Below are 112,936 nucleotides of genomic sequence, written 5' to 3' on the forward strand. Positions count from 1 at the left end.
ACACTGCCCGAACACGTGCAACTGCACGCGTGGGATCTGCTTGAGGGCGACGAGTGCGCCGTCGAGCGGGTTGACCCGGTCCTCGCGTCCCCAGATCAACAGCACCGGCTGGCGCAGCTTGTACACCTCGCGCCACATCATGCCGAGCTCGAAGTCCGCGCCCGCGAACGACTTGCCCATCGCCCTGGTCGCCGCCAGAGACTCGGGCTGGCTGGCGATCGCGAACCTCTCGTCGATCAGCTCGTCGGTGATCAGGCTCTGATCGAAGACCATGATGCGCAGGAACTTCTCGATGTTCTCGCGCGTCGGTTCGGCGGCGAACTTGCCGAGCAGCTTGACGCCCTCGGTGGGATCCGGGGCGAACAGGTTGACCGAGAGGCCGCCGGGGCCCATCAGCACCAGCCGGCCGGCCCGCTTGGGGTTGTCGAGTGCGAACCGCACCGCCGTCCCGCCGCCGAGCGAATTGCCCACCAGCGCAGCGCGTTCGATGCCGAGGTGGTCGAAGAGGTTCAACAGCGCGGTGGCGCTGTAGCGGTTGTACTGCTCGTGCTCGGTGTGCTTGTCGGAGTGGCCGTAACCGGGCTGGTCGACGGCGAGCACGTGGAAGTGCCGCGCGAGCACCGCGATGTTCTTCGAAAAGTTCGACCAACTCGACGCGCCCGGTCCGCCGCCGTGCAGCAGCACGATCGTCTGCTCATGGCCGACGCCGGCCTCGTGGTAGTGCAGCCGCATGTCCTCGCGAACCTGGGCGAAGCGCGACGTCGACTCGAAGGTGATCTCGACCTGTTGTTCGGTTTCCTGGATGAAGGAGGTCATCAGGCCGTCCCGTTAAACCATCGTGTCCTGCGGCGGCAGCCCGAACTCGTTGTTGCCGAAGATCAGGTACGCGCGCTCGGGGTCGTTGGCCGCGTGCACCCGGCCGGCGTGGGCGTCGCGCCAGAAGCGTTGCACCGGAGCGTCGTTGTTCAACGCGGTGGCGCCCGATGCCTCGAAGAGCCGGTCGATGGACGCGATGGCACGCCCGGTGGCGCGCACCTGGTCGCGGCGGGCACGGGCACGCAGTTCGAACGGGATCTCCTGGCCCGCCTTGAGCAGCGCGTACTCGTCGCCGACGTTGCCGATCAGCTGGCGCCATGCGGCGTCGATGTCGCTGGCCGCCTCGGCCACGCGCACCTTGGCGAACGGATCGTCCTTGGCCTTCTCCCCGGCGAACGCGGCCCGCACCCGCTTGCCCTGGTGCTCGACGTGGGCGTCGTAGGCGCCGTAGGCCATGCCGACGATCGGCGCCGAGATCGTCGTGGGATGCACGGTGCCCCAGGGCATCTTGTAGACCGGCGCGGTGTTGGTCTGCAGGCCGCCCGCGGTGTGGTCGTTCATCGCCTTGTAGGACAGGAACCGGTGCCGCGGTACGAACACGTCCTTGACCACCAGGTTGTTGCTGCCGGTGCCCTTGAGGCCGACGACATTCCAGACGTCGTCGATCGTGTAATCGCCGAGCGGCATGAGGAAGCTTCCGAAGTCGACGGGACGGCCGTCCTTGATGACGGGTCCGCCGACGAACGTCCACGTCGCATGGTCACAACCCGACGACCACTGCCAGGTGCCGTTGACGAGGTAGCCGCCGTCGACGACGGTCCCCGCGCCCATCGGCGCGTAGGACGAGGAGATCCGCACACTCGGATCGTCGCCCCAGACCTCTTCCTGCGCCCGCTGGTCGAACAGCGCCAGGTGCCAGTTGTGCACTCCGATGATCGAGCTGACCCATCCGGTCGAACCGCAGGCGCCGGCCAGTCGGCGGACGGCCTCGTAGAAGAGGGTCGGGTCGCACTGCAGGCCACCCCACTGCTCGGGCTGCAGCAGCTTGAAGAAGCCGACCTCGTTGAGTTCGCTGACCGTCTCGTCGGGGAGGCGGCGCAGTTCCTCGGTCGCCTGTGCCCGCTTCGCGATCAGCGGCAACAGGTCGTCGATGCCGGCTAAGACCGACTGCACGTCACGCTGTTCAATGGACGTCACTGGTGTGCCTCCCGGTAGGACGGACTGCGATGAGCGCTTGCGCGAAGAGCCAACTGTTTAAACAGAGATTAGAACACGTTACGATTTGTGTCGAGCAGCACGATCCTGCAGCAGCTGGACCTGCACACATGCATTTCTGTAACCTGTTCTAGTTATCGGGGCCAAGGCCGGTTGGAAAGGGTGGACTGGACGTGACCGACGAGCCGCTCGGAAGCCATGTGCTCGAGCTTGAGCTGGCCGATGTCGTCGAGGAGACATCCGATGCCCGATCGCTGGTTTTCACGGTGCCCGTGGGCGCCGAGGTGCCCGCCGAACGGCTGCGCTACGCGCCCGGGCAGTTCCTGACGCTGCGGGTCCCCAGCGAGCGGACCGGGTCGGTGGCCCGCTGCTATTCGCTGTGCAGTTCGCCGTTCACCGACGACCGGCTGACCGTGACGGTCAAGCGCACCGCCGACGGGTACGCGTCGAACTGGCTGTGCGACCACGCGCATGCCGGCATGAAGATCCACGTGCTCGCCCCGTCGGGCACCTTCGTGCCCAAGACCCTCGACGCCGACTTCCTGTTGCTCGCGGCGGGCAGCGGCATCACGCCGATGATGTCGATCTGCAAGTCGGCGCTCGCCGAGGGCAGCGGCAAGGTGGTGCTGATCTACGCCAACCGCGACGAGAACTCGGTGATCTTCGGCCCGGCGCTGGCCGATCTGGCCGCCAAGTACCCCGACCGCCTCGTCGTCGTGCACTGGCTGGAGACCGTGCAGGGGCTGCCGAACGCCGCCGCGCTGACCGGACTGGCCGCGCCCTACGCCGGCCACGACGCCTACATCTGTGGACCCGGTCCGTTCATGGCCGCCGCGGAGGAGGCGCTCAAGAACCTCGGGGCACCGCCCGAGAACGTGCACATCGAGGTGTTCAAGTCGCTGGAGTCCGATCCGTTCGCCGCGGTGGTGATCGAGGCAGACGACAGCGAGGAGGGCCCGGCCACCGCGGTGGTCACGCTCGACGGCGAGACCCACGAGGTCCGCTGGCCGCGCAACGCCAAACTGCTCGACGTGCTGCTCGACAAGGGCCTCGACGCCCCGTTCTCGTGTCGGGAGGGCCATTGCGGCGCGTGCGCGGTGCTCAAGAAGAGCGGCGAGGTCGAGATGGAGGTCAACGACGTGCTCGAGCAGTCCGACCTCGACGAGGGACTGATCCTGGGCTGCCAGGCCAAGCCGCGGTCGGATTCGGTGGAAGTCACCTACGACGAATAACGCGCGGGCTAGCATTCGCCGCACGACCGACTTGGATGTCGCCGCCGAGCGGCTCCGGAAAGGCAGCAGACAGTGAAGCGGTGCGCCGGCGTTCTTGCCGCGGTCTCGGCGATGTGGGGGGCGCTGATCGGCCAGATGCCGCAGGCGGTGGCGGCGATCGACACGGCCGTTGCCACGATTCCCGTCAACGCCGCGCAGACGCTCGAGATGGCCGTGACGGCCAACTGCATCACCGCCGAGGCGAACTGCTTCTTCAACACCCAAGCCAATCTGCGTGCCCCCGAAGGCGTTACCGGCTTCCCCGGCGACCTGTGGGCCCGGCAGACCACCACGCTGCGCACCATGGACCGCAGCGTCTATGTGCATTTCAACTTCGATGCGCCCAACACGCGCTCGTTCAAGTCGTTGACCGACGTCGAGTTCACCACCATCTACTTCGGTGGCGGACCCCCGGAGAAGTTCGTGTTCCGCGGCACCGCCTGGCCGGTCGACGCGCGCACCGGCGGACCGAGGACCGACGTCCCGCTGATCGTCTGCTCGCACATCCAGGTGGTCTACGCCGGGGTGAACCTCACCTCGCCCGACGCCTGCGCCCAGGCCGCGTTCAGCTGACGCGGCCCGCCGCCGTCGGTCGTCGGCGCCGGTTTGAGCGAACGAGAACTGGGAACCCACCTTTGCAACAGCAGTGGAAACGGGTACCTTGGGATCGGTAGAGCAAATTTTGGAGGCCGACGTGGGCTATGCCGGGTTCATCGACAGCTTGCTGGCGATCCTTGACACATCCGGGGCATCTCCGTTCGACAGCGATTTGCCAGAGCATGAGCCGGTCCTGCACATGACCGACGCACCAGTTTGCTCGGTGGGATCCTGATTCCCCAGGCCAGCGGTACCTCGAGCCGTCTCTCAGCAAAGGCTCAAATATTCGCGGTCGTCGATAACCACGCGAATTCAGCAAAGTCGACGACGCTTGCTTCCCCCACGCTCAGCGCGGCAGGCTCAGCAGTCGCTCGCCGGCGAGGGTGAGCAAAATCTGCTCGGTGCCGCCCGCGATGGTCAGGCAGCGGGTGTTGAGGAAGTCGAAGACCTGCTGGTTGTCGACGACTCCCGCCCCCTCGGAAAGCTCCATCCGGATCTCGGCCAGTGCTTGCCGGTAGCGCACACCGATCAGCTTGCGCGCGCTGGCCTGCGGACCCGGATCCTGTCCTCCCACAGCGAGTTCCGCGATCTTCTGGTCCAAGAGCGAGCCGACCTGCGCCGCGACGATCAACTGGCCGAGCCGGTCCTGGCCCGCGGCGTCGAAGTCCAGGGTGGCCACCTGCTCGAGTAGTTCCTCCATCGGGTTGCCCAGTGCGGTGCCGTGTGACATCGCGACGCGCTCGTTGGCCAATGTCGTTCTGGCCAGCCGCCATCCGTCGTTGACCTGGCCGACCACCATCTCGTCGGGCACGAAGACGTCGTCGAAGAACACCTCGTTGAACAGGTTGTCGCCGGTGATCTCGCGCAGCGGCCGGATGTCGATGCCCGGCGAGCGCATGTCGACCAGGAAGTAGGTGATGCCCTTGTGCTTCGGGGCGTCCGGGTCGGTGCGCGCCAGACAGATACCCCACTGCGCCTTGTGCGCCGCCGAGGTCCACACCTTCTGGCCGGTCAGTTTCCAACCCCCGTCGGCGCGAACCGCTTTCGTCCGCAACGCAGCCAGGTCCGATCCCGCGCCCGGTTCGGAGAACAGCTGGCACCACAGCAGCTCGCCGCGCAGCGTCGCGGGCACGAAGCGCTCGATCTGCTCCTGGCTGCCGTGCTCGAGGATGGTCGGCGCAGCCCACCAACCGATGACGAGGTCCGGACGCGTCACCCCCGCCTTGGCCATCTCCTGGTCGATCAACAACTGCTCGGCGGGGCCGGCGGCGCGGCCGTACGGCTTCGGCCAGTGCGGCGCCTGAAGTCCGGCGTCGGCCAGTGCCGCCTGCTGCTTTTCGGCCGGCAGCGCCGCGACTTCGGCCACGGCGGCGGCGATTTCGGGTCGCAAGCCGGCGACCGACTCGAGGTCGATGCCCAGCTCGCGGCGCACGCCCTGCTGCGTGAGCGCCGCCACCCGGCGCAGCCACCGCTGCGCACCCCCGAGGAAGTGAGCGATGCCGTAGGCCCGTCGCAGATACAGATGCGCGTCGTGCTCCCAGGTGATTCCGATGCCGCCCAGGACCTGGATGCAGTCCTTGGCGTTGGCCTTCGCCGCCTCGACGCCGACCGCAGCGGCCACCGCGGCGGCGATGGACAGCTGCTGGTCACCCTCGGTCACCGCGCGCGCCGCATCCGCCGCGGCCACCGACGCCTGTTCGGACCGCAGCAGCATCTCGGCGCACATGTGCTTGATGGCCTGGAAGCTGCCGATCGGCTTGCCGAACTGCTCGCGCACCTTCGCGTATTCGGTCGCGGTCCGCAGCGTCCAGCGCGCCAAACCCGCAGCCTCGGCCGCCATCACGGTGGCCGCGATGTCGGCGACGCGTTGCGCCGACGCCGTCGCCGCCTCGGCCGGCGCGTTGTCGAGGACGACCCGTGCGAGCGGCCGGGAGAAGTCGGTGGGGCTCAGCGGTTCGACCGTGACGCCCTCGGCGCTTGCGTCGACCACAACGAAGCCGTCCCCGGCGGGCAGCAGCAGCACCCCCGCCGCGTCGGCCCCCAGCACGTGGTCGGCGGTGCCCGTCGCGCGTCCGTCCGAGAATCGAATGTCGCCGGTCAGCGCCACGCCCGCGACGCGTTCGCCGGAGGCCAGCGCGGCCAGCACGTCCGGCCGCCCGATCACCAGGGTGGCCAGCGCCGTCGTGGTGACCGGTCCCGGCACCAGCGCCGCGCCGGCCTCGTCGACCATGGCGCACAGATCCTCGACGGTGCCGTCGGCGCCGCCGTGCTCCTCGGGCAGCGCGACACCGAAGATCCCTAGTTCGGCGATCCCCGCGTACGGCGTCCGCCACGCATCGGGCCGGCCCCCTTCGACCTCACGCGCGGCCTCGATGGCACTCGATGCGGCGGCCCAGTCTCGGACCAGCTCGCGTACGGCAAACTGCTCGTCTGCGATGGTCCCCGGGGAAGCGAGCGACACCGTGCTCTCCTAGCGTTTGGGTGAGAAGGCCATACTCCCCACTAGAACGTGTTCTAATAGTGCCAGCGTTCGACCGTCAAGTCGACCGCCATCCCAGCAGGACACGTCGGTGCCTCAACAGGCGGCGAGGTGAGAAATCGAGGATCGGCATGCGTATCGTTTTCGGCGAGAACGCACGATGAAGGAGCTACCAGCCGCATGTCCGGCCTGTCCCAGCCAGCAGCCAACGACTCGAGTTCGGGGTCGGATTCGCGGCCGCGTCAGGTGATGAACGTGGCGGTGCTGTCCGAATCCGAACTGGGATCCGAAGCCCAGCGGGAACGGCGCAAGCGCATCCTGGACGCCACCCTGGCCATCGCCTCGAAGGGCGGGTACGAGGCCGTTCAGATGCGCGCGGTGGCCGAACGCGCCGACGTCGCGGTCGGCACGCTGTATCGGTACTTCCCCTCCAAGGTGCACCTGCTCGTGTCGGCGCTGGGCCGCGAGTTCGAGCGCATCGACGCCAAGACCGACCGCGCCGCGTTGTCCGGCGGTACCCCCTACCAGCGGCTCAACATCATGGTCGGCAAGCTCAACCGGGCGATGCAGCGCAACCCGCTGCTGACCGAGGCCATGACCCGCGCGTTCGTGTTCGCCGACGCGTCGGCGGCCGGTGAGGTTGATCACGTCGGCAAGCTGATGGACTCGATGTTCGCCCGCGCGATGAGCGACGGCGAACCGACCGAGGACCAGTACCACATCGCACGCGTCATCTCCGACGTCTGGCTGTCGAACCTGCTCGCCTGGCTCACCCGCCGGGCCTCGGCGACCGACGTCAGCAAACGACTCGACCTTGCCGTGCGCCTGCTGATCGGCGACGGGGAGCACCCTAAGATCTAGCCGGTGGGCTTACCCGACGATCTGCTGCGAGCGCTGGACGCGGCCGCTGCGGCACCCCGACTGCTGGTCACCGCCGACTTCGACGGCACGCTGGCCCCGATCGTGAACAACCCGGCCGACGCGCGCCCGCTCCCCGAGGCCGCTCACGCGTTGGTCGCGCTCGCGGAGCTGCCGGATACCGCGGGGGCGTTGATCTCCGGACGTGCGCTCGAGGTCCTGCGGTCGCTGTCGTCGATGCCCGCGACGGTGCACCTGGTGGGTAGCCACGGCGCCGAGTTCGACTCGGGCTTCTCGCACGACGTCGACCGCGCACTGCTCGACCGCATCACCGACGAACTGCGCCAGATCGCCGACGGCAGGCCCGGCGTCACCGTGGAGACGAAACCGGCCAGCGTCGCGCTGCACGTGCGTAACGCCTCCCCCGAGGACGGCGAGGCGGCGCTGGCCTCGGCGCGGGAGGCGCCGGCGGCTCGGGAAGCGCAATTGACCGCGGGCAAGGCGGTGCTGGAGTTCGCGGTCATCCAGACCGACAAGGGCGAGGCCGTCGACATTCTGCGCGAGCAGGAGAACGCCTCGGCGGTGGTGTTTCTCGGCGACGACGTCACCGACGAGAAGGCGTTCCGCCGGCTTCGGGCCGACGATGTCGGCGTCAAGGTCGGGCCGGGCGACACGCTCGCCGGATACCGCGTCGAATCGCCGGAAGAAGTTGCGGCGGCTCTGGCGTATCTGCTGGACCGACGTCGCGCATCGGTGACCGGGCTCTAGGCGGGCGGTCCGGCCGTGCGGCCGCGGACCATCTCGGTGTCCAGCACTTCCACCACGGGTAGTCCCGAGCGCGGCGGGTTGTGCAGCAGATCGCCTGCCCGACGGCCCTTTTCGACGCTGGGCTGGATGACCGTGGTAAGCCCCCGCCGCAACGCCTCCGGCACACCGTCGAATCCGGTGACCGTCATCTGGCCCGGCACGTAGATGCCGCGGGCTCTCAGGAAGTCCATCGCTGAGAGCGCGAGCACGTCGGCGGTGCACATGAGCGCGGTCAGCCGCGGGTTGGCCGCGAGTGCCACCTCCGCGGCCGCCCCGCCCGACGTCGGCAGGTGTTCGTAACTCTCGACCACCGTCACCGACCCGGTGTCGAGGCCGGCCGCGGTGATCGCGTCCCAGACGCCGGCGATGCGCTCGCGCTGGACGTGAAAGTGCGGGGTCCGCAGCCGGTCCGGATCGGCGACCGTCGGCCCGGCGCCGCCGTGCGGCCAGTCCCGACCCAGCCGCATCGTCAGCAGGCCGATCTCTCGATGCCCGAGCTCGACAACGTGTTCGGCGAGCCGCCGCATCGCGTCGCGGTCGTCGATGCAGACCCGCGAGGTGCCCGGCACGTCCTTGGGCTGATCGACGACGACCACCGGCAGGTGGCGCTGCTGCACCACGGACAGGTACGGGTCGTCGTCGGACGCGGAGTACACCACGAAGCCGTCGACACCCGCAGCGAGTACCGCCGAGCTGCCCTCGGCGACACTGCGATTCGGGCCGACCGCCACCAGCAGCAGGCCCTGGCCGGCCGCCTCGCACGACTCCGCCAGCCCGGCGACGAAATCCAGGGCCGCCGGGTCGCTGAACGAGTAGTTGAGCGGTTCGGTGATCATCAGCCCCACTGCGCCGGCCTTGCGGGTGCGCAGCGAGCGCGCCACCGGATCGGGGCCGGGGTAGCCCAGCCGCTTCGCCGTGGCGAGAACACGTTCGCGCAGATCCGCCGAGAGCTGGTCCGGTCGGTTATAGGCGTTGGAGATCGTGGTCCGCGACACCTTGAGCTCTGCGGCGAGCGAAGCCAGGGTCGCACGCCGCCTGGGCGTGGGACTCCTCGACATGCTCTGTGAGGGTAGCCGAGATATCCCCCGGTCAGGTCACGAGCACGCGATCGGCGGAGGGCCGCAGACCCCGCAACGCCGCCCACACGATCGCCCAGACACTGCAGGCGACGGTGACGATCACGAAGCTGGGCGGCACGTTGAACATCGCCGACAGGCCCAGACCGGCCCACACCGCGGTCAGGCTGATGCCCGTCGACAACGCGATCGCCCCGCCGGGCCTCGGCGTCAGCATGATCGCCGCGGCGGCGGGGGTGACGACGAGCGCGAACAGCAGCAGCGTGCCGACGGCCTGCACCGCCATGGTCACGGCGAGGCCCAGCAACGCCATGAAGCCCATCGACAGGGCGCGGACCGGTACCCCCTTCGCGTCGGCCACCTGGGCGTTGACCGAGCTGAACAGCAACGGGCGGTAGATGAACCCCACGCACAGCGCCAGCACGGCGAGCAGGGTGGCGAACATGGCGATCTGCTGTGCGGAGATGGCGAGCAGGTTTCCGAACAGGACGTTGGTCATGGTGCTCGAACTTCGGGTGGCCATCGAGTTGAAGAACAGGCCGAGCCCGGTCGCCATCGCCAGCACGGTGCCCGTCGCCACCTCGCGGTCGGCAGCGCGGCGGCCCAGCGCGCCGATCACCAGGGCCCCGCCGATGCAGAAGACGCCGAGCCCGAGCGCGACGGGCACGCCGACGAGCACGGCCCCCGTCGCACCGGGCAACCCGATGTGGGCCAGCGCGTGCGCGGCGAACGCGGTGTTCCGCACGACGACGAAGTAGCCGATGAGCCCGGCCGCGAGCGCGACGATGGTGCCGCCGACCAACGCGTTGCGCATGAACGACGACGTCAGGATCTGAAACCAGTTCTGCTGGTAACCAAGCGCAACGATGGTCGTGTTCATGTCTTCCTCACGTACAGCTCGCCCTGCGGTGTCCGCACGACGTCGACCCGGGTCCCGTAGAGGTGGCTGAGCAGCGTCTCGTCGACGACACCGTCGAGCGTGTCGAAGTGCGCGTGGCCGTCCAGCAGGTAGATGGCGCTGGTGAGCACGCCCAGCAGCGGGTTGAGGTCGTGGGCGACGACGAGGATCGTGACCCCGAACTCCGTGTTGATCCGCTCGAGCACCGCGACGATCTCGCGTTGGCTGCGCAGGTCGAGCGAGGCCAGCGGTTCGTCGAGGATGAGCATCCTGGGCTTGGCCACCAGCGCCTCGGCCAGCGCGACGCGCTGGCGCTGGCCACCCGACAGCTCAGACAACCGCTTGCCGGCCACCGCGGTCGCGTCGACGGCCGCGAGCACCTCGTCGACACGCCGCTTGTCCTCGCGGCGCGCGCGGCCGAAGCCCCACCGGTGTCCCGTGAGACCGAGCATCACCGCGTCGCGCGCGCGGATCGCCTCACCGGAGATCGCTCCGTAATTCTGTGGGACGTAACCGATCGCCTTGTTCATGCCGCCCGGCGGCTGCCCGAACACCTCGAGGTGTCCGGACGCGGGCGCGATGAGGCCGAGCACGATCTGCAGCAGCGTCGTCTTGCCCGCCCCGTTCGACCCGATGACCGCGACGATGCCACCGGCAGGGACCTCGAACGTCGCCTCCGACCAGATCAGACGGCCGCCGCGGGCCGCGCTGACGTCGTCGAATGTCAGCGCGGGGCAACGGGAGTCGACGTCAGGTTCTGACACCGAGCGCCTCGGCGAGCGCACTCAGCTGGCTCACCTGCCAGCTCTCGAACGACTCCGTTCCGGGCGGGACGGTCTCGGTCACGTCGACGACAGGCACCCCGGCCTGCTCGGCAGCTGTCCGGATCTGTTGCAGCACAGAGCCTTCCGTCTGGACGTTGTAGATCAGCACGTCGACGCCGCGATCGCCGAGCAGCCTCAGGAAGGCGTCGAGGTCGGCCGGCGAGGGATCTGCTTCGTTGGCCGCCGCGGTCTGGTAACCCTCCGGTGTGCGGTTGCTCAGGCCGAGGGCCGCGGCCATGTCGTCGAATACGCTCTCGGTCGCGGCGTAGGTCTTGCCGGAGGCCTCGGCCTTGATGGAATCGATGAGCTCATCGTACGGCTTGAGCGTCTCGGAGAAGGCGGTGCGACGCTCGTCGAAGTAGCCGGCGGCCTCCGGCGCCAGCTTGCCCAGTTCGGCGGTGACCGCGTCCGCGACGGCCGTCACCTTGGCCGGGTTGTACCAGGCGTGCAGGTTGGGTTGACCCTCGCTGCCGTGCGCCTCGTCCTCGTGGGCGGTGCCCTCGTGTTCCTCAGGCGCTGCGTCACCGGTGTCGAGTGCGTCGACGACGGGCGCGTCGGGCACGGTGGTTGCAGCGAGCTTGGCGGCCCACTCGTCGTAGTGACCGCCGTTGACGACGACCAGTTGGGCGCCGTCGAACTTGGCCGCGTCGGCCGGCGTCGGTTCGTAGTCGTGGGGATCGACCGCGGAACTGGCGAGCACGGTGGTGACGCGCGCGCAGTCCCCGCCGAGTTCGGAGACGATGTCGCCCCACTGGTCGACGCTGACGACGACGTTCACCGGGGCGGCGGGGCAGTTGCCGGCATCGGGGCTGGACTGCGGCCGGTCATCGTCTTGCGAACACGCCGCGAGGCCGATCGGGGGAACGAGCAACAGGGCGGCGAGGGCGGCGGGATACTTGGCGACGGTCACCCGATAACGATAACCGTTTCCAAAAGGCTCGCACAATCGCCCTCCGGCGGCGGCATTGAGCCTAGGCTGATCGGCGTGAGCGAGCATGCGTTCAGCGAGCCGGAGCGTCGCGCGGTGTACCGGGCCATCGCCGAGCGCCGCGACATGCGCCGGTTCGTCCCCGGCACGGCGGTCCCGCAGGAGGTGCTGGCCCGCCTGCTGCAGGCCGCGCACGCCGCACCGAGCGTCGGCCTGATGCAACCGTGGCGGTTCATCCGGATCACCGATGGGCGCTTGCGACAGCGCATCGGCGAGCTGGTCGACGAGGAACGGCTGCGCACCGCCGAAGCCCTGGGCTCGCGGGGCGAGGAGTTCCTTGCGCTCAAGGTCGAAGGCATCCGCGACTGCGCCGAACTGCTCGTGGTGGCGCTCGGCGACGGCAGGGACGAGCATGTGTTCGGCCGCCGCACCCTGCCGCAGATGGACCTGGCTTCGGTGTCGTGTGCGATCCAGAACCTGTGGTTGGCCGCCCGCGCCGAGGGGCTCGGCATGGGGTGGGTGTCGATCTTCGAGCCGCACAGGCTCGCGGAGTTGCTCGAGATGCCCGACGGCGCGGAGCCGGTGGCGGTGCTGTGCCTGGGCCCGGTGCCCGAGTTCCCCGACCGTCCCCAACTGGAGGTCGACGAGTGGACGCTGGGCCGCCCGCTGTCGGAGTTCGTCTCGGAAAATCGGTGGCCGCAGCAGCGCGTGGGGACCGGATCGTGAGCGCCGTCGACCTCAACGCCGACCTCGGCGAGAGCTTCGGGGTGTGGCGCCTCGGTGACGACGACGCCATGCTCGACATCGTCACCAGTGCCAACATCGCGTGCGGCTTCCACGCGGGCGACCCCGCGCTGCTGCTGCAGACCTGCCGGGCCGCGGCCGAACGCGGCGTGCGGATCGGCGCGCAGGTCGCCTACCGCGACCTCGCCGGTTTCGGTCGCCGGTACATCGACGTTCACCCCGAGGAGCTGACCGCCGAGATCATCTACCAGGTCGGCGCGCTCCAGGCGCTGGCGTCCGCCGCCGGATCGACCGTCAGCTACGTCAAACCCCATGGCGCGCTGTATAACACGATCGTCGCCGCCAGCGAGCACGCCCGTGCGGTCGCCGAGGCGGTGCGCGCCGTCGATCCCGCCCTGCCCGTGCTCGGGCTCGAGGGTTCGGCGTTCTTCCGGGAAGCGCGGGAACTCGGGCTGCGCACCGTCCCCGAGGCATTCGCCGACCGGGCCTACCGCTCGGACGGCCAGCTGGTGTCGCGCCGCCAGCACAACGCGGTGCTGCACGACACCGGCGAGATCGCCGATCGGGTCGCGTCCATGATGAACAGTGGCAGGATCGACGCGGTCGACGGTTCGGCCATCCCGATAACCGTGGAATCGATTTGCGTACATGGGGATTCGCCGGGCGCGGTCCAGATCGCCAAGGCGGTGCGCGAACGTCTCGTCGCCGAGGGCGTCGAGCTCAGATCCTTCGTCTAGGGACAAGACGGTGACCGAGCTGACTGTCGAACCGGCGCGAGGCCGGATCGGGTCCATGCAGATCCTCGTCGTCGGCATGGTCGCGCTAGCCGTATTCGGTGGCGCCCTGCGGGGTTTCGTCGTCGGCACACCTGACGTTGCGACGGCCGCGACGGTGTTCTGCGGCATCTTCGTCCAAGCCATCCCGTTCCTCGCGCTGGGCGTGGTGATCAGTGGGCTGGTCGCGGCGTTCGTCTCGGCGGACCGATTGACCCGGTGGCTGCCGCGCAAGCCCGCGGCGGCGATTCTCACCGCCGGCGTGGGCGGTGCCGCCCTGCCGGGCTGCGAGTGCGGCTCGGTTCCGGTCGCTCGCAGGTTGTTCGGCGACGGCGCGATCGGTGCGGCCGCGTTGACGTTCATGCTCGCGGCGCCGGCCATCAACCCGGTGGTGCTGGTGTCGACCGCTGTCGCGTTTCCGGGCCAACCCCAGATGGTGGCCGCGCGGTGCATCGCCTCGTTGCTGACTGCGGTGGTCATGGGGGCGTTGTGGTCTCGGTTCGGCCGAGCCGAGTGGATCACCCGCCGGCTGCCGAAAAGCCCCGACGGCGAGGGATCGCGCTGGACTGTCTTCACCGAGGCGGCGCGGCACGACTTCTTGCAGGCCGCTTCGTATCTGGTGCTCGGCGCGGCCGCCGCAGCAGTGCTGCACGTGGTGGTTCCACCGTGGATGTTCGAACATTTGGCGGGGCAGATGGTCCTCGGCATCCTGACCATGGCGTTGCTCGCCGTCGTGCTGTCACTGTGCTCGGAGGCCGACGCGTTCGTAGCGGCGAGCCTGACCATGCTCCCACTGCTCCCCCGCCTGGTGTTCCTGGTGGTCGGCCCGGCGGTCGACCTAAAGCTGTTCGCGATGCAGGCGGGCCTGTTCGGCCGCTCGTTCGCCGTGCGCTTCGCTCCGGCCACCTTCCTGGTGGCGACGCTAATCGCAACCGGCGTCGGGCTGTTGGTGCTGGGGGCGCGATGAGTCGCGAGACCGAGAACGCCGTCCTGCTGCTGGTCGGTGTCAGCACCGCGCTCATCACCATCACCGGTGCCTATACGCGATACGTCAAGCCCTCGCTGCTGCCGTGGCTGGCCGGCTCCGCGGCACTGCTGATCACCCTCGCGGTGGTGGCGATCGTCCGCGACATCCGGCACCGTTCGGTGAACGAGGACCACCCGCGCGACCACGAGGACGGCCACCGCCACCGCCCCGGCATCGCCTGGCTCCTGCTGGTACCGATTGCCTTGCTGGCGTTCGTCGTTCCACCGGCGATCACGCCGCAAGCGGCGGGCCCGTCTGTCGCCCCGGTGTCACCCGACGTGCTGCGCCGGCCGTTCCCTCCGCTTCCCGGCGAACGCGCTCCGACACTGTCGCTGCCGGAGGTCCTGGTCCGGGTGGCGCAGGACTCGGCGAACACGCTCGACAACCGGTTGATCACCGTCACCGGATTCACCATGCAACAGGACGGGCGTATCCACCTGGCCCGCGTCGTCATCATGTGCTGCGCCGCCGATGCGAGGCTGGCCCAGATCGAGTTGAGCGGGCCCGCCACGCCGCAGCTCGCCGCGTACCCGGAGAACACCTGGGTGAGTGTGGAAGGCACAGTAACTGCAGGACAGTCGGATTCGAGTGGCCGGTCCATTCCGGTGATTCAGGTGCTGAGCCAGTCCCGCACCGAACCGCCTGCCAACCCCTACGCGTACTGACAGGGAGTCAGCGTGAGGGACCGAAGGGCAGCAACGCCATCTCCCGCGCATTCTTGATCGCGATCGCCACCTGCCGTTGTCGTTGAGGTGACAGGCCGGTCACCCGCCGGGACCGGATCTTGCCGCGCTCGGAGATGAACGTCCTCAGCAGGTGGACGTCCTTGTAGTCGATGTGAGTGACGCCTGCGGCCTTGAGGGGATTGCGCTTCTGCCGGTTGGGCTCCTGAACAGGCGGCCGTCGGACGGTTCGCTTCTTCGCCATCACTGTCACCAGCTCGACTTCGACACGCCGGGCAGTTCCCCGCGGTGCGCGAGCTCGCGCACCCGCAGGCGCGACAGCCCGAACTTGCGCAGGTGACCCCTCGGCCTGCCGTCGACGGCGTCACGGTTGCGCAGGCGGACGGGGCTGGCATCGCGCGGAAGCCGTTGCAGCGCAGCCACGGCCGCGGCTCGTTCGTCGGGTGTACCGCGCCGGACCGCGTCCTTGAGCTCGGCTCGCCGCGCGGCGTAGCGCTCGACGATGAGCCGGCGCTGCTTATTCTTGGCGATCTTCGATTTCTTGGCCATCAGCGCTCCTCGCGGAAGTCGACGTGGCGGCGGGCAACCGGGTCGTACTTGCGCAGCACCAGCCGGTCGGGATCGTTGCGCCGGTTCTTTCGCGTGACGTACGTGTAGCCCGTGCCCGCCGTCGACCGCAGCTTGACGACCGGTCGGATGTCGGTGCGTGCCATCAGATCTTCTGCCCCTGCTTCCGCAACCGCGCCACCACAGCTTCGATGCCGTCGCGGTCGATGACCTTGATGCCCTTGGCGCTCACGCGGAGCTTGACGCGGCGGCCCTCGGAGGGCAGGTAGTACGTCTTCGTCTGGATGTTGGGGTTCCAGCGGCGACGGCTGCGCCGGTGCGAGTGCGACACGGTGTTGCCGAAGCCGGGTGACCGGCCGGTGACTTGGCAATGCGCGGACATGTTCCTCCTTCGCCGCATACGCTAACGTTAATGAAAACCATTATCAACTAAGGAGGGTTTCATGCGTACTCCGGTGGTGCTGATCTGCGGCCAGGGCGACACCGACGGCGTCGCCCGGGTGATGGCCCGCGCGACCGGTACGGCGGTGGTCAGGCACCGCTTCGACGGGCAGGTGGTGGTGCGCAGCGTGACCACCTCGTCGGGAACATCGGAGTGGCCGCTGGAACTGGCCAGGGGCTGCGTCGCCTGCACGGTGCGCGATGACCTGCTGGTGCTGTTGCGCCGGCTGCATCGTCGCAGCGACGTGGATCGCATTGCCGTACAACTGATGCCGTGGCTCGAACCTAAACCGGTGTGCTGGGCCATCGACAACGTCCGCGTTCGCGTCGGCCCCGGCTACGTCGACGGACCCGCGGCGCGGGACGTGCGCATCGAGGCGGTGGTGACGTGCGTCGATCCGGCCGGCTGGCTGAGCCAGGCGATCGGCGCCGGTGCTCACCGAGCCGCACGGTCAGACGCTGGCGGTGCTGCGCCGGTTGGCGCCCAGGGCACGGCTGACGGTCGGCGCCGAGCGCGTCGAGACGGCGTTGGCCCATTTGGAACCCGACAGCCGGCGCGGTCGCAGCGACAATCCGCACGATCCGCTGCTTGCCGGTCAGCCCTCGCTGCAGGCCGACGGTGACGTCGGGTTGTTGCTGTTCTCGGCCCGTCGCCCCTTTCACCCGCAGCGGCTGCACGACGCGTTGGACGTGCTGCTCGACGGGGTGGTGCGCACCCGCGGCCGGCTGTGGTTGGCCAATCGGTTCGACGACGTCATGTGGCTCGAATCAGCCGGTGGCGGAATGCGATTCGAGTATGCGGGCCGGTGGCTGGTCGCGATGAGTTCCAGCGAGCACGCGTACGCCGACCCGCAGCGGGCCGCGCTGGCCGCCGCGGATTGGGATGACCGGTTGGGCGACCGCCACGTGTCGGTGGCCGTGCTGGTGTGCGGGGCGGAACCCGAGGACATCGTCGACGCGCTGCGGGGTTCCCTGCTCACCGACGACGAGTGGAAACGGCCCGACGAATGGTCAAGCTACCCAGACCCGTTCGGCGACTGGCACGAGGACCCCTGCGACGACATGGCCGAGCACGTGGGCGACGTCGGTACCCGATCCGATGGAGAAGACAGATGAAACCCGGCATTCACCCCGACTACCATCCGGTGGTCTTCAAGGACGCCACCACCGGTGCGGCGTTCCTGACCCGGTCGACGATCACCAGCGACCGCACCATCGAATGGGAGGACGGCCGGACCTACCCACTCGTCGTGGTCGACATCAGCGCCGCGTCGCATCCGCTCTGGACCGGATCGCGTCGGCACATCGACACCGCCGGACAGGTCGAGAAGTTCAGGCGGCGGTACGGGGGCCGCGCCTAAGGTTGGCGCCATGCGCCTCAAGCTCGGCCGACCGGACCTGGCGGACTACGCCAGCTACTTCGACGTCCCGGTCGCCGACCCTGACGCGCCCCTGACCGTGACGTGGGCGGGTGTCACCACCCTGCTCGTCGACGACGGCGCGTCGGCGCTGATGACCGACGGGTTCTTCTCGCGACCGAGCCTCGCAGCCGTGGGGCTGCGGCGGCTGGCGCCGTCCCATCCGCGCATCGACGGCTGCCTGGCCCGCCTGCGCGTCGACCGGCTCGAAGCCGTTCTGCCCGTGCACACCCACTTCGACCACGCGATGGACAGCGCGGTGGTGGCGGAGCGGACCGGCGCCACGATCGTCGGTGGGACGTCGGCCGCGCACGTCGGCCGCGGCCACGGTCTGGCAGACGACCGGCTGGTCACGGCGGTGTCTGGCGAGCCGATCCGCCTCGGCGCCTACGACGTCACACTCATCGAGGGCGCACACTGCCCGCCCGACCGCTTCCCCGGCGCCATCACCGCCCCGGTGATCCCGCCCGTCAAGGCGTCGGCCTACAGATGCGGCGAAGCGTGGTCGACGCTGGTGCGTCACCGTCCGTCGGATCGTGCGCTGCTGATCGTCGGCAGCGCGGGTTTCATCCCCGGGGCACTGAGCGGCAGGCGGGCCGACGTCGTCTACCTCGGCGTCGGGCAACTCGGCCTGCAACCCGAGGGCTACCTCGTGGATTACTGGACCGAGACGGTCCGCACGGTGAGCGCGCGGCGCGTCGTGCTCATCCACTGGGACGACTTCTTCCGCCCGTTGCACGAACCGCTGCGGGCACTTCCGTACGCCGCCGACGATCTCGACCTCTCGATGCGGGTGCTGTCGCGGTTGGCCGCCGACGACGGCGTGGCGCTGCATCTGCCCACCCTGTGGCGGCGCGCCGACCCGTGGGGCTGACGCTGCCACTGGTCGCGCTGGCGGTCGTGCTGTGCTTTGCCCTGATGCGGCCCCGAGGCTGGCCCGAGGCCATCGCCGCAGTGCCCGCGGCCGCGGTCCTGATCGCCGCAAGCACCATCTCCCTGCAGGATGCGGCGGCCGAGGTGAGCCGCCTGGTGCCCGTCGTGGGCTTCCTCGCCGCGGTGTTGGTGCTGGCGAGGCTGTGCGACGACGAAGGCCTGTTCCGCGCGGCCGGCGAGTTGATGGCCCGGGCCGGCAACGGTGATCCGAGACGACTGCTGGCGATGGTCTTCGCTGTCGCGTCGGTGATCACCGCGGTTTTGAGCCTCGATGCGACCGTCGTGCTGCTGACCCCGGTGGTGGTGGCGACGGCTCGCCGGATGGGGGTGTCGGCGAAGCCCCACGCGTACGCGACCGCGCACCTGGCCAACACGGCGTCACTGCTGCTGCCGGTCTCGAACCTGACCAACCTGCTCGCGTTCAGCGCGGCGGGCCTGTCGTTCCTGCACTTCGCGGGACTGATGACGCTGCCGTGGCTGCTGGCGATCGCGGTCGAATTAGCCTTGTTCCGTTGGCTTTTCCGTGGTGAACTAGTCAACCACCCGTCACCTGGCGGACAGGTGGAGCGAGTCCACGTACCGGTGTTCGTCATCGCCGTCCTCGGATCGACCTTGCTCGGATTCGCCGTGACGTCACCGCTCGGCGTCTCGCCGGCCTGGGCGGCGCTGGCTGGTGCGCTGATCCTCGGAGTGCGGGCTCTCGCCAAGGGAGACACCACGATCAGCCGCATCGTCGGTGCCGCCGACCTCCCGTTTCTTGCTTTCGTGCTGTGCCTCGGTGTGGTCGTCGAGGCGGTGATGCGCAACGGACTCGACGTCGTGATGCGCGACCTGGTCCCGGCCGGCGAGGGTCTGCTCACGCTGCTCGGCATCGCCGCCGTCGCGGCGGTGCTGTCGAACCTCGTCAACAACCTTCCGGCGGTGCTGGTCATGCTTCCGCTCGTCGCGACGGCCGGTCCCGCCGCGGTGCTGGCGGTGCTCATCGGGGTGAACATCGGGCCGAACCTGTCCTACCCCGGTTCGCTGGCCAACCTACTGTGGCGCAACACCGTTCGACGCCACGACGTGCCAGCGGGTTTCGTCGAGTTCACCCGCATCGGGCTGTGCACGGTGCCGGTGACGCTGACCGTCTCCGTGGTGGGGCTGTGGCTCGGGGTGCGCCTGTTCGGCACTTAGGGCAAGCGACGGGTTACGCACATGCGAACATCCGCCGGACGGCGGACGTCGATTCGTCGGCATACGGCACTGCGGTCAGCGGAAAGCCGGCAGGTCTGCGAGATTGCTGTTATGCCGGCGGTATTCAGCAGGTACGTGGCGCTCGGCGACTCGTTCACCGAGGGCTGCGGCGACCCCGACCGCAGCCGGCCGAACGGCCTGCGCGGGTGGGCCGACCGTGTCGCCGACGTTCTCGCCGACGCCAATCCCGAGATGCGCTATGCCAACCTCGCGGTGCGTGGACGCACCATGGACGAGATCCTCGCCGAGCAGGTTCAGACCGCGGTGATGCTCGAGCCGGACCTGGTCACCGTTTATGCGGGCATGAACGATCTCCTGCTGGTGCGCAACGACTTCGACGCGATGATGGCCCGTTATTCCGATGCGCTCAAGACGCTGCAGCAGACCGGCGCCGTCGTGCTCACCTTCACCGCCGCCGACCTCGGCACGGTGCCGCTGTTCCGCCGACTGCGCGGCCGGGCCGCGATCTACAACGAACTGCTCCGCACGATCGTCGACGACATCGGTGTGCAGTTGGTCGACTTCTGGCGGTACTCCGAGTTCCGCGACTCGCGGTTGTGGGACGGCGACCGGGTCCACCTCTCACCGCTCGGTCACGAACGGATGGCCGCCAAAGTGCTCGACACCGTGGCGGTTCCGCACACGCTGACCAGCCGGTCGGCCGCGCTGCTGGCCTCCGCGCCGCCGGTGCGCAGTTTCTGGGCCGACCTGCGGTGGGCCGCGGCGTTCGCGCTGCCGTGGGTTTCACGCCGGCTTCGACGGGTGACGCCGGGGGCGGGTGTCGAGCCGAAGTCGACCGCGCTGATGCGAGTGCGCTAGCCGCGGCGCTGGCGGGCGATCTCCGCGAGCACCACACCGGCTGCCACCGAGGCGTTGAGCGATTCGGTCGGTCCGGCCATCGGGATGGAGACCACGGCGTCACATGTCTCGCGGACCAGGCGCGAAAGCCCCTTGCCCTCCGAGCCGACAACCACGACGGTGGGGCCCGAGCCGTCGAACTCGTCGACGGTGGTGTCGCCCCCGGCGTCCAACCCGACGATCTGCAGCCCCGCGCCGGCCCAACTCTTCAGCGTGCGGGTCAGATTCGTGGCCCGGGCCACCGGCACTCGCGCCGCGGCACCCGCGCTGGTGCGCCACGCGACCGCGGTGACCGAAGCCGAGCGCCGCTGCGGGATCAGCACACCCTGCCCACCGAACGCCGCCACCGAACGCACGATCGCGCCGAGGTTGCGGGGGTCGGAGATGTTGTCCAGTGCCACCAGGAGCGCAGGGGCGCCGTCGGCGGTCACCGCGGCGAGCAGGTCGTCGGGGTGAGCGTAGGCGTACGGGGGAACCTGAAGCGCCACCCCCTGATGCAGGCCGTTGGTCGCAATGCGGTCCAGGTCGTGGCGCGGCACCTCGAGGATCGAGATTCCCGAATCCGCAGCGATCCGCACGGCCTCGGACAACCGTTCGTCGTTGTCGGCGCCCAGTGCTACGTACAGCGCCGTGGCGGGCACCCCGGCGCGCAGGCACTCGAGCACCGGGTTGCGGCCGAGCACGACCTCGGTGTCGTCGGTCTTGCGCGACTGGCGGCGGCCCTGGGTCTTGGCCGCGCGCTTGGCCGCCGGATGGTTCGGCCGCATGTGTGCGGGCGGCGTCGCGCCGCGGCCCTCGAGACCGCGCCGGCGCACACCTCCCGACCCGACCGTGGGCCCCTTCTTGGTGCCCGGCTTGCGCACCGCACCCCTGCGCCGTGAATTGCCTGCCATCACTGGGTCCCGTCGCCGGCCCGCACCGGCTTGGCGCCGTCGTCCAGCAGTGTCCACTGCGGACCGTCCGCGGTGTCGGTGACCTCGATACCCGCCTCCTTGAGGCGGTCGCGGATGGCGTCGGCCTCCGCCCAATCGCGCCGGGCGCGCGCCTCTTCGCGGCGCTTCACCTCCGCGTGCACCAGCACGTCGACCGCCGCGAGGGCTCTCGACGTCTCGTCCTTGGACTCCCAGCGCTCGTCGAGCGGGTCGGCGCCGAGGATCCCCATCATCGCGCGGATCGACATCGCCTGGGTCAGGGCGGTCTCGTGGTCGCCGGCGTCGAGAGCACGGTTGCCTTCGGCGCGCGCCGCATGCACCTCGGCCAGCGCGATCGGCACCGACAGGTCGTCGTCGAGAGCGGCGGCGAACTTCGGCGTCCACTGCCCCAGCACCACCGCACCGACGCGGGTGCGCACGCGCTGCAGGAAGTCCTCGATTCCGCAGTAGGCCTTGGCGGCGTCCTGCAGTGCCGTCTCGGAGAACTCGAGCATCGACCGGTAGTGCGCGCTGCCCAGGTAGTAACGCAACTCGGCGGCTCGAACTCGTTGCAGCACAGCGGGAATCGCGAGAACGTTGCCCAGCGACTTGCTCATCTTCTCGCCGCCCATGGTCACCCAGCCGTTGTGCAGCCAGAACCGGGCGAACGCGTCGCCCGCGGCCTCGGCCTGGGCGATCTCGTTCTCGTGGTGCGGAAACACCAGATCCATCCCGCCGGCGTGGATGTCGAACTCGGCACCCAGATAGGCCTCGCACATCGCGACACATTCGGTGTGCCACCCGGGGCGGCCGCGCCCCCACGGCGTCGGCCAGGACGGCTCACCGGGTTTCGCACCCTTCCACAGCGTGAAGTCGCGTTCGTCGCGCTTGCCCGTCGCCGCACCCTCGCCCTGGTGCACGTCGTCGATCCGGTGGCCGGAGAGCTTGCCGTAGCCCGACAGGCTGAGCACGTCGAAATAGACGTCGCCGCCGCTCGCATACGCGTGCCCGCGCTCGATCAGCCGCTCGATCAACTCGACCATCTGGGTGATGTGTGCGGTGGCGCGCGGCTCCGCCGACGGTGGCAGCACACCGAGCGCGTCGTAGGCCGCCGCGAAGGCGCGCTCGTAGGTCGCCGCCCACTCCCACCACGGCCGGCCGGCGTCGGCGGCCTTGGTGAGGATCTTGTCGTCGATGTCGGTGACGTTTCGGATGAACGCGACGTCGTACTCCTTGGCGATCAGCCAGCGCCGCAACACGTCGAAGGCGACGCCGCTGCGGACGTGTCCGATGTGCGGCAGCCCCTGAACGGTGGCGCCGCAGAGATAGATCGAGACGTGACCCGGGCGTACCGGAACGAAGTCGCGCACGGCACCGGTCATGGTGTCATGCAGGCGCAAGGTTTCGGTCACCCCGGCCGACCATTCGCTCCGCTCACGACGGGCCAGCTTACCGGCCTATTCGGAGCTTATTCGACGGCCTCCACCACCAGCGCGGTCGCGATCGCGGCCAGACCCTCGCCGCGGCCCGTCAACCCGAGGCCGTCGGTGGTGGTCGCGGAGACCGAAACCGGGGCGTCCAGCAACCCCGACAGCAGTTCCTGCGCCTCGGCGCGCCGCGGGCCGACCCTCGGGCGGTTGCCGATCACCTGCACCGCGGCGTTTCCCACGCGCAGACCCTGCGCGGACAGCATCGATCGGACGTGGCGCAGCATGTCCGCGCCGCGCGCATCCCGCCACTCGTCACGGCCGGTACCGAAGACCTCGCCGAGGTCACCGAGGCCGGCGGCGGACAACAGCGCGTCGCACAACGCGTGCGCGGCGACGTCACCATCGGAGTGGCCGGCGCAGCCGTCGGCGCCCTCGAACAACAGGCACAACAGCCAGCACGGCCGACCGGCCTCGATGGGATGAACGTCGGTGCCGAGCCCGATTCTCGGCAGAATCAATGCTCTTCGCGCAAGCGGCTCATCGACCTCGTCACGGGCCTTCAGGACGCGGCGGCCAGAACCTCGTCGAGGATGGTCGCGGCCTTGGCGTCGTCGGTGTTCTCGGCGAGTGCCAACTCACCGACCAGGATCTGCCGGGCCTTCGCCAGCATGCGCTTCTCGCCCGCGGACAGGCCCCGCTCCTGATCCCGGCGCCACAGATCACGGACGACCTCGGCAACCTTGTTCACGTCACCGGAAGCCAACTTCTCGAGATTGGCCTTGTACCGACGCGACCAGTTGGTCGGCTCCTCCGTGTGCGGGGCCCGGAGCACCTGGAAGACCTTGTCGAGGCCCTCCTGACCGACCACGTCGCGCACCCCGACATACTCTGCGTTATCAGCGGGCACTCGAACCGTGAGGTCACCTTGGGCGACCTTCAGAACGAGGTACTCCTTCTGTTCGCCCTTGATGGTCCGGGTTTCGATCGCCTCGATCAACGCAGCACCGTGGTGGGGATAAACAACGGTGTCTCCGACCTTGAAAATCATCAGATTCGAGCCCCTTTCACCACTCAATGCTAACACGGGCCTCAGACAGGCGGGGATCAACGGTGCAGGTCAGGGGCACCACAGGTGAAGATCAGGGGTTGACACGGTGACGAATCCGTGCAAGGCCGAACGGCTTTCGAGGTAGCTGTCCTGGGCACTTGTCCATGTGCTCACGGCCACATCGCGGTAGCTGTCAGCCCTGCGCTACCGCCCCCGACCCGCACCTACTACTCTGCATAGTCGAATCCCTGCGGCCGGTATCGCCGGTCGCCTCGACGGTCGAGCAGGAGGCACGTGTGGACCGCTTGAGACTGGCCGCCTGCGGGCTGGCCGCCGCCACGCTGGTGGGCGGGGCGCTGACGGGCTGCAGCTCCGGGCAGGTCTCCCAGACGGCGATGCAGGAGCCCGCGGTCAACGGCACCAGCGCCAACCTCGGCGAGATCGCCCTGCGCAACGTGCATCTGCGGGCCGAGCAGGTGACCGACTACGTCCAGCCGGGCAGTGACGTCGAGTTGCTGTTCCAGGCGTCGAACACTTCGCCCGACACCGGCGACAAGCTGGTCGCGATCACCTCCGACGTCGGCACCGTGTCGTTGACCGGTGACACCACGTTGCCGGCGAGCGGCGTGTTGATCGTCGGCGCGCCGGACGGGCAGATCACCCCTCTGGATAGCGTCGAGACCGCCGAGGCGGCCGAGGCCAAGGTGGAGCTGACCAAGCCGATCACCAACGGGCTGACCTACGACTTCACGTTCAAGTTCGAGAAAACGGGCGAGGCCACGGTCGCCGTCCCGATCTCGGCGGGCGAGACGCCGCGACGCGATTCGGCGGAGAAGGCCGGCGGCCAGTCGGGTGGCCACTGACCGCATCGGTCCACGACACGACCCCTGATCGCTGAGGTTCTGTCGGTTGCGCCAGCTACCGTCACAGCGTGGCTAAAGGTGGCGCCAAAGCGCGGTCGCAGTACCGCTGCTCCGAGTGCCACCACATCACCGCGAAATGGGTCGGCCGCTGCCCCGAATGCAATACCTGGGGCACGGTCGACGAGGTCGCGGTGCTCGCCGCGGTGGCGGGCTCGACGGTTCGCCGCGCCGTCGCCCCCAGCTCACCGGCCGTGCCCATCACGTCGATCGATCCCGGCCGCACCCGCCACCTGCACACCGGCGTTCCCGAGCTGGACCGGGTCCTCGGCGGCGGGTTGGTCCCCGGGTCGGTGACGCTGCTGGCCGGTGACCCCGGCGTCGGCAAGTCGACACTGCTGCTCGAGGTCGCGCACCGCTGGGCGCAGGCGGGTAAGCGTTCGCTCTATCTGTCGGGCGAGGAGTCCGCCGGACAGATCCGGATGCGCGCGGAACGCATGGGCTGCACCCACAGCGAGGTCTATCTGGCCGCCGAATCCGACCTGTCGACCGCGCTGGGCCACATCGAGCAGGTGCAGCCCGGGCTGGTGGTGGTCGACTCCGTCCAGACCATGTCCACCACCGAGGCCGACGGTGTCACCGGCGGCGTCACCCAGGTGCGCGCCATCACCACGGCACTGACCATGGCGGCGAAGACCTCCGGTGTCGCGATGATCCTCGTCGGCCACGTCACGAAGGACGGCGCCATCGCCGGGCCGCGCTCACTGGAACATCTGGTCGACGTCGTGCTGCATTTCGAGGGTGATCGGACGTCGTCGCTGCGCATGGTCCGCGGCATCAAGAACCGGTTCGGCGCCGCCGACGAGGTCGGCTGTTTCTTGTTGCACGACAACGGAATCGAAGGAGTCGCCGACCCGTCGGGACTGTTCCGGGACCAGCGCCCCAAGCCGGTGCCGGGCACTGCGATCACCGTCACGCTCGACGGTAAGCGCCCGATGATCGGCGAGGTGCAGGCACTCATCGGGCCGCTCGCCAACGGGACACCGCGGCGCGCGGTCAGCGGCATCGATTCCTCCCGGGCGGCGATGATCACCGCGGTGCTCGACAAGCACGCCAAGTTGCTCGTGGGTGCGCACGACATCTACCTGTCCACCGTCGGCGGTATGCGGCTGACCGACCCGTCGGCCGATCTGGCGGTGGCGGTGGCGATCGCGTCGTCGAAGATGAACCTGCCGGTGCCCGCCGCCGCTGTCGCGATCGGCGAGGTGGGGCTCGCCGGCGACCTGCGCAGGGTCACCGGCACGGACCGCCGCCTCGCCGAGGCCGCGCGGCTGGGCTTCACCTCCGCGGTCGTACCGCCGGGCGTGACGTCCGTGCCTGCGGGTCTGCGCGCGATCCCGGCCGAGAACATCGGATCTGCGTTGCGGGTGTTGCGGGACATCAGCAAAGATGACCCACATGGCGGCCGATCCTAGGAGGGGGCGATGGCCGTGAAGGCGGGCGGCAGGTCAAGCCGAAAAGTGGTGCCGTTGGCCCGGCCCACGCTGCGGGAAACCATCGCGCGGCTGGCCCCCGGAACTCCGCTGCGCGACGGCCTGGAGCGCATTCTGCGCGGCCGCACCGGCGCCTTGATCGTGATCGGCTACGACGACAGCGTCGAGGCCATCTGCGACGGCGGGTTCTCGCTCGACGTCCGCTACGCGCCGACGAGGCTGCGCGAGCTGTCGAAGATGGACGGTGCCGTGGTGCTCTCCAGCGACGGCGGCCACATCCTGCGGGCCAACGTGCAGCTGGTGCCCGACCCGTCGATCCCCACCGAGGAGTCCGGCACCCGGCACCGCTCCGCCGAACGCGCGGCCATCCAGACCGGCTACCCGGTGATCTCGGTGAGCCACTCGATGAGCATCGTGACGGTCTATGTGGCCGGTGAGCGGCACGTCATCCCCGACTCGGCGACCATCCTGTCGCGGGCCAACCAGACCATCGACACGCTGGAGCGCTACAAGACCCGCCTCGACGAGGTCAGCAGGCAGTTGTCCACGGCCGAGATCGAGGACTTCGTCACGCTGCGCGACGTGATGACCGTCGTACAGCGGCTGGAGATGGTGCGCCGAATCAGCCTCGAGATCGATTCCGATGTCGTCGAACTCGGCACCGACGGCCGACAGCTCAAGCTTCAGCTCGAGGAGCTCGTCGGCGACAACGACACCGCCCGCGAGCTGATCGTGCGCGACTACCACGCCAACCCCGATCCGCCGTCGGCCGCCCAGGTCAGCGCCACGCTCGAGGAGCTCGATTCCCTGTCCGACAACGAGCTGCTCGACTTCACCACGCTGGCAAGGGTTTTCGGCTACCCCTCGACCATCGAGGCGCAGGACTCGGCGATGAGCTCGCGCGGGTACCGCGCGATGGCGGGGATCCCGCGCCTGCAGTTCGCGCACGTCGACCTGCTGGTGCGCTCGTTCGGATCCCTGCAAGGGCTGCTGGCCGCGAGCGCCGGCGATCTGCAGAACGTCGAGGGCATCGGCTCGATGTGGGCGCGCCACATCCGGGAAGGTCTGTCACACCTCGCCGAGTCGACGATCGCCGACCGGCTGGCCTGATTCCGGGGCCGTCAGCCGACCGGTGCCGGCGGCGGTGCGCCCGGGCCCGGGGGCGGCGCCTGAGTCGGGGCGGCGAGGATGAACGGCACGGTGGCCGAGCGCAGGTTGCCCAACTGGACCACGAGGTTGTAGGTGCCCGGTCCGATGGGCTGGCGCGGCAGCGGACATCCGGGCGCCGAGCCCATGCCCGTCCACGTCACCTCGGTCGTCACCTGCTCGCCGGGCTGGAACGTCTTGACCAACGTCTCGTTGGACGGCGCGCAGTCCAGGTTCGACCACAACCGACCGTTGTCCAGCGAGTAGACGTAGGCGGCCAGCACCGCGGCGCCGACGTCGCGCTTGCAGGCGACCAAGCCGATGTTGGTGACGACCATCGTGAACTTCGGCTGGTCACCGACCACGTACTGCGGCTGGTTGGTGATGCCCTTGACGGCGAGCGTCGAGTCGGGGCAGTCGTCGCCCTCGTTGAGCACCGGCGGCGGCGTGACGGCCGCGGTCGGGGTGGGCGTCGGCGGCGGCGCCTGCTGCGCAGGTGGCATCACCGGCGATTTGACCTCGGGATTCTCCCCCGGCAGCGGCGTCGGCGCGGCGGCGTCGGGCGCCGACTGCTCGGCGCTCGTCGTGTCGGTGTCCCCCGAGCTCCCCGTGTTCTTCACGACCACGAGGACGATGGCAGCGACCACGCCGATCACGAGGACCGCTATGCCCAGCGCTAGTGCCCGGCGACGCCAGTAAATCTGTGTCGGTAGTGGGCCATGCGGTTCCAGATCCAGCACAAACTCACGGTAAGGCCAGGTCACGCCTTATCGTCCGAGGTGACTCGGCGTGTCGCGCTCAGCCTTCGCCGATGTCACCCAGGTGATCCCGCAACACCGCCCGGCCGTCGGCCAGTTGGTAGGTCAGCCCGACGATCGCCAGGTCGCCCGACGCGACCCGTTCCGCGATCGCCGTCGAGCGGGCCATCAGCTGGGCGCCGGTTTCGGTGACGTGCCGGGCCTCGAACTCGTCGACCCTGCTCAGTCCCTCGCGCCGGCCCATCAGGATCGACGGCGTCACGCGCTCGACGATGTCACGCACGTAGCCGCCGGGCAGCACGCCTTCGTCGACCGCCGCCAGCGTCGCTTTCACCGCGCCGCAGCTGTCGTGGCCGAGCACGACGATCAGCGGCACGTTGAGTACCGTGACCGCAAACTCGATCGAGCCGAGCACCGCCGAATCGATGACGTGGCCGGCGGTGCGAACCACGAACATGTCGCCGAGCCCCTGATCGAAGATGATCTCGGCGGCGACGCGGCTGTCCCCGCATCCGAACACCACGGCGGTCGGCTTCTGCGCGGCGGCCAGACTGGCCCGGTGGGCGACGCTCTGGGACGGATGCACGGGCTTGCCCTCGACGAAGCGCTGGTTACCCTCCTTGAGTGCTTTCCACGCGGTCACTGGGCTGGTGTGCGGCATGACCGACATTGTGCCGCACCTGCTCGCTTGGTATGACACCGAGCAGCGCGACCTGCCGTGGCGCCGCCCGGAAGTGACGCCCTGGCAGATCCTGGTCAGCGAGTTCATGCTGCAGCAGACCCCCGTCGCGCGCGTGGAACCGATCTGGCGGGCATGGGTCGAGCGCTGGCCCACCCCGTCCGCGACCGCCGCGGCCAGCACCGCCGACGTGCTGCGGGCATGGGGCAAGCTGGGCTATCCGCGCCGGGCCAAGCGACTGCACGAGTGCGCGGGCGTGATCGCCGCCGAGTACGACGACGTCGTGCCGTCCGATGTCGAGGTGCTCCTGACGCTGCCCGGCGTGGGTGCCTATACCGCGCGGGCCATCGCGTGCTTCGCCTACCGCAAACGGGTGCCGGTGGTCGACACCAACGTGCGGCGCGTCGTCGCCAGGGTGGTACACGGACGTGCCGACGCGGCGGCTTCGTCGTCGCCGCGCGACCTCGCCGACGTCGATGCGCTGCTGCCGAATGATGTTGACGCGCCGAAGTTCTCGATTGCGCTGATGGAACTGGGGGCGACGGTGTGCACCGCCCGCTCGCCGCGGTGCGGGCTGTGTCCGTTGAGCGTGTGCGCCTGGCGGTCGCGAGGGTTTCCCACGTCGACCGAGCCGGCTCGCCGCGTGCAGCGCTATGCCGGCACCGACCGACAGGTCCGCGGTCGTCTGCTGGATGTGCTGCGCGACAACGCAACTCCTGTCACCAGGGCCGAACTCGACGTCGTGTGGCTCAGCGACGCCGCGCAGCGTGACCGCGCGCTGGACTCGCTACTTGTCGACGGCCTGGTGGAGCAGACCGCCGACGGCAGGTTCGCGCTGGCGGGCGAGGGCGGTTAACTCCGGCTGAACCTAGGCGGTGGCTTCCTCGGTCTGCCCCGTGCAGCAGAACCGGCGGCGGTAATCCGACGGCGTCACCCCGATGACGCGGCGGAAGTGGTGGCGCAGCAGCGTCGCGGTGCCGAACCCGCTGCGCTCGGCGATCCGATCGACGTCGAGGTCCGTCTCCTCGAGCAGCGTGCGGGCGTACAGCACACGCTGGTCGGTCACCCACTGCATCGGCGTACGTCCGGTCTCCTCGACGAAGCGCCGCGCGAACGTGCGCGCAGACATGTGAGCGCGAGCCGCCAGCGATGCCACCGTATGCGGCTTGTCCAGGTTGCCGAGGATCCAATCCAGTTGCGGCGCAAAGCGTTCCGAGCATCGAACCGGAATCGGCTGGTCGATGTACTGGCGCTGGCCGCCGTCGCGCTGCGGTGGCACCACCATTCGGCGCGCGATCTTGTTGGTCACCTCGCTGCCGAGTTCGCGCCGGACCAGATGCAGGCACGCGTCGATGCCCGCGGCGGTGCCCGCGCTGGTGATGAGGTCGCCGTCGTCGACGAACAACACGTTGCGGTCGACTTTCGCCGTCGGATACCTCCGGGCCAGGTCGTCGGCGTGCATCCAGTGCGTCGTGCACGGCCTGCCGTCGAGCAGCCCCGCGGCGCCCGCGACGAACGCCCCCGAGCACACCGTGAGGATGATCGACCCGGACTCGGCCGCGGCCTTCACCGCGGCCAGCGCCGCGGGCAGATAGTCCGAGCCACCGATCGCGGGGATGGCGACCAGGTCCGCGCCCACCAGATCGTCGAGGCCGTGATCGGGGACGATCGTCGCGCCGACCGAGGTACGCAGCGGCCTGCCCGGTTCCGGGCCGCACACCTTGAAGTCGAAGTTCGGCACCCCGTCGGCGGAGCGGTCGATGCCGAAGACCTCGCAGATGACCCCGAACTCAAAAACCGCTAGACCGTCCAACACCAGTGTCGATACGCTCTTTATTGCCATGGCAGCATTTTATCCCAATGTGTCATTCCTGCCACTGTTGGCGGGATATGACCGAGCGAAAGATTACTGCCATGACCGCTGCACTGACAATCCTGATATTGATCTCCCCGTTCGCGGTGGCTACGGCGCTCGGTTGGGCCGCCCGTCGCTCGGGCTTCCTACGGATTCACCTCGGCCAGTTCCGGATGGCAGCGCCGATGGCCGGCCGGCTCTCCACCGATGACCGCGACATGCTGCGCATCGAGCACGACCTCGACGCGATCCGCACGCGGTTCGAACGTCAGCCGGCCTGGCCGTCCTCAGGCGCCGTCGGTGAGCGTCGCTAGGAACGACTCGACCGCCTCGCGATAGACCTGCGGCGCATCGTCGTGGACGAGGTGACCGGCGCCGGGCACATGCAGATACGCCGCATGCTGACCGGTTGCCTGCATTTCGCGCATCTGCCCGGGTGGCGTGACCGAGTTCCCGGCCTCGATGAGCAGCGTCGGTGCCCGCACCGCCTGCCACTCGGCCCAGAAGTCGCGGGTGCCCCATTCGGCGGCGATCTCGATCCACATCCTGGGGTGGCCGTGCAGTCGCCAGCCGGTCGCGGTCCTGTCGAATGCCTCTAGGAAGTACTGGCCTGCGACCGGCCCGAACTCGTCGTAGACGCGTTGCGCGGTCTCGAATTCGACGGGCAGCGCATGCACCCACGGTTCCCACGGCCCGGTGGTGCGGCCGCGGAAGTCCGGTGCCATGTCCTCGACGACCAACGCCCGCACCAGTTCCGGGCGCCTGGCGGCCAGGCACCACGAGTGCAGACCGCCCATCGAATGCCCGATCAGCACCGCGGGCTCGCCGAGGCCCTCCACCGCGTCACCGAGGTCCTCGACGAAGCGCTCGGTGCTGACCGGGCGCGCGTCGTCGACGTCGCGGCCGCGGTGCCACGGCGCGTCGTAGGTGAAGACCCCGCCCAGTGCGGTCAGCCACGGAAGCTGTCGCGACCAGGTGCTGCCCCGCCCCATCAGGCCGTGCACCAGCACCAGCGGTGGGCCCGTACCGCCGCGGTGAGCGAGAGATCGCATGCCGACATCATCACGCCTCGGGATGCCCGCCACCCAGTTCGGTAGCCTGATCCGCATGTCCAGCCAGAACCCCGTGGTGAAGATCAACGCAATCGAGGTCCCGCCCGACGCAGGCCCGGAACTGGAGAAACGGTTCGCGCACCGCGCCCACGCCGTCGACAACCAGCCAGGCTTCCTCGGTTTCCAGCTGCTTCGCCCCGTCAAGGGCGAAGACCGGTACTTCGTGGTGACCCAGTGGGAGTCCGAAGAGGCGTTTCAGGCCTGGGCGACGGGCCCGGCCATCGAGGCGCACAAGGGCCAGGCGGCCAACCCGGTGGCCACGGGTGCGTCCCTGTTGGAGTTCGAGGTTGTCCTGGACGTTGCGGGCAGCAAGGCCTGACGCGAGACGCGCGATCGCGCTGACGGTCGCCACGGCGGTCGCCGTTGCCCTGGGCGGTTGCGCGAAGAGCGAGCCGGCGCCGGTCGACGCCGCCTACGGCGTGCCGATCGCCATCAACACTCCACAGGGTCTGCGGGCCAAGCAGACCATGGACATGCTCAACTCCGACTGGCCGATCGGGCCGGTCGGCGTGCGCACAATGGCGGTGCCGGAGAAGGTCGACGCCATCACCGCCGAGCTCGACTCGATCTGGTGGGACCGGCCGTTCACCGTCACCGACGTCGAGATCGGCGCCGGCGAAGCCAAACTCGGGGTGGTGACCTCGTACGGCGTCGCGCAGGAGATCGGCGTGCGCACCGACGATGCGGGCATGGTCGACCGCTTCGACGTGTCGCTGCGACCGCCGGTCATCGACAAGTGGGCCGACATCGACACCGAGCTGACGAAGTCCGGAGCGCGCTACTCCTATCAGGTGTCCAAGGTCGCCACCCGCAACGGCGGCTGCGACGTCGTCGCCGGTGCCAACACCGACATGTCACTGCCGCTGGCGTCGATCTTCAAACTGTATGTGCTGCTTGCGGTTGCCGACGCGGTGAAGACGGGAGCGGTGAAGTGGACAGACTCGCTGGTCGTCACAAGACAGGCCAAGGCGGTCGGGTCCGCAGGGCTCGAGCAGTTGCCGGCCGGCGCGCAGGTATCGGTGAGAAAGGCTGCGCAGCAGATGATCTCGGCCAGCGACAACATGGCCACCGACCTGCTGATCGCCCGCCTCGGCCCGGGTGCCGTCGAGCGGGCGCTGGTCGCCGCCGGCCATCACGACCCGGCGAGCATGACGCCGTTTCCCACCATGCACGAACTGTTCTCGGTCGGCTGGGGCCGACCGGACCTGCGCGAGCAATGGCGTCACGCGGTCGAAGAGGGCGGCCCACAACTCCGAGCACAGCTGCTCAAGCAGACGAATTCGCGCCCCTACGAACCGGATCCGGAACGCACGCGCTCCCCGGCCTCCAACTTCGGTGCGGAGTGGTACGGCAGCGCCGCCGACATCTGCCGGGTGCACGTCGCCCTGCAGAGGGCTGCCGTCGGGGAGGCGGCGCCGGTGAAGGAGATCCTCTCGGCGATACCCGGTATCGACCTCGACGGGTCGAAGTGGTCCTATATCGGCGCCAAGGGCGGAAACCTGCCCGGGGACCTGACGTTCAGCTGGTACGCCGTGGACCACACCGGGCAACCCTGGGTGGTCAGCTTCCAGCTGAACTGGCCGCGTTACCGCAGCCCGACCGCGGCGGGATGGTTGCTGTCGATCGTGCGCCAGACCTTCGACCTGATCCCCATCGGCTAGTTGTTCGACCGCTCAGGCTCGATCAGCGGTTCGACCGCTCAGGCTCGATCAGCGGTTCGACCGCTCAGGCTCGATCAGCGGTTCGACCGCAGTGTCCAGGCGTGGCCGCGGAAGTGCATCACCGTCCGGCTCACCGGCGCAATGTCGATGCGCCAGAACGACTTCGGCGGTGCATCGAGCGCTACGAGAATCGCCGCCCGCACCACTGCCGGATGGGTGACGGCGATGAACCTCCCGCGGCGCGCGGTCAGCGAGTCCATCCACGCGCGCACCCTGTCGACGAGTTCGACGACGGTCTCGCCGCCGTGTGGTGCGCGCGTCGGGTCGGTGAGCCAGATCGCCAGGTCCGCGGGCCGCACACCGCCGAGCACGCCGCCGCGCCAGCGCCCGCAGTCCAGGTCGGCCAGCCGGTTGTCGACGTCGGCCTGCACACCGAGCAGTTCGGCGGTCTGCCTGGTCCGCTTCTCGGGTCCGCAGTAGACGGCGTCCGCGGAACCCAACTCGATGGAGGCGTCGGCCTGCCGGTGGCCCAGCGAGTTCAGCGGCTCGTCGGTGGGAAACCGTCCGGCCGACACCGCGTCGGTCATGGCGTGCGACACGAGAGTCAGCCGGACGACCTCGCTCACGCCTCGGCTCCCGCCCGCTCCGGTCCTCGCTCGTCCCTCACTGCGATCCTCACTCGCGCTCGCCTTCGGGACTCACGCCTCGGCTCCCGCCCGCTCCGGTCCTCGCTCGTCCCTCACTGCGATCCTCACTCGCGCTCGCCTTCGGGACTCACGCCTTGATGCTCTCCCGCCGGTTCTCGCCGAGGAGTCGAGCCGCCATCGCGCCGAACACCAGCGCGATCGTCGCCCACATCACGACCTGGGTGCCCAGAGAGAACAGCCGGAACTCGTAGAGCACGTCGGCAGGGAAGTTCGACGGTGTCTCGTGAATGCCCGGAAGCACCAGCATGACGACCGCGACGGCCACCACGTAGGCGCCCGCGGCCGTCAACGCGGCGTTCCACGCGCCCCACTGCGACGCCAACCGCCGACCGAGATACACGGCCGCCGCCAGCAGCGCGGCAGAGAGCACCACCAGAAGCAGGTACAGCAGCGTGCGCTGGCGGATGGTCTCGTCCAAGCTCAGCGCAGGGGGGCTCGGGGGGTACTTCAAGAACGGGATCACGTACAGCGACAGGAACATCGCGCCCGCCACGTACAGGGCAAGCAGCCGCGCCGAGACGTTGCCGACGCGGCCGTACGTCACCGCGAAGACCACGGCGAACAACGCCCCCATCGCGACGCCGAACGCCAGAACCCCAAAGCCCATACCGACGTTGGCCTGCACGCCGCGGGTGAACAACTCGATGCCGTGCTCATGGCTGTGACCGCCGTGGGCGTGCGCTGCCTCGTCCTCGTAGGCGATCGCCCGCTCGATGACCGGTTCGACGAAGATCCGGGCGAACACGAACGCCAACACACCGGCGAGGGCACCGGCCAGAAGCCCGCGCCCGATGATCTGCTTTTCCATTGTCCCGGTTGCTTCCTGCGCGATCAGTGGCAGGGGAAGCCGAGCAGGTGGCGGGCGTCGTGGACGAACTCGTGCACGACGGTGTTGTTGCCCAACACCGATGTCGCGCCCTGGTCCATGCCGACGAAGTAGAGCATCAGAAGGGCGAAGAAGGCGGTGAGCGTCAGCCAGGCGACGGCCTTGGCGGCCGAGAAGTCGAGTGCGGGCGCAACGCTCTTACGGGCCTCGGGAGAGGTCATGGCCGGGATCCTTTCCGGGATTACGCGTCCCAGTTCGAAGGGTTCGCGGCGGATGTCGGGTCTGACTTGACACAGTGGCGCGACCGTTCTGGATTCTCACCAGATTCCTTCGCCCGCCGATTACACCAGTGCATCCTAAACGGATCGGCCCGGCGGTGCGCCGCGGACCCGCAAAGCCCCGACGACGCGAAGCGGGCGGCTACCCCGCCTGGGGTAACCGCCCGCCGTCGTCGTATCTGCTACTCGGTCGCGCCGGCAGCGCCTGCTGCGCCCGCCTGAGCGAGATCCGGCTCGGCCGCCGGGGTGGGCTTCTTGGTGCCCTTGAACGTGAACACCGCGTCCTCGCCTGCGCTCTCGCCGTCCCAGTTGTCGACGTCGACCGTGACGAGCTGGCCGGGGCCGACCTCCTCGAAGAGGATCTTCTCCGACAGCTGGTCCTCGATCTCGCGCTGGATGGTGCGCCGCAGCGGCCGCGCACCCAGCACCGGATCGAACCCGCGCTTGGCCAGCAGGGCCTTCGCCTTGTCCGTGAGCTCCATCGCCATGTCCTTGGCCTTGAGCTGCTTGGAGACCCGGCCGATCATCAGGTCGACCATCTTGATGATCTCTTCCCTGGTCAGCTGGTGGAAGACGATGATGTCGTCGATGCGGTTGAGGAACTCCGGGCGGAAGTGCTTCTTCAGCTCGTCGTTGACCTTCTGCTTCATCCGCTCGTAGTCGTTCGCACCGCCACCCTGGGTGAAGCCGAGGCCGACAGCCTTGCTGATATCGCTCGTGCCCAGGTTGGACGTGAAGATCAGCACGGTGTTCTTGAAGTCGACCGTGCGGCCCTGACCGTCGGTCAAACGGCCGTCTTCGAGCACCTGCAGCAGGCTGTTGTAGATCTCCTGGTGGGCCTTCTCGATCTCGTCGAAGAGCACCACGGAGAACGGCTTGCGGCGCACCTTCTCGGTGAGCTGACCGCCCTCCTCGTAGCCGACGTAGCCCGGAGGGGCGCCGAACAGCCGCGAGGCGGTGAAGCGGTCGTGGAACTCGCCCATGTCGATCTGGATGAGCGCGTCGTCGTCGCCGAACAGGAAGTTGGCCAGCGCCTTGGACAGCTCGGTCTTACCGACACCGGACGGGCCGGCGAAGATGAACGAGCCCGACGGCCGCTTCGGGTCCTTCAACCCGGCGCGGGTACGGCGGATCGCCTTGGAGACCGCCTTGACGGCGTCCTCCTGACCGATGATCCGCTTGTGGATCTCGTCCTCCATGCGCAGCAGCCGAGTGGTCTCCTCCTCGGTCAGCTTGAACACCGGGATACCGGTCCAGTTGCCGAGCACCTCAGCGATCTGCTCGTCGTCGACCTCGGCGACCACATCGAGATCGCCTGAACGCCACTGCTTCTCACGCTCGGCGCGCTGAGCGACCAACTGCTTCTCGCGGTCGCGCAGGCTCGCCGCCTTCTCGAAGTCCTGCGCATCGATCGCGGACTCCTTCTCGCGGCGGGCGTCGGCGATCTTCTCGTCGAACTCGCGCAGGTCCGGCGGAGCGGTCATGCGGCGGATCCGCATCCGGGCACCGGCCTCGTCGATCAGGTCGATCGCCTTGTCCGGCAGGAACCGGTCGTTGATGTAGCGGTCGGCCAGCGTGGCCGCCGCGACCATCGCCGAGTCGGTGATCGACACGCGGTGGTGCGCCTCGTAGCGGTCGCGCAGACCCTTGAGGATCTCGATGGTGTGCTCGACCGTCGGCTCGCCGACCTGAACCGGCTGGAACCGGCGCTCCAGAGCGGCGTCCTTCTCGATGTACTTGCGGTACTCGTCGAGCGTGGTCGCGCCGATGGTCTGCAGCTCGCCGCGGGCCAGCTTCGGCTTGAGGATGCTGGCCGCGTCGATCGCGCCCTCGGCGGCACCGGCACCGACGAGCGTGTGCAGCTCATCGATGAACAGGATGATGTCGCCGCGGGTGTTGATCTCCTTGAGCACCTTCTTCAGGCGTTCCTCGAAGTCACCGCGGTAGCGGCTGCCGGCCACCAGCGAGCCGAGGTCCAGCGTGTAGAGCTGCTTGTCCTTCAGCGTCTCCGGTACCTCGCCGTGCACGATGGCCTGGGCCAGGCCCTCGACGACGGCGGTCTTGCCGACACCGGGCTCGCCGATCAGCACCGGGTTGTTCTTGGTGCGGCGGGACAGCACCTGCATGACCCGCTCGATTTCCTTCTCTCGGCCGATGACCGGGTCGAGCTTGCCCTCCATCGCGGCGGCGGTCAGGTTGCGGCCGAACTGGTCGAGCACCAGCGAGGTGGACGGGTTGCCCGCCTCGCCGCCCCGGCCGCCGGTGCCTGCCTCCGCGGTCTCCTTTCCCTGGTAGCCGCTCAGCAGCTGGATCACCTGCTGGCGCACCCGGGTCAGTTCGGCGCCCAACTTGACCAGCACCTGGGCGGCGACACCCTCGCCCTCACGGATGAGGCCGAGCAGGATGTGCTCGGTGCCGATGTAGTTGTGGCCGAGCTGCAGCGCCTCGCGCAGGCTCAGTTCCAGCACCTTCTTGGCGCGCGGGGTGAAGGGGATGTGGCCCGACGGCGCCTGCTGGCCCTGGCCGATGATCTCCTCGACCTGGCTGCGCACGCCCTCCAGCGAGATGCCCAGCGACTCCAGCGACTTGGCCGCTACGCCCTCGCCCTCATGAATAAGTCCCAGCAGGATGTGCTCGGTGCCGATGTAGTTGTGGTTGAGCATCCGGGCCTCTTCCTGAGCCAGGACGACGACCCTGCGGGCACGGTCGGTGAATCTCTCGAACATCGGTGCTTACCTGCTCTCCATCAATAGGTCGGCGCCGCGCGCCCCGAAGGGTCTCTCGGAATACGCACCACACCTGCCGTCCACTGTAATGGGCGGCGCTCCCCGGTGCCCCGCCTGCCGGTCTGCTCTCAGCGGACAGCGGACACTCGATTTGCGCATCGGGGTGGATACCCGACGCTATCGATTAGCAACGCGCTGAAGGGGGCTTTCGTTTCCCTGTTCGGGCCGCGGCCGTTCGCGCCTAGCGAACGAGTGCGGTGCTGGACGGCCGGCCACGGACGACGCTCGAAGGGTCGTGTGCCGGCAACGGCCGATTATGTTGCCGCGTGGAAGGCGTCGATGACGTCGGCCGGAATTCGTCCGCGAGTCGACACATTGTGTCCGTTGCGACGGGCCCACTCCCGGATCGCGGCGCTCTGCTCTCGGTCGATCGCCGCGCGCCCCCGTCCGGACCCGGCCGAACGCCCGCGCCGACGGCCCCCCACCCGACGACCCGCCTCAACCCATTGTTTGAGGTCGTTGCGCAACTTCGTCGCGTTTTTCGAAGAAAGGTCGATCTCGTAGCTCACCCCATCGAGGCCGAATTCAACCGTCTCATCAGCCGCACCATCGCCGTCGAAATCATCGACAAGCGTGACGGTCACTTTCTTGGCCATTGGCCCACACTGCCCTTCTGCACGAGCTTAGATCAGTAGTTAATACTCGAACCCCCGCACCAATGTGCCATATAAGTGTGCGCCATTCAACAAGATCGCACCAGCAGCAGTTCAGTTACCATGGCGGCGAACAATCGGGAACAAAACCGTCTCCCTAATCGACAGGCCCGTCAAAGCCATCAACAACCTATCGATGCCCATTCCGGTACCCGTTGACGGTGGCATCGCATACTCCAATGCAGCCAGGAAATCCTCGTCGAGAACCATTGCCTCGTCATCACCCGCGGCCGCCGCACTGGCTTGTGCCGCAAATCTTTCCCGTTGAATTACCGGGTCGATGAGTTCGGAGTAGCCGGTCGCCAACTCGATGTGACGGATGTAGAGGTCCCACTTTTCTGTGACTCCGGGAACACTGCGATGTGCGCGGGTCAGCGGGGTCGTTTCGACGGGAAAGTCCCGGACGAACGTCGGCGCCCACAGGGTGCTGCCGACGGCGTGCTCCCAAAGTTCCTCGACCAGTTTGCCGTGTCCGTAACCGCGGTCACGCGGAATCTCGACGCCGAGGCGGTCGGCGATCGCCCATAACCGCTCGGCAGTGGTTTCCGGCGAGATCTCTTCTCCGAGCGCTTCTGATAGCGAGGGATACATTTCCAGGGACTGCCATTCCCCGTCCAGATCGTAGACCGTGCCATCCGGCAATGGCACCTCTCTAGTCCCGATAGCCTCATCCGCAACTTCTTGAATAAGCTCACGGGTCATGACGGCGGAATCGTCGTAGGTACCGTAGGCCTGATAAGTCTCGAGCATCGCAAATTCGGGGGAATGCGTAGAATCCGCGCCTTCATTTCGGAACACACGATTCAGCTCGAAGACTCGCTCGAATCCGCCCACCAACGCTCGCTTGAGGAACAGTTCCGGCGCGATACGAAGATAGAGGTCGGAGTCGAGTGCATTGGAGTGCGTCACGAACGGGCGCGCCGCCGCTCCGCCGGCGAGCGTTTGCAGCATCGGCGTCTCGACTTCGAGGAACCCGCGCCGTTCGAGCGCGGACCGCACCGCGCGCACCACGGCCACGCGCCGGCGCGCGATGGTGCGGGCCTCCGGGCGCACGATCAGGTCGACGTACCGCTGACGCACCCGTGCTTCTTCACTCATCTCCTTGTGGGCGACCGGCAGCGGTCGCAGCGCCTTGGAAATGATTTGCCAGGATTCCGCAAGCACAGACAATTCCCCGCGCCGCGAGCTGATGATCTCGCCGCGGATGAAGACGATGTCACCGAGATCGACGTCGGCCTTCCACGCGTCCAGCGAGTCCTGCCCGACCCGGTCGAGGCTGAGCATGGCCTGAAGGTGGGTGCCGTCGCCCTCCTGCAGGGTTGCGAAGCACAGCTTGCCCGAGTTCCTGGCGAACATCACCCGACCGGCGACGCCGACGATGTCGCCGGTCGTCGTATCGGCGGCCAGTTCGGGATAAGCCCGGCGGATCTCGGCCAGCGAGTGGGTGCGCGCCACCTCCACCGGGTACGGCTCGCGGCCCTCGGCGAGCAGCCGCTCACGCTTGGCCTGCCGGATCCGGTACTGCTCCGGGATGTCATCCGGAAGTGCGGAGTCGGCTCCGGTATCGGGCGAGTCAGGTGCGGTCACGTCGTGCCAGCTTAAATGAACCCATGACGGCCCCCATCAGCGCGACGGCGGTGGCCGCGCTGGCCGACGAGGCGCTGGACTGGAGATTCAAGGGCCTGCCGGCCGCCTGGTGGGGACACACCGTCGCGCAGGTGCGGGCGCGCACGCCCGAATTGTTCGCCGACGGGGCCGTCGGCCCGGTCGGTGTGCTGCACGCCGAGGCGTTGACGCACAACCTCGAGACGATGGCGCGCTGGTGCGCCGACCACGGCGTGCTGCTGGCTCCACACGGCAAGACGCATATGGCGCCGGCACTGCTGGCCCGTCAGCTCGAGGCCGGCGCGTGCGCCGTCACCGCCGCCACCGTCAGCCAGATCCGGGTGTTCCGGGCGTTCGGCGTGCGTGAGGTGATCCTCGCCAACGAGCTCGTTGATACGGCCGGACTACGTTGGCTTGCAGCCGAACTCGACGCCGATGCCGACTTCAGGCTGACGTGCTGGGTGGACTCGGTGCGCGGGGTCTCGTTGATGACGGCGGCGTTGACGGCGGCCGGGGCGGGCAGGCCGGTGGACGTGTGTGTCGAGATCGGCATGCCGGACGGGCGCACGGGCTGCCGCGACGCCGAGACGGTCGACGAGGTCGCGCGGGCGGCCGCCGCGTCGCCGCGACTGCGGCTGGTCGGGGTGGCCGGCTACGAGGCGGCCCTCGGCCACGACCTGACCGTCGAGGCGGTCGCGCGGGTGCAGTCGCATCTCGCGCAGCTGCGCGGCGCCGTGGTGCGGATCGCACCTCTGGTGCAGAGCGACGCCGTCGTGGCGACGGCAGGCGGCAGCACGTACTTCGACCTCGTCGCAGACGCGCTGACCGACTGGCCCGCCGGGCTGTCGGTGGTCCCGATCGTGCGCAGCGGGTGCTATCTCGCCCACGACGACGGCCTCTACGGACGCACCTCACCGCTCCGAGGCGAGCTGCGGCCGGCGCTCAGCGTCTGGGCCCAGGTGATGTCACGCCCTCAGGCCGGCCTCGCGCTGCTGACGATGGGCCGCCGCGACGTGTCCTTCGACCAGGATCTGCCGATGCCGTACGGATTACCCGCCAGCCGCGTCACCAAGCTCAACGACCAGCACGCCTATCTGCGGCTCGGCGACGGCGACAGCGTCGAGATCGGTGACTGGGTGCAGTTCGGCATCTCACATCCCTGCACGGTCTTCGACAAGTGGCCGATGATCCCGGTGCTCGACGATCGCGGCCGCGTCGTCGACCTGATCCGCACGTTCTTCTAGTGGTTCCGCTACCGAGCCGGCTTGAGGCGGCCGCGCTGGCTGTCGCGGTTGCGCTCGAACACCAACCGCAACCCGTTGAGGGTGAGGTGCTGGTCGTAGTGCCCGACGGTGCGCATGTCGGGCAGCAGTAGCGGCGCGATGTGCCCGGTCGCCACGACCGCGACGTCGCTGCCCGCGAAACCGTCGACGTCGTCGCGGATCCGCTGCACCAGGCCGTCGACAAGCCCTGCGAAGCCGAAGACCGCGCCGGCCTGCATGCATTCCACGGTGTTCTTGCCGATCACCGACCGCGGCCTGGTCAGCTCGACGCGGCGCAGCGCGGCCCCCCTGGCGGCCGATGCGTCGGTGGACACCTCCACCCCCGGTGCGATCGCGCCGCCGAGGAACTCACCCTTGGCCGACACCACATCGACGCAGATCGACGAGCCGAAGTCGACGACGATCGCCGCGGTGCCGAACCGGTGATAGGCCGCCAGGCAGTTGACGATGCGGTCGGCGCCCACCTCCTTGGGATTGTCCACCAACAGCGGGATGCCGGTCCGCACTCCCGGCTCGATCAGCACATGCGGGACGGACGGCCAGTACTGGTCGAGCATCTCGCGCAGCTCGTGCAACACCGACGGGACCGTCGACAGGCCGGCGGCACCGGTCAGCTGTTCGGAGTCGTCACCGATCAGTCCGTCGATGGTCAGCGCCAACTCGTCGGCGGTCACCTCGGACTCGGTGCGAATCCGCCACTGCTGCACCACTTTCGCGTGCTCGGCATTGCCAGACACCAGCCCCACGACGGTGTGGGTGTTGCGGACGTCGATCGCGAGCAGCACGGGTACTACCGCGGGGACATCAGCTCGGCCGCGTCGGCCGGCACGAAGGCGGGGTCGTGACCGAGGTCGATCTGCCTGTTGTCGGCGTCGACGAACACGATGCGGGGTTGGTAGCTGCGCGCCTCGGCGTCCTCCATCGTGCCGTAGGCGATCAAAATCACCAGATCGCCGGGATGCACCAGATGCGCTGCCGCGCCGTTGATCCCGATCACACCGCTGCCGCGCTCACCGGTGATCGCATACGTCACCAGCCGCGCTCCGTTGTCGATGTCGACGATCGTGACCTGTTCACCCTCGAGCAGATCGGCGGCATCCATCAGGTCTGCGTCGATGGTGACCGAGCCGACGTAGTGCAGATCGGCCTGCGTCACCGTGGCACGGTGGATCTTCGACTTCAGCATCGTCCGTAACATCAATTCCTCCACGGTAATTCGTGTTCGTCGTATTCGACCTGTGGGCCGACACCGGACGGCGTGCCGATGTCGATGGCAATGTTGTCCAGAAGGCGGGTATGACCCAGCCGGCCCGCGATGAGCATGCGCGCGGCGCCCTCGGCCGGTGGCGGCCCGAGACTGGGGTCGCGCACCTCGAGGTAGTCGACGTCGATGGCGGGTACCTCGTCCAGCACGGCGCGCGCGGCATCCAGCGCCGCCGCCGTGCCCTCCCCTGCGGCGTACATGCCGGCCAGCAGCGCCGCCGACAGCGCGCCGGCGTTCTCGCGCTGCACCTCGTCGAGATAGCGGTTGCGCGAGGACATCGCCAGGCCGTCGGCCTCCCGCGCGATCGGCACCCCGACGATCTGGACGTCCACGTTGAGGTCGGCGACCATCTGGCGGATCAACGCCAGCTGCTGATAGTCCTTCTCGCCGAAGAATGCACGGTCGGGGCGGACGATGTTGAGCAGTTTGAGCACCACGGTCAGCACGCCCGCGAAATGCATTGGACGAGAAGCGCCTTCGAGCTCTGCACCGAGCGGTCCGGGATGCACCGAGGTGCGGGTGCCGTCGGGGTACATGTCGGCGGCGGTCGGGGTGAAGGCGATCTCCACCCCCTCGGCACGCAGCGCGGCGAGGTCGTCGTCCAGCGTGCGCGGATACGCGTCGAGGTCCTCGTGCGCCCCGAACTGCAGCGGGTTGACGAAGATCGACACCACCACGACGGCGCCCTGGACCCGCTTGGCGGAGCGGATCAACGACAGGTGGCCCTCGTGGAGCGCACCCATGGTCGGCACCAGCATCACTCGGCGGCCGGTGGCGCGCAGCGCCTTGGTGACATCCGAGACGTCGCCAGGTTTGGAGTACACGTTCAACTCGGCGGCCGTGAACTTCGGTTGGCGTCCGATCATGAGCGGCCCGATGAATCCGAGTACACCGCAAAGACCTCCTTGGGCGCGTGCGCGCGCTGGGCGGTGCGCAGCGAGTTCGTCCGGTACGCCTGGGCGATCTCCGGGTCGACCTCCTCGAGCGCCTGCAGGTGGCCCGCCACCGCGGCCGCGTCGCCGCGCGCGACCGGCCCGGTCAACGCGGCCTGCCCGCGCTGCAGCGCGTTCTCCAGCGACGCGCGCGCCAGCGGGCCGACGACCCGTTCGGCGATGCCGCCGGGTGCCTCGCCGACCAGTTCCTGGCCCAGCAGCTCCTGCCCCCACAGCGCGGAGCGCAGCGCCTCGACCGCATCGAGCAGCACGGTCACCACGTGGTTGCTCGCGTGCGCCAGCGCCGCGTGATAGAGCGTGCGGGCGTCCTCGCGGACCCGGAACGGCTCGCCGCCGATCTCGAGCACCAGCGACTGGGCGATCGCATATCCGACCTCGTCGGCCGCCGTGACGCCGAAGCAGGCGTCGGGCAGCCGCTCGATGTCCTCGTCGGCGCCCGTGAACGTCATCGCCGGATGGATCGCCAGCGGAATGCAGCCCTGCTCGGCCAGGGGGGCCAGCACCGCGATCCCGTTGGCTCCGGAGGTGTGCGCGACGATCGTGCCCTGGCGCACCGCCCCGGTGGCGGCCAGTCCCGAGACCAGCTCGGCGAGCACCATGTCGGGCACGGCCAGCAGGAGCAGTTCGGCGCGGGCGGCCACCTCGTCGACGGGCAGCACCGCGGTGTCGGGCAGCCTGCGCCGCGCGCGCTCGCGGGACGCCTGCGACACCGCGCTGCACGCGACCACGACGTGCTCGGCGCGCTCGAGCGCGACGCCGAGCGCGGACCCGACGCGACCAGCGGAAACAATGCCGATCGTGAGCCGCGCCGGACGGAATCCGTCGGCGGTCCCCATGGAAACCACGAAGCCGACCTCGCTGAAAGTGTCAAAGTGTGTCGTTCCGGTCCTGCCATGCGGGTACCGGACGGTCGCTTAAAGGTTAGCTCACTCCTCGCGGCGGCGGCGACGGCCACCCGGGCTGGGGGTGGCCTGCAGCCGCGCCAGCAGGTCGGCGACCGACTGTCCGCCGGTGTCGGCGTCGTCGGCGCTGCGGTGCCGCCGCCTTTCGGTCTCGCCCGCCGATGGCTCGGGACGCGGCGGCGGTTGGGCCGGTTCGGCGGCCAGTGTCGGCGGCGCCCCTGGCCGGCCGGGGTCGGCGACGTCGGAGGGTGCGGAGTGGCGGCCGCGGGGCGGCTCCGGCGGCGGCGTCGCCATCGTGGGGTGGATCTCGGTCGGCCGGGCGTCGGGCTCCGGTGCACGCCGTCTCCCGACATACTCCGCCGCCGAGCCGTTCTCGACCGGCGCCACCCAGTTGCTGCCCGGCGCGCCCGCCGGGATCCACTGCCCGTCGGCGGGCGCGGGCTGCCATTCGGCGGCGGGCCCCGGCCGCCATTCGGCGACGGGCTCCGGCTGGGGTGGTGGTGGCGGCGGCGGGGCCGGTGGTGGTTGCGGTTCCGGTTGCGGCGGCGGCGACCACTGCGGCGGCTGCTCGGCCCCGTGCCGGCCGACCTCCCGCTCCATGTCCGACGGCCTGCGGTGGGCGCCGCCCGGCGCGGCGGTCGGCGGCGGGGACGCCCACTCGTACTCCGGCGGATGAGGTTCGGCGGGCACGTCGATGATCGGGCTTTCCTCGGTGCGCACGTCGGTGTCGCCGCCGTACTCGGCGTCGATGCGACTGCTGGTGACGCGCCCGGTGGTCTCGGCGTCGCGCGCCCAGTCGCTGTACGCCCTCACGGTGGTGCGCTCGTTCTCGATCGCAGGCCGATGCGACAGGTCGGCGTCGAACAGGATCTCGAGGTTGGCGCGCAGCGCGGCCAGTTCGGCCCGCAGGCCGGCCACCTCGTCGGCGGCCTGCGCCCGCACCTCCGAGGCCAGCTCGCGGCGCAGCTGCGACTCCAGCGACAGCTCGTATTCCCGGCGGGCAGAGATCTCGCGGTCCAACTGCAGGTCGTAGACGAGCTTGAGATCGCGCACCTTGGCCTGGTCGACATCGCTTTGTCTGCGGTAGATGACCGACACGAACGCTGCGACGACGGCGGCCCACAACGCGAGGATGACGGCGAGCCTGAGCAGCTCGACCCGGTTGGTGAACACCAGCGCCGAGCTGGCCGCAATGGCCAGCACCAGCAACGCGGTCAGCAGCATCCAACCCGGCCTGCGGCCGCCGCGGCGGGGCCGCGCGCTGCGGGTCGGTTCGGTCATGGGGGCGACTGTACCCGCCACAGGTCACTCCGCGTGTCGACCACTTCGGCGATTCGAGCAGCTAGCGTGCCGAACCCGTTAATCCGTTGCGCCGTCGGCGTTGTCCGGCGGCTCGCCCGGCGACTTGCAGCAATGCTGCAACCACAGCGCAGCAACGACCAGAGCCAGTGCGCACCCTGCCGCCACGGCGGCACCCGCGGTGTCGTCGGCGGCCACGCGCAAAGTCGAGCGCCGCGGCAGCAGGTAGGCCAGGACCCCCGACCACCACCCCAGCACCAGCGCGCCCACCCATGCGGAGGCCTTCGCGATCAGCACCGACCTCGCGACCGCGAGCGGGTGCAGCCACCCCGGGCCGTCACCGATCTCGCCGTCGTTGATCTTGGCGCGGACATAGAACGCCCACCCTGCCTCGGCGATCGCCACCGCCAGCAGCGACACCCCCGTCCACCCGGTGATCGGCGGGAACCAGCGGTACAGCAGCACCACGAGCAGGTAGCTCGCCACCGCGGTGAGCACCGCCGCCGCGGCCAGGTCGCGCTTGCGCGTCGGCCCCATCAGCTCAGCACCAGATCGGTGCGACGAACGCCGTCGCGCTCGGTCCGGTCGAGCGCGGCGAGGACGTCCGCGACGCGACGCGGCTCGCCGTCGACGGTCAACGTGGCGTCAGGCTCGACGGCGAGCCACGGCACCAGCACGAACGCGCGCTGATGCGCCCGCGGATGCGGCAACATCAGCTCCGGGTCGGTGGAGATGACCTCCCGTTCCCCGTCGCGACAGCTGACGATGTCGACGTCCAGCGTGCGCGGCCCCCAGCGCTCGTCGCGCACCCGTTCGGCGGATCTCTCGAACTCCCGCGCGCGGTGCAGCCAGCCGTAGCCGTCCAGGGCCGGTGCGTCGGCGATAACCACCGCGTTGAGGAACGGCCCTTGCTCGACGCCGCCCCAGGGCGCGGTCTCGTAGACCGGCGACGCCGCGAGCAGATCCCCGGCGAGCCCGTCGACCACCGAGCGCAGCAGCGCCAGCCGGTCACCGAGGTTCGAGCCGATGGACAGAACCGCCCTCATCCGTCGGCACCGCCGCGGCCACCTGGGCGCGACCGCCGCGCCACCACCGCGACATCGGCGAACGTCAGTGGGATGGGCGCCGAAGGCTTGTGCAGGACGACCTCCACGGCGTGCACCCGCTCGTCGGTCATCACCTTCTCGGCGATCTCACCGGCGACCGTCTCGATGAGGTCCCGCGGTGGCCCCGCGACGATGTCGGCGGCCTGCTGCGCCAACTCCCCGTAGTCGAGGGTGTCGGCCAGGTCGTCGCTGCCCGCTGCCTGGTGTAGGTCCATCCACACGGTGATGTCGACGACGAAGTCCTGGCCGTCGCGCCGCTCGTGCTCGAAGACCCCGTGGTGTCCTCGAACGGTCAAGCCGCGCAACTCGATTCGATCAGCCATCCGCCCACGCCTCCTGCACCTTCAGTGCGTCGACCGACGCCTGCACGTCGTGCACCCGCACCCCCCACACCCCGTGCAGTGCCGCGAGCGCCGAGATCACCGCCGTCGCGGTCTCCCGGCCGTCCGGCGGCCGCGGCCGGCCGTCGGCGTCGGCCAGCAGCGTGCCCAGGAAGCGTTTGCGCGATGCGCCGACGAGTACCGGTATTCCGGTCGCGACGAACTCCGGCAGCGCCCGCAGCAGCGCCCAGTTGTGCGCGCCTGTCTTGGCGAAGCCGAGTCCCGGGTCGATGATCAGGTTGGCCGGATCCACCCCCGCCGCCACGGCGGCGTCCACGCCGGCGAGCAGTTCGGTGCGCACTTCGGCGACCACGTCGCCGTAGTCGGGCACCGCGTGAGGCCGCTCGGCGCCGACCGACCGCCAATGCATGAGCACCCAGGGCACTTCGGCCTCGGCGAGCAACGGCGCCATGCCGGGATCGGCACGGCCGCCGGACACGTCGTTGACGATCCTGGCGCCGCTCTCCAGGGCCGCCCGCGCCACATCGGCGTGCATGGTGTCGATGCTGACCGTAACACCTTGGCGGACAAGCTCTTTGATGACCGGCAGCACCCGCGAGGTCTCCACCTTGGGGTCGATGCGGGTGGCGCCGGGGCGGGTGGACTCCCCGCCGACGTCGACGATCGCGGCACCGTCGGCGACCAACTGCAAGCCGTGCACGACGGCGCGGTCGCGGTCGAGGAACAGGCCCCCGTCGGAGAAGGAGTCGTCGGTGACGTTGACGACCCCCATGACCCGCACCCGTGTGGAGTTCACTTGCGCAGGATGAGATCCAGCGCCTCGGCCCTCGATGCCTTGTCGGTCTTGAACTGACCGCGGACCGCGGACGTCGTGGTCACTGCGCCCTGCTTGCGGATGCCGCGCATCGCCATGCACAGGTGCTCGGCCTCCATCACCACGATCACCCCGCGCGGGTCGAGCTTGCGCATCAGCGCGTTGGCGACCTGCGCGGTCAAGCGCTCCTGCACCTGCGGGCGCTTGGCGTACAGGTCGACCAGGCGGGCGATCTTCGACAGTCCGGTGACCCGGCCGTCCTCACCCGGGATGTAGCCGACGTGCGCGACGCCGTGGAACGACACCAGGTGGTGTTCGCAGGTCGAGTACATCGGGATCTGCTTGACCAGCACCAGCTCGTCGTGCTGCTCGTCGAACGTGGTGTCCAGCACCGAATCGGGATCGGTGTAGAGCCCGGCGAACACCTCTTTGTACGCCCGCGCGACCCGGGCAGGGGTGGCCTCGAGCCCGTGGCGGTCGGGGTCCTCACCGATCGCGATCAGCAGTTCACGCACCGCGGCCTCGGCGCGCGGCTGGTCGAACTTCGCGGGGTTGAAAACGACAGAGTTGTGCTGCGACTGCGCCATTGAAGCCTCCGTTGATGTTCAGCCGTTCTGTCGGCCGTTGTCCTGACCCTGGTCCTCGTTCGGATTCTGCGCGCCACCCTGCGGATGGCCCGGGTAGGGCTGATACGGATAAGGCGGCGGCGGAGCCGCACCGGCGGCGTTGGGGTTGTGCCACGCCGGATGAGGCGGCGGATACCAGTAGCCCTGGGGCTGTTGGACGGGCGGCTGCTGCTGGTGCTGCGGCGGCCAACCGGGCGCGTGCCAGCCGGCGGGTGCGCCGTAGTCCGGCTGGGTGGGCCCCTGGATTCCGTTGGCGCCGTTGCCGTTGGTCCCGTTCTTGGGGGCCTCGGCCATCTGCTCGGCCTCGGCCTCCTTTGTCGCCGCGGCGATCGCGGCCTTGAACGCCGGCTCGGGCACCGGCTTGGGCCACGGCTCGCCGCGCTCCATGGCGAGCTCGCCGGGCGTCTTGATCGGCGGCTTGTCCGACGGCACGCGGCCACCGAAGTCGTCGAACATGGTCAACCGCGGCCGCTTCTTGACGTCTCCGAAGATCGCCTGGAGTTCGACGCGGTGCAACGTCTCCTTCTCCAGCAGCTCGCCGGCCAGGATGTCGAGCACGTCGCGGTACTCGGTCAGGATCTCCCACGCCTCGGTGTGCGCGGCCTCGATCAGCTTGCGCACCTCGTCGTCGATGATCTGGGCGACCTCGTGGCTGTAGTCGGCCTGGGTGCCCATGGTGCGGCCGAGGAACGGGTCGCCGTGCTCGGTGCCGTAGCGCACGGCCCCGAGCTTGGAACTCATGCCGTACTCGGTGACCATCGCGCGGGCGATCTTGGTGGCCTGCTCGATGTCGGAGACCGCACCGGTGGTCGGCTCGCGGAACACCAGCTCTTCGGCAGCGCGCCCGCCCATCGCGAACACCAGGCGGGCGATCATCTCCGAGCGCGTCATCAGGCCCTTGTCGTCCTCGGGCACCGCCATGGCGTGTCCGCCGGTGCGGCCGCGGGCCAGGATCGTCACCTTGTAGATGGGCTCGATGTCGGGCATCGCCCACGCCGCCAGGGTGTGCCCGCCCTCGTGGTAGGCGGTGATCTTCTTCTCGTGCTCACTGATGATGCGGCTCTTGCGGCGCGGACCGCCGACGACGCGGTCGACGGCCTCCTCCAGCGCGGGGCCGGTGATGACCGTGCCGTTCTCGCGGGCGGTGAGCAGGGCGGCCTCGTTGATGACGTTGGCCAGGTCGGCGCCGGACATGCCGACCGTCCGCTTCGCCAGCCCGTCGAGGTCGGTGTCGTCGGCGATCGGCTTGCCTTGCGAGTGCACCCGCAGCACGGCACGGCGGCCGGCCAGGTCGGGGTTGGACACCGGGATCTGGCGGTCGAAGCGGCCGGGCCGCAGCAGCGCCGGATCGAGGATGTCGGGCCGGTTGGTCGCGGCGATCAGGATGACGCCCTGGCGGTCGCCGAAGCCGTCCATCTCGACGAGCAACTGGTTCAGCGTCTGCTCGCGCTCGTCGTGACCGCCGCCGAGGCCCGCCCCGCGCTGGCGGCCGACGGCGTCGATCTCGTCGACGAAGATGATGCAGGGGCTGTTCTGCTTGGCCTGCTCGAACAGGTCGCGGACCCGCGAGGCGCCGACGCCGACGAACATCTCGACGAAGTCCGAGCCGGAGATCGTGAAGAACGGCACCCCTGCCTCACCGGCGACGGCACGCGCGAGCAGCGTCTTACCGGTGCCGGGCGGCCCGTACAGCAGCACGCCCTTGGGGATCTTCGCGCCCAGCGCCTGATAGCGAGACGGGTTCTGCAGGAAGTCCTTGATCTCGTAGAGCTCCTCGACCGCCTCGTCGACGCCTGCGACGTCGGCGAACGTGGTCTTGGGCATGTCCTTGGTGAGCTGCTTGGCCCGCGACTTGCCGAAGCCGAAGCCCATCCGGCCGCCGGTCTGCATGCGCGAGAACATGATGAACAGGCCGACCAGCAGCAGCAGGGGCAGCATGTAGATCAGCAGGGAGCCGAGCATGCTGCCCTGGTTGACCACGGTGTTGGTCTTGACGTTCTTGGCCTGCAGCGCGTCGAACAGCGTCGCCCCGTACCCAGTGGGGTACTTCGTGATGATCTTGTCGCTATCAGAGGTGTCGCCGTTGCCGCTCTTCAGGTCGAGCCGCAGCTGCTGCTCGCGGTCGTCGATCTGCGCGCTCTCGACGTTGTCGCGATTGATCTGGGCGACCGCCACCGAGGTGTCGATCGGCTTGTAGCCGCGGGTGTCGTCGCTGAAGTAATAGAACGACCAGCCCAGCAGCAGCACGACCGCGATCACGGTGAGCGTGCGGATAACGTTTTTCCGGTTCATCAACTATCCGTCGTCTTTCGGCCGCCCGCGGGCCTGTGCCTTCTCGGCCGCCCGCGGCTTCTATCCTCTCAGCCGCAAGCGGCCGGCGTCCCTTTCACTCTGCGCAGCTGAGAAACCTCAAGGCTACCGCTAGACCAACGAACCACGGTTCCCGACGGTGCGCACGCCCAGCGCACTGCGGTTCGCGGGCCACTTGCGATTCGCGTTCCCAACCGTAGGTTCGCGGGGAAGATGGTCGACGTGCTTACACCGACCGAGCGGTTCGTCGAAACGAACGGGGTCCGACTGCGGGTTCTGGAGGCCGGTGAGACTGGGGCGCCACTGGTGGTGCTGGCGCACGGCTTCCCCGAACTGGCGTACTCGTGGCGGCACCAGATGCCCGCGCTGGCCGAGGCCGGCTTCCACGTGCTGGCGCCCGACCAGCGTGGGTACGGCGCCTCGGCCAAGCCGGACGCCGTCGAGGCCTACACCATGGTCGAGTTGAGCGCCGACATCGTCGGGCTGCTCGACGACGTCGGTGCCGAGCGCGCGGCGATCGTCGGCCACGACTTCGGCGCCGTCGTGGCGTGGACGGCGCCGCTGCTGCATCCGGACCGGTTCGCCGCGGTGGCGGGGCTCAGCGTGCCGCCGGTGCCCCGCCCGCAGGTGCCCACCACGCAGGCCTTCCGCCGGATCTTCGGCGACAGCTTCTTCTACATCCTCTACTTCCAGGAGCCCGGCCCTGCCGACGCCGAGCTCAACCGGGACCCGGCCGCCACGCTGCGCAAGCTGCTCGGCTCGCTCGGGCCGCCGGCCGACGAAGCCGCGGCGCTGCGGATGGTGCAGCCGGGTCCGGAGGGCTTCCTCGAGCGCATGCCGGATCCCGGCGGCCTGCCCGACTGGATCACCGACGAGGAGTTCGACCATTACGTCGAGGAGTTCACCCGCAACGGGTTCACCGCGCCGCTGATGTGGTACCGCTGCTTCGACCGCAACTGGGAGCTGACCGCGACGACCCCGGCCGCCACCATCGCCGTCCCCGCGCTGTTCATCGGTGGCGCCGACGACCCCACGCTGGCCTACACGCCGCGGCACCGGGTCCGCGAGGTGGTCTCCGGCGAGTACCGCGAGGTCATGATCGCCGGTGCCGGGCACTGGCTTCAACAGGAGCGGCCCGCCGAGGTCAACGCCGAGCTGCTGAAGTTCCTTGCGGCGGTGGATTTCTGATGCGCGCCGCCGTTCTGCGCGATGGGCGGATGGTGGTGCGCGACGACGTTCCCGACCCCGTGCCGGGTCCCGGGCAGGTTCTCGTCGGTGTGCAGGCATGCGGGATCTGCGGGTCCGATCTGCACTTCGCCGAGCACGGAGCCGAACTGGTGTCGCTCGGTGCGCAGATGAAGGGGTTGCCGGGCGACCGCCCGCGACTCGACCTGTCCAAGGACGTGTTCCTCGGTCACGAGTTCAGCGCCGAGGTGCTCGAGGCGGGACCGGGAACCGACGCGCCCGCACCGGGCACCGTCGTCACTTCCGTTCCCGCACTGCTGCATCCGACCGGGGTGGAGCCGATCTTCTCGTCGAACACGACGATCGGAGGGTACGCCGAGCGGATGCTGCTGTCGGCGCCGTTGTTGCTGACCGTGCCGAACGGTCTCGACGCCCGCCGCGCCGCGCTGACCGAACCGATGGCCGTCGGCCTGCACGCGGTGAACAAGTCGGCGATCGACCGGGCCGAGACTGCGCTGGTGCTCGGCTGCGGCCCGGTCGGCATCGCGATCATCGCCGCCCTGCGCCACCGCGGCGTGGAACACATTGTGGCCGCCGACTTCTCGACGACCAGGCGACAGCTCGCCGAGACCATGGGCGCGCACGAGACGCACGACCCCGCGCAGGGTTCGCCGTTCGACAGTGTCACGCCCGCGGTGGTGTTCGAAGCCGTCGGTGCGCGCGGCCTTCTGAGCGACGTCCTGCGCGAGGCGCCCGTCGGCGCGCGGGTGGTGGTGGCGGGCGTATGCATGGAGCCCGACAGCGTCGTGCCGTTCTTCGGCAACGCCAAGGAGATCACCCTGGTGTTCGTGTACGCCTACGACCTGGACGAGTTCGCGCAGTCGCTGCGCTCGATCGCCGAGGGCGAGATCGACGTCTCGCCGCTGATCACCGGTGAGGTCGGCCTGGACGGAATCGGCGCCGCGTTCGACGAACTCGCTCACCCCGACGCGCACTGCAAGATCCTGGTGACACCCTGAAGTAGGGTGCCAGGCATGCCGATCGCAGCCCGGTTGAAGACGCCGACCAATCTCCTCGTTATCGCCGCGGCCGGGATGACGTTCGTGGTGTCGGGCTGTGACGCGGCGTCGGGTCCAGCGGCGACGGCCGAGTCCGAGCTGCGCCAGGTGACCGTGCTGGGCTCCGGGGACGTGCAGGGCGAGCCGGACACCCTCAACGTCAACGCCTCGATCGAGTTCATCGCCCCCGACGTCACCGGCGCGATGAACCAGACCAGCGAGCGCCAGCAGGCGGTGATCAACGCACTGGTGGACGCCGGAGTCGAGCGCAAGGACATCAGCACCTCCGAGGTGAGCCTGCAACCGCAGTTCTCCGGGGCGTCCGACAACCCGCAGGCCATCGTCGGCTACCGCGCGAGCAATTCGATCGACATCAAGATCCGTCAACTCGACGCGGCGTCGCAGGCGCTGGCGCTGATCGTCAGCAGCGGCGGCAACGCCACCCGGATCAACTCGGTGAACTACTCGCTCGAGGACGATTCGCAGCTGGTGCGCGACGCGCGCAGCCGCGCCTACAACGACGCCAAGGAGCGCGCCGACCAGTACGCGCAGCTGTCCGGGATGGACCTCGGCAAGGTCGTCTCGATCTCCGAGGCGCAGGGGCCGACACCGCCCATCCCGCTGCCCAGCACCCGCGGCGCCGAAATGGCCGCCGTGCCATTGGAACCCGGCCAGCAGACCGTCGGGTTCACCGTGACCGTCGTCTGGGAGCTGACCTAACCCGCGGGAGCGATGTCGACCGGTATGCCGTTGAGCACCGCGGTGCCCGACAGCGGATCCAGGCTGTTGCCGTCGTTGAGCTGGTTGACATTCACACCCGGTTGGCCGGCCGCGAGCTGTTGGCCGGTGCCGTCGCGGTCGTGGCCCCAGCCGTGCGGCAGTGACACCACGCCGCGGCGCATGCCCGGTGCGAGTTCTATCGGCGCGAGCAGTTCGCCGCCGGGCCCCTTCACGACGGCGGTGTCGGTCAGGCCGAGATCGGCGGCGTCGTCGGGATGGATCCGCAACGTGCACCGGTTCGACCCGCCGGCCAGCGCGGGCAGATTGTGCATCCAGCTGTTGTTGGACCGCAGATGTCGCCGCCCGATGAGCAGGAAGCCGTCGCCGCGGCCGCCGAGCGCATCGCGCAGCCGCTTGGCGTCGGTGACCAGCGGCTCGGGCGCGAGTTCGACTCGGCCCGTTGGTGTCCGCAGCACCTGGGCGAGACGCGATTGCAGCGGTCCGAGGTCGATGCCGTGCGGCGCGACCTTGAGCTTGGCCAGGGTCAAGCCGTCGGGGCGGGTGCCGAACGCGTCGCCGTAGGCACCGAGTCGCAGCATCATGTCCAGGCGCCGTTCGTAACCCGGACCGGTCGGCAGCATCGCGGTCAGTTCGTCGACCGACCGCCCGGCGACAGGTGAGTCGGGGTCGGCGACCTCCTTGGCCAGCGTGGTCGCGATGACCTGCTCGTCGACCAGGGCGGGGTCACCGTCCACGCCGATGCCGTACAGCAGCAGCGCGATTCGCGACAAGATCTCGGTCTCGTCGGGGCGGTCGCGCAGCGGCAGCGCCGGCGGTGAGTAGCGCGCGTTGTTGCGCACCGCCAGGCCGTTGAGCGCGACATCGAAGTGCGCGCTGCGCGACGGGGGCGGTGGCGGCAGGATGACGTCGGCGTGGCGGGTGGTCTCGTTGAGGTACGGGTCGATAGAAATCATGAAGTCCATGAATCCTCCGGCCAGCGCCCGGTCGAGGCGATCGCCGTCCGGCGCCGACAACACCGGGTTGCCCGCGATCGTGACCATCGCCTTGATCTGCCCGTCGCCGGGCGTTTCGATCTCCTCGGCGAGTGCGGCCGCCGGGAACTCCGACAGCGCCTCGGGATACCCCGAGACGCGGCTGTGCCAGCGGCCGGTCAGAAAGCCGCGGCCCGGCTTCGGCGGACGAGGTGCCGCAGCGATCGGGGAGAGCGGAAACATCGCACCGCCGGGGCGGTCGAGGTTTCCGGTCAGGACGTTGACGACGTCGACGAGCCAGCTGCCCAGCGTGCCGAATTCGACTGTGGACGTGCCGATCCGGCCGTAGACGGCGGCCGACGGCGCAGCGGCGATCTCGCGCGCCAGCGTGCGGATGTCATCGGCGGGCACGTCGCAGTGAGCCGCGACGGTCTCCGGTGCGAAGTCGACCGCGAGCGCGCGCACCTCCTCGACACCGTTGACGAGGTCCTCCAGTGCGCCGAGGTCGACGAGGTCCTCGTCGAACAGCACGTGCACGAGACCCAGCAGCAGCGCCGCGTCGGTGCCCGGGCGCGGAGCGAGGTGTCGGTCGGCGACCTCGGCGGTGCGGGTGCGGGCGGGGTCGATGACGACGAGGCGCCCGCCGCGCTTGCGCAACGCGCGCAGCTTGCCGGGGAAGTCCGCGGCAGTCGTCACACTGCCGTTGGAGACCAGCGGATTGGCGCCGATGATGACGAGGTAGTCGGTGCGGTCGAGGTCCGGAACGGTGAAGGCCACCGGGTTGCCGAACATGTAGCCGAGCGCGACGTGTTTGGGCATCTGGTCGAGCGTGCTCGCCGAGTAGACCTGACGGGTGCCCAGCGCCTTCACGACCACCGGCGTATACAGCCCACCGGCGACGGTGTGGGCGTTCGGATTGCCCAGGTAGACGCCGACCGACGCCCCGCCGTGCCTGGCGATCGCGCCGCCGAGGCCCTCGGCCACGGCGGCGAAGGCCTCCTCCCATGTCGCTTCGGTGAGCCGGCCGTCGCGGCGGACCAGCGGACGGGTCAGCCGGTCGGGGTCGTTGTCGAGTTCGGCGAAGCTGGCGCCCTTCGGGCAGATGAAGCCGTGGCTGAACACGTCGTCCTTGTCACCGCGGGCGCCGGTCACGCGCCCGTCGTCGATGGTCAGCGTCAGGCCGCAGGTGGCCTCGCACAGGGGACAGATCCGCAGGGCGGTGGTGGTCATCCCGGCATTGTGCGCCGCCGAAGAACCTTTCGCCACTACCTGCGACGTCAAGCTACTGCTGGTCGTAGACCTTCGGGTCGAGCGTGCCGATGTAGTTCAGGTCGCGGTAGCGCTCGGCGTAGTCCAGGCCGTAGCCGACGACGAACTCGTTGGGGATGTCGAAGCCCACGTGGGCGATGTCGACGTCCGCGCGCACCGCGTCCGGCTTGCGCAACAGCGCGCACACCCGCAACGAGCGCGGGTGGCGGGTTGCGAGGTTGCGCAGCAGCCAGGACAGCGTCAGACCGGAGTCGACGATGTCCTCGACGATCAGCACGTCGCGGCCGTTGATGTCGCGGTCGAGGTCCTTGAGAATGCGCACCACACCGGACGACGACGTCGACGATCCGTAGGAGCTGACGGCCATGAACTCCAGCTGCGTCGGCAGGGGGATCGCGCGCGCCAGGTCGGTGACGAAGAACACCGCACCCTTGAGCACGGTCACCAGCAGCAGGTCCTGACCGTCGGGCCCGATCATCTCGCGGTATTCCTCGCCGATGCGCGCACCGAGTTCGGCGACCTTGGACTGGATCTCGTCGGATGAGAGCAGCACCGACTTGATGTCGCCGGGATAGGGCTCGGCGTGTTGGTCAGGCACCTGCACAGCTTTTCATGGTTCACACCGGCTCGGTGTGCAGGGTCAGCATGGCGTCGCGGCGGCCCGCGATCAGCCGCCGGCTGCGCAGCGCCGACCCGACCGCCACCCCGCCCTGTCCGCGCCAGGCCGTCACCAGCGCGTCCACCCCCCGGATGTGTTTGTCGGTCAGGTCGCACGCGCCGCCGGCGAGCAGCCAGCCACGAATCACCCTGCGCCGCAGGGCATCCGGCAGCGAAGCGAGTAACTTGGTGTCTAGCTCGCCGTGATGCGACATCTCGGTCAGTGCCTGACCCGCCAGCTCGTCGAGCGTGTCCGTGTCGGCCCGCAACGCGCCGGCCGTCCGGGCCAGCGCCTCGGCGACCCCGCCGCCGAGCACGTCCTCGAGCAGCGGCAGCACCTCGGTGCGCAGCCGCACCCGGGTGAACCGGCGGTCGGCGTTGTGCGGGTCGTGCCACGGCGTGAGCCCCAACTCGGCGCATGCCGAGTGCGTCACGGCGCGACGGACACCCAGGAGCGGCCGGTACCACGGCGGATCCCACGGTCGCATGCCCGCGATTGAGCGCGCACCGGAGCCGCGGCCCAGCCCCAGCAGCACCGTCTCGGCCTGGTCGTCCAGCGTGTGCCCCAGCAGTACCGGCGCGCCGTTTCGGGCGGCCTCGAGGGCTTGGTAGCGGGCGGTGCGGGCCGCCGCTTCGGGTCCGCCGGTCGCGCCGACGTCGACCCGAATCACCTCGGCGTCAACACATCCCAGCGACATTGCCTGCGCGCGCGCGGTGTGCGCAACCGTCGCGGAGTCAGGTTGCAGCTGGTGGTCGACGATCAGCGCAGTAGTGGGCCTGGACCCAGCGGCGACCGCCGTCAACGCCAGCGAGTCCGGCCCGCCGGACAGGGCCACACACCAGCGGTCGTCGTCGGACGCGAACTCCCGCGCGAACGCCGCGACGGCTGCCCGCAGCGTGGCTACAGCACCCGGTCGATCCATCGCCGCGGCTCGTCGATCTCTTTTGGCAGGGGCAGGGTTTCGGGCCCCGACCAGACGGCGTTGAACCGGTTCATGCCGACGGTGGACACCACTTCGTCGACGAAGGCCTTGCCCCGGGTGTACTGGCTGAGCTTGGCGTCGAAGCCCAGCAGCGCCCGCACCACCCGTTGCAGCGGCGGTTGTCTGCGTTGGCGGCGTTCGTCGAACCGCCGCCGGATCGTGGTCACCGACGGCACCACCGCAGGGCCGACGGCGTCCATCACATGGTCGGCGTGGCCTTCCAGCAGGGTGCCCAGCACGAGCAGTCGGTCCAGCGCCTCGCGCTGCGGCTCGGACTGTACCGCCCGCAGCAGCCCGATCATGCCGGCCGAATTCGCTTCCTGCGCAGCTCCGTTCGAGCGATTGCGGACGAACTCGGCCAACCTGCTGACGACCTGGGCGACGTCCTCGCCGCTCTCCTCGGTGAGCACGGCGAGCGCGCTGGACATGTGGTGGGCCAGCCACGGGTGGGCGCGGAACTGAACCCGGTGGGTGACCTCGTGCAGGCACACCCACAGCCGGAAGTCGTGGGGTTCGACCCGGAGTTGGCGCTCCACCGCGATCACGTTCGGGTAGACCAGCAGCAGTTCCCCACCCCCGGGACCGAACGGGTCGTATTGGCCGAGAATGCCCGAGGAGACGAAGGCCAGCACCGCACCGGTCTGCGCGCCGGTGATGCGTCCGGTGATCCGCGGACGCTGCCCGTCGGTGTCGTGGCCGCCGGTCATCACGCGCATGGACTGTGTCGCGGCCCGAATCCACTGCGGACGGTCCACGATCCGCGCCTCGGGAATCTCCCCGCCCTCGATCAGGCCGGTCACCTCACGCACCGGTAGCTCGGCCGAGCGCGACGCCTCTGCCAACTGCTCGACCACCTGGCGCCGGGTGTAGTCGGTGGCGGCCGGTCCGGGGCGGGCCAGCTTCTCGCCGACACTGGCGGCGAAGTTCCAGTCGACGGCGCGGCCGACGGACAGCGACGACTTGGCGGCCGGGCTCATGCGCTGCATCCGCACGAGCGCAGCGTGGCGGCCAGGTTGTCGAGCGCGATGCGCCCGGTGGGCCCGGCGTTGTTGGAGATCAGCGCGAAGGTCAGCACCCGGCCACTGGCGTCGGTGACGATGCCCGCCAACGAGTTAGTTCCGGTCAGCGAGCCCGTCTTGGCGCGCAGGAACCCGGCCGCCGGCTTGACGATGTCGGTGTCGAGGTAGCGGTTGGACAGCGTGCCGCTACCGCCCGCGATCGGCAGCAAGTCGACCAGCGGGCGCAGCTTCGGCTCCTCGCCGCCGACCGCGGCCTGCACGACCTCGTCGAGCGTCTCCGCGGTCAGCCGGTCGTCGACGGACAGGCCGCTGGAGTCGAACAACGTCGAGCCTGCGGTGTCGACATCGGCGGCCTCCAGGGTCCCGAGTGTCGCGCGGACCGCACCGTCGAAGCTCTGCGGACGGTTCGCCTGCGCGGCGACCTCGCGACCGATGGCCTCGGCCATCACGTTGTCGGAGGCGTTCATCATGTCGCGCAGCCGCGACATCAGGGGCGGCGACTGCACCGCAGCCAGCTCCTTGCCGCCGCTCGCGCTGCCGGGCAGCACCGTCACGGTCGCGGGGTCGACCTCGAGCGCCACCGCCAGCGCTCGGCCGGCGTCCAGCGCGGGGGTGCGCGAGCGCGCCGAGTCGACGCTCACCGGCTGCGTACGGCCGCCGTCGAGCATCACCGACTCCATCGGCGCGATGTCGCCGCCGTCGATGTCGACGGGGTCCCAGCCCGGCGCCATCGTCGGCCCGCTGAACGCACTCACGTCGACCTGCACCGCCGTCACCTCGAGGCCCGTGCGCTGCACCTGTTCGGCCAGGTCGCTGATGCGCGCCGCGTCGCGGTACCAGGTGTCCTGGCCGGTAGGCGCCGCCGACAGCGTGGGATCGCCGCCGCCCTTGAGCACCACCACGCCGGGCCTGGCGCCGCTGACGACGCGAGTGGTCAGCGTGGCGTCGCGGTCGAGCACCAGCAGCGCGGCCGCCGCGGTGAGCGTCTTGTTGGTCGATGCCGGCTGCATCGGGACGTCGGCACCCTGCGCCCACAACTCGGCGCCGGTGATCGCGTCGGTGACCCGGCCGGTCAGGTTGCCGAGGTTGGGATCCGCCAGCGCGGGCGCGAGCACGGCCGCCAGGCGGCCCGGTGTCGGCTTGGGCGCGGAGTCGGCGACTGGGACGACCGCAGGGCTGGCGGTCACTGGCGCCGGCGCGGGCTTGACGGCCGCGGCCTCGGTGGACCGGCCCGTGGTGAGGACGGCAGCCACCGCCACTACCACGGCGACCAGCAGCAACACCGCCACCCCGACCACCACATGTGTGGATCGCCGCCACTGAGTGGGCCGCATAACCCTCCTGATCGACTGGACCGCCCCCGTACAGCAGCGTATCCCTCCATTAGGGTGAGCCCGTCCCCAAGACCTTCAGCACAGGGCAAGGAGCCGTGGCGGTGCAGTTCGACGTAGTGATCGAGATCCCGAAGGGTTCGCGCAACAAGTACGAGGTCGACCACGACACCGGTCGGGTCAAGCTGGACCGCTACCTGTACACCTCGATGGCCTACCCCGCGGATTACGGGTTCTTCGAGAACACGCTCGGCGAGGACGGTGATCCGCTCGATGCCCTGGTGCTGATGACCGAGTCGGTGTTCCCCGGCTGCATCGTCGAGGCCCGCCCGGTCGCGATGTTCCAGATGACCGACGAGGCCGGCGGAGACGACAAGCTGTTGTGCGTGCCCGTCGGCGACCCGCGCTGGGATCAAATTCAGGATCTCGCCGACGTCCCCTCCTTCGAACTCGAGGCGATCAAGCACTTCTTCGTGCACTACAAGGACCTCGAGCCGGGCAAGTACGTCAAGGCCGCCGACTGGGTGGGCCGTCAGGAGGCCGAGGCCGAACTCCGAAATTCGGTGGAGCGGTACAAGAAGGCCGGTCACTGACCGGCAACTAATTTTCCTCGCCGTAACACGCGGTAACGTCCGCGTGCTCTGCGCCTCCCATCATTGCCCTTGTGTTGATGCATCAGGGGATCGGCCTCGAGGCGTTCAACGCAATGCCGTTGCGCAGGGCGGTGCACGCCCTGTTCGAGTGCTGCTACAGCGTCCCGTTGGCCGCGGACCTGGCCCGTGGTCGCCCGTACGCCGACCATGACTCGCTGTTGCGCCACGCCGACGAGTTGCTGTTCGGGCTGTCGGAGGATTCGATCGACTCGATCCTGCAGGCCTACCCGGACATCGGCCGACGCCCGGGCAGCGAGAAGTCGGCGGCCGAACAGTGCGCGATCTGGTGCGACGAGCCCGCGGTGATGGACCAGCTTGCGGTGGCGTCGAAGAAGTATCTCGAGCACTTCGGCTTCGGCTTCGTGATGTACGTCAACGGCTTCGCCGCTCAGGATGTGCTGGCGACCATGACCGACCGGCTGCTCAACGACTACGAGACCGAGCGCAAGGTGGTGCGCGACGAGTTGGCCCGCGTCAACCGCACGCGCCTGGAGCGCATGCTGGGACCTGAAGGCGGCTACGACAACTGGTGAGCTGGGCTAGGCCGATTGCCAGTCCCTGATCGCCGTCGCCTGCTTCTGCCCCAACTCGATCACCATGTCGGCGGGCACCGGATCGTTTGGCGGCCCGTCGAACTCGATCGTCGCCGCGGTGTTGCCCTCGGTGAACGTCAGCACGGTCACCGACTCGGTGCCGTCGGGCGACGTGCCGGTGACGATCGTTCCGCCGGTACCCACCGCGGCGGGTTGCGACTGCTGATTGGCGACCTCGGCCGCCGCACCGCCCAGCGCAGCCGTCGCCGCCTGGGTGTCGGACAACACCAGGATGGTGGTGGTGATCTGGCGCGTACCGCCCTCGCGGTGGTTGTATTCGGCCATCACGCCGGGCTGCCCGTTCGGGTCGATGTCCAGCGGTGCCGCGGTGTAGGCCAGCGAGTCGGTGATCGTGTTCGGATCCACCGGCAGGGTGCTGTAGTCGATGGATTGCGCTGTCGCCGAACCCGTTCCGATCGTCGCAGCGGCAGCCATGGCTGCGACCGCGAACACGCTCTTAAAGGCGGTAGATGTCAGCACGGGTAGCACGCCCATCCGCGCCAGCCGTCACGCCAGACCCAGCCGGGACCACACCCCATCGCGCCCGTCGTCCCCTGGCAGTCGAAGGCCTTGACCGTCGGCTCCGTCGGTGCGGTCTGGACGTAGTCGGTGGTGTCGGGCGCGATCTGAGCCGCACCGGCCGACTGCGCGGTCACCAGCGGGCCCAGGATGAGCGCACCCACGGCGACCGCTGTTGCGAATCTGCGCATCGAATACCCCCTGCGTATTGACGTTTGCGTCGATCAAGGTACCGGGCATGCGCCGCGAACACAGCCGTTTGCGCCAATCTGTGCCCGCGCCATGGGCATGATGAGCCGATGCACGATGTCATCGAAGGCCGGTGGGACAGCCGATTCGACGCGCTCGCCGACGCGCTAGCCGACGAGATCACCAAGGGCGAGGAACTCGGCGCATCCATCGCGGTCGACATCGACGGCGACCTCGTCGTCGACATCTGGGGTGGTCACGCCGATCGCGCGAAGACGGTGCCGTGGCGCGAAGACACCATCGTGAATTTCTGGTCCTGCACCAAGACCCTCACCGCACTGGCGGCGTTGATGACCATCGACCGGGGACTGCTCGACCCGTTCGCCCCGGTCGCCGAGTACTGGCCCGAGTTCGCGGCGAACGGCAAGCAGGACATCGAGATTCGACATCTGCTGGCTCACACGTCGGGGGTTTCGGGATGGGAGATGCCGTTCGGCCTCGAGGACATGTACGACTGGGAGGTTTCGACGAGTCACCTGGCTCGCCAGGCCCCGTGGTGGGCGCCCGGGACGGCGTCCGGCTACCACGCACTGAACTACGGGCACCTGATCGGTGAGGTGATCCGTCGCGTCACCGACAAGTCACTCAAGGAGTTCGTCCGCGACGAGATCGCCATTCCCCTCGGCGCCGACGTCCAGATCGGTGCGCGCCCCGAGGACGACGACCGGATCGCCGAATTGGTTCCGCCCCCGCCACTGGAGTTGCCTTTCGATCTACTGCCGCAGGATCATCCGATGCTCAAGACGTTCGGCGCGATCCGGCCCGACCAGGATGTCGCGTCGATAGCGGAGACCACCGCGTGGCGCCGCGCCGACATCGGGGGCGCCAACGGACATGGGAATGCGCGCGCACTGGCGCGCGCCCTTTCGCCGATCTCGTTGGGCGGCAATGCAAACGGCGTGCAGGTGTTGAGTCCGGACACCATCGACCTCATCTTCGCCGAGCAGTCCAACGGCCCCGATCAGGTACTCATGATCCCGTTGCGGTTCGGCATCGGCTTCGGGCTGCCCTGCCCGGAGAGCGTTCCCGCGATCCCCGAGGGCAGGATCTGCTGGTGGGGCGGCTGGGGTGGCTCGGCGATCGCGATGGACCCGGATCGAGGCGCCACCTTCGCCTACGTGATGAACCGGATGGGCCCGGGCACCACCGGCACGGAGCGCACCAACCGGTACGCCAGGCTGATCTACGAGGCTTTGGGCTGATCGCGCGCCGACCGCAAGTCGGCCCCTGCGTCGACGGTTCCGCTCAGTGCGAATCCAACGGTGAATCCGAATCCGCGGCCTTCTTCGCGTCGTTCACGCGGGTCTTGTAGAGGCTGGCGACGGTCGTGATGATCAGCGTCACGATGATCACGCCCAGCGACAGCAGCGTCGGGATCTCCGGCACCGGCACATGCTCACCGCCGTTGATGAACGGCAGCTCGTTCTCGTGCAGCGCATGCAGCAGCAGCTTCACGCCGATGAACGCCAGAATGAACGCCAGCCCTTGCGACAGGTAGACCAGCCGCTTGAGCAGGTCACCGAGCAGGAAGTAGAGCTGGCGCAGCCCCATCAGCGCGAACACGTTCGCCGTGAACACCAGGTACGGCTCCTGGGTGAGGCCGTAGATCGCGGGGATCGAGTCCAGTGCGAAGATCAGGTCGGTGGTGCCCAGCGCGACGATGACCAGGAACATCGGCGTCATCAGCCGCTTGCCGTTGTCCTTGACCCACAGCTTCAGGCCGTCCCACTTGTCGGTCATGCTCAGGTGGTTGCGGGCGAACCGCACCACGACGTTGTCGCCGTCGTCCTCGTGGTCGGTGTCCCGGGCCAGGTTGATCGCGGTGTAGATGAGGAACGCGGCGAAGATGTAGAACACCCAGGAGAACTGGTTGATCGCCACCGCGCCGAGCGCGATGAAGATGCCGCGGAAGATCAACGCCAGGATGATGCCCACCAGAAGTGCCTGTTGCTGGTACTTCCTGGGCACGTTGAAGCTGGCCATGATGATCAGGAACACGAACAGGTTGTCCACCGACAGGCTGTACTCGGTGAGCCAGCCGGCGAAGAACTCCAAGCCGTACTGGCTGCCGTGGAAGAACCAGGTCCACAGGCCGAAGGCCACGGCCAGACCGACGTAGAACGTCAGCGCGAGGCCCGTCTCACGTTTCGACGGCTCGTGCGGTCGCCTACCGATGACGACGACGTCGAACAGCAGGATGCCGATCGTCACGGTGAGCGTGATGATCCACTCGAGTTGAGAAACGTTCACTTAACCTCCGGTCGTCAAAGCGCCGGAGGTCTCTTCCACCGCACGAAGCCCCGTGTCGGCCCGCAGCACCGGTCGTCCGATGACGGCCGACGTGATGACGACACCGCGGCGAAGGAATACTCCCCTCCGCTGCTCGATTCTGCCAGGAACCGGGGGTTGACCGAAATCGAGGGAGTCAAACCTCTTGTTACCGCGTGCGGCGCAGGCGGCGCGCCCGCGTCGCTGAGTACTTTTAGAGCCGTGTCTGAGGATTCCCTGCCCGAGGTGCCGCCTCAGTACCTGCTGTCGGCGTCGGCGCCGGAACCACGCACGCTCATCGACATCCTCTACGACACCGCGCACCGCTACCCGGACGCGCCCGCGATCGACGACGGCGACGTCCAGCTGACGTATGCCGAGCTGATCACCGACATCGAGGACAGTGTCGAATGGCTGGCCGCCCGCGGCATCGGCCGCGGTGACCGCATCGGCATCCGGATGCCGTCGGGCAGTTACGCGCTGTACGTGGCGATCCTCGCCACGCTGGCCACTGGCGCCGCCTACGTGCCCGTCGACGCCGACGACCCGCAGGACCGCGCCGACCTGGTCTTCGGCGAGGCCAACGTCGTGGGGATCATCACCGAGGCGGGCCTCGCCCGCGGACCGGGCTCGTCGCGCGGGTGGCGCGCCGCGGCGCCACTGGGCCGCGACGACGCCTGGATCATCTTTACCTCCGGGTCGACCGGCACCCCTAAGGGCGTGGCGGTCACCCACCGCAACGCAGCCGCGTTCGTCGATGCCGAGGCACGGATGTTTCTGCGAGACAACCCGATCGGACCCGGCGACCGGGTGCTGGCCGGGCTGTCGGTGGCGTTCGACGCCTCGTGCGAGGAGATGTGGCTGGCCTGGCGGCACGGCGCCTGCCTGGTGCCCGCGCCGCGCTCGCTGGTGCGCAGCGGCATGGACCTGGGGCCGTGGCTGGTGGCCCGCGACATCACGGTGGTGTCCACGGTGCCGACGTTGGCTGCGCTGTGGCCGGCCGAGGCGCTCGAAGCCGTGCGGCTGCTGATCTTCGGGGGTGAGGCGTGCCCGCCCGAACTGGGCGATCGACTGGCGGTCGACGGCCGCGAGGTGTGGAACACCTACGGTCCCACCGAGGCGACCGTGGTGGCGTGCGCGGCCCGACTGACCGGCGCTGGGCCGGTGAGCATCGGCCTTCCGTTGGCCGGCTGGGACCTGGCGGTGGTCGACCAGAAGGGTGAGCCGGTGTCCTTCGGTGGCGTCGGCGAGCTGGTCATCGGCGGCGTCGGGCTGGCCCGCTACCTCGATCCGGACAAGGACGGCGAGAAGTACGCGCCGATGCCCCGCCTCGGCTGGTCGCGCGCCTACCGCAGCGGTGACCTGGTGCGCTTGGAGGCCGACGGCCTGTACTTCGTCGGGCGCGCCGACGACCAGGTCAAGGTCGGCGGCCGCCGCATCGAACTCGGCGAGGTCGACTCCGCGCTGGTGCACCTGCCCGGCGTCAGCGGTGGCGCGGCCGCCGTGCGCCGCACGTCCAGCGGCACGCCGTTGCTGGTCGGCTACATCACGCTTTCGCCTGCCGGCGGCGCCCCGTCGTTCGACCTGGACAAGGCGCGCGCCCGGCTGGCCGAGACCCTGCCCGCCGCGCTGGTGCCGCGGCTCGTGCTGGTCGACGAACTGCCGACCCGAACGTCGGGCAAGGTGGACCGAGACGCGCTGCCGTGGCCGATCGACGGGAACGCCGGCGACATGAACCCAGACGAGGGCGCGGACCTCGCCGGCACCATGGGCTGGCTTGCGGGGCTCTGGCGCGAGACGCTCGCCGCCCCGATCGACGGCCCCGAGGCCGACTTCTTCGCACTCGGCGGCGGCTCACTGGCCGCGGCACAGCTGGTCGCCGCCCTTCGACAGCGCTATCCGCAGCTAACCGTCGCCGACCTCTACGACCATCCGCGCCTCGGGTCGCTGGCCGGTTTCCTCGACGAACTCGATGCGCCGCCACCTGTGCAGCCGCGGGTGGTCAAGCCGACACCGCGACTCACCCAGGCGGTGCAACTCGCCCTGTCGGTGCCGTTGGCGACGCTGACCGGGCTGCAGTGGGTGGTCTGGCTGGCGCTGGTCAACAATCTGGCCGCCGGATTCCTGCCGTGGACACTGCGCGTCGACTGGTGGGTGGTCGTCGTGGGGTTCGTGCTGTTCGTCACGCCGCTGGGGCGGATGGGCATCGCGGTGTTGAGCGCACGGATGCTGCTCGGCAACCTGCAGCCCGGTACGTACCGGCGTGGCGGCCCGGTGCACCTGCGGGTGTGGCTGGCCGAGCGGCTCGCCGAGGCCAGCGGCGCCGAAAACCTCGCGGGCGCACCGTGGTTGGTGTACTACGCCCGCGCGCTGGGCAACCAGGTCGGCAAGGGTGTCGACCTGCACTCCACCCCACCGGTGACGGGCATGCTCAAGCTCGGCCACCGCAGTTCGGTGGAACCGGAGGTCGATCTGTCCGGCCACTGGATCGACGGCGACCACTTCCACGTCGGCCCGATCACCATCGGCAACGACGCCACCATCGGTGCGCGCACGACGCTGCTGCCCGGCGCGGTCGTCGGCAAGAACGCCGATGTGGCACCCGGTTCCGGGGTGGTCGGCAAGGTGAAGAACGGCCAGTACTGGAAGGGCTCACCGGCGGTCAAATCCGGTAAGGCGCGGCACCCGTGGCCCGACCACCGGCCCCGCCGCGCCCCGCTGTGGGTCGCGATCTACGGCGTCACCTCCGTGCTGCTGGGCGGGTTGCCGTTGGTGGCGCTGGGCGTCGGCCTGGCCGTGATCGGCTGGGCCGTGCGCGACGCCGACACGGTGGCCGACGCGATCGCGCCCGCCGCGCTGTGGACCCCGGTGGCGACGCTGGCGGCCACCGCCTGTTACGCCGTGCTGACCGTCGTCGGGGTGCGTCTGCTGTCGCTGTGGCTGCGCGAGGGATACCACCCGGTCCGCAGCCGGATCGGCTGGCAGATCTGGGCGACCGAGCGGCTGATGGACGCCGCGCGCAACTACCTGTTCCCCATCTACGCCAGCCTGCTGACGCCGTGGTGGCTGCGCCTGCTGGGCGCCAGAGTCGGCCGCGGAACCGAGGTTTCGACGGCGCTGCTGACGCCGAAGTTCACGGTGGTGGAGGACGGCGCGTTCCTGGCCGACGACACCATGGTGGCCTCCTACGAACTCGGTGGTGGCTGGATCCATGTCGCGAAGGCGACGATCGGCAAGCGGGCCTTCCTCGGCAATTCCGGCATCACGCAACCGGGCCGCAAGGTGCCCGACGACGGACTGGTCGCGGTGCTCTCGGCGGCCCCGCACAAGGCGAAGGCGGGGTCGTCGTGGCTGGGCAGTCCGCCGGTTCGGTTGCGCCGCAAGCCCACCGCGGCCGACGTGCTGCGCACCTTCCACCCGTCGGCACGGCTGAAGATGCTGCGCGGTCTGGTCGAGATGTGCCGGATCGTTCCGTTGATCGTGACGTTCGCGATCGGTGTCGCCGTGCTGTTGGACCTGCAGTGGTTGGCGGTCACCTTCGGCTGGGGATGGGCGGCGCTGGCCAGCGGCGTCGTGCTGCTCGTGGCAGGCGCTGTCGCCGGCACAATCGCGGTCATCGCGAAATGGGTTGTCGTCGGCCGGATCAGGGCAGTCGAGCACCCGCTGTGGTCGCCGTTCGTGTGGCGTAACGAGGTCTCCGACACGTTCGTCGAGACCGTCGCCGCGCCGTGGTTCGCCCGCGCCGCCGGGGGTACCCCGGTGATGAACCTGTGGCTGCGCGCGCTGGGCGCCACGATCGGCCGCGGTGTCTGGTGCGAGACGTACTGGCTGCCCGAGGCCGACTTGGTCACACTGGAGCGGGGTGCCACGGTGAACCGGGGCTGTGTCGTGCAGACGCACCTCTTCCACGACCGCATCATGCGGATGGACACCGTTGTGCTGGAGGAGGGTTCGACGCTCGGCACCCACTGCGTCGCTCTGCCGGCCGCACGCATCGGTGCGGGCGCGACGGTCGGGCCTGCGTCGCTCGTCATGCGGGGTGACGAAGTCCCGGCGTCGACGCGCTGGCAGGGCAACCCGATCGCGCCCTGGCTGGCGCTGCGCAAGAAGCGCGGCGGCGGCGCCCCGTCGACACCCGAAGAAACCGCCGCGTGACGAGAAGCAAGAAGAAGTCGACGCCGGTCATCGACCCGTACCTGCCCGCCGACGGCAACTTCGGTTACCGGGTGTCACGCTACGAACTCGGCCTCGAGTACAAGGTCGCCATCAATCGCCTGAGCGGAACCGCGACCATCACCGCCGTCACGCTGGCCGCATTGCGCACCTTCACCCTCGACCTCTCCGACGCCTTGTCGGTGACCAAGGTGAGCGTGAACAACGCTCGCCCACAGGCTTTTCGAACGTCGGCGGGCAAGCTGCACATCGCGTTGCGCGACGCGCTGCCCGCCGGCGCAGCCATGACCATCGTGGTGCGCTACGGCGGTACACCGCGGCCCGTCCAAACGCTGTGGGGCGACGTGGGTTTCGAGGAGCTGACCGAGGGCGCGTTGGTGGCGGGCCAGCCGAACGGGGCCAAGTCGTGGTTTCCCTGCGACGACCACCCGAGCGCGAAGGCGAGCTTCCGCATCCGGATCGCCACCGAGAGCCCGTATCGTGCGATCGCCAATGGCGAATTGGTGTCCCGACATGCGCGGGCCGGTATGACGGCATGGACCTACGAGCTGCCCGAGCCCACGTCCACCTACCTGGTCACCCTGCAGATCGGCGTATACGGGCGTCATCGCCTGGCCAAGAACGGTGTGCCGATCCATGCGGCGCTGCCGGAGCGGTTACGCGAGAACTTCGACCGGGACTTCGCCGACCAGCCGCAGATGATGAAGCTGTTCGTCAAGCTGTTCGGCCCGTACCCGCTCGCCGAGGGCTACACCGTCGTGGTCACCGACGACGACCTGGAAATTCCCCTTGAGGCGCAGGGGATCTCGATCTTCGGCGCCAACCACTGCGACGGCGAGGGGGCCGCCGAGCGCCTGATCGCCCACGAACTGGCCCACCAGTGGTTCGGCAACTCGGTCACCGCCAAACGGTGGCGGCACATCTGGCTGCACGAGGGGTTCGCCTGCTACGCCGAGTGGCTGTGGTCGGAGCACTCTGGTGGGCGCAGCGCCGACGAGTGGGCGCGGCACTACCACCAGCGCCTCGCGAACTCGCCGCAGGACCTGATTCTGGCCGACCCCGGGCCCGAGGACATGTTCGACGACCGGGTCTACAAGCGGGGCGCACTGACCCTGCACGTGCTGCGCCGGCGGATCGGCGAAGACAACTTCTTTGCGCTGCTTCGGGATTGGACCACGCGCTATCGGCACAGCACGGTGGTCACCGACGACTTCACCGGTCTGGCTTCGCATTACGCGCACGAATCGCTGCGGCCGCTGTGGGATGCGTGGCTGTACACGTCGGAGTTGCCCGCGCTGGATCCGCCGTCGTGACCGATGCGGGCACGCCGACGGGTCCGATCACCCGGGGCAGCGTGGCGCGGGTCGGCGCGGCGACCGCCCTGTCCGCATTGTGCGGATACGCGGTCCTCTATCTGGCCGCGCGCGACCTGGAACCGGCGGGCTTCTCGGTGTTCGGCGTGTTCTGGGGCGCGTTCGGGCTGGTGACCGGTGCGGCGTTCGGCCTGCTGCAGGAGGCCACCCGGGAAGTGCGCTCCACCGGCTACGTCGAGGTGGTGCAGGGACCGCGCACCCATCCGATGCGGGTGGCCGCGGGCATCGGCGTGGTGGCGGCCGCGGTGATCGCGCTGACTGCGCCGTTGTGGTCCGGACACGTGTTCGTCGAATCCCGGGTGCTGTCGGTCACGCTGCTGGCCGTGGGGCTCGCCGGCTTCTGCCTGCACACCACGCTGCTGGGGGTGCTGGCCGGGCTGAACCAGTGGACGGCGTACGGATCGCTCATGGTGACCGACGCGGTCCTTCGCGTCATCGTGGCGGTCGCGACGTTCCTGATCGGCTGGGGACTGGTCGGCTATCTGTGGGCCACGGTGGCCGGTGCAGTGGCCTGGTTGGTCATGCTGCTCGCCTCACCGGCGGCGCGCGAGGCGGCCAGGATGCTGACACCGGGCGGCACGGCCACGTTTCTGCGGGGTGCGTCGCACTCGATCGCGGCCGCGGGCGCCAGTGCGGTCCTGGTGATGGGTTTTCCCGTCCTGCTCAAGGCGACGTCGGGCGACTTGGGCGCCGAGGGTGGCGTGGTGATCCTGGCGGTGACGCTGACCCGGGCGCCGCTGCTGGTGCCGTTGACCGCGATGCAGGGGAATCTGATCGCGCACTTCGTCGACCAGCGCACCGAGCGACTGCGGTCGCTCGTCACACCGGCCGCGGTCGTCACCGGGGTCGGGCTCGTCGGGGTGCTGGCCGCGTGGGCGGTCGGACCATGGCTACTGCGCAGCGGATTCGGAACCGAGTATCGCGCCGACGGCGCACTGCTGGCCTGGCTGACCGGTGCGGCGATCGCGATTGCACTGCTGACGCTGACCGGCGCGGCCGCGGTAGCGGCGGCACTGCACCGCGCCTACTCGCTGGGCTGGGTGTCGGCTACGGTCGCGTCGGCGCTGCTGTTGCTGCTGCCGCTCGATCTTCAGACCCGAACGGTCATCGCGCTACTGTGCGGGCCGGTGGTCGGAATCGCGGTCCACCTGGCGGCGCTCACACGGCGGGCCGAATACTCTGCCGGGAGCCGTCGTTAATGGTGAGGAGTGATCGGATGACTTGGCTGGTGACCGGTGGCGCCGGCTACATCGGCTCCCATGTGGTGCGTGCGCTGGTGGACGCCGACATGCCCGTGGTGGTGATCGACGACCTCTCGACCGGCCTCGAACAGTTCGTGCCCGCGAGCGTCCCGCTGGTGCGCGGCAGCCTGCTCGACGGAGGACTCGTCGCAGGCGCGCTGCGCGACCACCACGTCTCGGGCGTGATCCACATCGCGGGGTTCAAGTACGCAGGGGTCTCGGTGCAACGGCCGCTGCACACCTACGAGCAGAACGTGTCGGCGATGGTCACGCTGCTCAAGGCGATGGACACGGCCGGCGCCGACAAGCTGGTGTTCTCGTCGAGCGCGGCCACCTACGGCTCTCCCGACGTCGACGTCGTCACCGAGCAGACCGCCACCGCGCCCGAATCACCTTACGGGTCAAGCAAATTGGTGGGCGAGTGGGTCCTGCGCGACGTGGGGCGCGCCTCGGGCCTGCGGCACACCAGCCTGCGCTACTTCAACGTCGTCGGCTCGGGTTCGCCGGAACTCTTCGACGTCAGCCCGCACAACCTGTTCCCGCTGGTGTTCGACATGCTCTACCGCGGCGAGACGCCGAGGATCAACGGCGACGACTACCCCACCCCGGACGGCACCTGCGTGCGCGACTACGTGCACGTCTCCGACCTGGCGCTCGCGCACGTCGCCGCCGCGGCGCGGATGGATGCCAGCGAGCCGATCGAGCCCGTCTACAACCTCGGCAGCGGGGGCGGGACATCGGTGCGCGAGATCATGTCGGCAATCCGCGACGTCACCGGTGTGGACTTCGAGCCGACGATTTCCCCGCGCCGGGCCGGAGACCCCGCCCGCATCGTCGCGTCCGGTGACCTGGCGGCGCGGGATCTCGACTGGCAGATGCGCCATTCGCTGCAGGACATGGTGCGATCGGCGTGGGTCGCTCGCCAACACGCAGGAGACGCGTATCCGCGGTAAAACCTTGGTGACCAACCGTGTCGCCTGCACCGCTGTCGCGCTGATCCTCGTGCAGTCGGCCGTCCGGGCGGTGCTGGCGTTCGGTGGCTACTTCTATTGGGACGATCTGATCCTCATCGGCCGCGCGGGCACGCAGAGCCTGCTGGCGCCGGGGTACATGTTCGACGACCACGACGGCCATGTGATGCCGGGGGCGTTCCTGGTCGCGGGCGCGGTCACCCGACTGGCGCCGCTCGAGTGGATCTGGCCCGCGCTCAGCCTGATCGTGCTGCAGTTGTTGGCGTCGCTGGCGTTGCTGCGGGCACTGCATGTGATCCTCGGCTGGCGGCCGGTCTTGCTGGTGCCGTTGACGTTCGCGTTGTTCACGCCGTTGGCCGTGCCCGGCTTCGCGTGGTGGGCGGCGGCGCTGAACTCGCTGCCGATGCTGGCGGCCATGGCGTGGGTGTGCGCTGACGCCGTGTCGTTGCAGCGCACCGGCAATCAGCGCTACGCGGTCACCGGCCTGCTCGCGTACATCGGCGGGTTGTTGTTCTTCGAGAAGGCGGCCGTCATCCCGTTCGTCGCGTTCACCGTCGTGGCACTGCTGGCCCACGTGACCGAAAGCGGGTCCGTCAGGGCGGTGTGGCGTCGTGGGATTCGGCTTTGGGTGCCGTCGCTGGCGGTGACGGCGTTGTGGATCGTGGTGTATCTGGTCGTCGTGGACCAAAAACGCTGGAGCCTCGACCTGGCGATGACCTGGGATCTGCTGTCGCGGTCGGTGACGCACGGAATCGTGCCCGGCCTGGTTGGGGGGCCGTGGGATTGGCAGCGCTGGGCGCCGGCGTCACCGTGGGGTACCCCGCCGGTGACGGTGATGGTGCTGGGGTGGGTCGCACTCGCCGCGGTGGTGGCGATCACCGTCGCGCGCAAACGCAGGATCGGCGCGGTCTGGGTGGCGGCGCTGGGCTATGCGGTGGCGTGCCAGATCCCGATCTACCTGATGCGGTCGTCACAGTTCACGGCGCTGGAGTTGGCGCAGACGCTGCGGTATCTACCGGATCTCGTGGTGGTGCTGGCGTTGCTGGCGGCGGTCGGGTTGTGCGCGCCGAACCGCGAGGGTGTCACGTGGCTGGACGCGTCACGACGGCGCACGGTCGCGGTGACTGCGGTGCTGGTGGCGGTGGTGGCCGCCAGCCTGTACTCGACGATGACATTTCGCGAGAGTTGGCGTGACAACCCCGCGCAGCCGTATCTGCAGAACGCCCGGACGGGGTTGGCCGCGGCGGCGCGAACCTCAGGTGCGCCGATGCTCGACCAGGAGGTCGACCCGATGGTGCTGCAGCGGGTGGTCGGACCGGAGAACCAGGCCAGCCACATGTTCGCGCTGCTGCGCGATCGGCCTGAGTTCGCCTCGGCGACAACGGAGTTGCGCATGCTCGACAGCTCCGGGCGGGTGGTGGACGCGAAGGTCACCTGGGTGCGCAGCATCGCGCAGGGTCCCGCGCCGCAGTGCGGCTACCTGGTGCAGCCGGACGCGCCGGTGCGGATGCCGTTGGACGGGCCGCTGCTGCCCGCCGACTGGACCGCGGAGATCAACTACCTCGCCAACAGCGACGGCTCGATGACGATGTCGTTGTCGGAGGGCAGCGAGGTGAAGGTGCCGGTACGGCCGGGGCTGAACCGGGTGTTCGTGCGATTGCCGGGAGCCGGAGATGCGATCGACGTCCGGGCGAACACCGCGGCGCTGTCGGTGTGCATCGCCTCCGGGCCGGTCGGATTCGTCGCACCGACCTGATCGAATGGAGCCACCTGGGGGAATCGAACCCCCGACCTATTCATTACGAGTGAATCGCTCTGCCGACTGAGCTAAGGTGGCCGGCGCCCGGGATAAGCACTCACAGGTGCCGTACCGGGCGGGACGAGTCTACGGCAGGCCCGACCGCCGACCCAACTCAGTCGCGCAGTGCCTGCCCGATGGTGGCCACCATCGCGTCGACGGCGAACTTCGGCTTCACGTTGACCGCCAGCGCCTCGCGGCACGCCAGCACGGCCTCGATGCAGCGCAGCAGCTTGTCCGGTGGCGCATGCGCCGCCATCGCCGCAACCTTGTCGGCCATGTCCGGATGGTTGGGCTGCACGCCCGCCGCTCCCGACGACACCAGCAGCGCGTCGCGGAAGTAGGTCGCCAGGTCGATCAACGCCCGGTCGAGCGCATCCCGCGACGCCCTCGTCCTGCGCGACTTCTGCCGTCGCTCAAGCGCATTGAGTGCACCAGCCGCCCCGCGCATCGTGCCCGCCGTACCCTTGCCCGTGCCGCCCGCGCCGAGCGCGGTGCGCAACTCCTCGGTCTCTGCCTCGTTGCGGTCGACCGTCAGCGCCAACGCCTCGGCCTCGGCCGTCGTGACCAATTCCTCGGCCGCGGCGAAGGCCCGAGACGGCGTCGCGGCGTCCCGCGCCAGCATCAGCGCCCGCTTCCGGCGCTCGCGCGCCTCGTCGTCGGTGGCCAGCCGCCGGGCGCGGCCGACGTGGCCGCCGCTCACCGACGCCGCCCACCGCGCGTCCTCCTCGGACAGCCCGTCGCCGTCCATGAGCACCTGCGCGATCGCCTCGACCGGCGGGGTCACCAGCGCCACATGCCTGCATCGCGAGCGCAGCGTGATCGCGATGTCCTCGGGATCCACCGACGGCGCGCACAGCAGGAACACCGTCGACGGCGGCGGTTCCTCGACCACTTTGAGCAGCGCGTTGGCCGCCCCCTCGGTCAACCGGTCGGCGTCCTCGATCAGCACGATCTGCCACCGCCCGGTGCCCGGCCGCCGCGACGCGATCTGGACGATGCCCCGCATCTCGTCGACGCCGATCGAGAGTCCCTCGGGGACGATCCGGCGCACGTCGGCGTGCGTCCCGGCCATCGTCGTCGCGCAGGCCCGGCACTCACCGCACCCCGGAACGCCGTCGGATGTGCACTGCAGCGCGGCCGCGAAGCACAGCGCCGCCACCGAGCGCCCCGATCCCGGCGGGCCCGTGATCAACCAGGCGTGTGTCATGGTCCCGAACGCCTCGGCACTGTGAGCCGCGTCACCGCGCGCGGCGCGCGCCGCAGCCACCAGTTCGGTCTCCACAGCCTGTTGGCCCACGAGACGCGTGAAAACGCCGCCCATCGCAGATAACAGTAATGCTGCGAACCGACACGGCTGTCCCACAGCGGCCATTCAGGTCAGGATGTGCCGATACGGTTGAACCCATGACCACGGAGGCGATCCCCTTCGGGCGAATCGGTGCATTCGTCCGATGGGTGGCGCGCACTCCGTGGCCGGTGTTCATGCTGGGGATCCTGCAGGCCGACATCATCGGCGCGCTGATCGTCCTGGGCTTCCTGCGCTTCGGTCTGCCGCCCGAGGACCGCATCCAGCTGCAGGACCTGCCCGCCTTCAACCTGGCGGTCTTCCTCGGCTTCCTGTTCGTCTCGTTCACGGTCGCGTCGTATGTGAGCCTGAGGCTGCTGATCCCGGTCATGCGCTGGCAGCGCCGCGAGATGCTGCTGGCCGACCGCGACCCCGCCGCCACCGAGGTGGCCCGCACCCGGGCGTTGCGGATGCCGTACTACCGCTCGCTGATCAGCGTGGGCAACTGGCTGCTCGGCTCGGTGGTGTTCATCGTGGCGAGCTGGCCGGTCGCCAGTAAGTCGGCGCCCGTGGTCGCCGTCGCGACCGGCCTGGGCGCCACGGCGACGGCGATCATCGGCTACCTGCAGTCCGAGCGGGTGCTACGCCCGGTCGCCGTGGCCGCGTTGCGCGGCGGTGTCCCGGAGAATTTCCACGCCCCGGGCGTGATCCTGCGTCAGGTGATGACCTGGGTGCTCTCCACCGGGGTTCCGATCCTGACCATCGTGCTGGCGCTGGTCGCCAGCAAATTCGAGGTGCTCACCGCGCCCGCCGACCGACTCACCACGCCGATCCTGCTGCTGGCCATCATCGCCCTGCTGGTGGGGCTGGCCGGCACCGTGCTGGTGGCGATGTCGATCGCCGACCCGCTGCGCCAGCTGCGCTGGGCCCTCGGCGAGGTGCAACGCGGCAACTACAACGCCCACATGCAGATCTACGACGCCAGCGAGCTCGGCCTGCTGCAGGCGGGCTTCAACGACATGGTGCGCGACCTGGCCGAGCGGCAGCGGCTGCGCGACCTGTTCGGCCGCTACGTCGGCGAAGACGTCGCCCGCCGCGCGCTGGAGCGGGGCACCGAACTGGGCGGGCAGGAACGCGACGTCGCGGTGCTGTTCGTCGACCTCGTCGGGTCGACGCAGCTGGCAGCCACCATCCCGGCGAGCGAGGTGGTCAACCTGCTCAACGACTTCTTCCGCGTCGTCGTCGACACCGTCAACCGCCACGGCGGCTTCGTCAACAAGTTCCAGGGCGACGCGGCGCTGGCCATCTTCGGCGCGCCCATCGAGCACCCCGATGCCTGCGGCGCGGCGCTGGCCGCCTCCCGCGAACTGCACGACGAGCTGATCGAGGTGCTCGGCCAGACCGAGTTCGGCATCGGGGTGTCCGCAGGCCGCGCGATCGCGGGTCACATCGGCGCGCAGGCGCGCTTCGAGTACACCGTGATCGGCGACCCCGTCAACGAGGCGGCGCGGCTCACGGAGCTCGCCAAGCTGGAGGAAGGACACGTGCTCGCGTCGGCCATCGCGGTCAGCGGCGCGCTCGACGCCGAGGCGTTGTGCTGGGACGTCGGCGAGATCGTCAACCTGCGCGGCCGCACCGCGCCGACTCAGCTGGCCCGCCCCGTGAACCTCCTGACGCCGGATCACGCGGCCAGGAGCGACGAGGTTTCCAGCGACGCCAGGCGGTAGCCCACCTAGCTCTTCTTGGCCGCCTTCTTCGCGGTCTTCTTCGCCGGGCTCTTCTTGGCTGTTTTCGATGTCGCCGACTTCGCGGCTCCGGCCTTCTTGGTCCGCTTGACCGGACCCCGCGCGCGGCGGTCGGCCAGCAGCTCGGAGGCACGCTCGTCGGTGATCGACAGCACGTCGTCACCCTTGCGCAGGCTCGCGTTCGTCTCGCCGTCGGTGACGTACGGACCGAACCGGCCGTCCTTGATCACCATCGGCTTGCCGGAGGCCGGGTCGTTGCCGAGCTCGCGCAGCGGTGGCGCCGCCGCGCCCTGCCGCCCACGGCGTTTGGGCTCGGAGTAGATCTTCAGGGCTTCCTCGAGCGTGATGTCGAACATCTGCTCTTCGGTCGCCAGCGATCGAGAATCCGTGCCGCGCTTGAGGTATGGGCCGTAGCGACCGTTCTGCGCGGTGATCTCCTCGCCTGTGTTCGGGTCGACGCCGACGACGCGCGGCAACGACAACAGCCGCAACGCGTCCTCGAGCGTCACCGTCTCCAGGTCCATCGAGCGCAGCAGCGAACCCGTGCGCGGCTTGGGACCCGTCGGCTTCTTGCCCTTCTTGGCACCGCTTCCGGCGTCACCCTCGTCCGGCGGTTCGGGAAGCACCTCGGTGACGTATGGGCCGTAGCGGCCGTCCTTGGCGACGATCTCGTGGCCGGTCTGCGGGTCGACACCCAGCGATCGGCCCTCTTGCGGTGTGGCGAAGAGCTTTTCGGCCAGCTCCAAGGTCAACTCGTCGGGGGTCAGCTCGTCCTTCAGGTTGGCCCGCTGCGGTGTCGGCTCGCCGTCGTCGCCGGTGACCATCCGCTCCAGATACGGCCCGTTCTTGCCGACCCGCACGTAGACCGCGCGACCCTGGTCATCGTCGAAGAGCTTGATGGAGTTGACCGATCGCGCGTCGATGCCTTCGAGGTTGACGCCAACCAGCTTCTTGAGCCCGCCCGAGCGGGCGATCGAGTCCTCGACGCCGTGCTCGCCACCGAAGTAGAAGTTGTTGAGCCAGTTGGTCCTTCGCTCATGACCGGCGGCGATCTCGTCGAGCTCGTCTTCCATCGCGGCGGTGAACCCGTAATCGACCAGCCGCGAGAAGTGCTGTTCCAGAAGGCCGGTCACGGCGAACGCCACCCACGACGGCACCAGCGCACTGCCCTTCTTGTGGACGTAGCCGCGATCCTGGATGGTCTTGATGATCGACGAGTACGTCGACGGCCTGCCGATGCCGAGGTCCTCGAGCGCCTTGATCAACGACGCCTCGGTGTAGCGGGCGGGCGGCGTCGTGTTGTGGCCGTCGGCGGTGAGCTGCTTGGCGTCGACGCGCTGCCCCTGGGTCAGGTTCGGCAGCCGGCTCTCGGCGTCGTCGGCCTCACCGCCGGCCTGCTCGTCGATGCTCTCGACGTAGGCCTTCAGGAAGCCGGGGAACGTGATGGTGCGGCCGCTGGCGGAGAAGACCACCTGCTGGCCGTCCGACGACGCTCCACTGATGCGCAGCGACAGCGTCGTGCCCCGCGCATCGGCCATCTGCGAAGCCACGGTGCGCTGCCAGATCAGCTCGTATAGCCGGAACTCGTCGGTGTCGAGTTGGCTGTGCAGCTGACCCGGCGTGGAGAACACGTCACCCGCAGGACGGATCGCCTCGTGGGCCTCCTGGGCGTTCTTGACCTTGCGGGTGTACTGGCGCGGCGACGGGTGCAAGTACTCCTCGCCGTAAAGCTGACGCGCCTGATTGCGCGCGGCGTTGATGGCCGACTGCGACAGCGTGGTCGAGTCGGTACGCATATAGGTGATGTAGCCGTTCTCGTAGAGCCGCTGCGCGATGTTCATCGTGCGCTCCGAGGAGAACCGCAGCTTGCGGCCCGCCTCCTGCTGCAGCGTCGACGTCATGAACGGCGCATACGGACGGCGCGTATACGGCTTCTGCTCGACCGACGACACCGCCAACTGCGCTCCGCGCAGCCCCGTCGCCAGTGCGCCCGCCGCGGGCTCGTCGAGCACCAGCACCTCGTCGGGCTTCTTCAGCCCGCCCAGCGAGTCGAAGTCGCGCCCGGTGGCCACCCGGCGACCGTCGACGGAGTTCAGCTTGGCCGTGAACGTCGGCGGCGACGCCTGCGGGTCGGAGACGCTGGCATCCAGCTCGGCGGTGACGTCCCAGTAGCCCGCGCTGCGGAACGCCATCCGCTCCCGCTCGCGCTGCACGATGATGCGCGTGGCGACCGACTGCACCCGCCCTGCGGACAACTTCGGTGCGACCTTCTTCCACAGCACCGGGCTGACCTCGTAGCCGTACAGCCGGTCCAGGATGCGGCGGGTCTCTTGGGCGTCGACGAGATCGTTGTCGAGATCGCGGGGGTCCTCGGCGGCGGCCCGGATGGCCGGCTCGGTGATCTCGTGGAACACCATCCGCTTGACCGGGATGCGCGGCTTGAGCGTCTCGAGCAGGTGCCAGGCGATGGCCTCGCCCTCACGGTCACCGTCGGTGGCCAGATAGAGCTCGTCGACGTTCTTGAGCTTGTCCTTGAGGTCGGCGACCGTGCTCTTCTTGTCCGGGCTGATGATGTAGAGCGGCTCGAAGTCGGCGTCGACGTTCACGCCGAGGCGCGCCCACGGCTCCGATTTGTACTTCGCGGGCACGTCGGCAGCGGCGCGCGGCAGGTCGCGGATGTGACCGCGCGAGGACTCGACGATGTAATTGGAGCCCAGGTAACCGGCGATTTTGCGCGCCTTGGTGGGCGACTCGACAATGACGAGCCGCCGGACATTACCGTTGCGCCCGCTGCCGCGGTCCGCTCCGCTATCCGCTCTTCGCGCGAGCGGCTCATCGCCAGCCACCTGTTAGTACGCTCCACTTCCTCAGCTGCCCACAGCGCCGGAAACCGCGCTGGGACGGCCCGCCCACACGAGAGGCATCTGACAATTTCGCATTCTGCGCGAGCCGACGCAAACCGGCCCCCCTGTTCGCAGCCCTCAGACGCGCGGCCACTGGTGGAACGCCTCCACCCGGCCTGGCGGTTCCCCCACATTCTCTACCAGGCGCGATAGCCGTCGTCGGCCACTGATCCGCAGCGCCGGACGCGAGCCGCGGGTACCGATCAACGTCGGGGCGATTCCCACCCGCATCATCGCCGACGCCAGCGGCGAATGTGTGTCGGGCGCGTGCGGATCAAGCCCGAGCAGGTACCGGTCCGCCTCCGGCGTTCCCGCCGCCAGCGTCCAGGCCCGCAACTCCCGCGGGCCGGGCAGCCATTGCGGCGGCACGGTCTTGACCGCACCACGGGTCCAGCTACGGGCGATCGGCACCAGCCGGGGATCGACCGCGGTGCGCACCAGCGGCGTGTTCTCGTCGGTGCGCGCGATCTCCGGCCGCAGACCAGCCTCGACGATCATCTCGGCCAGTCCCTCGGCCCGCCACATCGCGTCGACGACCACCGACAGCCGCGCCCCCTGGTCTCCCGGGCCGCCCACCAGCACGACCTGTCCCGGCGCGGCGAGCAGCCCGGTGAGATCGGCGACCGCGGGCGGCACCGACTCTGCCGAGAAGAACGACAGCTGGCTCACGAAACGACAGTAAGCCAGCGGCAGGCAACTGACGCCCCCGGCGGGCCGCACCGCGCCGACAAAAAGCGAACACCCCGCGCCGCTCCGTAGTGGATATGCGCGGGGTGCTCCGTGTGGATCGGGGTCTAGCTAGATGGTCCGGACACCCGTGGCCTGCGGCCCCTTGGGGCTCTGGCCGACCTCGAACTCAACCTTCTGGTTCTCTTCCAGGGTGCGGAAGCCGTTTCCCTGGATTTCCGTGTAGTGGACAAAAACGTCGGCGGAGCCGTCCTCCGGGGCGATGAAGCCGAAGCCCTTCTCCGCGTTGAACCACTTCACAGTTCCCTGTGGCATTTCCTGTTGTTTCCTTCTCTTAATCACCGGGTGCGGTCCACCGTGTCTCGGTACACCGGGCCCGTTCCGACCGCCATACCTTCGTGGAGTGTTCGGAACTCGACCCGACCTACAACCCTCGCAGGAACCGCGATCGCAACGTCGTTCCTGCGAGTGCTTATACACGAACACAGAAGCTGCGACCGCGCTAAGTCAATCACGTTCTGGGCTGCGGCGACAGTCTGGACGGGTGCAAGTGGGGAACAATTCACCTACGAACGGTCCCAGGGAGGCGCAGGATGGCTGATTTCGGCCGCGAGCTGCTCGCTTGCGCGGTCGAAGGCACGGCCAGGAGCGGACAGAATCCGTTGCGCCACGTGGCCGATCTACCGGCACGTCAGGGACGACCGCAGGCCTGGCCTCCGTGGGCACACCCAGATGTGGTGCAGGCGTTCGTTGATCGGGGCATCGCGGCGCCGTGGTCGCATCAGCGGACCGCTGCCGACCTCGCCCACGACGGCCGCCATGTGGTGCTGAGCACCGGCACAGCGTCGGGCAAGTCGCTGGCATACCAGTTGCCGATATTGACGGCGCTGAAGGCGGATTCGCGGGCCCGCGTGTTGTACCTGTCGCCGACCAAGGCGCTCGGCCACGACCAGCTCCGCGCTGCGGTGGCGCTCACCGAGGCCGTGCCGGTGCCCGACGTCGCGCCGAGTTCGTACGACGGCGACAGTCCCACCGACGTGCGGCGGTTCGCCCGCGAGCGGTCCCGGTGGATCTTCTCCAATCCCGACATGATCCACCTGTCGCTGCTGCGCAACCACGCCCGCTGGGCGGTGTTCCTGCGCAACCTGCGCTACGTCGTGGTCGACGAATGCCACTACTACCGGGGTGTTTTCGGTTCCAACGTGGCGATGGTGCTGCGTCGGTTGCTGCGGCTGTGCGCCCGGTACGGGTCCTCACCGACGGTGGTCTTCGCCAGTGCGACGACCGCGTCGCCCGCAGAGACCGCCTCGGAGCTGATCGGACAGACCGTCGTCGAGGTCACCGACGACGGGTCGCCACACGGCGCGCGCACGGTCGCCCTGTGGGAGCCGCCGCTGCTCGAGGACCTGGTCGGTGAAAACGGGGCACCGGTAAGGCGTTCGGCGGGTGCGGAGGCCGCGAGTGTGATGGCCGACCTCATCGCCGAGGGCGCGCGCATGCTGACGTTCGTGCGGTCCCGCCGGGGCGCCGAACTCACCGCGCTCGGCGCCCGGGCGCGACTCGAGGACATCGCTCCCGAACTCGCCGGCCGGGTGGCCTCCTACCGCGCCGGCTACCTCGCCGAGGATCGTCGCGAGCTCGAGCGCGCGCTGACCGACGGTGAACTGCGCGGGCTGGCGACCACGAACGCCCTCGAACTGGGGGTGGACATCGCGGGACTCGACGCCGTGGTGCTGGCGGGCTTCCCGGGCACGGTGACGTCGTTCTGGCAGCAGGCCGGCCGCTCCGGGCGACGCGGCCAGGGCGCACTGATCGTGCTGATCGCCCGTGACGACCCCCTCGACACCTACCTGGTTCACCATCCCGCGGCATTGCTGGACAAGCCGATCGAGCGCGTGGTGATCGATCCGACGAACCCCTATGTGCTTGGCCCGCAACTGCTGTGCGCGGCCACGGAGCTCCCACTGACCGACGCGGAGGTGCGGCTGTGGAACGCAGAGTCGGTGGCAGGCGCACTGGTCGACGACGGCCTGCTGCGGCGACGGGCCAACGGGTACTTTCCCACCCCGGGTGTGGATCCCCATCCGGCCGTCGACATCCGAGGCTCGTCGGGCGGCCAGATCGCGATCCTGGAGGCCGGCACCGGACGGATGCTGGGCAGTACGGGTGCCGGGCAGGCGCCCGCCTCGGTGCATCCCGGGGCCGTCTATCTGCATCAGGGTGAGAGCTACGTCGTCGATTCGCTCGACTTCGAGGACGGGATCGCCTTCGTGCACGAGGGCGATCCGGGCTACATCACGTCCGCCCGCGAGCTGACCGACATCGTCGTCACCGGCGAAGGTGAGCGAAAGACGTTCGGGCCGGTGACTGTTGGGCTGGTACCGGTGTCGGTGACCAACACCGTGATCGGCTACCTGAGGCGACGCGTGACGGGTGAGGTCATCGACTTCGTCGAACTCGACATGCCGACCCGCACACTGGACACCACCGCGGTGATGTGCACCATCACGCCAGAGGCGTTGCAGCACAACGGCCTCGATTTGCTTCGGGTGCCCGGCGCACTGCATGCCGCAGAGCACGCGGCCATCGGGCTGCTGCCCCTGGTCGCCAGCTGCGATCGCGGCGACATCGGCGGAGTCTCCACCGCCGTGGGTCCGGTGCAGGGACTGCCTACGATATTCGTCTACGACGGCTATCCGGGCGGGGCGGGTTTCGCCGACCGCGGTTTCCGCAAGATCGACGTCTGGTGGGCGGCGACGGCGGACGCCATCGAGGCGTGCGAATGCCCGGCCGGCTGCCCGTCGTGCGTGCAGTCACCGAAGTGCGGGAACGCCAACGACCCGTTGGACAAGGGAGGCGCCGTGAGAGTGCTGCGCTCGGTGCTGAATGAACTTGCGTGACGGTCGCGTCGGCGCGCCGCGATAAATGGGGGGCGACCGACCCCTCGACGGTCGCCCCCCACGGTATCCGCGGCTAGGGGCGTGCGAGCGCCGAGCACACAGATCGTTGCGGCGAACGGCCGGACTACGCGATCCGTTCCCAATCCCGGACTGCCGGGTGCAGTGGAAAAATACCGCGTAGATCGCGTCATTGGCAACTTTCCGACGTCTTTTGACGTCGATGAAAATCGGGCTGCCGGTATGATTCCCACGAAATCCGTAGGTGGGTATTGACGCAGTGGTCGAAAACCGGCCACCGTAAAATACGGGCCATGACCCACGACTGGCTGCTCGTGGAAACATTGGGTAGTGAACCCGTCGTGGTCGCACAAGGTCACCGAACCAGGAACTTGGTCCCGATCAGTGCGTTTCTGAGGCGCAATCCCCACCTGATGGCGATCCAGACCGCGATCGGAGAGACGGTGCGTGGCGGTCAGGGGCTGAGCAGCATCACACCGAAGAACGACCGCGTGATCCGCACGGAGGTCGTGCAGATGACCGATGGACGGATCCACGGAGTGCACGTGTGGATCGGGCCGCCCGACATGGAGCCACCCGAACGGCCGGTACCCGGTCCGCTGATATGGGACCTGGACAGCGGCATCGCCACCGACACCCCCGAGGCGCTGCGGAACAGCGGCTGGGACCCGAAGCACGAACCGACCCGCAACCGCACCTTCGCCGACGACCTGCCCACGCGCGAGCTCAACCCGAACGAAGCGAAGGTGCTCGCCATGGCCATCAAGCGGGAGCCGGGCACGACGCTGTGCAGTTCGTGGGACGTCAGCGACTACCGCGGTGAGCCGATCACCGTCGGCTTCGTCGCCCGCACGGTGTCAGAGCCCGCCGACGACGGCACCGAACGCCTGCTCTGCCGGGCCATGAACTGGCGTGGCGAGCCGGAAGGGCCGACGTCGGCGCGGGACCAGCTCGCGCAACGAATCCTCGACGGGCTGGCGCAACCTGGTGTGCACCGCGCGCTGGTCGACCTGTCGAACTGGACCCTGCTCAAGTGGCTCGACGACCCGGCACCGTTCTTCGACTGGCGCGCCAGCCTGGCCGGCGAGCACGTCGTGCAACCCGCCGACCGGCCCGAAATGGCCCGCATGGCCGACGATTTCGCCACGGGCACCGCGTCGGGTGTGTTGCGGATGCCGTCCGGAAGGGACGGCGGGTGGGCACCGGTGCACGTCACCGTCAACCGGGTCGAACTCGACGACGACGTCTACGCCGGACTTGCGACACTGCGCCGGCCCACCGCCGACGAACTCAGCAGTGCGGGGTTCGACACGGCCGGACAACTGCCCGAACCGAGCGAGGCGGGCGAGCACTAACCGCCTGGCTCTGCGGGCCCGGCGCGTGCCACCGCATGGGCGGGGCCGACGCCGAAGCGGCCCAGATCGACCGAAACAGTCACGGCCACAATGACATCCAGGCCATTCACGTCGCATCGCGAGATGTTCGCCCGCATGGCCGTCGTCACCGCCGCCGCCTGAGCGCACGCCGCCGCGACGCCGTCGGTGAGCCGGCCCGCCGCCGCCAGCGCGGCCAGATCGGCGGTGGACTGCGCTCGATGCCGGGCGATCACCGCGACGCCGACATAGGCCGCGCCGCCGGTGATTCCCAGCAACACCGCAACCATCGCGACGGCGACCAGGCTGGCCGACCCGTGTTCAGCGCCGGCCCGGCTCCGCCACCGCCACCGCGCGCGCCGCGATGGCCAGCCCGGGCAACAGCGGCGACCGCGCCGTGACGGTGGCGACGACGAGGCCGCCCTCGACGTGCACGCGTATGTCCGCGACCTCCGGCGCGATCGTCCGTGCCACGCCGATCCCGTCGTCGCCCCGTGCCACCAGGCGCGCGGCTTCGCGTGCCGCGTCGACACATCGGATGTGCATCGACACCGCGGTGAGACCGGCCACGCAGCAGACGAGCACCGTGACCAACGCCGCCAACGCGAACGCGGCCTCGACCGTGGCACCGCCGGCGTCATCGACTAGACGTTGGTGTTCAGCGCCCGGCTGATGATGTTGGTCAGCGCGCTGACGATCGAGTCGCCGGTCACCACCGTGTAGAGGATCGCACCGAAGGCCGCCGCCGCGATCGTGCCGATCGCGTATTCGACCGTCGACATCCCATCCTCCTGCACCATCAGCATCGTCAGCCGAGCCCGTAACGCTCGAATACCGTTGCCCCACACCATGTTCTGTTCTCCCTCCTCGGCTGCCCCTCACAGCAGTCCCGACTGCAACACGTCACCGGCCAGGCCCGCGACCACCGGCACGATCCCCAGACACAGGAAAGCTGGCAGGTAGCACACGCCCAGCGGGCCCGCGATCAACACCGATGCCTTCTCCGCCGTCGCGCGAGCCGCATCCGCTGTGTCGTCGCGCGATCGTGCGGCAAGGTCCTCCACACCCTGTGCCAGCGCCATCCCCGAGGACGCCGAGCGCCGGGCCAGTCGCATGAAGGCATCGACGTGCCGGTCGACGGTCCCGGCCGGACTGGACCACGCCTTCGCGGGATCGGCACCGAGTGCGAGCAGGTGCGCCGCGCGGTCCAGCAGGCGCGCAAGCCGCGGTGGAGCCGACGTCGCGGCCGCCGAAGCGGCTGTCGACACCGCCATTCCCGATCGCAGGCAGGCCGCGAGCACGTCGAGCGTCGAGGCGAGCGCCAGCGGATCGCCCACCGGCGTCACCGCGGTCGATGCGGGCTCGGGCGCCTCGAATGCGCGCAGGCGTGACATTGCCGCATCGGACTTGACGAGCAGCGCGGTCGCGAGAAGTAATGCAGCGAGGGTCATTCCGTCACCCGCCCGGTGATCCGATCCGACCACGCCAGCCCGGCGCATGAGAGCGCGACGCCGGCGGCCAGCAGCCACTGCCCGGCGCCGGCCGACGTGAGGAAGCGCACCGGTTCGGCGCCGATCATCTCGCCGAGCCCGATCCCGAGCACCGGCAACCCCGAGAGAATAGCGGCGGTGGTTCTGGCTCCCGCCATGCCCGCGGTCACCTGTGCCGAGAGGCGTTCCCGCGCGGCGATGTCGCGCTGGGCGGTCTGCAGCAACGTCGCGATCGCCAGACCCTGCGCGTGCGCGAGCTGCCAGCACACCGCGAGGCGCTCCCAGTACGCGGGCAACGACGACCTGCGCGCGACACTCTGCAGACCCGCAGCGACGTCGGCCCCCATGCCGGCCCGCGCCGCCACGGTCCGCAACGACGTCGCGACGCTGCCGACGACCTCCCCGGCCGCCGCGTCGAAGGCCACCACCGGGTGCGCGCCGACGCGCAACTCCCCGACCAGCACGTCGAGCGCGCCCTGCAGCGCCGCGGCTTCGCCGACGCGGCGGCGTTGCTGACGGCGTCGTCGTCGGCGTGCTACACCGGTGACCGCGACGGCGCCGACCGCCACGACGACACCCGCTGGGGCGACGACCGCGATCACGACCAACAGAGCGACGAGGCCGGGCACTACCGGTATGCGTGCGCGCTGACTCGTGTGCACCGTGCGCAGCCGGGTTCGGTGCCGGCACGGTGTCGGCGCCACCAGGACCGCCAGTGCCAACGCCAGTGCCGCGCCACTCATGTGCGTCTCCGCCCCGCGATCAGTTCCCGCAGATGATCCGCGCCGCGGTCGAAGCCGCGGTCGACGTGCCAGGCGGTGGAGGCGTAGACACGGCCGTCGGCCGCCGGCAGCAGCACCGCGATCTCGCTGAGTTCGCGGACGCCGGCGCGGGCGCGGCTGACGTGGATGATCACTTGGACGGCGGCGGCCAACTGGCTGTGCAGCGCCGCCCGGTCCAACCCGCCGACCGCGGCGAGCGCCTCGAGGCGCGCCGGCACCTCCACCGGGCTGTTCGCGTGCACGGTTCCCGCGCCGCCGTCGTGGCCGGTGTTCAGCGCGGCGAGCAGATCGACCACCTCGGCGCCGCGAACCTCCCCGACGACGATGCGGTCCGGTCTCATCCGCAGCGCCTGCTTGACCAGGTCGCGCACCGTGACCTCGCCGACCCCTTCGACGTTGGGGCAGCGCGCGACGAGCTTGACCAGGTGCGGGTGCGCGGGCGCCAGTTCGGGGGCGTCTTCGACGCACACGATCCGCTCGTCGGGTGCGACGGCGCCGAGGATCGCGGCCAGCAGCGTCGTCTTTCCCGCTCCCGTACCGCCGGTGACCATGAACGCCAGTCGCGCTCGGACGATGTCCTCGAGCAGCGTGGCGGCGCTCGGCTCGATGGTGCCCATCCGGGTCAACGACGCCAGATCCTGGGTGGCGGGGCGCAGCAACCGCAACGACAGACAGGTCCCCCTCGACGCGATCGGCGGCAGCACCGCATGCAGGCGAACGGTGAACTGGCCGGCGCCTACGCCGGTCAGTTGGCCGTCCACCCATGGCTGCGCCTCGTCCAAGCGCCGCCCGGCCGCCAGTGCCAGCCGCTGCGCGAGCCTTCGCACCGACTCCTCGTCCGCGAACCGGACCGCGCTGCGGCGCAAACCCTCCCCGTCGTCGATCCACACCTCGTCCGGCGCGGTGACCAGCACGTCGGTGGTGCCGTCGGCCGACAGCAGCGGTTCGAGCAGGCCGGCGCCGGTCAGCTCCGTCTGCAATGCCCGCAGCCCGCTCAGCACCTCGGTGTCGCCGAGAAGGCCGCCGGATTCCGCCCGGATGGCGTCGGCCACGACGGTGGGCCTCAACGGCGCCGACTCGGAGGCGAGGCGCTCTCGCACCCGGTCGATCAGCGAGGCGCTCACGCCGCCACCACCCCGGGATGTTGCTGCAACATCGCCAGCACCTCGCGCGCGGCGACCGCGAGCGGCGAGCGCGACCCGATACGCAGGCCGCCGCTCTCGAGCATCTGAGCAATGCCCGGCTGCGGTCGCATCGCCGCCAGCAGGGGCAGGTCGACGATCGCTGCGACGTCGGCCGGACGCAGACCTCCCGGTGCAGGCCCGCGCACCACCAAGCCCGCGTTCGGATTGACCGTCGACACCCAGCGCCCGACGGCGGCGGCCGCCGCGCAGGACCGGATGTCGGCCGGTGTCACCACGACGACGAGGTCGGCCGCGACGAGCGCGGTCTCGGCGGCGACCGTCGTGCGCCTCGGGACGTCGCACACCACCGTCGCGCCGCCGCGGCTTCCCGCGTCGATCACCGCACCCAACGGCGCAGCCTCCACATCGCCACCGCCGGCACTGCCCGACAGGACACTGATCCCCCGGTGTCGGGGCAGCGCCTCCCGTAAGGCGCCGTAGGTCAGCCGGCCACCCCGCAGTTCCAGGTCCGGCCAACGCAACCCGGCTCCCCCTTCGCTGCCCACCACCAGGTCGATCCCGCCGCTCCACGGGTCGGCATCGACCAGCAACGCCTCAGAAGCCGTGTGCGCCAGTGCCGTGGCGTACACCGATGCGCCCGCGCCACCGCGACCGGCGATCACGGCCGCCACCGGACCGCGCCGTCCAGCGTCGTCGACCGCATCGGCGGCCTCGGACAGCTCGGCCATCAGCTCGCCATCCTGCGCGGGCAGGGTGATGACCCGCTGCGCACCCACGGCGATCGCGGTCTGCCAGTCGGCGGCGCTCGGTTCGGCCCGGCCGACGAGGACGACGCGGCCGCGGCGCGGAAACGCCCGCTGCACACACCGGCGCGCGGCCGCGACATCGAGCAGGACGGCCACCGCACCGGTCCAGACCTTGCGGCTGGACGGTTCGGACGCGTGCACCACACCCACCCCCGCGGCGGCGCACACCCGGTCGACGTCGTCGCGCAGCGTGGGATCGGAGATCAGAGCGAGGTATCCAGGAAGCGAACCCATGCCACCAGCCTGGGCGTGGGAAGTGACGGCGCGCGAGAGCCCCCACGACATCTGTGGATGTATCCGGTAATGGGGATAAGTCGATGGGTTTGGAGAGCGAAAATCGCGTTCCGCAACTTAGCTCAGGGAATAGATCTATCCGCTTTGCGAAGCCCCCCGGAAAAGGGACGACCCCCGCCAGGGGGGGAGGAGGCGGAGGTCGTCGTGAATCAGCCCCGGGGGGTCGGGCTGATGCACACCCAGCATAAGCCGGGTAATGCTCACTATACACACGCCCATCCGGAACGGCGCAAGTGCTCATTGCTAACGAAATAAGCACAAATCTGGAAAGTGGACACTCACCCGCAGGTGTCGCAACCTGCCAGTTTGTACACTCTCTCGCCAAGTGTCACACGGCCGCCCCTATGCTGACGCTGTGACCGCATCTGAGTCGACGGCAGGGGCGTCAACCGCTCCGCAAACGGGTGCTCCGGCCGATGAACCGGTGCGCACCGCCGCCTTCTTCGACCTCGACAAAACGGTGATTGCGAAATCCAGCACTTTGGCATTCAGCAAACCCTTCTTCGAGCAGGGGCTAATGAATCGCCGCGCCGTGCTCAAGTCGACCTATGCGCAGTTCCTGTTCCTCATGTCCGGCGCCGACCACGACCAGATCGACCGAATGCGCTCGTATGTGACGAACATGTGCGCTGGGTGGGACGTCGAGCAGGTGAAGTCGATCGTCGGCGAGACGCTGCACGACATCGTCAATCCCCTCGTGTTCGCCGAGGCCGCCGAGTTGATCGCCGACCACAAGCTGTGCGGCCGTGACGTGGTCGTGGTCTCGGCGTCCGGTGAGGAAATCGTCGCGCCGATCGCCCGTGCCCTTGGCGCGACGCACGCGATGGCCACCCGGATGGTCGTCGAGGACGGCAGGTACACCGGCGAGATCGCGTTCTACTGCTACGGCGAGGGCAAGGTCGCCGCAATCCGCGAACTGGCCGCGCGGGAGGGTTACGCGCTCGAATACTGCTACGCCTACTCCGACTCCAGCACCGATCTGCCGATGCTCGAGGCGGTGGGCCATCCGACTGTGGTAAACCCCGACCGCGCGCTGCGCAAAGAGGCGACCGCCCGGGGATGGCCGGTGCTCAGCTTCTCCAAGCCGGTGTCGTTGCGGGACCGCATCCCGGCACCCTCCGGCGCGGCCGTGGCAACCACTGCCGCCGTCGGTGTGAGTGCGCTCGCGGCCGGCGCGCTGACCTATTCGCTGTTGCGGCGCTTCGCATTCTGACCGACGCTTCGCACGGTAGCCAGCAGTGGCGTAACGATCCGGATTCGCGCTCGATTTGGGCCTTGATGTGACTGCGGTCACGGAGTACAAAGGAAACCACGGAAGCTTGGTTAGGCCAAGGCCGAGCCGGAAGAGAAGGCTCGGTTCTCCCGATCCAGGCTCCCCAGCACGGACCCCGGCACCCACGGCGAGCACATGCCGCGGAATAGGCAAAAGTGTTGCGGGCCTGCGTATTTGCGAAGAGCGGACGGCCACCACGGCCCTTTGGGTGGGGTCGGGTTCGTAGCGCATCGACAAGACGCCGAGGCCACCCACGCAGCCCACAAAGCACGCTTGGTAACCGGAGTCCGTGCTAGCGGGCGACGAGCCGAATCAGTTCGGAGCGTCGCCCGCTTCGCGTTGCTGGCACGCTCACGACGACGCGGCCTGTGCGATCGACAACGCCTCTCTCGCGCCCTCGGCCAGACCGCGGCAGCTCAGCAGAATCCACGCCGTCAGCCCGTCCGGCGTGCCCGACGAGAAGCCGCGCTCCGCGGCGCGGTAGTCGCCCGAACGACGCATCCAGTACACCTCGGGGACGCCGAGGCCGTGCGGATCGAGTCCGGTGGTGATCGTGACCAACCGCGACGCCGCGCGGGCCACCACGCCGTCGGCGGTGCCGAACGGCGCCAGCGAGAGCAGCTCGCCGTGCACGACGGCGGCCAGCACCGGTGCGGGAACCCGCGTCGCACCGGTGACGATGTCGGCCAGCAGCGCCAACCGGCGGCCCACATCGGCATCCCCGCGCGGCCTGCCCAGGCTGTCGTCGTCGGCGATGTCGGCGGCCGCCAACGCGTGCAGCCGGGCGATCGCCTGCAGGGGCGCCCGCTGCCACACCCCGACCAGCGACGTCTCCCCACCTTCGAGCGCCTCCGACACCCGCAGCGCGCCGGCGAGCACCGGGTCGGGCTCGCCGTCGACGGAGAACTGCAGTGCACCGCCGTCCAGCACCGACGACGCGCGGGCGGCTCGCAGCGCCGCCTCGGCCGCGGTCGCGGGCCAGCCGCGGAGGTTGGCGCGGTGCCGGTGCGCGCGGCCCAGCGCCTCGCGCGCCTGCTCGCCGGCGTCCGCGACGCCGGGCAGATCGGCCAGCGGGGCGAGCGGGTCCGTCACGCCAGCCGACGCTAGTCGACCGCTCGGCGCGCGGGACCGGCCACCCGCAGAGGGACCTGTGACTTGCCAACGTGCGCCACGGAGTTGGTGACTAGTCTCACAGACATGAGCGAGACGCACACCGAAGTTCCGTCCGTCTACCCACCTTCGGCCGATTTCGCCGAGCACGCCAACGCCACGGCGGACCTCTACCGCGAGGCCGAGGCCGACCGCTTGGCTTTCTGGGCCGAACAGGCGAACCGGTTGTCCTGGGACACGCCCTTCACCGAGGTGCTGGACTGGTCCGACGCCCCGTTCGCCAAGTGGTTCGTCGGCGGCAAGCTCAACGTCGCCTACAACTGTGTGGACCGGCACGTCGAGGCCGGCATCGGTGACCGGGTGGCGATCCGCTGGGAGGGTGAACCCGGTGACAGCCGCGATATCACCTACGCCGACCTGAAGGCGGCGGTGTGCAAGGCCGCCAACACGCTGGTCGATCTCGGACTGGTGGCAGGCGATCGCGCCGCGATCTACATGCCGATGATCCCGGAGGCCATCGTCGCGATGCTGGCCTGCGCGCGCCTGGGGGTGCTGCACTCGGTGGTGTTCGCCGGCTTCTCGGCATCGGCGCTGAGTGCCCGCATCGAGGATGCCGAAGCCAAGCTCGTGATCACCACCGACGGGCAGTACCGCCGCGGCCAGGCCGTGTCCCTCAAGGAAGCAGTCGACGAGGCCTGCGTCGGCCAGAAGTCCATCCAGCACGTTCTGGTGGTGCGCCGCACCGGAATCGACACACCGTGGACCGACGGTCGCGACCTGTGGTGGCACGAGACGGTCGACAAGGCCTCGGCCGAGCACACGCCCGAGGCGTTCGACTCCGAGCATCCGCTGTTCCTGCTCTACACCTCGGGCACCACCGGAAAGCCCAAGGGCATCATGCACACCTCCGGCGGGTACCTCACCCAGGCGTCGTACACGCACTACAACGTGTTCGACATCAAGCCGGAGAGCGACGTGTACTGGTGCACCGCGGATATCGGCTGGGTCACCGGGCACACCTACATCGTGTACGGCCCGCTGTCGAACGGGTGCACGCAGGTGGTGTACGAGGGCACGCCCAACTCGCCCACCGAGCACAGGCACTTCGAGGTGATCGAAAAGTACGGCGTCACCATCTATTACACGGCACCGACGCTGGTGCGGATGTTCATGAAGTGGGGCCGCGAGATCCCCGACGCGCATGACCTGTCGAGTCTGCGGCTGCTCGGATCGGTCGGCGAGCCGATCAACCCGGAGGCATGGCGCTGGTACCGGGATGCGTTCGGCGGCAACAGAACTCCGGTTGTCGACACCTGGTGGCAGACCGAGACCGGCGCCATCATGATCTCGCCGTTGCCGGGTGTCACCGCCGCCAAGCCCGGTTCGGCGATGACACCGCTGCCGGGCATCTCGGCGAAGATCGTCGACGAAGAGGGCAACGAGCTGGTGCCCGGCGCCGACGAGGCCGAGCACGTCACCGGGTACCTGGTGCTGGACCAACCGTGGCCGGCGATGCTGCGCGGAATCTGGGGAGATCCGGAGCGCTACAAGGAGACCTACTGGTCCCGGTACGGAGGCAAGGGCTGGTACTTCGCCGGTGACGGCGCGCGCGTCGACTCCGACGGCTCCATCTGGCTGCTCGGCCGCATCGACGACGTGATGAACGTGTCCGGCCACCGGATCTCCACGACTGAGGTGGAATCCGCTTTGGTGGGCCACTCCCACGTCGCCGAGGCCGCGGTCGTCGGCGCCAGCGACGAGACCACCGGCCAGGGCATCTGCGCGTTCGTCATCCTGGAGTCGCACGCCAAGCATCGCGACGGGGACGAGATGGCGCACGAACTGCGGGAGCAGGTGGCCAAGGACATCGGCAAGATCGCCAGGCCGCGCGAGATCCACGTCGTGCCCGAACTTCCCAAGACCCGCAGCGGCAAGATCATGCGCCGGCTTCTTCGCGACGTCGCCGAGGGCCGCGAGCTCGGAGACACCTCAACGCTGGTGGACCCCAACGTGTTCGAAGCGATCCGGGCGAGTAAGGCCGAAGCCTGACCTTCTCTACGCCACCGCTCCGACCGGGACGAAGCCCGTTCCGGGTCGGTTCTTGGCCGTGATGTCGGCCAGCTGGGTGTTGAACGACATGTTCACCGCGGGCGTGTGCAGTGGGACGTATTTGATGATGCAGGTCGGCAACTTCTCGGAGAACGCGCCGTGGATCATGCCGACCAGCCGGTTGTTGACCGTGACCGGTGCACCGGAATCGCCCGGCTGGCCACACACCTGGTTGACGAACGTGCCGGGTTCCTCGCCCGGCCCCCAGGTGACACCGCAGGAGTAACCCGTGGTGCGGCCCAGCTTGCACGCGACGTCGCCGACGACCGGGTCAGGTCCCAGGCCGTCGATCCGAAAACCGTTGACATTGTTGGTCGGACGCACCTTCTGCGGGTCGAACTGGATCACCGCGTAGTCGAGCGCATCGTTGCCCGCCACCATCGTGCCCAGCACCCCGGCGCTCTCGGCCTCCTCGGCGGCGATCTGGGCGCCCGGCCCGCCGCAGTGTGCGGACGTGAAGCCAATCAGGTTGCCCCGGTTGTCGTTACCGATCGTGGTGAGCGTGCACAGCGACTCGCCGTTGACGACGAGCCCGGAACCGCCACCGAGAGTGACGACCCCCTGGGCGTGGGCGACGCCGACCGGCGCGATGAGCGCCGCAAGCAGGACCGCGATCGCGGCGGCAAAGCGCAGGCGGCCGCTGGACTTCACTGACGAGTCTCCCATCGACGCGCTCGACCTGCCCTGCCAAGAACCAGGCCAGTCTATCGTCGGCCGGGATCGTTTCAGCGCACGCCACATGGCAACATGAACCGCAACCGACACTCGGGAGGAACTGTCCGTGAGCGATCGCAGGAATGGCGTGCCGACCACCGTGACGTCGATACCGCTGGTCGACCCCCATGCCCCGAAGGCCGACCCGTCCATCGGTGACCTCGTCAAAGACGCCACCACCCAGGTGTCCACGCTGGTGCGGGCCGAGGTGGAGCTGGCCAAGGCCGAGATCACCCGGGACGTCAAGAAGGGCCTGACCGGCAGCGTCTTCTTCATCCTGGCGCTGGTGGTGCTGTTCTACTCGACGTTCTTTTTCTTCTTCTTCGCAGCCGAACTGCTCGACACCTGGATCTGGCGCTGGGCGGCATTCTTGATCGTGTTCGGAGTCATGGTGGTGGTCACCGCCGTGTTCGCGCTCCTGGGCTACCTGAAGGTGCGCCGCATCCGCGGTCCGCAGAAGACCATCGAAACGGTCAAGGAGATCCCCGAGGCGCTGACGCCGGGGCAACGGCAAGACCACGACAAGACCAAGGAGGTCGCGTCGGGCGACGGCAAGCCCGCCGCGACGGCCGATCCGTCAGGCTGGTAGGTGCCCGCGCGCGGCGGCGACGGCCGGCACCCGCCGGGCCCGTCCGTCGTCCGCATCGACGGCCCGTGGCGCCATCGCGAGGTGCACGCCAACGGGATTCGCTTCCACGTCGTCGAGGCGCAAGCCGACGGCGCTCCGCCGGGCACCGAGCGCCCACTGGTCATCCTGCTGCACGGCTTCGGCTCGTTCTGGTGGTCCTGGCGCCACCAACTCAGGGGGTTGACCGGTGCCAGGGTGGTGGCCGTGGACCTGCGCGGCTACGGCGCCAGCGACAAACCGCCCCGCGGTTACGACGGGTGGACCCTGGCCGGTGACACCGCCGGCCTGGTGCGGGCGCTGGGCCACAAGAACGCGACGCTGGTCGGGCACGCCGACGGCGGGCTGGTGTGCTGGGCGACGGCGGTGCTGCACCCCCGCGTGGTGAAGGCGATCGCGGTGGTGAGTTCGCCGCATCCGGTCGCCCTGCGCGCCTCGGTGCTGCGCCGCCGCGATCAAGGCCGCGCGCTGCTGCCGTGGATGATGCGCTACCAGGTGCCGATGTGGCCCGAGCACGCGCTCACCCGAGACGATGCCGAGGAACTCGAGCACCTCATGCGCAGCCGCGCGAGTAGCAAATGGGTTGTCTCCGAGGACTTTTCCGAAACCGTGGCACACATGCGGCGCGCGATCCGGATCCCGGGCGCTGCCCACTCGGCGTTGGAGTACCAGCGCTGGGCCGTGCGCAGCCAACTTCGCGGTGAAGGCCGCCGGTTCATGCGGTCGATGAAGCGGCCCCTCAACGTCCCGGTGCTGCATCTGCGTGGCGACGCCGACCCGTACGTGCTGGCCGATCCCGTCTACCGCACCCAGCAGTACGCGCCGCACGGCAGGTACGTATCCCTCGCGGGCGCAGGGCATTACGGCCACGAAGAGGCGCCCGAGATGGTCACCGAGCAGTTGAGCCGGTTCCTGCGGCAGGTGTACTAGGTGATGCAGGCGCCGGTCGGCACACGCTGACTGTTGTTCAGCTTCGCGATCTGGTGGGACACCTCGTTGGCCGTCAGCACGAAGCCGGTATCGGCATCGTCGACGGCGGCGCCGAACACCACACCCAGCACCCGGCCCTCGCGGTCGATCATCGGCCCACCGGAATTGCCTTGTCGCACGCTGCCTCTGATGGTGTAGACCTCACGCTCCACGGTGGCGGTGCGGTAGATGTCCGGACCGCTGAGCTCGATGATCTCGCGCACGCGTGCCGGAGTCGCGACGAAGTCCCCTCCGCCGGGATAACCCATCACGACCGCGTCGGTGCCGGTGGTCGCCGGGGTCTCCGCGAACTGCAGCGGCGCCGAGGACAGGTTCGGAACGTCGAGGATCGAGATGTCGGCCTGCGGGTCGTAGGACACCACGAACGCGTCGTACGTCTGGCCGTCGGCCTCGACGGTGACGCTCTCCGAACCGGCGACCACGTGCGCGTTCGACATGACCCGGTTGGGTGCGGCGACGAAACCGGTGCCCTCCAGCACCTTCTGGCATCCCGGCGCGACGCCGCGGATCTTGACCACGCTGGGCCGCGTCGCCGCCACGATCGGGTCGGCGGCCAATGCGGCGTCGGGCGCGTCGACCGCGACGATCGGGGTGCGGCCGAACGGCTGCAGCACGTCCGGCAGGCCGGAGGTGTCCAGCAGCGCCGACAGTCGCGTCGGCACCGACCGCAGCCACCCCGGTGCGGCGTCGTCGACCTGCTTGAGCACCTTCGAACCCCGCACCGCGGCGGCCAGGTTCGGCTGGTCCGACGACTGCAGCGGGTAGGTCAACATCCACGCGGCGACCAGCACCGCGACGATCTGGATCGCGACGCCGACCAGCGAGTCAACCGCCCGCAGCGTGCGGTTGCGGATGGCGCTGCGCACGGCACGGCCCAGCACGACGCCGGCGATCTCACCGACGACGACCAGCGCGAGGATGAGGAACAACGTCACGAAGAGCTTGGTGCGGGGGCCGTCGATGTTGGCGACGATGTGCGGGGCCAGCAGCACACCGGCGACCGCGCCGAGCACCACACCGAGGAACGACAGCATCGAACCCAGTGCCCCCGAGCGCCAGCCCGAGATGCCTGCGACGAAGGCGATGCCGAGGACCACCAGGTCCACCCATTGTGACGATGTCATGGTTGAGCAACACCGTAACCGTCTTGGTCTCCGACGAGCGCCATTGCCTCCTCGAGTTCACGAACGTCGTCGGTGTTCCACGGCTGGGCCCAGCCGGCCACGTCGAGCATCGCCGAGATCACCTGACCGGTGAATCCCCACACCAGCATCTCGTTCAGTAGGAATGCCGGTCCCGCGAAACGGCGGGTGTTGGCGTTGCGGTACACCATGATTCGATTCTCGGGATTGACGAACGCCCGCAGCGGCACACGCGCCACGACCGCGGTCTCGGCCTCGTCGACGACGGTCACCGGCCCGGGATCCGGCGAATACGCCAACACCGGCACGACGTGAAACCCCGAAGGAGGGATGAACAGCCGCTCCAGCGTGGCGAGCGGATGCAACCGCCCGGTGTCGAGGCCGGTCTCCTCGCTGGCCTCGCGGAGCGCGGTCTGCACAGGGCTGTGGTCGCCGTGCTCGACGGCGCCGCCAGGAAAGGCCGCCTGACCTGCGTGGTGGCGCAGTGTCGAGGCCCGCACGGTGACCAGCAGGTCGACATCCTCGGGTAGACCGCCCGGCGAGGCGTCGGGCGGGCCGGAGAACAACACCAGCACCGCGGCATCCCGGCCCGAAACCGCCGCTTGTGCGGCCTCGCTGGCGGCCGCGACCATCGCGAACACCTCGGGCGGCACCCGTCGCCGATAGGCCTCTTTGACGTCGTGGGCCTTGTCGAGCAGTGGCTTGAGCCAGGCTGGGGCAGCGTGGGGGGTCAAACCGCTAGCCTCGCTGACCCAACTCACCCCGGCTCCCCTGTCTTAGGGCCGACTTTCGGTCCTACCGCTGCGGCGATCTCATCGGCGGTGGCGAACGAGCGCGGCAGAATGTCGGCAACGCTACCGTCTGCCCGCAGCACCACGGTGGCGGGCATGACGTTGGGCACCCGCAGCGCAGCGGCGATGAGGCGGCGGCCGTCCTGCAGCGTGGGCAGTCGCACCCCGAGTTCTGCCAGTCGCAGCAACGCGGCCATCTCGTTCTCGTCCTGGTGGACGGTCAGCACGGTCACCTCGGGCCCGACCCGCCGTTGATATTCGGCCATCGCGGGCAGTTCCTCGGCGCACGGTGCGCACCAGTACGCCCACAAATTCAGCACCACCGTGCGGCCGGCCAGTGCTTCGGCGACGTCGACGATCGACCCGTCGCCCGCACACTCCAGCGTGATACCGCGCAGAGGCGCCGGGCCGTCACCCGCGCCGGGCGCCGGGCAGGGCGGCAGGTCGGCCTGGGCCCGCGGCCCGGCCAGGGCTTCGGCGGTGTCGGCGTCGCGGCGGTCTCGGGCAGTGTCCTGACCGGTCGGGCCGGTCGAGGGCGCGTCCTCGTTCAATTGCGCCACCATCGCGACCACTAGCGCCACCACGACGACGAACGCCGCGATGGTCCACCGGGTCGAGGCGCGCATGGCTACCGGCCGAACGTGGTCACAGCCCGGCCATCGCGAGCAGGTGCTCGGTCTCGGGGCCCTTGACCAGCGGTGCGGCGATCATCGGATCCGTCGGCCCGGTGCCGTACGACGGGCAGTCGGCGGCCAGGACGCACACTCCACAGGCCGGCTTGCGGGCGTGGCAGACCCGCCTGCCGTGGAAGATCACCCGGTGACTCAGGTCCGTCCACTCCTTGCGCTCGATCAGGTCGGCGACGGCGAACTCGACCTTGACGGGATCCTCCTCGGCGGTCCACCGCCACCGCCGCACCAGGCGGCCGAAGTGGGTGTCGACGGTGATGCCGGGAATGTCGAAGGCGTTGCCCAGGATGACGTTGGCGGTCTTGCGGCCGACGCCGGGCAGGGTGACCAGCTCGTCGAGGGTGGCGGGCACCCGACCGTCGAAGCGCTCGACGAGCTCCTGACCCAGCCGGATGAGCGAGTTCGCCTTGTTGCGGTAGAACCCGGTCGGCCGGATGAGCTCTTCGAGCTCGGTGCGGTCGGCCTGCGCGTAATCGAGGGCGGTGCGGTACTTCTTGAACAACGCGGGGGTGGTCAGGTTGACCCGTTTGTCGGTGCTCTGCGCCGACAGGATGGTCGCCACGGTGAGTTCGAGCGGGTCGGTGAAATCGAGCTCGCAGTAGACATGCGGAAAGGCTTGTGCCAGCGTGCGATTCATTCGCCGCGCCCGGCGGACCAGACCGATCCGGGTCTCCTCGTCCCATTTTCGGGCGCGTTTGGCCGCGGCCGGTCTTCGCGCTGGCGTCTCACCCACGGTCACGTCAGCCAGCGTACTGACGTGCTCGGACATCCTCGGCGCGGACCGGTGACAATTCGTGATCCCGCTGAGACCTTCGCGGTGTTTACTTCACCGTGTGTCGTGGTTGCTGGTGGGGCTGATCCCTGGGTTGCTGATGGTGGTGACCTTCGGACTGCAGCGACTCGAAGCCGGGCTCAACCCCGACACCGTCTCCGCCACCGATGTGGCGAAGTTCTTCGAGCATGCCGAACCATCGGATGTCAGCACTCTGGCGCGTGACGGGATGAGCCACGCGCTCGCCGGCCTGCGCAGCCGCCAGCACGCCCAGGACGCCCTCACGACCGCGGCAGTCCACGATTCGGGTTTGCCCACCCGGGTATACGCCCATCACCCGCCGAAAACCGAATTTCAGCCGACTCGACATGCCGATCGTGTGTAGCGTGGGCTGGTCACGAAATCGGGTACCTCTAGACTGATCTCGCTAACCGGATAGAGGTCGGCTTCACCCAACAGCTTAAGAGGGGCAACGTGGACGAGATCCTGGCTAGGGCCGGAATCTTCCAGGGGGTCGAACCCAGCGCCGTTTCCGCGCTGACCAAGCAACTACAGCCCGTCGACTTCCCTCGTGGGCACACCGTGTTCGCCGAGGGTGAGCCGGGCGATCGGCTCTACATCATCATTTCCGGCAAGGTCAAGATCGGCCGGCGGTCGCCGGACGGGCGGGAGAACCTGCTCACCATCATGGGCCCGTCGGACATGTTCGGCGAGCTCTCGATCTTCGACCCCGGCCCACGCACCTCGAGCGCGACCACGATCACCGAGGTCCGCGCCGTCTCGATGGACCGCGATGCGCTTCGCGCCTGGATCGCCGACCGGCCCGAAATCGCCGAGCAGCTGCTGCGAGTGCTGGCCCGCCGGCTGCGCCGCACCAACAACAACCTGGCCGATCTGATCTTCACCGACGTGCCCGGCCGCGTGGCCAAGCAGCTGCTGCAGCTGGCGCAGCGGTTCGGCACCCAGGAGGGTGGCGCGCTGCGCGTGACGCATGACCTGACGCAGGAGGAGATCGCCCAGCTCGTCGGCGCGTCCCGGGAGACCGTCAACAAGGCGCTCGCCGATTTCGCCCACCGTGGCTGGATTAGGTTGGAGGGCAAGAGCGTTCTGATCTCCGACTCCGAACGGCTGGCCCGCCGCGCCCGTTAACGATTTGGTGCACCGCGACCGGCGCTCACCGCCGGAAAGGGTGCACAAATCACTACTGACTTACTACTGACGCAAGTACTCGAGCTGCGCCTGGACGCTCCATTCGGCGACGTCCCACAGGTTTTCGTCGACGTCGGTGTAGACGTGCTCGACGATCTGCCGCGCGCTCGCCTCGTCGCCGAGCACCCGCAGCGCGTCCCGCACCTGCTCGAGCCGCTCCTCGCGGTGCGTCAGGTACATGTCGCTGACCGACTCGATGTCGTCGAGATCCGGGCCGTGGCCGGGTAGCACCGCGCGGTGCCCGAGTCCACGCAGCCGGTGCAGTGAGTCCAGGTACTCGGCGAGGTCGCCGTCCTCCTTGTCGATCACGGTGGTGCCACGGCCCAGCACGGTGTCGGCGGTCAGCACGGCGTCGTCGAGCAGGAACGACACCGAATCGGCGGTGTGGCCGGGCGTGCCCATCACCGTGATGCGCAAACCGGCGGCCTCGATGACCTCGCCGTCGGTCAGCGGCCCGCCAAGGCCGCGCAGGAATCCGCTGCCGACGGCCCGCACCACCGCTCCCGTGGCGTCGACGACCTTGTCGATGCCACCGGTGTGGTCCTCGTGGCGATGGCTGATCAGCACCAGCGACACGCTGCCGAGTTCGGCGATCCGCGCCAGGTGCTCGTCGTCGTCGGGGCCGGGGTCGACGACGACCATCTCGCCGCTGCCGCGGCCTCGCAGCACCCAGGTGTTGGTGCCCTCCAGCGTCATCTTGCCGGGGTTGTCGCACAACAGCACCGAAGCCGTCGCGGTGACTGGGCGCAGCCGGCCGTACGCCGGGTGCTCCAACGTCACGCGACCTCCGCTCGATCGTCGCTCACGCGACCTCCGCTCGATCGTCGCTCACGCGACCTCCGCTCGATCGTCGCTCACGCGACCTCCGCTCGATCGTCGCTCACGCGACCTCGACGATCAGTTCGACCTCCACCGGCGCATCCAACGGCAACTCCGACACCCCGACCGCCGAACGCGCATGCGCACCTGCGTCGCCGAACACCTCGCCGAGCAACTCGGACGCACCGTTGACGATCCCTGGCTGGCCGTTGAATCCCGGTGCGGACGCGACGAACCCGACCACCTTGACGACGCGGGTCACCGCGTCGATGCCGACCAGCGAATGCACCGCCGCCATGGCGTTGAGCGCGCACACCCGGGCCAGCGCCTTACCGTCCTCCGGGGTGACCTCGGCGCCGACCTTGCCGGTCTGCAGCAGCGAGCCGGACTGCATCGGCAACTGGCCGGCCGTGTAGACGAGGTTGCCGGTTCGAACCGCGGGCACGTAAGCCGCCAGCGGTGGCACCACCGCGGGCAGCTCGATGCCGAGTTCGGCGAGCCGGGCCGACGCGCTCATTTCGGCCGTTTGAGATAGGCGACGTGCTGTTCACCGGTGGGGCCGGGCAGCACCGACACCAACTCCCAGCCGTCCTCGCCCCACTGGTCGAGGATCTGCTTGGTGGCGTGGGTCAGCAGCGGGACGGTGGCGTACTCCCAGCGGGTCGCTTCGCTCATGTGCAGAGCTTATCGGGCGGCGATACGGCCCCCAGCTAGCATGCAGACGTGGCTTCCACTACCAATGGCGGTAGACCCGTCGGCTGGCCCTCCCGGCTGACCAAGGCGCGCCTGCACTTCGTCACCGGCAAGGGCGGTACCGGCAAGTCGACCATCGCCGCATCGCTGGCACTGGCACTGGCCGCGGGCGGCCGAAAGGTGCTTCTGGTGGAAGTCGAAGGGCGGCAAGGTATTGCGCAGCTGTTCGACGTGCCGCCGCTGCCGTACAAAGAGGTCAAGATCGCGACCGCCGACGGCGGCGGACAGGTCAACGCGCTGGCCATCGACACCGAGGCGGCGTTCCTCGAGTACCTCGAGATGTTCTACAACCTGGGCTTGGCCGGCCGCGCGATGCGCCGCATCGGCGCCGTCGAGTTCGCCACCACCATCGCACCCGGACTGCGCGACGTGCTGCTGACCGGCAAGATCCGCGAGATCGTCACCCGCGCCGAGAAGAGCAAACAGCCCGTCTACGACGCCGTCGTCGTCGACTCGCCGCCGACCGGTCGCATCGCCCGCTTTCTGGACGTCACCAAGGCGGTTTCGGACCTAGCCAAGGGCGGGCCGGTGCACGCCCAGGCCGAGAGCGTCGTCAAGGTGCTGCACTCCGATCTCACCGCCATCCACCTCGTCACCCTGCTCGAGGCGCTGCCCATCCAGGAGACGCTCGAAGCGATCGACGAACTGCGCGCACTCGGCCTGCCCATCGGCAGCGTCATCGTCAACCGCAACATCCCGGCGCACCTGGCGCCCGACGACCTGGCCAAGGCCGCCGAGGGCGACATCGACGCCGACACCGTTCGCACGCAACTCGCCGATGTGGGAATCACCCTGTCCGACAGCGACTTCGCGGGCCTGCTCACCGAGACCATCCAGCACGCCACCCGGATCAAGGCGCGCGCGGAGAGCGCCGAACAACTCGATGCGCTGGACGTGGCCCGCCTGGAGCTGCCCCAGATCGCCGACGGCGTGGACCTGGGCAGCCTCTATGAACTCGCCGAAGAGCTCGAACGTCAGGGGGTTCGATAATGAGCGCCACTCCTCCGACCCTCGATATGGGCGCGATCCTGGCCGACACCGCGAACCGCGTCGTGGTGTGCTGCGGCGCCGGCGGCGTCGGCAAGACCACCACCGCCGCGGCGATGGCGCTGCGTGCGGCCGAATACGGCCGCACCGTCGTGGTGTTGACCATCGACCCGGCCAAGCGTCTCGCGCAGGCGCTGGGCATCAAGGACCTCGGCAATACGCCGCAGCGCGTTCCCCTCGCGCCGGAGGTCAAGGGTGAGCTGCACGCGATGATGCTCGACATGCGTCGCACGTTCGACGAGATGGTGATCCAGTACTCCGGGGCCGATCGGGCCGACGCGATCCTGGACAACCAGTTCTATCAGACCGTCGCCACGTCACTGGCCGGCACGCAGGAATACATGGCGATGGAGAAGCTGGGTCAGCTTCTGGCGCAGGACAAGTGGGATCTCGTCGTGGTCGACACCCCGCCGTCACGCAACGCCCTGGACTTCCTCGACGCGCCGAAACGGTTGGGCAGCTTCATGGACAGCCGACTGTGGCGGATGCTGCTGGCACCCGGCCGCGGAATCGGACGGTTGGTGACCGGCGCAGTGGGCCTGGCGATGCGGGCGATGTCGACCATCCTTGGCTCCCAAATGCTCTCCGACGCCGCCGGTTTCGTGCAGTCGCTCGACGCGACGTTCGGCGGCTTCCGGGAGAAGGCCGACCGCACCTACGAACTGCTCAAGCGCCGCGGCACCCAGTTCGTGGTGGTGTCGGCGGCCGAACCCGACGCGCTGCGCGAGGCGGCCTTCTTCGTCGACCGGCTGTCCGAGGAGACCATGCCGCTGGCCGGGCTGATCCTGAACCGCACCCACCCGATGCTCTCGGAGCTGCACGCCGAGAAGACGATCGAAGCGGCCGAGACCATCGGCGAGACAGACCCGGATTCGCTGACCGCGGCGGTGCTCACGATTCACGCCGACCGTGCGATGACGGCCAGACGGGAGATCCGGCTGCTGTCACGGTTCACCGGCGCCAACCCGCACGTGCCGATCGTGGGCGTGCCGTCGCTGCCGTTCGATGTGTCGGACCTGGATGCGCTGCGGGCCATCGCCGACCAGATCACCGGCGAGGCGGCCGCCGCGTAGCGGCGGACTGGGCGAACTACGGGGAAAGCGGCCTGTCCGTCAGACCGCGGAGCGGTGCTTGCGCTGGGCGGAGAAGAACTCGGCCCAGGACACCACCTCGGGGTGTTGCTTGAGAAGGGCCCGGCGCTGACGTTCGGTCATACCGCCCCACACGCCGAACTCGACGCGGTTGTCGAGGGCGTCGGCGCCGCACTCGAGGATCACCGGACAGTGCCTGCAGATGACGGCGGCCTTGCGCTGTGCGGCACCGCGCACGAACAGTTCGTCGGGATCCGCCTGGCGGCATCGGGCCTGGGAGACCCAGGCGATACGAGCCTCGGCCTCGGCGCCTTGGACGATGCTGTGAGCCGAGGACGTCATTGCGGTCCTGCGCGCCGCGGGCCTTGTAGCTGACACCAGCGTTCCCTTCGTTCCAGCCGCCCTCCGGCCAACACCGGCACGGCGTAGTCCTCCGGTGTAAACCGCTGATGCGATCTACGCCACATTGCGAGGGGTCAGTGTGACCTGCATCGCACTGTTCGATCAAATTAGATGGTCAAAGGCGGTCTGCGCAATACGTAGAACCCCACTTTTTTGGGACGACCGTGCCGTCAGGGGACGAAATTGACGACCATGCCGTTCAGCACGGTATTTGGGCTTGGCAATCGACCGTCGGGGGCTGCCATTTTGCGGCGTCGTTAGTCTGTAGGTCATGCCGGAGAGTGAGCCGACCCGACCGCCGGCGGCGGTGACGGTGATCAAGCTCGCCTGGTGCGTTCTGCTGGCCAGTGTGATCACCGCCGCCCTGATGTTCCCCGTCGTCGGCGGCTTCGGCCTGGTCTCCAACCGGGCCTCCGACGTCGTCGCCAACGGCTCGGCCCAGCTGGTCGAGGGCGAGGTGCCGCAGGTGTCGACGATGGTCGACGCCAAGGGCAACACGATCGCCTGGCTCTACAGCCAGCGCCGATTCGAGGTGTCCGGCGAGCAGATCGCCAACACCATGAAGCTGGCGATCGTCTCCATCGAGGACAAGCGCTTCGCCGAGCACAACGGCGTGGACTGGCAGGGCACCCTGACCGGGCTGTCGGGATATCTGTCCGGCAACCTCGACACCCGCGGCGGGTCGACCATCGAGCAGCAGTACGTCAAGAACTACCAGCTGCTGGTGATCGCCCAGACCGACGCCGAGAAACGCGCTGCCATCGAGACCACGCCCGCCCGCAAGCTACGCGAGATCCGGATGGCCCTGACGCTGGACAAGACGTTCACCAAACCCGAGATCCTCACCCGCTACCTGAACCTGGTGTCATTCGGCAACGGCGCCTTCGGCGTGCAGGACGCCGCGCAGACCTACTTCGGCATCAACGCCGCCGATCTGAACTGGCAGCAGTCCGCGCTGCTGGCCGGCATGGTGCAGTCGACCAGCACGCTCGACCCCTACACCAACCCCGAGGGCGCGCTGGCTCGCCGGAACGTGGTGCTGGACACCATGATCCAGAACATCCCCGAAGAGGCCGAGGCGCTGCGCGCCGCCAAGGAGCAGCCGCTGGGCGTTCTGCCGCAGCCCAAGGAACTGCCCCGCGGTTGCATCGCGGCCGGCGACCGTGCGTTCTTCTGCGACTACGTGCTCGAGTACCTGGCGCGCGCCGGGATCAGCAAGGAGCAGGTGGCCCGCGGCGGCTACCTCATCAGGACCACGCTGGATCCCGACGTGCAGAACCCGGTGAAGGCGGCGGTCAACCAGTTCGCCAGCCCCGACCTCGACGGCGTCGCCAGCGTGATGAACGTGATCCGGCCCGGCAAGGAATCGCATCCAGTGCTGGCGATGGCGAGCAGCCGGAACTACGGACTCAATCTCGAAGCCGGCGAAACCATGCATCCGCAGCCGTTCTCGCTCGTCGGCAACGGCGCCGGGTCGACGTTCAAGATCTTCACGGTGGCCGCGGCCTTGGAGATGGGCATGGGCATCAACGCCCAACTCGACGTCCCCGCCCAGTTCCAGGCCAAGGGCCTCGGCAGCAGCGACACCCCCGGCTGCCCGGCGGCGACCTGGTGCGTCAAGAACGCCGGCGGCTACCGCGGTCAGATGAACATCACCGACGCGCTGGCGACGTCACCGAACACGGCGTTCGCCAAGCTGATTTCTCAGATCGGCGTGCAGCGCACCGTCGACATGGCAGTCCGGCTGGGCATGCGGTCCTACGCCCTGCCCGGCACCGCCCGCGACTACGACCCGGAGAGCAACGAGAGCCTGGCCGACTTCATCAAGCGGCAGAACATCGGCTCGTTCACGCTGGGCCCCATCGAGATCAACGCGCTCGAGTTCGCGAACGTGGGCGCGACGCTGGCCTCCGGCGGCGTGTGGTGCCCGCCGACGCCCATCGCCCAGGTGATCGACCGCCACGGCGAGGAGGTGTCGGTCACCACCGAGACCTGCGAGCAGGCCGTCCCCGAGGGGCTGGCCAACACGCTGGCCAACGCGTTGAGCAAGGACGACAAGGGCGCGGGCACGGCCGCGGCGGCGGCCGGTTCCGTCGGCTGGGACTTGCCGATGTCCGGAAAGACCGGCACCACGGAATCGAACCGCTCGTCGGCCTTCCTCGGGTTCACCAGCACCCTTGCCGCGGGCAACTACATCTACGACGACTCCACGACTCCCGGCGAGTTGTGTTCCTTCCCGCTGCGCAAGTGCGGATCGGGCAGCCTCTTCGGCGGTAACGAGCCCGCGCGCACCTGGTTCGCCGCCATGAAGCCGATCGCCACCAACTTCGGGGAGGTCCGGCTCCCACCGACCGATCCGCAGTATGTCGAGGGCGGCCCCGGCTCACGCGTGCCCAGCGTGGTCGGGCTGGACCAGGACGCGGCCCGGCAGCGACTGCGTGACGCCGGTTTCCAGGTCGCCGACCAGGCCACTTCGGTGAACAGCTCGTCGTCCTACGGCACGGTGGTCGGCACGTCGCCCAGCGGCCAGACGGTGCCGGGCGCGATCATCACGATCCAGATCTCCAACGGCATCCCGCCGCCGCCCCCGCCGCCGCCTGCCGGCATCCCCGCCATTCCGGGCTTGCCGGCGCCCGTCGGGCAGACGGTTGTCCAAATTCCGGGACTGCCGCCGATCACGGTGCCGGTGCTCGGCCCGCCGCCGCCCGCGCCGCCACCACCGTGACGCGACGTGTGATCGCCCACGCCGGGCGGGTGAAAGCGGTGAGTCGGCGGGACTCGCAGTAGGCTGGCCGGCATGTCCGCCCGTTCGACCCTGTTGAAGAACTCCGCCGTCGCGGCCGCCGGTGCGCTGGTGGCCGGAGTCGGTTACGCATCGTTGATCGAGCGCAACGCCTTCGTGGTGCGCGAGCTGACGATGCCGGTTCTGTCGCCCGGGTCGTCGCCGTTGAAGGTGCTGCACATCAGCGACATCCACATGCGGCCCGGTCAGCGGGGCAAGCAGGAATGGCTGCGCGAGCTCGCGGGCCTCGAGCCCGACCTGGTGGTCAACACCGGCGACAACCTCGCGCACGCCAAGGCCGTGCCCGCGGTGGTGCAGTCGCTGTCCGAACTGCTCTCGGTCCCGGGGGTGTTCGTCTTCGGCAGCAACGACTACTTCGGTCCGCGGCCGAAGAACCCGCTGAACTACATCACCAACCCTGGCCACCGCATCCACGGTGAGCCGCTGCCCTGGCAGGACCTGCGGGCGGCGTTCACCGAGCGCGGGTGGCTGGACATGACGCACACCCGCCGCGAGCTGGACGTCGCCGGCCTGCGCATCGCCGCGGCGGGCGTGGACGATCCGCACCTGTCGCGCGACCGCTACGACACCATCGCGGGCCGGCCGAGCCCGGCAGCCAACCTGACTCTGGGGCTGACGCACTCGCCCGAGCCGCGGGTGCTCGACCGCTTCGCCGCGGATGGCTACCAGCTGGTGATGGCCGGTCACACCCACGGCGGCCAGGTGTGCCTGCCGTTATACGGCGCGATCGTCACCAACTGTGATCTCGACCGGTCGCGGGTCAAGGGCCCGTCGCGGTGGGGGGCACACACCCAGTTGCACGTCTCGGCGGGAATCGGCACGTCGCCGTACGCACCGCTGCGGTTCTGCTGCAGGCCGGAGGCCACCCTGCTGACGCTGGTGGCGGCGCCGATCGGTGGACGCGACACCGACGTCCGGGCGGGCAGATCGCACCCGAGCGTTTCGGTGCGGTGAATCGGCAGCGCTTCGCCGTGCAGTGAACGCAGTGAACGCACCATCAGGCACGGCGACCCGTTCTGCGCCACGCACGTGGGTGGACAATGCGGTCCGGTTGATCGAGGCCGACGCCAGGCGCAGCGCCGACACGCACCTGCTGCGGTACCCGCTGCCCCTGGCGTGGTGCGAAGACTGCGACGTCCAGCTGTACCTGAAGGATGAGACGACCCACATCACCGGCAGCCTCAAACACCGGCTCGCGCGGTCGTTGTTCCTCTATGCGCTCTGCAACGGCTGGATCGACGAGGACACCACGATCATCGAGGCGTCATCGGGGTCGACTGCGGTGTCGGAGGCGTACTTCGCGGCGCTGCTGGGGCTGCCGTTCATCGCGGTGATGCCGTCGTCGACCAGCGCCAGCAAGATCGCGTTGATCGAAACACAAGGTGGGCGTTGCCATTTCGTCGCCGAGTCCTCCCAGGTGTACGCCGAGGCCGAACGGCTGGCCGAGGAGACGGGCGGCCACTACCTCGACCAGTTCACCAACGCCGAGCGGGCCACCGACTGGCGCGGCAACAACAACATCGCAGAATCGATCTTCGAGCAGATGCGCGACGAGGCTCATCCAATCCCGGACTGGATCGTGGTCGGCGCGGGCACCGGCGGTACCAGCGCCACGATCGGCCGCTACATCCGCTACCGGCGCCATGCCACCCGGCTGTGTGTCGTCGACCCGGAGAACTCGGCGTTCTTCCCGGCGTACGCGCTGGGCCGCCGGGACGTCGTCACGGGGATCTCGTCGCGGATCGAGGGGATCGGGCGGCCGCGGGTGGAGCCGTCATTCCTGCCGGATGTCGTGGACCGCATGGACGTGGTGCCGGATGCGGCGTCCGTGGCGGCCGCGCGGCACGCCAGCGCGGTGCTGCGCCGGCGGGTCGGACCGTCAACCGGTACCAATCTGTGGGGAGCGTTCGGCCTGCTGGCCGAGATGATCGCCGAGGGCCGCAGCGGGTCGGTGGTCACGCTGCTCGCCGACAGCGGTGACCGCTACGCCGACACCTACTTCTGCGACGAGTGGGTGAGGCGCCAGGGGCTGGACCCCTCGGCGTTCGCCCCGGTGCTGGTCGAGTTCGAGCGCTCGGGCCGCTGGCCCTGATCGTCGGCTCGACCGGTCAGCGGGCCGTCCGAGGTGAGGAACAGCCACACCGCGGCCAGGGCGAAGAACCCCAAGTAGATGGATGCGCCGAGCCCAGTCATTTCCGCCTCGCTTCGTCGTTCCTGTCGTCAGTGTGCACAACGCCACCGACACCTCGGTTGCTTCCCGCGGCGTGTCGTGACGTGCGCCTCTTCTCGGGGCGCCAGGCGTCGCGAGATGTACACCAGGGTCGTGGCCAAGCGCGGGATCGCAGCCATGGCGTACGCTTCGCGAGTTCGAAGGTCCGCCCGGCGAAAGGCGTTTGGCCTAGCACCCCGGCCGTGCGATACGCTGTCGTGGCTTCACGCGGGGTGTGGCGCAGCTTGGTAGCGCGCTTCGTTCGGGACGAAGAGGTCGTGGGTTCGAATCCCGCCACCCCGACTGTGTGACCGGCCGATGAACCGCCGTCATCCGGCGGTCCGATACACGCCCTTGAGCGTGTCCTCCGGATACACCCCGTACCTCTTCCGGTACTGGCGCGCGAAGCGGCCGGAGTGCCGAAAGCCCCATCGGCGGGCGATCTCCCGGACCGTGGAGGTCGACGGGTGCGCGGCCGTCAGCTCGAGGTGAGCCCGCTGTAACCGCACGCCGAGCAGATAGCCGATCGGGGTGGTCTCGAGCTGTTCGCGGAACGCCAACTGCAACGCCCGCGGTGTCACATGAGCGACCGTCGCGATGTCGGCCAGCGTGATCTGGGTGTGCGCGTAGGTGTCGACGAACTCGATCGCCCGCTTGAACCACGGCGGAGCGTTTTCAGACCACTTCTTCCTTTGTCCAGCGCCCATGTGGACCCACCTTTCGGCCCGCACCGTCTCATATCGGGACCCGCCGCCAGACGCGTGCGATGGGGGGAGTCGCGATCATCTAGACGGCGGGCCTGCAACGGAGGACGTACCCACCTACGTGAATTTCGATGCACAACTGATGCGTAAAGTTCGCGGGCGCGGTCACGGCGGCGGAACGGCAGGCGACGGCAGACTCGTCTGGCTATGCCAGAATGCCGATCCCGGGCCCGGCCTTGTTCTGGGATTTTGTGTAGACCACGACGGAACTCAGCTCGACAAACCCGATCAGCACCAGCGGCCACACGGCGCCGCCGAGAAAACTGATCCACAGCGGGTGCGGCGCAGGCGATTCGTTGTCCGACAGGCGCCTGCCCGCGGCGTACAGTCCCAGCGACACGACGGCCCAGCCGCAGAAGTAGAACCCTAGTAGAAGCTCCATGTCAACCATCGACATTTTCCCTCGACCCACATCGATGCAGATCTGCTACCCCGCCCGGCGCAAACCGAAACAGGGTGTTGGGTGCCGCGGCACCCCTCCATCGGTTTGACCGGCGATAACGCGGGTATCGCTGAGTGCGTGACCCTTCCGTCGACGCTAGTCGAACCTGCCCTCCCCACGGCCGTCGGGCCGTTGTCCGCCACCATCGTCGACCTGCTGCGGCGCGGGCGGCCCGCGCTGCACGTGCGGCCGATCGACGTCCCGATGTGCGAAGCCGACCCGTACGGCCTCGATCTGCAACTGGCCCTATACGTCTGCTACGAACTGCACTACCGCGGCTTCGCCGGCGTCAACCCGAAGTGGGAGTGGAACCCATCCCTGCTGCACCTGCGCGGCAGGCTCGAGGAGGCGTTCCTGAGCGCGGTGCGCCAGGACGTCGGCGAGATCGGCCCGGAGGAGGCCGCGGAAGCGGAGATGGACAAGCTGTCCGTCGAACCGGTCGACGGCGATGGCCCGTCGTATTACCTGCGGGACAAGGGCACCTTCGAGCAGATGCGCGAGTACTTCGTGCACCGCTCGGTGTACCACCTCAAGGAGGGTGATCCGCACGCGTGGGCGATCCCCCGCCTCGCCGGTCACTCCAAGGCCGCGTTCGTCGCCGTCGAATTCGACGAGTTCGGCGGCGGCCGCGGCGATCATGTGCACGCGCACCTGTTCGCGGACCTGATGGAAGCCGCGGGCCTCGATGCCTCGTATCTGGCCTATCTCGACAATGTTTCGGCCGACGCGCTGGCGTCGGTGAACCTGATGTCGCTGTTCGGCCTGCACCGCGAGCTGCGCGGCGCGACGATCGGCCACTTCGCCTCGACCGAGATCACCTCGTCTCCCGGCTCCCGCCGGCTGGTGGACGCACTCGAGCGGATGGGCGCGCCCGAGACGTGCGTGGCCTTCTACCGCGAGCACGTGGTGGCCGACGCGGTTCACGAGCAGGTGGTCCGGACCGATGTGGTCGGCGATCTGCTGGCCAGGGAACCGCATCTGGAGCGCGACGTGGTCTTCGGTATCCGGGCCCGCGACGTCGTCGAGGACCGGCTGGCCGAGCACCTGATGGAGTGCTGGACCGACAACCTCTCGTCGCTACGCCGACCGCTCGGCTGACGCCTTGGCCGGCGATTCGCGGCGCGGCCGGCACCGGTGGCTGGTGTCGCACATCGGATAGTCCTTGCTGCGCCGGCACGTGCAGATCGCGACCATGAACCGGTCGGATTCCACCACCCGACCGTCGGGCATCTCGATGCGGACCGGGCCCTGCACCATCAGCGGGCCGGACGGCACGACCCGGACAGTGCGCGGTTCGGCGTCGCTCATGGCCTGTCCGCCCGGATGACCAGCAGCTCCTCTTCGCGACGCCCGGGCTCCAGGCGACCGGTCTCCTCCAGCCACTCCGCCCGCGAGGTCAACACCGGTCCAAACGGAATCCACTGTCGTGCAACAATTTCCGCATCGAGCCCGACACTGGCCAACGCGCCGAGGGTTTCTCGCGGCCCGGCGAACTCCGACTGAACCAGCAGCAGCGTCCCGCCGTGACCGAGAAGTCGCGGCGC

113 protein-coding genes, 2 tRNA genes and 3 pseudogenes (2 of these 118 only partly in view) are annotated in these 112,936 nt (G+C 69.1%); 48 read left to right on the forward strand and 70 right to left on the reverse strand.

Annotated elements, in window-relative coordinates:
* Together hsaD and hsaA are read right to left on the reverse strand one after the other, a co-directional pair.
* Positions 1-816, reverse strand: the 5' portion of a protein-coding gene (hsaD, locus tag ABGB19_RS08820) for a 4,5:9,10-diseco-3-hydroxy-5,9,17-trioxoandrosta-1(10),2-diene-4-oate hydrolase (RefSeq protein WP_347685479.1). 75 nt of this gene lie to the left of the window's left edge; only the first 816 of its 891 coding nucleotides appear in the window; it begins with the start codon at positions 814-816; its stop codon lies beyond the left edge, outside the window.
* A gap of 12 nt (positions 817-828) precedes the next feature.
* Positions 829-2,013: a 3-hydroxy-9,10-secoandrosta-1,3,5(10)-triene-9,17-dione monooxygenase oxygenase subunit gene (hsaA, locus tag ABGB19_RS08825; protein WP_347685480.1), complete on the reverse strand. Its 1,185-nt coding sequence runs from the start codon at positions 2,011-2,013 to the stop codon at positions 829-831.
* A gap of 191 nt (positions 2,014-2,204) precedes the next feature.
* Here hsaA and ABGB19_RS08830 point away from each other — a divergent pair, with 191 nt between their 5' ends.
* A complete protein-coding gene (locus ABGB19_RS08830) occupies positions 2,205-3,263 on the forward strand; it encodes a ferredoxin--NADP reductase (protein WP_347685481.1) in 1,059 nt (352 codons plus the stop codon).
* 72 nt (positions 3,264-3,335) lie between these two features.
* Entirely contained in the window at positions 3,336-3,875 is a 540-nt protein-coding gene (locus tag ABGB19_RS08835) for a hypothetical protein (protein WP_347685482.1), read from the forward strand.
* A gap of 370 nt (positions 3,876-4,245) precedes the next feature.
* On the opposite strand, the gene ABGB19_RS08840 is transcribed toward ABGB19_RS08835, so the two are convergent.
* Positions 4,246-6,360 (reverse strand): acyl-CoA dehydrogenase, encoded by a 2,115-nt coding sequence (locus tag ABGB19_RS08840; RefSeq protein WP_347685483.1) that lies wholly within the window; start codon positions 6,358-6,360, stop codon positions 4,246-4,248.
* A gap of 273 nt (positions 6,361-6,633) precedes the next feature.
* Between ABGB19_RS08840 and kstR the strand changes: the two genes are divergently transcribed.
* Complete coding sequence (gene kstR / locus ABGB19_RS08845) at positions 6,634-7,239, forward strand: cholesterol catabolism transcriptional regulator KstR (RefSeq protein ID WP_197503301.1); 606 nt, start codon at positions 6,634-6,636, stop codon at positions 7,237-7,239.
* A gap of 3 nt (positions 7,240-7,242) precedes the next feature.
* Complete coding sequence (gene otsB, locus ABGB19_RS08850) at positions 7,243-8,004, forward strand: trehalose-phosphatase (RefSeq protein ID WP_347685484.1); 762 nt, start codon at positions 7,243-7,245, stop codon at positions 8,002-8,004.
* Here the strand turns inward: otsB and ABGB19_RS08855 are convergent.
* From ABGB19_RS08855 to ABGB19_RS08870, 4 genes are read right to left on the reverse strand one after another with little or no spacing between them, the layout of a single operon-like run.
* Positions 8,001-9,101: a LacI family DNA-binding transcriptional regulator gene (locus ABGB19_RS08855; RefSeq protein ID WP_347685485.1), complete on the reverse strand. Its 1,101-nt coding sequence runs from the start codon at positions 9,099-9,101 to the stop codon at positions 8,001-8,003. The two genes, otsB and ABGB19_RS08855, sit on opposite strands and share 4 nt — an antisense overlap.
* A gap of 31 nt (positions 9,102-9,132) precedes the next feature.
* Entirely contained in the window at positions 9,133-9,999 is an 867-nt protein-coding gene (locus ABGB19_RS08860) for a metal ABC transporter permease (protein ID WP_347685486.1), read from the reverse strand.
* Positions 9,996-10,781 (reverse strand): ABC transporter ATP-binding protein, encoded by a 786-nt coding sequence (locus tag ABGB19_RS08865; RefSeq protein ID WP_347685487.1) that lies wholly within the window; start codon positions 10,779-10,781, stop codon positions 9,996-9,998. The genes ABGB19_RS08860 and ABGB19_RS08865 overlap by 4 nt, the downstream gene beginning before the upstream one ends.
* Entirely contained in the window at positions 10,768-11,697 is a 930-nt protein-coding gene (locus tag ABGB19_RS08870; protein ID WP_347685673.1) for a zinc ABC transporter substrate-binding protein, read from the reverse strand. Before ABGB19_RS08870 ends, ABGB19_RS08865 begins: the two co-directional genes overlap by 14 nt.
* Positions 11,698-11,826: 129 nt before the next feature.
* Here ABGB19_RS08870 and bluB point away from each other — a divergent pair, with 129 nt between their 5' ends.
* The 4 genes from bluB to ABGB19_RS08890 are packed head-to-tail and all read left to right on the forward strand — an operon-like array spanning position 11,827 to position 14,978.
* Entirely contained in the window at positions 11,827-12,495 is a 669-nt protein-coding gene (gene bluB / locus ABGB19_RS08875) for a 5,6-dimethylbenzimidazole synthase (RefSeq protein WP_347685488.1), read from the forward strand.
* Positions 12,492-13,250: a 5-oxoprolinase subunit PxpA gene (locus tag ABGB19_RS08880; protein WP_347685489.1), complete on the forward strand. Its 759-nt coding sequence runs from the start codon at positions 12,492-12,494 to the stop codon at positions 13,248-13,250. Before bluB ends, ABGB19_RS08880 begins: the two co-directional genes overlap by 4 nt.
* A 55-nt stretch (positions 13,251-13,305) precedes the next feature.
* The gene (locus ABGB19_RS08885; RefSeq protein ID WP_347685674.1) at positions 13,306-14,253 is read left to right on the forward strand and encodes a permease; all 948 of its coding nucleotides are present in this window, start codon (positions 13,306-13,308) and stop codon (positions 14,251-14,253) included.
* A complete protein-coding gene (locus tag ABGB19_RS08890) occupies positions 14,250-14,978 on the forward strand; it encodes a TIGR03943 family protein (protein ID WP_347685490.1) in 729 nt (242 codons plus the stop codon). The genes ABGB19_RS08885 and ABGB19_RS08890 overlap by 4 nt, the downstream gene beginning before the upstream one ends.
* Positions 14,979-14,985: 7 nt before the next feature.
* Here the strand turns inward: ABGB19_RS08890 and rpsR are convergent, their stop codons facing one another.
* Genes rpsR through rpmB form a run of 4 tightly spaced genes read right to left on the reverse strand, consistent with a single transcriptional unit; the run spans position 14,986 to position 15,945 of the window.
* Positions 14,986-15,240 (reverse strand): 30S ribosomal protein S18, encoded by a 255-nt coding sequence (gene rpsR / locus ABGB19_RS08895; protein ID WP_347685491.1) that lies wholly within the window; start codon positions 15,238-15,240, stop codon positions 14,986-14,988.
* Positions 15,241-15,245: 5 nt separating this feature from the next.
* Positions 15,246-15,545 carry a 30S ribosomal protein S14 gene (gene rpsN, locus ABGB19_RS08900; protein ID WP_347685492.1) on the reverse strand — a complete coding sequence of 100 codons (300 nt, stop codon included), beginning with the start codon at positions 15,543-15,545 and terminating at the stop codon, positions 15,246-15,248.
* On the reverse strand, positions 15,545-15,709 hold the full coding sequence (rpmG, locus tag ABGB19_RS08905) for a 50S ribosomal protein L33 (protein ID WP_347685493.1): 165 nt from the start codon (positions 15,707-15,709) through the stop codon (positions 15,545-15,547). The genes rpsN and rpmG overlap by 1 nt, the downstream gene beginning before the upstream one ends.
* Positions 15,709-15,945: a 50S ribosomal protein L28 gene (gene rpmB / locus ABGB19_RS08910; protein WP_347685494.1), complete on the reverse strand. Its 237-nt coding sequence runs from the start codon at positions 15,943-15,945 to the stop codon at positions 15,709-15,711. Before rpmB ends, rpmG begins: the two co-directional genes overlap by 1 nt.
* A gap of 61 nt (positions 15,946-16,006) precedes the next feature.
* Between rpmB and ABGB19_RS08915 the strand changes: the two are divergent.
* The 5 genes and pseudogenes from ABGB19_RS08915 (at position 16,007) to ABGB19_RS08935 (ending at position 20,410) form a co-directional block, all read left to right on the forward strand.
* Positions 16,007-17,120, forward strand: a pseudogene (locus tag ABGB19_RS08915) (GTP-binding protein).
* Positions 17,117-17,365, forward strand: a complete 249-nt coding sequence (locus ABGB19_RS08920) for a type B 50S ribosomal protein L31 (RefSeq protein ID WP_347685495.1) — start codon at positions 17,117-17,119, stop codon at positions 17,363-17,365. Before ABGB19_RS08915 ends, ABGB19_RS08920 begins: the two are co-directional and overlap by 4 nt.
* A gap of 10 nt (positions 17,366-17,375) precedes the next feature.
* Complete coding sequence (locus ABGB19_RS08925; RefSeq protein ID WP_347685496.1) at positions 17,376-18,296, forward strand: MBL fold metallo-hydrolase; 921 nt, start codon at positions 17,376-17,378, stop codon at positions 18,294-18,296.
* Positions 18,287-19,531 carry an SLC13 family permease gene (locus ABGB19_RS08930; RefSeq protein ID WP_347685497.1) on the forward strand — a complete coding sequence of 415 codons (1,245 nt, stop codon included), beginning with the start codon at positions 18,287-18,289 and terminating at the stop codon, positions 19,529-19,531. The genes ABGB19_RS08925 and ABGB19_RS08930 overlap by 10 nt, the downstream gene beginning before the upstream one ends.
* A 111-nt stretch (positions 19,532-19,642) precedes the next feature.
* Complete coding sequence (locus tag ABGB19_RS08935) at positions 19,643-20,410, forward strand: SGNH/GDSL hydrolase family protein (protein WP_347685498.1); 768 nt, start codon at positions 19,643-19,645, stop codon at positions 20,408-20,410.
* On the opposite strand, the gene rlmB is transcribed toward ABGB19_RS08935, so the two are convergent.
* Genes rlmB through carD form a run of 4 tightly spaced genes read right to left on the reverse strand, consistent with a single transcriptional unit; the run spans position 20,407 to position 23,838 of the window.
* Positions 20,407-21,342 (reverse strand): 23S rRNA (guanosine(2251)-2'-O)-methyltransferase RlmB, encoded by a 936-nt coding sequence (rlmB, locus tag ABGB19_RS08940; protein ID WP_347685499.1) that lies wholly within the window; start codon positions 21,340-21,342, stop codon positions 20,407-20,409. The genes ABGB19_RS08935 and rlmB overlap by 4 nt on opposite strands.
* The gene (gene cysS, locus ABGB19_RS08945; RefSeq protein WP_347685500.1) at positions 21,342-22,772 is read right to left on the reverse strand and encodes a cysteine--tRNA ligase; all 1,431 of its coding nucleotides are present in this window, start codon (positions 22,770-22,772) and stop codon (positions 21,342-21,344) included. Before cysS ends, rlmB begins: the two co-directional genes overlap by 1 nt.
* Positions 22,773-22,828: 56 nt before the next feature.
* Positions 22,829-23,308, reverse strand: a complete 480-nt coding sequence (ispF, locus tag ABGB19_RS08950; RefSeq protein ID WP_347685501.1) for a 2-C-methyl-D-erythritol 2,4-cyclodiphosphate synthase — start codon at positions 23,306-23,308, stop codon at positions 22,829-22,831.
* Positions 23,309-23,349: 41 nt separating this feature from the next.
* Positions 23,350-23,838, reverse strand: a complete 489-nt coding sequence (gene carD / locus ABGB19_RS08955) for an RNA polymerase-binding transcription factor CarD (RefSeq protein ID WP_067954270.1) — start codon at positions 23,836-23,838, stop codon at positions 23,350-23,352.
* A gap of 296 nt (positions 23,839-24,134) precedes the next feature.
* On the opposite strand from carD, the gene ABGB19_RS08960 reads away from it, so the two are divergent.
* From ABGB19_RS08960 to disA, 3 genes are all read left to right on the forward strand, one after another.
* Complete coding sequence (locus ABGB19_RS08960) at positions 24,135-24,701, forward strand: hypothetical protein (RefSeq protein WP_347685502.1); 567 nt, start codon at positions 24,135-24,137, stop codon at positions 24,699-24,701.
* A gap of 68 nt (positions 24,702-24,769) precedes the next feature.
* On the forward strand, positions 24,770-26,173 hold the full coding sequence (gene radA, locus ABGB19_RS08965) for a DNA repair protein RadA (RefSeq protein WP_347685503.1): 1,404 nt from the start codon (positions 24,770-24,772) through the stop codon (positions 26,171-26,173).
* Positions 26,174-26,218: 45 nt separating this feature from the next.
* Entirely contained in the window at positions 26,219-27,301 is a 1,083-nt protein-coding gene (gene disA, locus ABGB19_RS08970) for a DNA integrity scanning diadenylate cyclase DisA (RefSeq protein ID WP_347685675.1), read from the forward strand.
* A gap of 11 nt (positions 27,302-27,312) precedes the next feature.
* Here the strand turns inward: disA and ABGB19_RS08975 are convergent, their stop codons facing one another.
* A complete protein-coding gene (locus ABGB19_RS08975; protein ID WP_347685504.1) occupies positions 27,313-28,077 on the reverse strand; it encodes a hypothetical protein in 765 nt (254 codons plus the stop codon).
* A 58-nt stretch (positions 28,078-28,135) separates the two neighbouring features.
* Positions 28,136-28,756, reverse strand: coding sequence for a carbonic anhydrase (locus ABGB19_RS08980; protein WP_347685505.1), 621 nt, complete (start codon positions 28,754-28,756; stop codon positions 28,136-28,138).
* Between ABGB19_RS08980 and ABGB19_RS08985 the strand changes: the two genes are divergently transcribed.
* Positions 28,755-29,630 (forward strand): A/G-specific adenine glycosylase, encoded by an 876-nt coding sequence (locus tag ABGB19_RS08985; protein ID WP_347685506.1) that lies wholly within the window; start codon positions 28,755-28,757, stop codon positions 29,628-29,630. The two genes, ABGB19_RS08980 and ABGB19_RS08985, sit on opposite strands and share 2 nt — an antisense overlap.
* 12 nt (positions 29,631-29,642) lie before the next feature.
* On the opposite strand, the gene ABGB19_RS08990 is transcribed toward ABGB19_RS08985, so the two are convergent.
* On the reverse strand, positions 29,643-30,617 hold the full coding sequence (locus ABGB19_RS08990; protein ID WP_347685507.1) for a helix-turn-helix domain-containing protein: 975 nt from the start codon (positions 30,615-30,617) through the stop codon (positions 29,643-29,645).
* Positions 30,618-30,688: 71 nt separating this feature from the next.
* Here ABGB19_RS08990 and ABGB19_RS08995 point away from each other — a divergent pair, with 71 nt between their 5' ends.
* Positions 30,689-30,943 (forward strand): hypothetical protein, encoded by a 255-nt coding sequence (locus tag ABGB19_RS08995; RefSeq protein WP_347685508.1) that lies wholly within the window; start codon positions 30,689-30,691, stop codon positions 30,941-30,943.
* On the opposite strand, the gene ABGB19_RS09000 is transcribed toward ABGB19_RS08995, so the two are convergent.
* Entirely contained in the window at positions 30,917-31,681 is a 765-nt protein-coding gene (locus tag ABGB19_RS09000) for an alpha/beta hydrolase (RefSeq protein ID WP_347685509.1), read from the reverse strand. The genes ABGB19_RS08995 and ABGB19_RS09000 overlap by 27 nt on opposite strands.
* Before the next feature lie 55 nt (positions 31,682-31,736).
* Between ABGB19_RS09000 and mhuD the strand changes: the two genes are divergently transcribed.
* Together mhuD and ABGB19_RS09010 are read left to right on the forward strand one after the other, a co-directional pair.
* Positions 31,737-32,060 (forward strand): mycobilin-forming heme oxygenase MhuD, encoded by a 324-nt coding sequence (mhuD, locus tag ABGB19_RS09005; RefSeq protein ID WP_347685676.1) that lies wholly within the window; start codon positions 31,737-31,739, stop codon positions 32,058-32,060.
* The gene (locus ABGB19_RS09010) at positions 32,029-33,402 is read left to right on the forward strand and encodes a serine hydrolase (protein WP_347685510.1); all 1,374 of its coding nucleotides are present in this window, start codon (positions 32,029-32,031) and stop codon (positions 33,400-33,402) included. The genes mhuD and ABGB19_RS09010 overlap by 32 nt, the downstream gene beginning before the upstream one ends.
* 74 nt (positions 33,403-33,476) lie before the next feature.
* Here the strand turns inward: ABGB19_RS09010 and ABGB19_RS09015 are convergent, their stop codons facing one another.
* The 6 genes from ABGB19_RS09015 to lysS form a co-directional block, all read right to left on the reverse strand.
* Positions 33,477-34,028 (reverse strand): histidine phosphatase family protein, encoded by a 552-nt coding sequence (locus ABGB19_RS09015; protein WP_347685511.1) that lies wholly within the window; start codon positions 34,026-34,028, stop codon positions 33,477-33,479.
* A gap of 148 nt (positions 34,029-34,176) precedes the next feature.
* Complete coding sequence (locus ABGB19_RS09020; RefSeq protein WP_347685512.1) at positions 34,177-34,917, reverse strand: CbtA family protein; 741 nt, start codon at positions 34,915-34,917, stop codon at positions 34,177-34,179.
* A 23-nt stretch (positions 34,918-34,940) separates the two neighbouring features.
* Entirely contained in the window at positions 34,941-35,156 is a 216-nt protein-coding gene (locus tag ABGB19_RS09025) for a CbtB-domain containing protein (protein WP_347685513.1), read from the reverse strand.
* A gap of 239 nt (positions 35,157-35,395) precedes the next feature.
* A complete protein-coding gene (gene clpC1, locus ABGB19_RS09030; RefSeq protein WP_347685514.1) occupies positions 35,396-37,939 on the reverse strand; it encodes an ATP-dependent protease ATP-binding subunit ClpC in 2,544 nt (847 codons plus the stop codon).
* A gap of 314 nt (positions 37,940-38,253) precedes the next feature.
* Positions 38,254-38,595, reverse strand: coding sequence for a histone-like nucleoid-structuring protein Lsr2 (gene lsr2, locus ABGB19_RS09035; RefSeq protein WP_347685515.1), 342 nt, complete (start codon positions 38,593-38,595; stop codon positions 38,254-38,256).
* A gap of 111 nt (positions 38,596-38,706) precedes the next feature.
* Positions 38,707-40,239, reverse strand: a complete 1,533-nt coding sequence (gene lysS / locus ABGB19_RS09040) for a lysine--tRNA ligase (RefSeq protein WP_347685516.1) — start codon at positions 40,237-40,239, stop codon at positions 38,707-38,709.
* Between the two features lie 23 nt (positions 40,240-40,262).
* Between lysS and ABGB19_RS09045 the strand changes: the two genes are divergently transcribed.
* Positions 40,263-41,501, forward strand: a complete 1,239-nt coding sequence (locus ABGB19_RS09045) for an alanine racemase (RefSeq protein WP_347685517.1) — start codon at positions 40,263-40,265, stop codon at positions 41,499-41,501.
* Positions 41,502-41,509: 8 nt separating this feature from the next.
* On the opposite strand, the gene ABGB19_RS09050 is transcribed toward ABGB19_RS09045, so the two are convergent.
* From ABGB19_RS09050 to ftsH, 11 genes are all read right to left on the reverse strand, one after another.
* Positions 41,510-42,325: a type III pantothenate kinase gene (locus ABGB19_RS09050; protein WP_347685518.1), complete on the reverse strand. Its 816-nt coding sequence runs from the start codon at positions 42,323-42,325 to the stop codon at positions 41,510-41,512.
* A 5-nt stretch (positions 42,326-42,330) separates the two neighbouring features.
* Positions 42,331-42,738: an aspartate 1-decarboxylase gene (gene panD / locus ABGB19_RS09055; RefSeq protein WP_347685519.1), complete on the reverse strand. Its 408-nt coding sequence runs from the start codon at positions 42,736-42,738 to the stop codon at positions 42,331-42,333.
* Positions 42,738-43,670, reverse strand: coding sequence for a pantoate--beta-alanine ligase (panC, locus tag ABGB19_RS09060; RefSeq protein ID WP_347685520.1), 933 nt, complete (start codon positions 43,668-43,670; stop codon positions 42,738-42,740). The genes panD and panC overlap by 1 nt, the downstream gene beginning before the upstream one ends.
* Positions 43,667-44,593 carry a DUF2520 domain-containing protein gene (locus ABGB19_RS09065; RefSeq protein ID WP_347685677.1) on the reverse strand — a complete coding sequence of 309 codons (927 nt, stop codon included), beginning with the start codon at positions 44,591-44,593 and terminating at the stop codon, positions 43,667-43,669. The genes panC and ABGB19_RS09065 overlap by 4 nt, the downstream gene beginning before the upstream one ends.
* Positions 44,594-44,683: 90 nt before the next feature.
* Positions 44,684-45,940, reverse strand: a complete 1,257-nt coding sequence (locus tag ABGB19_RS09070; RefSeq protein WP_347685521.1) for a DUF6779 domain-containing protein — start codon at positions 45,938-45,940, stop codon at positions 44,684-44,686.
* A gap of 78 nt (positions 45,941-46,018) precedes the next feature.
* Positions 46,019-46,495 (reverse strand): DUF3180 domain-containing protein, encoded by a 477-nt coding sequence (locus ABGB19_RS09075; RefSeq protein ID WP_347685522.1) that lies wholly within the window; start codon positions 46,493-46,495, stop codon positions 46,019-46,021.
* A complete protein-coding gene (gene folK / locus ABGB19_RS09080; RefSeq protein WP_347685523.1) occupies positions 46,495-47,004 on the reverse strand; it encodes a 2-amino-4-hydroxy-6-hydroxymethyldihydropteridine diphosphokinase in 510 nt (169 codons plus the stop codon). Before folK ends, ABGB19_RS09075 begins: the two co-directional genes overlap by 1 nt.
* Positions 47,001-47,387: a dihydroneopterin aldolase gene (gene folB / locus ABGB19_RS09085; RefSeq protein ID WP_347685524.1), complete on the reverse strand. Its 387-nt coding sequence runs from the start codon at positions 47,385-47,387 to the stop codon at positions 47,001-47,003. The genes folK and folB overlap by 4 nt, the downstream gene beginning before the upstream one ends.
* Positions 47,380-48,201, reverse strand: coding sequence for a dihydropteroate synthase (gene folP / locus ABGB19_RS09090; protein ID WP_347685525.1), 822 nt, complete (start codon positions 48,199-48,201; stop codon positions 47,380-47,382). Before folP ends, folB begins: the two co-directional genes overlap by 8 nt.
* Positions 48,198-48,806 (reverse strand): GTP cyclohydrolase I FolE, encoded by a 609-nt coding sequence (folE, locus tag ABGB19_RS09095; RefSeq protein WP_347685526.1) that lies wholly within the window; start codon positions 48,804-48,806, stop codon positions 48,198-48,200. The genes folP and folE overlap by 4 nt, the downstream gene beginning before the upstream one ends.
* Before the next feature lie 18 nt (positions 48,807-48,824).
* Complete coding sequence (ftsH, locus tag ABGB19_RS09100; RefSeq protein ID WP_347685527.1) at positions 48,825-51,137, reverse strand: ATP-dependent zinc metalloprotease FtsH; 2,313 nt, start codon at positions 51,135-51,137, stop codon at positions 48,825-48,827.
* Between the two features lie 240 nt (positions 51,138-51,377).
* On the opposite strand from ftsH, the gene ABGB19_RS09105 reads away from it, so the two are divergent.
* The 3 genes from ABGB19_RS09105 to ABGB19_RS09115 are packed head-to-tail and all read left to right on the forward strand — an operon-like array spanning position 51,378 to position 54,118.
* Entirely contained in the window at positions 51,378-52,343 is a 966-nt protein-coding gene (locus ABGB19_RS09105) for an alpha/beta hydrolase (RefSeq protein WP_347685528.1), read from the forward strand.
* Positions 52,343-53,359 (forward strand): zinc-binding dehydrogenase, encoded by a 1,017-nt coding sequence (locus tag ABGB19_RS09110; RefSeq protein ID WP_347685529.1) that lies wholly within the window; start codon positions 52,343-52,345, stop codon positions 53,357-53,359. The genes ABGB19_RS09105 and ABGB19_RS09110 overlap by 1 nt, the downstream gene beginning before the upstream one ends.
* A gap of 15 nt (positions 53,360-53,374) precedes the next feature.
* The gene (locus tag ABGB19_RS09115; protein WP_347685530.1) at positions 53,375-54,118 is read left to right on the forward strand and encodes an SIMPL domain-containing protein; all 744 of its coding nucleotides are present in this window, start codon (positions 53,375-53,377) and stop codon (positions 54,116-54,118) included.
* Here ABGB19_RS09115 and ABGB19_RS09120 read toward each other — a convergent pair.
* From ABGB19_RS09120 to dacB, 5 genes are read right to left on the reverse strand one after another with little or no spacing between them, the layout of a single operon-like run.
* Positions 54,115-56,340 (reverse strand): molybdopterin-dependent oxidoreductase, encoded by a 2,226-nt coding sequence (locus tag ABGB19_RS09120; protein WP_347685531.1) that lies wholly within the window; start codon positions 56,338-56,340, stop codon positions 54,115-54,117. The two genes, ABGB19_RS09115 and ABGB19_RS09120, sit on opposite strands and share 4 nt — an antisense overlap.
* A 52-nt stretch (positions 56,341-56,392) precedes the next feature.
* Positions 56,393-56,983 (reverse strand): hypoxanthine phosphoribosyltransferase, encoded by a 591-nt coding sequence (gene hpt / locus ABGB19_RS09125; RefSeq protein WP_347685532.1) that lies wholly within the window; start codon positions 56,981-56,983, stop codon positions 56,393-56,395.
* Positions 56,984-56,996: 13 nt separating this feature from the next.
* A complete protein-coding gene (tilS, locus tag ABGB19_RS09130; protein ID WP_347685533.1) occupies positions 56,997-57,959 on the reverse strand; it encodes a tRNA lysidine(34) synthetase TilS in 963 nt (320 codons plus the stop codon).
* Positions 57,938-59,005 carry a zinc-dependent metalloprotease gene (locus ABGB19_RS09135; RefSeq protein ID WP_347685678.1) on the reverse strand — a complete coding sequence of 356 codons (1,068 nt, stop codon included), beginning with the start codon at positions 59,003-59,005 and terminating at the stop codon, positions 57,938-57,940. The genes tilS and ABGB19_RS09135 overlap by 22 nt, the downstream gene beginning before the upstream one ends.
* Entirely contained in the window at positions 58,993-60,372 is a 1,380-nt protein-coding gene (gene dacB / locus ABGB19_RS09140; protein ID WP_347685534.1) for a D-alanyl-D-alanine carboxypeptidase/D-alanyl-D-alanine-endopeptidase, read from the reverse strand. The genes ABGB19_RS09135 and dacB overlap by 13 nt, the downstream gene beginning before the upstream one ends.
* A 101-nt stretch (positions 60,373-60,473) precedes the next feature.
* Between dacB and ABGB19_RS09145 the strand changes: the two genes are divergently transcribed.
* On the forward strand, positions 60,474-60,962 hold the full coding sequence (locus ABGB19_RS09145) for an inorganic diphosphatase (RefSeq protein ID WP_347685535.1): 489 nt from the start codon (positions 60,474-60,476) through the stop codon (positions 60,960-60,962).
* 71 nt (positions 60,963-61,033) lie between these two features.
* Complete coding sequence (locus tag ABGB19_RS09150; protein WP_347685536.1) at positions 61,034-61,555, forward strand: 2-oxo-4-hydroxy-4-carboxy-5-ureidoimidazoline decarboxylase; 522 nt, start codon at positions 61,034-61,036, stop codon at positions 61,553-61,555.
* A 6-nt stretch (positions 61,556-61,561) separates the two neighbouring features.
* On the opposite strand, the gene ABGB19_RS09155 is transcribed toward ABGB19_RS09150, so the two are convergent.
* Together ABGB19_RS09155 and ABGB19_RS09160 are read right to left on the reverse strand one after the other, a co-directional pair.
* A complete protein-coding gene (locus ABGB19_RS09155) occupies positions 61,562-62,050 on the reverse strand; it encodes a hypothetical protein (protein ID WP_347685537.1) in 489 nt (162 codons plus the stop codon).
* Between the two features lie 38 nt (positions 62,051-62,088).
* On the reverse strand, positions 62,089-62,325 hold the full coding sequence (locus ABGB19_RS09160; protein WP_347685538.1) for a hypothetical protein: 237 nt from the start codon (positions 62,323-62,325) through the stop codon (positions 62,089-62,091).
* 108 nt (positions 62,326-62,433) lie between these two features.
* On the opposite strand from ABGB19_RS09160, the gene ABGB19_RS09165 reads away from it, so the two are divergent.
* Positions 62,434-63,585, forward strand: coding sequence for a serine hydrolase domain-containing protein (locus ABGB19_RS09165; RefSeq protein WP_347685539.1), 1,152 nt, complete (start codon positions 62,434-62,436; stop codon positions 63,583-63,585).
* Between the two features lie 43 nt (positions 63,586-63,628).
* Here the strand turns inward: ABGB19_RS09165 and ABGB19_RS09170 are convergent, their stop codons facing one another.
* On the reverse strand, positions 63,629-64,633 hold the full coding sequence (locus tag ABGB19_RS09170; protein WP_347685540.1) for a TerC family protein: 1,005 nt from the start codon (positions 64,631-64,633) through the stop codon (positions 63,629-63,631).
* A 240-nt stretch (positions 64,634-64,873) separates the two neighbouring features.
* Here ABGB19_RS09170 and ABGB19_RS09175 point away from each other — a divergent pair, with 240 nt between their 5' ends.
* The 5 genes from ABGB19_RS09175 to ABGB19_RS09195 are packed head-to-tail and all read left to right on the forward strand — an operon-like array spanning position 64,874 to position 74,165.
* Positions 64,874-68,806: a Pls/PosA family non-ribosomal peptide synthetase gene (locus ABGB19_RS09175; protein WP_347685541.1), complete on the forward strand. Its 3,933-nt coding sequence runs from the start codon at positions 64,874-64,876 to the stop codon at positions 68,804-68,806.
* On the forward strand, positions 68,803-70,137 hold the full coding sequence (locus ABGB19_RS09180; protein ID WP_347685542.1) for a M1 family metallopeptidase: 1,335 nt from the start codon (positions 68,803-68,805) through the stop codon (positions 70,135-70,137). Before ABGB19_RS09175 ends, ABGB19_RS09180 begins: the two co-directional genes overlap by 4 nt.
* Positions 70,134-71,396 (forward strand): hypothetical protein, encoded by a 1,263-nt coding sequence (locus tag ABGB19_RS09185; protein ID WP_347685543.1) that lies wholly within the window; start codon positions 70,134-70,136, stop codon positions 71,394-71,396. Before ABGB19_RS09180 ends, ABGB19_RS09185 begins: the two co-directional genes overlap by 4 nt.
* 17 nt (positions 71,397-71,413) lie before the next feature.
* Positions 71,414-72,391, forward strand: a complete 978-nt coding sequence (gene galE, locus ABGB19_RS09190; protein ID WP_347685544.1) for a UDP-glucose 4-epimerase GalE — start codon at positions 71,414-71,416, stop codon at positions 72,389-72,391.
* Positions 72,392-72,398: 7 nt separating this feature from the next.
* Positions 72,399-74,165, forward strand: coding sequence for a hypothetical protein (locus ABGB19_RS09195; RefSeq protein ID WP_347685545.1), 1,767 nt, complete (start codon positions 72,399-72,401; stop codon positions 74,163-74,165).
* A gap of 5 nt (positions 74,166-74,170) precedes the next feature.
* Here the strand turns inward: ABGB19_RS09195 and ABGB19_RS09200 are convergent.
* Positions 74,171-74,246 (reverse strand) — tRNA-Thr (locus ABGB19_RS09200).
* Positions 74,247-74,322: 76 nt separating this feature from the next.
* Positions 74,323-75,531, reverse strand: coding sequence for a DNA polymerase III subunit delta' (locus ABGB19_RS09205; RefSeq protein WP_347685546.1), 1,209 nt, complete (start codon positions 75,529-75,531; stop codon positions 74,323-74,325).
* A gap of 83 nt (positions 75,532-75,614) precedes the next feature.
* On the opposite strand from ABGB19_RS09205, the gene ABGB19_RS09210 reads away from it, so the two are divergent.
* On the forward strand, positions 75,615-77,222 hold the full coding sequence (locus ABGB19_RS09210; protein WP_347685547.1) for an adenylate/guanylate cyclase domain-containing protein: 1,608 nt from the start codon (positions 75,615-75,617) through the stop codon (positions 77,220-77,222).
* Positions 77,223-77,227: 5 nt separating this feature from the next.
* Here ABGB19_RS09210 and topA read toward each other — a convergent pair whose 3' ends face one another.
* The 3 genes from topA to ABGB19_RS09225 form a co-directional block, all read right to left on the reverse strand.
* On the reverse strand, positions 77,228-80,086 hold the full coding sequence (gene topA, locus ABGB19_RS09215; RefSeq protein ID WP_347685548.1) for a type I DNA topoisomerase: 2,859 nt from the start codon (positions 80,084-80,086) through the stop codon (positions 77,228-77,230).
* 135 nt (positions 80,087-80,221) lie between these two features.
* Positions 80,222-80,812, reverse strand: coding sequence for a hypothetical protein (locus tag ABGB19_RS09220; protein ID WP_347685549.1), 591 nt, complete (start codon positions 80,810-80,812; stop codon positions 80,222-80,224).
* A gap of 129 nt (positions 80,813-80,941) precedes the next feature.
* Entirely contained in the window at positions 80,942-81,145 is a 204-nt protein-coding gene (locus tag ABGB19_RS09225) for a cold-shock protein (protein WP_238949879.1), read from the reverse strand.
* A 278-nt stretch (positions 81,146-81,423) separates the two neighbouring features.
* On the opposite strand from ABGB19_RS09225, the gene ABGB19_RS09230 reads away from it, so the two are divergent.
* Complete coding sequence (locus tag ABGB19_RS09230; protein ID WP_347685550.1) at positions 81,424-83,730, forward strand: DEAD/DEAH box helicase; 2,307 nt, start codon at positions 81,424-81,426, stop codon at positions 83,728-83,730.
* Positions 83,731-84,041: 311 nt separating this feature from the next.
* A complete protein-coding gene (locus tag ABGB19_RS09235) occupies positions 84,042-85,103 on the forward strand; it encodes a PAS domain-containing protein (protein WP_347685551.1) in 1,062 nt (353 codons plus the stop codon).
* Here ABGB19_RS09235 and ABGB19_RS09240 read toward each other — a convergent pair.
* The 7 genes and pseudogenes from ABGB19_RS09240 to ssd form a co-directional block, all read right to left on the reverse strand.
* Positions 85,100-85,432, reverse strand: a pseudogene (locus tag ABGB19_RS09240) (Rv3654c family TadE-like protein); the annotation flags it as partial. The gene ABGB19_RS09235 and the pseudogene ABGB19_RS09240 overlap by 4 nt on opposite strands.
* A 10-nt stretch (positions 85,433-85,442) precedes the next feature.
* Positions 85,443-85,742: pseudogene (locus ABGB19_RS09245) on the reverse strand (TadE family type IV pilus minor pilin); the annotation flags it as partial.
* 23 nt (positions 85,743-85,765) lie between these two features.
* Positions 85,766-85,972, reverse strand: coding sequence for a DUF4244 domain-containing protein (locus ABGB19_RS09250; protein WP_347685552.1), 207 nt, complete (start codon positions 85,970-85,972; stop codon positions 85,766-85,768).
* 27 nt (positions 85,973-85,999) lie between these two features.
* The gene (locus tag ABGB19_RS09255; RefSeq protein ID WP_347685553.1) at positions 86,000-86,572 is read right to left on the reverse strand and encodes a type II secretion system F family protein; all 573 of its coding nucleotides are present in this window, start codon (positions 86,570-86,572) and stop codon (positions 86,000-86,002) included.
* The gene (locus ABGB19_RS09260) at positions 86,569-87,354 is read right to left on the reverse strand and encodes a type II secretion system F family protein (RefSeq protein WP_347685554.1); all 786 of its coding nucleotides are present in this window, start codon (positions 87,352-87,354) and stop codon (positions 86,569-86,571) included. Before ABGB19_RS09260 ends, ABGB19_RS09255 begins: the two co-directional genes overlap by 4 nt.
* Entirely contained in the window at positions 87,351-88,517 is a 1,167-nt protein-coding gene (locus ABGB19_RS09265) for a TadA family conjugal transfer-associated ATPase (RefSeq protein WP_347685555.1), read from the reverse strand. Before ABGB19_RS09265 ends, ABGB19_RS09260 begins: the two co-directional genes overlap by 4 nt.
* Positions 88,514-89,578, reverse strand: a complete 1,065-nt coding sequence (gene ssd, locus ABGB19_RS09270) for a septum site-determining protein Ssd (RefSeq protein ID WP_347685556.1) — start codon at positions 89,576-89,578, stop codon at positions 88,514-88,516. Before ssd ends, ABGB19_RS09265 begins: the two co-directional genes overlap by 4 nt.
* A 415-nt stretch (positions 89,579-89,993) precedes the next feature.
* On the opposite strand from ssd, the gene ABGB19_RS09275 reads away from it, so the two are divergent.
* Positions 89,994-90,851 (forward strand): HAD-IB family hydrolase, encoded by an 858-nt coding sequence (locus ABGB19_RS09275; RefSeq protein WP_347685557.1) that lies wholly within the window; start codon positions 89,994-89,996, stop codon positions 90,849-90,851.
* 411 nt (positions 90,852-91,262) lie between these two features.
* On the opposite strand, the gene ABGB19_RS09280 is transcribed toward ABGB19_RS09275, so the two are convergent.
* Positions 91,263-92,003 carry an oxidoreductase gene (locus tag ABGB19_RS09280; protein WP_347685558.1) on the reverse strand — a complete coding sequence of 247 codons (741 nt, stop codon included), beginning with the start codon at positions 92,001-92,003 and terminating at the stop codon, positions 91,263-91,265.
* A gap of 105 nt (positions 92,004-92,108) precedes the next feature.
* Between ABGB19_RS09280 and acs the strand changes: the two genes are divergently transcribed.
* Positions 92,109-94,070, forward strand: coding sequence for an acetate--CoA ligase (gene acs, locus ABGB19_RS09285; protein WP_347685559.1), 1,962 nt, complete (start codon positions 92,109-92,111; stop codon positions 94,068-94,070).
* A 6-nt stretch (positions 94,071-94,076) separates the two neighbouring features.
* Here the strand turns inward: acs and ABGB19_RS09290 are convergent, their stop codons facing one another.
* Positions 94,077-94,796 carry a S1 family peptidase gene (locus ABGB19_RS09290; RefSeq protein WP_347685560.1) on the reverse strand — a complete coding sequence of 240 codons (720 nt, stop codon included), beginning with the start codon at positions 94,794-94,796 and terminating at the stop codon, positions 94,077-94,079.
* A gap of 109 nt (positions 94,797-94,905) precedes the next feature.
* Here ABGB19_RS09290 and ABGB19_RS09295 point away from each other — a divergent pair, with 109 nt between their 5' ends.
* Both ABGB19_RS09295 and ABGB19_RS09300 read left to right on the forward strand, forming a co-directional pair.
* Positions 94,906-95,433, forward strand: coding sequence for a phage holin family protein (locus tag ABGB19_RS09295; RefSeq protein WP_347685679.1), 528 nt, complete (start codon positions 94,906-94,908; stop codon positions 95,431-95,433).
* The gene (locus ABGB19_RS09300; protein ID WP_347685561.1) at positions 95,434-96,399 is read left to right on the forward strand and encodes an alpha/beta hydrolase; all 966 of its coding nucleotides are present in this window, start codon (positions 95,434-95,436) and stop codon (positions 96,397-96,399) included.
* On the opposite strand, the gene marP is transcribed toward ABGB19_RS09300, so the two are convergent.
* From marP to nth, 4 genes are read right to left on the reverse strand one after another with little or no spacing between them, the layout of a single operon-like run.
* Positions 96,396-97,583: an acid resistance serine protease MarP gene (gene marP, locus ABGB19_RS09305; protein WP_347685562.1), complete on the reverse strand. Its 1,188-nt coding sequence runs from the start codon at positions 97,581-97,583 to the stop codon at positions 96,396-96,398. The two genes, ABGB19_RS09300 and marP, sit on opposite strands and share 4 nt — an antisense overlap.
* A complete protein-coding gene (locus ABGB19_RS09310; protein WP_347685563.1) occupies positions 97,580-98,362 on the reverse strand; it encodes a CoA pyrophosphatase in 783 nt (260 codons plus the stop codon). Before ABGB19_RS09310 ends, marP begins: the two co-directional genes overlap by 4 nt.
* Positions 98,359-99,018, reverse strand: coding sequence for a TlpA disulfide reductase family protein (locus tag ABGB19_RS09315; RefSeq protein ID WP_347685564.1), 660 nt, complete (start codon positions 99,016-99,018; stop codon positions 98,359-98,361). Before ABGB19_RS09315 ends, ABGB19_RS09310 begins: the two co-directional genes overlap by 4 nt.
* A gap of 19 nt (positions 99,019-99,037) precedes the next feature.
* Entirely contained in the window at positions 99,038-99,718 is a 681-nt protein-coding gene (nth, locus tag ABGB19_RS09320) for an endonuclease III (RefSeq protein WP_347685680.1), read from the reverse strand.
* Positions 99,719-99,953: 235 nt separating this feature from the next.
* Here nth and ABGB19_RS09325 point away from each other — a divergent pair, with 235 nt between their 5' ends.
* Positions 99,954-100,238: a hypothetical protein gene (locus ABGB19_RS09325; RefSeq protein WP_347685681.1), complete on the forward strand. Its 285-nt coding sequence runs from the start codon at positions 99,954-99,956 to the stop codon at positions 100,236-100,238.
* An 89-nt stretch (positions 100,239-100,327) separates the two neighbouring features.
* A complete protein-coding gene (crp, locus tag ABGB19_RS09330; protein ID WP_005138643.1) occupies positions 100,328-101,002 on the forward strand; it encodes a cAMP-activated global transcriptional regulator CRP in 675 nt (224 codons plus the stop codon).
* Between the two features lie 63 nt (positions 101,003-101,065).
* Here the strand turns inward: crp and ABGB19_RS09335 are convergent, their stop codons facing one another.
* The 3 genes from ABGB19_RS09335 to ABGB19_RS09345 all read right to left on the reverse strand — a co-directional run bounded on the left by ABGB19_RS09335 (position 101,066) and on the right by ABGB19_RS09345 (position 102,556).
* On the reverse strand, positions 101,066-101,842 hold the full coding sequence (locus tag ABGB19_RS09335; protein ID WP_347685565.1) for an MBL fold metallo-hydrolase: 777 nt from the start codon (positions 101,840-101,842) through the stop codon (positions 101,066-101,068).
* Positions 101,843-101,942: 100 nt separating this feature from the next.
* A complete protein-coding gene (locus ABGB19_RS09340; RefSeq protein ID WP_347685566.1) occupies positions 101,943-102,398 on the reverse strand; it encodes a RidA family protein in 456 nt (151 codons plus the stop codon).
* Positions 102,395-102,556, reverse strand: coding sequence for a DUF4177 domain-containing protein (locus ABGB19_RS09345; RefSeq protein WP_347685567.1), 162 nt, complete (start codon positions 102,554-102,556; stop codon positions 102,395-102,397). The genes ABGB19_RS09340 and ABGB19_RS09345 overlap by 4 nt, the downstream gene beginning before the upstream one ends.
* A gap of 48 nt (positions 102,557-102,604) precedes the next feature.
* On the opposite strand from ABGB19_RS09345, the gene ABGB19_RS09350 reads away from it, so the two are divergent.
* Positions 102,605-103,624 carry an ArsA family ATPase gene (locus tag ABGB19_RS09350; protein ID WP_347685568.1) on the forward strand — a complete coding sequence of 340 codons (1,020 nt, stop codon included), beginning with the start codon at positions 102,605-102,607 and terminating at the stop codon, positions 103,622-103,624.
* Entirely contained in the window at positions 103,624-104,754 is a 1,131-nt protein-coding gene (locus ABGB19_RS09355; protein ID WP_347685569.1) for an ArsA family ATPase, read from the forward strand. The genes ABGB19_RS09350 and ABGB19_RS09355 overlap by 1 nt, the downstream gene beginning before the upstream one ends.
* Before the next feature lie 39 nt (positions 104,755-104,793).
* Here ABGB19_RS09355 and ABGB19_RS09360 read toward each other — a convergent pair whose 3' ends face one another.
* Complete coding sequence (locus ABGB19_RS09360; protein WP_347685570.1) at positions 104,794-105,150, reverse strand: WhiB family transcriptional regulator; 357 nt, start codon at positions 105,148-105,150, stop codon at positions 104,794-104,796.
* A gap of 295 nt (positions 105,151-105,445) precedes the next feature.
* Between ABGB19_RS09360 and ponA2 the strand changes: the two genes are divergently transcribed.
* The 4 genes from ponA2 to ABGB19_RS09380 all read left to right on the forward strand — a co-directional run bounded on the left by ponA2 (position 105,446) and on the right by ABGB19_RS09380 (position 110,489).
* Positions 105,446-107,899: a transglycosylase/D,D-transpeptidase PonA2 gene (gene ponA2 / locus ABGB19_RS09365; RefSeq protein ID WP_347685571.1), complete on the forward strand. Its 2,454-nt coding sequence runs from the start codon at positions 105,446-105,448 to the stop codon at positions 107,897-107,899.
* A gap of 72 nt (positions 107,900-107,971) precedes the next feature.
* Positions 107,972-108,931: a metallophosphoesterase gene (locus ABGB19_RS09370; RefSeq protein ID WP_347685572.1), complete on the forward strand. Its 960-nt coding sequence runs from the start codon at positions 107,972-107,974 to the stop codon at positions 108,929-108,931.
* A gap of 31 nt (positions 108,932-108,962) precedes the next feature.
* A complete protein-coding gene (locus ABGB19_RS09375; RefSeq protein ID WP_347685573.1) occupies positions 108,963-110,069 on the forward strand; it encodes a PLP-dependent cysteine synthase family protein in 1,107 nt (368 codons plus the stop codon).
* 346 nt (positions 110,070-110,415) lie between these two features.
* Positions 110,416-110,489, forward strand: a tRNA-Pro gene (locus ABGB19_RS09380).
* A 26-nt stretch (positions 110,490-110,515) separates the two neighbouring features.
* Here the strand turns inward: ABGB19_RS09380 and ABGB19_RS09385 are convergent.
* A complete protein-coding gene (locus ABGB19_RS09385; RefSeq protein WP_347685574.1) occupies positions 110,516-110,893 on the reverse strand; it encodes a helix-turn-helix transcriptional regulator in 378 nt (125 codons plus the stop codon).
* A 202-nt stretch (positions 110,894-111,095) separates the two neighbouring features.
* Positions 111,096-111,332 (reverse strand): hypothetical protein, encoded by a 237-nt coding sequence (locus ABGB19_RS09390; RefSeq protein ID WP_347685575.1) that lies wholly within the window; start codon positions 111,330-111,332, stop codon positions 111,096-111,098.
* A 138-nt stretch (positions 111,333-111,470) separates the two neighbouring features.
* Between ABGB19_RS09390 and ABGB19_RS09395 the strand changes: the two genes are divergently transcribed.
* Entirely contained in the window at positions 111,471-112,490 is a 1,020-nt protein-coding gene (locus ABGB19_RS09395; RefSeq protein WP_347685576.1) for an iron-containing redox enzyme family protein, read from the forward strand.
* On the opposite strand, the gene ABGB19_RS09400 is transcribed toward ABGB19_RS09395, so the two are convergent.
* Together ABGB19_RS09400 and ABGB19_RS09405 are read right to left on the reverse strand one after the other, a co-directional pair.
* The gene (locus tag ABGB19_RS09400) at positions 112,470-112,700 is read right to left on the reverse strand and encodes a CDGSH iron-sulfur domain-containing protein (RefSeq protein ID WP_347685577.1); all 231 of its coding nucleotides are present in this window, start codon (positions 112,698-112,700) and stop codon (positions 112,470-112,472) included. The genes ABGB19_RS09395 and ABGB19_RS09400 overlap by 21 nt on opposite strands.
* A protein-coding gene (locus ABGB19_RS09405) for a HemK2/MTQ2 family protein methyltransferase (protein ID WP_347685578.1) crosses the window boundary here: on the reverse strand, positions 112,697-112,936 show its end. It continues 456 nt past the right edge of the window; 240 of the gene's 696 nt are visible here — the last part of the coding sequence; its start codon lies off the right edge, out of view — the gene reads right to left on this strand; it ends in the stop codon at positions 112,697-112,699. Before ABGB19_RS09405 ends, ABGB19_RS09400 begins: the two co-directional genes overlap by 4 nt.

It is taken from the genome of Mycobacterium sp. B14F4 (assembly GCF_039871645.1).
Taxonomy (GTDB): domain Bacteria; phylum Actinomycetota; class Actinomycetes; order Mycobacteriales; family Mycobacteriaceae; genus Mycobacterium.

Coding starts and splice junctions, on each gene's coding strand:
- ABGB19_RS08855 (WP_347685485.1), bottom strand. CDS start 9,101: ATGTCGAGGAGTCCCACGCCCAGGCGGCGTGCGACCCTGGCTTCGCTC.
- ABGB19_RS08860 (WP_347685486.1), bottom strand. CDS start 9,999: ATGAACACGACCATCGTTGCGCTTGGTTACCAGCAGAACTGGTTTCAG.
- ABGB19_RS08885 (WP_347685674.1), top strand. CDS start 13,306: ATGCAGATCCTCGTCGTCGGCATGGTCGCGCTAGCCGTATTCGGTGGC.
- ABGB19_RS08890 (WP_347685490.1), top strand. CDS start 14,250: ATGAGTCGCGAGACCGAGAACGCCGTCCTGCTGCTGGTCGGTGTCAGC.
- rpsR (WP_347685491.1), bottom strand. CDS start 15,240: ATGGCGAAGAAGCGAACCGTCCGACGGCCGCCTGTTCAGGAGCCCAAC.
- rpsN (WP_347685492.1), bottom strand. CDS start 15,545: ATGGCCAAGAAATCGAAGATCGCCAAGAATAAGCAGCGCCGGCTCATC.
- rpmG (WP_347685493.1), bottom strand. CDS start 15,709: ATGGCACGCACCGACATCCGACCGGTCGTCAAGCTGCGGTCGACGGCG.
- rpmB (WP_347685494.1), bottom strand. CDS start 15,945: ATGTCCGCGCATTGCCAAGTCACCGGCCGGTCACCCGGCTTCGGCAAC.
- ABGB19_RS08920 (WP_347685495.1), top strand. CDS start 17,117: ATGAAACCCGGCATTCACCCCGACTACCATCCGGTGGTCTTCAAGGAC.
- ABGB19_RS08925 (WP_347685496.1), top strand. CDS start 17,376: ATGCGCCTCAAGCTCGGCCGACCGGACCTGGCGGACTACGCCAGCTAC.
- ABGB19_RS08935 (WP_347685498.1), top strand. CDS start 19,643: ATGCCGGCGGTATTCAGCAGGTACGTGGCGCTCGGCGACTCGTTCACC.
- rlmB (WP_347685499.1), bottom strand. CDS start 21,342: ATGGCAGGCAATTCACGGCGCAGGGGTGCGGTGCGCAAGCCGGGCACC.
- carD (WP_067954270.1), bottom strand. CDS start 23,838: ATGATTTTCAAGGTCGGAGACACCGTTGTTTATCCCCACCACGGTGCT.
- ABGB19_RS08985 (WP_347685506.1), top strand. CDS start 28,755: ATGACCGACATTGTGCCGCACCTGCTCGCTTGGTATGACACCGAGCAG.
- ABGB19_RS08980 (WP_347685505.1), bottom strand. CDS start 28,756: ATGCCGCACACCAGCCCAGTGACCGCGTGGAAAGCACTCAAGGAGGGT.
- ABGB19_RS08990 (WP_347685507.1), bottom strand. CDS start 30,617: ATGGCAATAAAGAGCGTATCGACACTGGTGTTGGACGGTCTAGCGGTT.
- ABGB19_RS08995 (WP_347685508.1), top strand. CDS start 30,689: ATGACCGCTGCACTGACAATCCTGATATTGATCTCCCCGTTCGCGGTG.
- ABGB19_RS09000 (WP_347685509.1), bottom strand. CDS start 31,681: ATGCGATCTCTCGCTCACCGCGGCGGTACGGGCCCACCGCTGGTGCTG.
- mhuD (WP_347685676.1), top strand. CDS start 31,737: ATGTCCAGCCAGAACCCCGTGGTGAAGATCAACGCAATCGAGGTCCCG.
- ABGB19_RS09020 (WP_347685512.1), bottom strand. CDS start 34,917: ATGGAAAAGCAGATCATCGGGCGCGGGCTTCTGGCCGGTGCCCTCGCC.
- ABGB19_RS09025 (WP_347685513.1), bottom strand. CDS start 35,156: ATGACCTCTCCCGAGGCCCGTAAGAGCGTTGCGCCCGCACTCGACTTC.
- clpC1 (WP_347685514.1), bottom strand. CDS start 37,939: ATGTTCGAGAGATTCACCGACCGTGCCCGCAGGGTCGTCGTCCTGGCT.
- lsr2 (WP_347685515.1), bottom strand. CDS start 38,595: ATGGCCAAGAAAGTGACCGTCACGCTTGTCGATGATTTCGACGGCGAT.
- ABGB19_RS09045 (WP_347685517.1), top strand. CDS start 40,263: ATGACGGCCCCCATCAGCGCGACGGCGGTGGCCGCGCTGGCCGACGAG.
- panD (WP_347685519.1), bottom strand. CDS start 42,738: ATGTTACGGACGATGCTGAAGTCGAAGATCCACCGTGCCACGGTGACG.
- panC (WP_347685520.1), bottom strand. CDS start 43,670: ATGATCGGACGCCAACCGAAGTTCACGGCCGCCGAGTTGAACGTGTAC.
- ABGB19_RS09065 (WP_347685677.1), bottom strand. CDS start 44,593: ATGGGGACCGCCGACGGATTCCGTCCGGCGCGGCTCACGATCGGCATT.
- ABGB19_RS09070 (WP_347685521.1), bottom strand. CDS start 45,940: ATGACCGAACCGACCCGCAGCGCGCGGCCCCGCCGCGGCGGCCGCAGG.
- ABGB19_RS09075 (WP_347685522.1), bottom strand. CDS start 46,495: ATGGGGCCGACGCGCAAGCGCGACCTGGCCGCGGCGGCGGTGCTCACC.
- folK (WP_347685523.1), bottom strand. CDS start 47,004: ATGAGGGCGGTTCTGTCCATCGGCTCGAACCTCGGTGACCGGCTGGCG.
- folB (WP_347685524.1), bottom strand. CDS start 47,387: ATGGCTGATCGAATCGAGTTGCGCGGCTTGACCGTTCGAGGACACCAC.
- folE (WP_347685526.1), bottom strand. CDS start 48,806: ATGGCGCAGTCGCAGCACAACTCTGTCGTTTTCAACCCCGCGAAGTTC.
- ftsH (WP_347685527.1), bottom strand. CDS start 51,137: ATGAACCGGAAAAACGTTATCCGCACGCTCACCGTGATCGCGGTCGTG.
- ABGB19_RS09110 (WP_347685529.1), top strand. CDS start 52,343: ATGCGCGCCGCCGTTCTGCGCGATGGGCGGATGGTGGTGCGCGACGAC.
- ABGB19_RS09115 (WP_347685530.1), top strand. CDS start 53,375: ATGCCGATCGCAGCCCGGTTGAAGACGCCGACCAATCTCCTCGTTATC.
- ABGB19_RS09120 (WP_347685531.1), bottom strand. CDS start 56,340: ATGACCACCACCGCCCTGCGGATCTGTCCCCTGTGCGAGGCCACCTGC.
- tilS (WP_347685533.1), bottom strand. CDS start 57,959: ATGGATCGACCGGGTGCTGTAGCCACGCTGCGGGCAGCCGTCGCGGCG.
- ABGB19_RS09135 (WP_347685678.1), bottom strand. CDS start 59,005: ATGCAGCGCATGAGCCCGGCCGCCAAGTCGTCGCTGTCCGTCGGCCGC.
- dacB (WP_347685534.1), bottom strand. CDS start 60,372: ATGCGGCCCACTCAGTGGCGGCGATCCACACATGTGGTGGTCGGGGTG.
- ABGB19_RS09155 (WP_347685537.1), bottom strand. CDS start 62,050: ATGGCTGCCGCTGCGACGATCGGAACGGGTTCGGCGACAGCGCAATCC.
- ABGB19_RS09160 (WP_347685538.1), bottom strand. CDS start 62,325: ATGCGCAGATTCGCAACAGCGGTCGCCGTGGGTGCGCTCATCCTGGGC.
- ABGB19_RS09165 (WP_347685539.1), top strand. CDS start 62,434: ATGCACGATGTCATCGAAGGCCGGTGGGACAGCCGATTCGACGCGCTC.
- galE (WP_347685544.1), top strand. CDS start 71,414: ATGACTTGGCTGGTGACCGGTGGCGCCGGCTACATCGGCTCCCATGTG.
- ABGB19_RS09205 (WP_347685546.1), bottom strand. CDS start 75,531: ATGGGCGGCGTTTTCACGCGTCTCGTGGGCCAACAGGCTGTGGAGACC.
- ABGB19_RS09210 (WP_347685547.1), top strand. CDS start 75,615: ATGACCACGGAGGCGATCCCCTTCGGGCGAATCGGTGCATTCGTCCGA.
- ABGB19_RS09225 (WP_238949879.1), bottom strand. CDS start 81,145: ATGCCACAGGGAACTGTGAAGTGGTTCAACGCGGAGAAGGGCTTCGGC.
- ABGB19_RS09230 (WP_347685550.1), top strand. CDS start 81,424: ATGGCTGATTTCGGCCGCGAGCTGCTCGCTTGCGCGGTCGAAGGCACG.
- ABGB19_RS09235 (WP_347685551.1), top strand. CDS start 84,042: ATGACCCACGACTGGCTGCTCGTGGAAACATTGGGTAGTGAACCCGTC.
- ABGB19_RS09250 (WP_347685552.1), bottom strand. CDS start 85,972: ATGGTGTGGGGCAACGGTATTCGAGCGTTACGGGCTCGGCTGACGATG.
- ABGB19_RS09255 (WP_347685553.1), bottom strand. CDS start 86,572: ATGACCCTCGCTGCATTACTTCTCGCGACCGCGCTGCTCGTCAAGTCC.
- ABGB19_RS09260 (WP_347685554.1), bottom strand. CDS start 87,354: ATGAGTGGCGCGGCACTGGCGTTGGCACTGGCGGTCCTGGTGGCGCCG.
- ssd (WP_347685556.1), bottom strand. CDS start 89,578: ATGGGTTCGCTTCCTGGATACCTCGCTCTGATCTCCGATCCCACGCTG.
- acs (WP_347685559.1), top strand. CDS start 92,109: ATGAGCGAGACGCACACCGAAGTTCCGTCCGTCTACCCACCTTCGGCC.
- ABGB19_RS09290 (WP_347685560.1), bottom strand. CDS start 94,796: ATGGGAGACTCGTCAGTGAAGTCCAGCGGCCGCCTGCGCTTTGCCGCC.
- marP (WP_347685562.1), bottom strand. CDS start 97,583: ATGACATCGTCACAATGGGTGGACCTGGTGGTCCTCGGCATCGCCTTC.
- ABGB19_RS09315 (WP_347685564.1), bottom strand. CDS start 99,018: ATGCGCGCCTCGACCCGGTGGACCATCGCGGCGTTCGTCGTCGTGGTG.
- nth (WP_347685680.1), bottom strand. CDS start 99,718: ATGAATCGCACGCTGGCACAAGCCTTTCCGCATGTCTACTGCGAGCTC.
- ABGB19_RS09325 (WP_347685681.1), top strand. CDS start 99,954: ATGGTGGTGACCTTCGGACTGCAGCGACTCGAAGCCGGGCTCAACCCC.
- ABGB19_RS09340 (WP_347685566.1), bottom strand. CDS start 102,398: ATGAGCGCGTCGGCCCGGCTCGCCGAACTCGGCATCGAGCTGCCCGCG.
- ABGB19_RS09345 (WP_347685567.1), bottom strand. CDS start 102,556: ATGAGCGAAGCGACCCGCTGGGAGTACGCCACCGTCCCGCTGCTGACC.
- ABGB19_RS09355 (WP_347685569.1), top strand. CDS start 103,624: ATGAGCGCCACTCCTCCGACCCTCGATATGGGCGCGATCCTGGCCGAC.
- ponA2 (WP_347685571.1), top strand. CDS start 105,446: ATGCCGGAGAGTGAGCCGACCCGACCGCCGGCGGCGGTGACGGTGATC.
- ABGB19_RS09370 (WP_347685572.1), top strand. CDS start 107,972: ATGTCCGCCCGTTCGACCCTGTTGAAGAACTCCGCCGTCGCGGCCGCC.
- ABGB19_RS09385 (WP_347685574.1), bottom strand. CDS start 110,893: ATGGGCGCTGGACAAAGGAAGAAGTGGTCTGAAAACGCTCCGCCGTGG.
- ABGB19_RS09390 (WP_347685575.1), bottom strand. CDS start 111,332: ATGGAGCTTCTACTAGGGTTCTACTTCTGCGGCTGGGCCGTCGTGTCG.
- ABGB19_RS09400 (WP_347685577.1), bottom strand. CDS start 112,700: ATGAGCGACGCCGAACCGCGCACTGTCCGGGTCGTGCCGTCCGGCCCG.